93 protein-coding genes, 1 pseudogene and 1 riboswitch (1 of these 95 only partly in view) are annotated in these 115,343 nt (G+C 57.5%); of the genes and pseudogenes, 34 read left to right on the top strand and 60 right to left on the bottom strand.

Annotation, left to right across the window (positions count from 1 at the left end):
* Positions 1-868: the 5' portion of a hypothetical protein gene (locus DC28_RS13510; protein ID WP_156104696.1), read on the bottom strand. It extends 386 nt beyond the left edge of the window; the window shows 868 of its 1,254 coding nt (coding positions 1-868); it begins with the start codon at positions 866-868; its stop codon lies beyond the left edge, outside the window.
* Positions 869-1,549: 681 nt separating this feature from the next.
* On the opposite strand from DC28_RS13510, the gene DC28_RS16480 reads away from it, so the two are divergent.
* The 6 genes from DC28_RS16480 to DC28_RS13480 all read left to right on the top strand — a co-directional run bounded on the left by DC28_RS16480 (position 1,550) and on the right by DC28_RS13480 (position 11,688).
* Entirely contained in the window at positions 1,550-1,906 is a 357-nt protein-coding gene (locus tag DC28_RS16480) for a hypothetical protein (RefSeq protein WP_156104695.1), read from the top strand.
* Positions 1,899-3,347 carry a hypothetical protein gene (locus tag DC28_RS13500; protein ID WP_037549727.1) on the top strand — a complete coding sequence of 483 codons (1,449 nt, stop codon included), beginning with the start codon at positions 1,899-1,901 and terminating at the stop codon, positions 3,345-3,347. The genes DC28_RS16480 and DC28_RS13500 overlap by 8 nt, the downstream gene beginning before the upstream one ends.
* Positions 3,344-4,597: an efflux RND transporter periplasmic adaptor subunit gene (locus tag DC28_RS13495; RefSeq protein WP_037549725.1), complete on the top strand. Its 1,254-nt coding sequence runs from the start codon at positions 3,344-3,346 to the stop codon at positions 4,595-4,597. Before DC28_RS13500 ends, DC28_RS13495 begins: the two co-directional genes overlap by 4 nt.
* Positions 4,594-7,695, top strand: a complete 3,102-nt coding sequence (locus DC28_RS13490; RefSeq protein WP_037549722.1) for an efflux RND transporter permease subunit — start codon at positions 4,594-4,596, stop codon at positions 7,693-7,695. Before DC28_RS13495 ends, DC28_RS13490 begins: the two co-directional genes overlap by 4 nt.
* The gene (locus DC28_RS13485; RefSeq protein WP_037549719.1) at positions 7,692-10,838 is read left to right on the top strand and encodes an efflux RND transporter permease subunit; all 3,147 of its coding nucleotides are present in this window, start codon (positions 7,692-7,694) and stop codon (positions 10,836-10,838) included. The genes DC28_RS13490 and DC28_RS13485 overlap by 4 nt, the downstream gene beginning before the upstream one ends.
* A 448-nt stretch (positions 10,839-11,286) precedes the next feature.
* On the top strand, positions 11,287-11,688 hold the full coding sequence (locus DC28_RS13480) for a hypothetical protein (protein WP_037549716.1): 402 nt from the start codon (positions 11,287-11,289) through the stop codon (positions 11,686-11,688).
* A gap of 335 nt (positions 11,689-12,023) precedes the next feature.
* Here the strand turns inward: DC28_RS13480 and DC28_RS13475 are convergent, their stop codons facing one another.
* Both DC28_RS13475 and DC28_RS13470 read right to left on the bottom strand, forming a co-directional pair.
* Positions 12,024-12,797 carry a hypothetical protein gene (locus DC28_RS13475; RefSeq protein WP_037549714.1) on the bottom strand — a complete coding sequence of 258 codons (774 nt, stop codon included), beginning with the start codon at positions 12,795-12,797 and terminating at the stop codon, positions 12,024-12,026.
* Between the two features lie 318 nt (positions 12,798-13,115).
* A complete protein-coding gene (locus tag DC28_RS13470; protein WP_052078910.1) occupies positions 13,116-14,795 on the bottom strand; it encodes a sensor domain-containing protein in 1,680 nt (559 codons plus the stop codon).
* Positions 14,796-14,938: 143 nt separating this feature from the next.
* Between DC28_RS13470 and DC28_RS13465 the strand changes: the two genes are divergently transcribed.
* Genes DC28_RS13465 through DC28_RS13455 form a run of 3 tightly spaced genes read left to right on the top strand, consistent with a single transcriptional unit; the run spans position 14,939 to position 18,869 of the window.
* Complete coding sequence (locus DC28_RS13465) at positions 14,939-16,285, top strand: NAD(P)-dependent malic enzyme (RefSeq protein WP_037549711.1); 1,347 nt, start codon at positions 14,939-14,941, stop codon at positions 16,283-16,285.
* Between the two features lie 58 nt (positions 16,286-16,343).
* Positions 16,344-17,270, top strand: coding sequence for an NAD(P)/FAD-dependent oxidoreductase (locus DC28_RS13460; RefSeq protein ID WP_037549710.1), 927 nt, complete (start codon positions 16,344-16,346; stop codon positions 17,268-17,270).
* Between the two features lie 3 nt (positions 17,271-17,273).
* A complete protein-coding gene (locus DC28_RS13455; protein ID WP_052078909.1) occupies positions 17,274-18,869 on the top strand; it encodes an AI-2E family transporter in 1,596 nt (531 codons plus the stop codon).
* On the opposite strand, the gene DC28_RS13450 is transcribed toward DC28_RS13455, so the two are convergent.
* Together DC28_RS13450 and DC28_RS13445 are read right to left on the bottom strand one after the other, a co-directional pair.
* On the bottom strand, positions 18,778-19,761 hold the full coding sequence (locus DC28_RS13450; RefSeq protein WP_037549708.1) for a phosphatase PAP2 family protein: 984 nt from the start codon (positions 19,759-19,761) through the stop codon (positions 18,778-18,780). The genes DC28_RS13455 and DC28_RS13450 overlap by 92 nt on opposite strands.
* Before the next feature lie 215 nt (positions 19,762-19,976).
* The gene (locus DC28_RS13445; RefSeq protein ID WP_037549707.1) at positions 19,977-20,591 is read right to left on the bottom strand and encodes a hypothetical protein; all 615 of its coding nucleotides are present in this window, start codon (positions 20,589-20,591) and stop codon (positions 19,977-19,979) included.
* 295 nt (positions 20,592-20,886) lie between these two features.
* Between DC28_RS13445 and DC28_RS13440 the strand changes: the two genes are divergently transcribed.
* The 5 genes from DC28_RS13440 to DC28_RS13420 all read left to right on the top strand — a co-directional run bounded on the left by DC28_RS13440 (position 20,887) and on the right by DC28_RS13420 (position 25,578).
* On the top strand, positions 20,887-22,056 hold the full coding sequence (locus DC28_RS13440; protein WP_037549705.1) for a YncE family protein: 1,170 nt from the start codon (positions 20,887-20,889) through the stop codon (positions 22,054-22,056).
* 133 nt (positions 22,057-22,189) lie between these two features.
* Complete coding sequence (locus tag DC28_RS13435; protein ID WP_037549703.1) at positions 22,190-23,200, top strand: YeeE/YedE family protein; 1,011 nt, start codon at positions 22,190-22,192, stop codon at positions 23,198-23,200.
* Between the two features lie 17 nt (positions 23,201-23,217).
* Positions 23,218-24,240, top strand: a complete 1,023-nt coding sequence (locus DC28_RS13430; RefSeq protein WP_052078908.1) for a sulfurtransferase — start codon at positions 23,218-23,220, stop codon at positions 24,238-24,240.
* 190 nt (positions 24,241-24,430) lie between these two features.
* Positions 24,431-24,658 carry a sulfurtransferase TusA family protein gene (locus DC28_RS13425; RefSeq protein ID WP_037549701.1) on the top strand — a complete coding sequence of 76 codons (228 nt, stop codon included), beginning with the start codon at positions 24,431-24,433 and terminating at the stop codon, positions 24,656-24,658.
* 8 nt (positions 24,659-24,666) lie between these two features.
* Positions 24,667-25,578, top strand: coding sequence for a sulfurtransferase (locus DC28_RS13420; RefSeq protein WP_052078907.1), 912 nt, complete (start codon positions 24,667-24,669; stop codon positions 25,576-25,578).
* A 186-nt stretch (positions 25,579-25,764) separates the two neighbouring features.
* Here DC28_RS13420 and DC28_RS13415 read toward each other — a convergent pair whose 3' ends face one another.
* Genes DC28_RS13415 through DC28_RS13360 form a run of 11 tightly spaced genes read right to left on the bottom strand, consistent with a single transcriptional unit; the run spans position 25,765 to position 39,700 of the window.
* The gene (locus tag DC28_RS13415) at positions 25,765-28,653 is read right to left on the bottom strand and encodes a TolB family protein (protein ID WP_037549699.1); all 2,889 of its coding nucleotides are present in this window, start codon (positions 28,651-28,653) and stop codon (positions 25,765-25,767) included.
* A gap of 33 nt (positions 28,654-28,686) precedes the next feature.
* Positions 28,687-29,553 (bottom strand): sulfite exporter TauE/SafE family protein, encoded by an 867-nt coding sequence (locus DC28_RS13410; RefSeq protein WP_081942214.1) that lies wholly within the window; start codon positions 29,551-29,553, stop codon positions 28,687-28,689.
* Positions 29,550-30,881 (bottom strand): HesA/MoeB/ThiF family protein, encoded by a 1,332-nt coding sequence (locus tag DC28_RS16880; protein WP_162180244.1) that lies wholly within the window; start codon positions 30,879-30,881, stop codon positions 29,550-29,552. Before DC28_RS16880 ends, DC28_RS13410 begins: the two co-directional genes overlap by 4 nt.
* Positions 30,850-31,308, bottom strand: a complete 459-nt coding sequence (locus tag DC28_RS13400; protein ID WP_037549693.1) for a molybdenum cofactor biosynthesis protein MoaE — start codon at positions 31,306-31,308, stop codon at positions 30,850-30,852. Before DC28_RS13400 ends, DC28_RS16880 begins: the two co-directional genes overlap by 32 nt.
* Positions 31,309-31,310: 2 nt before the next feature.
* Positions 31,311-31,559, bottom strand: a complete 249-nt coding sequence (locus DC28_RS13395; RefSeq protein ID WP_052078905.1) for a MoaD/ThiS family protein — start codon at positions 31,557-31,559, stop codon at positions 31,311-31,313.
* 2 nt (positions 31,560-31,561) lie between these two features.
* A complete protein-coding gene (locus DC28_RS13390) occupies positions 31,562-33,070 on the bottom strand; it encodes a molybdopterin molybdotransferase MoeA (protein WP_037549690.1) in 1,509 nt (502 codons plus the stop codon).
* Positions 33,067-34,479, bottom strand: a complete 1,413-nt coding sequence (gene mobB / locus DC28_RS15900) for a molybdopterin-guanine dinucleotide biosynthesis protein B (protein WP_052078904.1) — start codon at positions 34,477-34,479, stop codon at positions 33,067-33,069. The genes DC28_RS13390 and mobB overlap by 4 nt, the downstream gene beginning before the upstream one ends.
* Positions 34,469-35,023 (bottom strand): cyclic pyranopterin monophosphate synthase, encoded by a 555-nt coding sequence (gene moaC, locus DC28_RS13375; RefSeq protein ID WP_037549687.1) that lies wholly within the window; start codon positions 35,021-35,023, stop codon positions 34,469-34,471. Before moaC ends, mobB begins: the two co-directional genes overlap by 11 nt.
* A gap of 2 nt (positions 35,024-35,025) precedes the next feature.
* Positions 35,026-36,261: a GTP 3',8-cyclase MoaA gene (gene moaA / locus DC28_RS13370; RefSeq protein WP_081942212.1), complete on the bottom strand. Its 1,236-nt coding sequence runs from the start codon at positions 36,259-36,261 to the stop codon at positions 35,026-35,028.
* Positions 36,258-38,423 carry a molybdopterin oxidoreductase family protein gene (locus DC28_RS13365; protein WP_081942211.1) on the bottom strand — a complete coding sequence of 722 codons (2,166 nt, stop codon included), beginning with the start codon at positions 38,421-38,423 and terminating at the stop codon, positions 36,258-36,260. The genes moaA and DC28_RS13365 overlap by 4 nt, the downstream gene beginning before the upstream one ends.
* Before the next feature lie 2 nt (positions 38,424-38,425).
* Positions 38,426-39,700, bottom strand: a complete 1,275-nt coding sequence (locus DC28_RS13360) for an MFS transporter (RefSeq protein ID WP_037549684.1) — start codon at positions 39,698-39,700, stop codon at positions 38,426-38,428.
* Positions 39,701-39,926: 226 nt separating this feature from the next.
* On the opposite strand from DC28_RS13360, the gene DC28_RS13355 reads away from it, so the two are divergent.
* Entirely contained in the window at positions 39,927-40,676 is a 750-nt protein-coding gene (locus tag DC28_RS13355) for a Crp/Fnr family transcriptional regulator (RefSeq protein WP_037549681.1), read from the top strand.
* Between the two features lie 8 nt (positions 40,677-40,684).
* Here the strand turns inward: DC28_RS13355 and DC28_RS13350 are convergent, their stop codons facing one another.
* The 15 genes from DC28_RS13350 to DC28_RS13275 form a co-directional block, all read right to left on the bottom strand.
* Positions 40,685-41,725, bottom strand: coding sequence for an agenet domain-containing protein (locus tag DC28_RS13350; RefSeq protein ID WP_081942210.1), 1,041 nt, complete (start codon positions 41,723-41,725; stop codon positions 40,685-40,687).
* Between the two features lie 19 nt (positions 41,726-41,744).
* Positions 41,745-42,554, bottom strand: coding sequence for an alpha/beta fold hydrolase (locus tag DC28_RS13345; protein WP_037549676.1), 810 nt, complete (start codon positions 42,552-42,554; stop codon positions 41,745-41,747).
* Positions 42,551-43,159: a TetR/AcrR family transcriptional regulator gene (locus DC28_RS15895; protein WP_052078903.1), complete on the bottom strand. Its 609-nt coding sequence runs from the start codon at positions 43,157-43,159 to the stop codon at positions 42,551-42,553. The genes DC28_RS13345 and DC28_RS15895 overlap by 4 nt, the downstream gene beginning before the upstream one ends.
* A 105-nt stretch (positions 43,160-43,264) precedes the next feature.
* Positions 43,265-43,954: an anaerobic ribonucleoside-triphosphate reductase activating protein gene (locus DC28_RS13335; RefSeq protein ID WP_052078902.1), complete on the bottom strand. Its 690-nt coding sequence runs from the start codon at positions 43,952-43,954 to the stop codon at positions 43,265-43,267.
* Entirely contained in the window at positions 43,941-46,517 is a 2,577-nt protein-coding gene (locus DC28_RS13330; RefSeq protein WP_052078901.1) for a ribonucleoside triphosphate reductase, read from the bottom strand. The genes DC28_RS13335 and DC28_RS13330 overlap by 14 nt, the downstream gene beginning before the upstream one ends.
* Before the next feature lie 135 nt (positions 46,518-46,652).
* Entirely contained in the window at positions 46,653-47,645 is a 993-nt protein-coding gene (locus tag DC28_RS13325; RefSeq protein ID WP_037549673.1) for a ribonucleotide-diphosphate reductase subunit beta, read from the bottom strand.
* Entirely contained in the window at positions 47,636-50,743 is a 3,108-nt protein-coding gene (locus DC28_RS16300) for a ribonucleoside-diphosphate reductase subunit alpha (protein WP_052078900.1), read from the bottom strand. The genes DC28_RS13325 and DC28_RS16300 overlap by 10 nt, the downstream gene beginning before the upstream one ends.
* A gap of 232 nt (positions 50,744-50,975) precedes the next feature.
* A riboswitch (cobalamin riboswitch) is annotated at positions 50,976-51,156 on the bottom strand.
* A 257-nt stretch (positions 51,157-51,413) separates the two neighbouring features.
* Positions 51,414-53,807, bottom strand: coding sequence for a glycoside hydrolase family 3 N-terminal domain-containing protein (locus DC28_RS13315; RefSeq protein WP_052078899.1), 2,394 nt, complete (start codon positions 53,805-53,807; stop codon positions 51,414-51,416).
* A 3-nt stretch (positions 53,808-53,810) separates the two neighbouring features.
* Entirely contained in the window at positions 53,811-54,638 is an 828-nt protein-coding gene (locus DC28_RS13310) for a carbohydrate ABC transporter permease (RefSeq protein WP_037549670.1), read from the bottom strand.
* The gene (locus tag DC28_RS13305; RefSeq protein ID WP_037549667.1) at positions 54,625-55,539 is read right to left on the bottom strand and encodes a carbohydrate ABC transporter permease; all 915 of its coding nucleotides are present in this window, start codon (positions 55,537-55,539) and stop codon (positions 54,625-54,627) included. Before DC28_RS13305 ends, DC28_RS13310 begins: the two co-directional genes overlap by 14 nt.
* Positions 55,540-55,609: 70 nt before the next feature.
* Positions 55,610-56,911 (bottom strand): extracellular solute-binding protein, encoded by a 1,302-nt coding sequence (locus DC28_RS13300; RefSeq protein ID WP_037549664.1) that lies wholly within the window; start codon positions 56,909-56,911, stop codon positions 55,610-55,612.
* Between the two features lie 216 nt (positions 56,912-57,127).
* Positions 57,128-57,802 carry a response regulator transcription factor gene (locus tag DC28_RS13295; RefSeq protein WP_037549660.1) on the bottom strand — a complete coding sequence of 225 codons (675 nt, stop codon included), beginning with the start codon at positions 57,800-57,802 and terminating at the stop codon, positions 57,128-57,130.
* 2 nt (positions 57,803-57,804) lie between these two features.
* Complete coding sequence (locus DC28_RS15885) at positions 57,805-60,534, bottom strand: substrate-binding domain-containing protein (protein ID WP_052078898.1); 2,730 nt, start codon at positions 60,532-60,534, stop codon at positions 57,805-57,807.
* 74 nt (positions 60,535-60,608) lie between these two features.
* A complete protein-coding gene (locus tag DC28_RS13280) occupies positions 60,609-61,076 on the bottom strand; it encodes a YbaN family protein (RefSeq protein WP_052078897.1) in 468 nt (155 codons plus the stop codon).
* On the bottom strand, positions 61,057-62,559 hold the full coding sequence (locus tag DC28_RS13275) for a catalase (protein WP_081942209.1): 1,503 nt from the start codon (positions 62,557-62,559) through the stop codon (positions 61,057-61,059). The genes DC28_RS13280 and DC28_RS13275 overlap by 20 nt, the downstream gene beginning before the upstream one ends.
* 90 nt (positions 62,560-62,649) lie before the next feature.
* On the opposite strand from DC28_RS13275, the gene DC28_RS13270 reads away from it, so the two are divergent.
* From DC28_RS13270 to DC28_RS16875, 3 genes are all read left to right on the top strand, one after another.
* Positions 62,650-63,624 carry a hydrogen peroxide-inducible genes activator gene (locus DC28_RS13270; RefSeq protein ID WP_052078896.1) on the top strand — a complete coding sequence of 325 codons (975 nt, stop codon included), beginning with the start codon at positions 62,650-62,652 and terminating at the stop codon, positions 63,622-63,624.
* A 219-nt stretch (positions 63,625-63,843) separates the two neighbouring features.
* On the top strand, positions 63,844-64,104 hold the full coding sequence (locus tag DC28_RS13265) for an HPr family phosphocarrier protein (RefSeq protein ID WP_037549837.1): 261 nt from the start codon (positions 63,844-63,846) through the stop codon (positions 64,102-64,104).
* Positions 64,104-65,351 carry a methyl-accepting chemotaxis protein gene (locus DC28_RS16875; RefSeq protein ID WP_037549656.1) on the top strand — a complete coding sequence of 416 codons (1,248 nt, stop codon included), beginning with the start codon at positions 64,104-64,106 and terminating at the stop codon, positions 65,349-65,351. The genes DC28_RS13265 and DC28_RS16875 overlap by 1 nt, the downstream gene beginning before the upstream one ends.
* 19 nt (positions 65,352-65,370) lie before the next feature.
* Here DC28_RS16875 and DC28_RS13255 read toward each other — a convergent pair whose 3' ends face one another.
* The 11 genes from DC28_RS13255 to DC28_RS13205 all read right to left on the bottom strand — a co-directional run bounded on the left by DC28_RS13255 (position 65,371) and on the right by DC28_RS13205 (position 76,515).
* Complete coding sequence (locus DC28_RS13255; RefSeq protein WP_037549652.1) at positions 65,371-66,099, bottom strand: NAD(P)-dependent oxidoreductase; 729 nt, start codon at positions 66,097-66,099, stop codon at positions 65,371-65,373.
* Complete coding sequence (locus tag DC28_RS13250; RefSeq protein ID WP_037549649.1) at positions 66,096-66,809, bottom strand: DUF4386 domain-containing protein; 714 nt, start codon at positions 66,807-66,809, stop codon at positions 66,096-66,098. Before DC28_RS13250 ends, DC28_RS13255 begins: the two co-directional genes overlap by 4 nt.
* Positions 66,806-67,225, bottom strand: a complete 420-nt coding sequence (locus DC28_RS13245) for a hypothetical protein (protein WP_052078895.1) — start codon at positions 67,223-67,225, stop codon at positions 66,806-66,808. The genes DC28_RS13250 and DC28_RS13245 overlap by 4 nt, the downstream gene beginning before the upstream one ends.
* 84 nt (positions 67,226-67,309) lie before the next feature.
* Complete coding sequence (locus DC28_RS13240) at positions 67,310-67,861, bottom strand: RNA polymerase sigma factor (protein WP_037549647.1); 552 nt, start codon at positions 67,859-67,861, stop codon at positions 67,310-67,312.
* 48 nt (positions 67,862-67,909) lie between these two features.
* A complete protein-coding gene (locus DC28_RS13235) occupies positions 67,910-70,282 on the bottom strand; it encodes a BglG family transcription antiterminator (protein WP_037549644.1) in 2,373 nt (790 codons plus the stop codon).
* Positions 70,279-72,036, bottom strand: coding sequence for a phosphoenolpyruvate--protein phosphotransferase (gene ptsP / locus DC28_RS13230; protein WP_052078894.1), 1,758 nt, complete (start codon positions 72,034-72,036; stop codon positions 70,279-70,281). Before ptsP ends, DC28_RS13235 begins: the two co-directional genes overlap by 4 nt.
* 2 nt (positions 72,037-72,038) lie before the next feature.
* On the bottom strand, positions 72,039-72,299 hold the full coding sequence (locus DC28_RS13225; protein WP_037549642.1) for an HPr family phosphocarrier protein: 261 nt from the start codon (positions 72,297-72,299) through the stop codon (positions 72,039-72,041).
* A gap of 13 nt (positions 72,300-72,312) precedes the next feature.
* Complete coding sequence (locus DC28_RS13220) at positions 72,313-73,248, bottom strand: 1-phosphofructokinase family hexose kinase (protein WP_037549640.1); 936 nt, start codon at positions 73,246-73,248, stop codon at positions 72,313-72,315.
* A 37-nt stretch (positions 73,249-73,285) separates the two neighbouring features.
* On the bottom strand, positions 73,286-74,545 hold the full coding sequence (locus DC28_RS13215) for a zinc-binding dehydrogenase (RefSeq protein WP_037549637.1): 1,260 nt from the start codon (positions 74,543-74,545) through the stop codon (positions 73,286-73,288).
* Positions 74,542-75,006 carry a PTS sugar transporter subunit IIA gene (locus DC28_RS13210; protein ID WP_037549634.1) on the bottom strand — a complete coding sequence of 155 codons (465 nt, stop codon included), beginning with the start codon at positions 75,004-75,006 and terminating at the stop codon, positions 74,542-74,544. Before DC28_RS13210 ends, DC28_RS13215 begins: the two co-directional genes overlap by 4 nt.
* A gap of 123 nt (positions 75,007-75,129) precedes the next feature.
* Positions 75,130-76,515 (bottom strand): PTS mannitol transporter subunit IICB, encoded by a 1,386-nt coding sequence (locus tag DC28_RS13205; RefSeq protein WP_037549631.1) that lies wholly within the window; start codon positions 76,513-76,515, stop codon positions 75,130-75,132.
* A gap of 324 nt (positions 76,516-76,839) precedes the next feature.
* Between DC28_RS13205 and DC28_RS13200 the strand changes: the two genes are divergently transcribed.
* From DC28_RS13200 to DC28_RS13190, 3 genes are all read left to right on the top strand, one after another.
* Positions 76,840-78,012, top strand: coding sequence for an iron-containing alcohol dehydrogenase (locus DC28_RS13200; RefSeq protein ID WP_037549627.1), 1,173 nt, complete (start codon positions 76,840-76,842; stop codon positions 78,010-78,012).
* A 251-nt stretch (positions 78,013-78,263) separates the two neighbouring features.
* Complete coding sequence (locus tag DC28_RS13195) at positions 78,264-79,289, top strand: NAD-dependent epimerase/dehydratase family protein (RefSeq protein ID WP_037549624.1); 1,026 nt, start codon at positions 78,264-78,266, stop codon at positions 79,287-79,289.
* The gene (locus DC28_RS13190; RefSeq protein ID WP_081942205.1) at positions 79,286-80,590 is read left to right on the top strand and encodes an MFS transporter; all 1,305 of its coding nucleotides are present in this window, start codon (positions 79,286-79,288) and stop codon (positions 80,588-80,590) included. The genes DC28_RS13195 and DC28_RS13190 overlap by 4 nt, the downstream gene beginning before the upstream one ends.
* On the opposite strand, the gene DC28_RS13185 is transcribed toward DC28_RS13190, so the two are convergent.
* Together DC28_RS13185 and DC28_RS13180 are read right to left on the bottom strand one after the other, a co-directional pair.
* Positions 80,520-82,223, bottom strand: a complete 1,704-nt coding sequence (locus DC28_RS13185; RefSeq protein WP_037549622.1) for a putative bifunctional diguanylate cyclase/phosphodiesterase — start codon at positions 82,221-82,223, stop codon at positions 80,520-80,522. The two genes, DC28_RS13190 and DC28_RS13185, sit on opposite strands and share 71 nt — an antisense overlap.
* A gap of 135 nt (positions 82,224-82,358) precedes the next feature.
* Positions 82,359-83,828: a serine hydrolase domain-containing protein gene (locus DC28_RS13180; protein WP_052078893.1), complete on the bottom strand. Its 1,470-nt coding sequence runs from the start codon at positions 83,826-83,828 to the stop codon at positions 82,359-82,361.
* A gap of 237 nt (positions 83,829-84,065) precedes the next feature.
* On the opposite strand from DC28_RS13180, the gene DC28_RS13175 reads away from it, so the two are divergent.
* Positions 84,066-86,315 carry a hypothetical protein gene (locus tag DC28_RS13175; RefSeq protein WP_037549619.1) on the top strand — a complete coding sequence of 750 codons (2,250 nt, stop codon included), beginning with the start codon at positions 84,066-84,068 and terminating at the stop codon, positions 86,313-86,315.
* 143 nt (positions 86,316-86,458) lie between these two features.
* Here the strand turns inward: DC28_RS13175 and DC28_RS13170 are convergent, their stop codons facing one another.
* The 7 genes from DC28_RS13170 to DC28_RS13140 all read right to left on the bottom strand — a co-directional run bounded on the left by DC28_RS13170 (position 86,459) and on the right by DC28_RS13140 (position 92,203).
* Positions 86,459-87,292 (bottom strand): ferredoxin--NADP reductase, encoded by an 834-nt coding sequence (locus DC28_RS13170; protein WP_037549616.1) that lies wholly within the window; start codon positions 87,290-87,292, stop codon positions 86,459-86,461.
* Positions 87,277-88,032, bottom strand: coding sequence for an ATP-binding cassette domain-containing protein (locus tag DC28_RS13165; protein ID WP_037549613.1), 756 nt, complete (start codon positions 88,030-88,032; stop codon positions 87,277-87,279). Before DC28_RS13165 ends, DC28_RS13170 begins: the two co-directional genes overlap by 16 nt.
* Positions 88,025-89,032 carry an iron chelate uptake ABC transporter family permease subunit gene (locus tag DC28_RS13160; RefSeq protein ID WP_037549610.1) on the bottom strand — a complete coding sequence of 336 codons (1,008 nt, stop codon included), beginning with the start codon at positions 89,030-89,032 and terminating at the stop codon, positions 88,025-88,027. Before DC28_RS13160 ends, DC28_RS13165 begins: the two co-directional genes overlap by 8 nt.
* The gene (locus DC28_RS13155) at positions 89,025-89,969 is read right to left on the bottom strand and encodes an iron chelate uptake ABC transporter family permease subunit (protein ID WP_037549607.1); all 945 of its coding nucleotides are present in this window, start codon (positions 89,967-89,969) and stop codon (positions 89,025-89,027) included. Before DC28_RS13155 ends, DC28_RS13160 begins: the two co-directional genes overlap by 8 nt.
* Positions 89,970-89,979: 10 nt before the next feature.
* Positions 89,980-90,924, bottom strand: coding sequence for a siderophore ABC transporter substrate-binding protein (locus tag DC28_RS13150; protein WP_052078892.1), 945 nt, complete (start codon positions 90,922-90,924; stop codon positions 89,980-89,982).
* A gap of 632 nt (positions 90,925-91,556) precedes the next feature.
* The gene (locus DC28_RS13145; RefSeq protein ID WP_037549605.1) at positions 91,557-91,997 is read right to left on the bottom strand and encodes a hypothetical protein; all 441 of its coding nucleotides are present in this window, start codon (positions 91,995-91,997) and stop codon (positions 91,557-91,559) included.
* Positions 91,994-92,203: a helix-turn-helix transcriptional regulator gene (locus tag DC28_RS13140; RefSeq protein WP_037549602.1), complete on the bottom strand. Its 210-nt coding sequence runs from the start codon at positions 92,201-92,203 to the stop codon at positions 91,994-91,996. Before DC28_RS13140 ends, DC28_RS13145 begins: the two co-directional genes overlap by 4 nt.
* A gap of 251 nt (positions 92,204-92,454) precedes the next feature.
* Between DC28_RS13140 and DC28_RS13135 the strand changes: the two genes are divergently transcribed.
* The 6 genes from DC28_RS13135 (at position 92,455) to DC28_RS13105 (ending at position 99,344) form a co-directional block, all read left to right on the top strand.
* Entirely contained in the window at positions 92,455-92,958 is a 504-nt protein-coding gene (locus DC28_RS13135) for a glutathione peroxidase (protein WP_052078918.1), read from the top strand.
* 216 nt (positions 92,959-93,174) lie between these two features.
* Positions 93,175-93,663, top strand: coding sequence for a hypothetical protein (locus DC28_RS13130; RefSeq protein WP_037549599.1), 489 nt, complete (start codon positions 93,175-93,177; stop codon positions 93,661-93,663).
* Between the two features lie 498 nt (positions 93,664-94,161).
* Positions 94,162-94,941 (top strand): fimbrial biogenesis chaperone, encoded by a 780-nt coding sequence (locus DC28_RS13125; RefSeq protein WP_037549596.1) that lies wholly within the window; start codon positions 94,162-94,164, stop codon positions 94,939-94,941.
* A 206-nt stretch (positions 94,942-95,147) separates the two neighbouring features.
* Positions 95,148-97,634: a fimbria/pilus outer membrane usher protein gene (locus tag DC28_RS13115; protein ID WP_162180243.1), complete on the top strand. Its 2,487-nt coding sequence runs from the start codon at positions 95,148-95,150 to the stop codon at positions 97,632-97,634.
* On the top strand, positions 97,631-98,563 hold the full coding sequence (locus DC28_RS13110) for a spore coat protein U domain-containing protein (RefSeq protein WP_037549586.1): 933 nt from the start codon (positions 97,631-97,633) through the stop codon (positions 98,561-98,563). Before DC28_RS13115 ends, DC28_RS13110 begins: the two co-directional genes overlap by 4 nt.
* A gap of 187 nt (positions 98,564-98,750) precedes the next feature.
* The gene (locus tag DC28_RS13105; protein WP_037549583.1) at positions 98,751-99,344 is read left to right on the top strand and encodes a hydrolase; all 594 of its coding nucleotides are present in this window, start codon (positions 98,751-98,753) and stop codon (positions 99,342-99,344) included.
* 88 nt (positions 99,345-99,432) lie between these two features.
* Here DC28_RS13105 and DC28_RS13100 read toward each other — a convergent pair whose 3' ends face one another.
* From DC28_RS13100 to DC28_RS13090, 3 genes are all read right to left on the bottom strand, one after another.
* Positions 99,433-99,708: a hypothetical protein gene (locus tag DC28_RS13100; RefSeq protein ID WP_037549581.1), complete on the bottom strand. Its 276-nt coding sequence runs from the start codon at positions 99,706-99,708 to the stop codon at positions 99,433-99,435.
* A gap of 9 nt (positions 99,709-99,717) precedes the next feature.
* Positions 99,718-100,791: an ArsR/SmtB family transcription factor gene (locus DC28_RS13095; protein WP_037549578.1), complete on the bottom strand. Its 1,074-nt coding sequence runs from the start codon at positions 100,789-100,791 to the stop codon at positions 99,718-99,720.
* Between the two features lie 473 nt (positions 100,792-101,264).
* The gene (locus DC28_RS13090; protein WP_037549573.1) at positions 101,265-101,939 is read right to left on the bottom strand and encodes a sterol desaturase family protein; all 675 of its coding nucleotides are present in this window, start codon (positions 101,937-101,939) and stop codon (positions 101,265-101,267) included.
* Between the two features lie 168 nt (positions 101,940-102,107).
* Between DC28_RS13090 and DC28_RS13085 the strand changes: the two genes are divergently transcribed.
* Both DC28_RS13085 and DC28_RS15880 read left to right on the top strand, forming a co-directional pair.
* On the top strand, positions 102,108-103,475 hold the full coding sequence (locus tag DC28_RS13085) for a hypothetical protein (RefSeq protein ID WP_037549569.1): 1,368 nt from the start codon (positions 102,108-102,110) through the stop codon (positions 103,473-103,475).
* A 305-nt stretch (positions 103,476-103,780) separates the two neighbouring features.
* A complete protein-coding gene (locus tag DC28_RS15880) occupies positions 103,781-105,058 on the top strand; it encodes an SPL family radical SAM protein (protein ID WP_156104693.1) in 1,278 nt (425 codons plus the stop codon).
* Between the two features lie 177 nt (positions 105,059-105,235).
* On the opposite strand, the gene DC28_RS13070 is transcribed toward DC28_RS15880, so the two are convergent.
* The gene (locus tag DC28_RS13070; protein ID WP_037549562.1) at positions 105,236-106,645 is read right to left on the bottom strand and encodes a hypothetical protein; all 1,410 of its coding nucleotides are present in this window, start codon (positions 106,643-106,645) and stop codon (positions 105,236-105,238) included.
* Between the two features lie 200 nt (positions 106,646-106,845).
* Between DC28_RS13070 and DC28_RS15875 the strand changes: the two genes are divergently transcribed.
* Positions 106,846-109,428: a diguanylate cyclase gene (locus DC28_RS15875; protein WP_162180242.1), complete on the top strand. Its 2,583-nt coding sequence runs from the start codon at positions 106,846-106,848 to the stop codon at positions 109,426-109,428.
* Positions 109,429-109,632: 204 nt separating this feature from the next.
* On the opposite strand, the gene DC28_RS13060 is transcribed toward DC28_RS15875, so the two are convergent.
* Positions 109,633-109,956, bottom strand: a complete 324-nt coding sequence (locus DC28_RS13060) for a hypothetical protein (protein WP_156104692.1) — start codon at positions 109,954-109,956, stop codon at positions 109,633-109,635.
* A 291-nt stretch (positions 109,957-110,247) separates the two neighbouring features.
* Entirely contained in the window at positions 110,248-111,276 is a 1,029-nt protein-coding gene (locus DC28_RS13055) for a cation diffusion facilitator family transporter (protein ID WP_238565825.1), read from the bottom strand.
* 204 nt (positions 111,277-111,480) lie between these two features.
* Between DC28_RS13055 and DC28_RS13050 the strand changes: the two genes are divergently transcribed.
* The 3 genes from DC28_RS13050 to DC28_RS13040 are packed head-to-tail and all read left to right on the top strand — an operon-like array spanning position 111,481 to position 113,491.
* On the top strand, positions 111,481-111,867 hold the full coding sequence (locus tag DC28_RS13050) for a nuclear transport factor 2 family protein (RefSeq protein WP_037549557.1): 387 nt from the start codon (positions 111,481-111,483) through the stop codon (positions 111,865-111,867).
* Between the two features lie 10 nt (positions 111,868-111,877).
* Positions 111,878-112,606: a YiiX/YebB-like N1pC/P60 family cysteine hydrolase gene (locus DC28_RS13045; RefSeq protein ID WP_037549555.1), complete on the top strand. Its 729-nt coding sequence runs from the start codon at positions 111,878-111,880 to the stop codon at positions 112,604-112,606.
* 48 nt (positions 112,607-112,654) lie between these two features.
* Positions 112,655-113,491, top strand: coding sequence for a class I SAM-dependent DNA methyltransferase (locus tag DC28_RS13040; protein ID WP_052078888.1), 837 nt, complete (start codon positions 112,655-112,657; stop codon positions 113,489-113,491).
* A 247-nt stretch (positions 113,492-113,738) separates the two neighbouring features.
* Here DC28_RS13040 and DC28_RS13035 read toward each other — a convergent pair whose 3' ends face one another.
* From DC28_RS13035 to DC28_RS16565, 3 genes and pseudogenes are all read right to left on the bottom strand, one after another.
* On the bottom strand, positions 113,739-114,152 hold the full coding sequence (locus DC28_RS13035) for a DUF1761 domain-containing protein (RefSeq protein WP_037549552.1): 414 nt from the start codon (positions 114,150-114,152) through the stop codon (positions 113,739-113,741).
* A gap of 35 nt (positions 114,153-114,187) precedes the next feature.
* Positions 114,188-115,009: an ABC transporter permease gene (locus DC28_RS13030; RefSeq protein WP_037549550.1), complete on the bottom strand. Its 822-nt coding sequence runs from the start codon at positions 115,007-115,009 to the stop codon at positions 114,188-114,190.
* Positions 115,006-115,343, bottom strand: a pseudogene (locus DC28_RS16565) (hypothetical protein); the annotation flags it as partial. The gene DC28_RS13030 and the pseudogene DC28_RS16565, both read right to left, overlap by 4 nt.

The following is a 115,343-nucleotide window of genomic DNA, read 5'->3' as shown; positions in this document are numbered from 1 at the left end:
AAATATAAACATTTGAATGAAAATCAGCCCAGGCTACTGTACTGCCATCAGATGAAATTCCGGTCAGTGGAAATCTATTAGGGTCATCAATCTTCATGATTGGGTTGATAACCGAATAATTCTGGTATGGTTCTGTTATATCAAGAATATTGGTTCGGTGAATTCGAATATCTAATGGATCCTTACCGTATACTGGATTCACTATTATCAAGTCCTCATTAACCACCGCAGGTTGCATTGGAAAAGAGTCAAACAATGAGACCTGTACCGAAGGGTTCTCTATTTGTGGTGATACTCTTAGGGGGTATTGTCCATCAGTGTTTATAAGATTCTCAATAAGATTACCATGGTCATACCAGACATGAACATCTCTACGGTATTGCTCTAAAAAGATTGGGTTTGAGAACGGTAGGATTTTAGTCTCTCCGGTTCGGAGATCAATCCGGTGGAGTCTTCTTTGCTCATTTGGACTATAAATATATCGGGGTAGATAAAATACAGTGGAATCCTGCACTTCGATAAAGTCATTTGCTACATCGGGGGTAGATATATCTAGTAAGAATTGTGTTTGAGGAAACAAAACCACTAAATTCTCGGAGAAATAGTCTTTCCCCGGAGAGGCACTAATGAGTTCCTTAACTTCTGATAGCAGATGATCAAGTCCTTCATTTTGTTTACCTGTAGTTCGGGTAAAACCGAGTGCAGGTATTTCGATAGGTGGAGTTATCTCTGCAACTACTGAGGAAAATCTCATCTCTTCTGGTGAAGCTGCAGAATCCTCTTTAGAACCCGAGGCATAAATGGCCACCTGGTTTATGAAGATAAAAACTATGAGTGCCCAGAATGTTCTCATTAATGTGCCTTTCATATTAGTCGAAAACTTTTGCAAATTACTAGACCCCAAACTACATTCACTTAGATTTGGGGTCCAAACTACACCTGATTTTTATTATGAAGTTGTTGTCCAAGATTTTGAATATGTATAGGTATCATATTCAACCTTATTGATTTTACTCCCTGATTCATATGTACTGTTTGAATAGTGACCACTTCCTGTTCTTGAAGATTGAAAGCTGCCATCTTTGTAAAGAGCGATCCTAAAGCTAGGATAAGAAACTGTATGAGTTGTATAATACTTTGTTGTCGTGTACCAAAGAAACTTTACAGTATGGGCGGATGATGATGGCGTGGTCCAAGTTTTTGTTCGTGGTGAACTGCCACTCTCATACCAATGATACGTTGTAGTTGAGCTGTCACTTGTACTGCTTTCGCTAGACCCCCCGGCATACAATGCCCCAGCCAAAAGTAATAAAGCCATAACCAGTATTACTTTTTTTTCATAAGATACCTCCAAAAAATTGTTTAATGGATTGTAGCAGTGTTTTTTCCCATGATAAACTTTCTTGAATGCAAATCAGGTAAACCTTTTTAGAAATTTCTTGATAGTACTATACATTTGTTGATAATATGTCTTTGATCTTAGATTAGAGTTTTTTAAAGCTATACCAAAGATCGTTTATCTGGTAAAAAATATCGCGGAGGCATTACTGTGAGAACACGCCTAGCTTCGGTAGTATCCTGGGTTTTACTCTTAGTGGTGAGTTCCTGTTCTTTATTCGTGGCAGGCCCCGAGCTAGGGGCAGAAGCCCTTGGTTACCACGAAATTACAGGAACAGCGCGGGAAGTGGAGGTAACCTTTTCCGTTACCAATAGTGGTCCGGTGGGAGCCAATCAGGTTTATCTATCCTATACATATACAACCGACGCCCGAACCTACTATCGGACCCTATCTGTTCCTGCAATTCCGGCGGGTTATGTACGGTATGTTTCGGATAGATTTCAATACTCAAGCCTAACAGAAACCCGAAAGGGTGATGTTACGGACATCCGGCTTGGGTATGAGTAGATTTTCATTTCTACTTATTCTGTTTATCGTCGTTCCGGTATCCCTTCAGGGGGAGAGTTCATTCTGGGTAAAACTTATCAATTCTATAAATTCAACTCCAACGGTTCTAAAGGCAATTGACGATCTTCGGACTGTCACTTCTCCGGAGCAGGAGATTATGTCTGGTCCAGAGTTGGGTATTAGTTTGAATTCTCTCCACCAAGGACTGAGCGATCCCGGGCAGGGTGGGTATTTCTTATCTGGGGTAGACACCCTCAGCCCCGGAATAAACTTTTCCTACGCCTTGCCCTGGCAGGGACAGGTCTCGTCGCAGGTAGCATGGAATAACCTGGTGGGATTGGATAATCAGGGTGTGTTTTTTTCCTTGGCTCCAAAATTCACCCTTCAATACAGTCAGGAGTTTCCCATACCCCGGCCTGAGGATCCCGGCGATGGGCAAATTAGACTGGCGGAGCTTTCCCTGATCAAAATATTAAATGCTGAAAGCTTGGAGAGCATCAAATCGTATCTTCAGGTCGCCATGCATAATCAAAAGCTAATTCACATTGAAAACCAACTGATAGAACTCGAAGAAAAACAACAACAGATTGCTCAATCAGCTACTGGGCTGCTCACACGAGCTGGTACTCCCGACTATCGTTTAGCTATTCTACGAAAGAGGCAGGAGTTTAGACGTACCCAGGGAGATTATGAAGATCTACTCGAGGAGGTTTTCGGGTTTGATAATGGTGGTCAGGAGATATCTTGGGGACGATTTTTCCCGGTAATTATACGTCTGGCAGAACGAGCTGAGTTTCATTTAAAACAGATTTCAGAAACCCGTACCCCCTGGGTACTGTTCAATGAGTACCAGAGCATCCTTCTGCTGGAACCCAGGATTTCTGAAATTACACCCCAAGGACCTAAGGTGGATTTTCAGTTCGACATAGAACCAACTACAGATGCTACGCGCCCTCGTAACCTCAATACGGCAATAGAATCTGCCGGTGGTGTTCCCAGCAATTGGCGGGTTAGCCTGGACATTTCAATCCCCCTAATGAAAGATCATCGCCAGGAGAAAATCAATACCAGAGAGTTCCAAGAAAAATATACCCAATGGATTAGGGAGCGCGAGGTGGCTCAGGTTCAGGCGGCTCAGACTCTGGTTGAATACCAACGGAGTGTTGAACGGCTTATCCAGGAAGGTGAGTTTCTTCGACAGGAAGTCAAGCTTCTGGAAACTCTGATAGAGGAGCTAGGTCAGGGAACATCCCGGGAGTTCTCCCTATATGATCAGGAATTATATAATCCAGGGAGGGAGTATGAGGACCGGCTTGAGGAGATTCAGGGACGACTCCCAGAACTGCAGTATGAAATCGGACTACTTCAGTTGCAGACAGCCGGCGGGTTCGGTTTTGATATTTTTCAGAACCTTGTTGAAGTGATAGGAGCTAAGGAATGAAAACTTCCAGAGGTTTGGCCATTCTCCTTACGGTATGGTTTATTTGGGGTTGCTCGGTCGAGCAAGATAATTCCGGAGCTTCAACGGACTCAGGGTTTACCCTGGAAGACTTCAGTATCGATTTTTCCAAGGTGGATCAGAGTGAGGCTCAGGAGGTAGTACCCACCATAGTGGTTTCTCCCCATTATTTACAAAGCACAACCTTGTATCCCAGCGTTCCGGCTCAAGGTACCTTAGAGCCAATGCGTGAGTACGCCCTCCGTGCCCCCTTTGCCGGACGAATCATCCAGATACACAATTCCCCTGGGAACGTCATGGCAGGTGAGGTACTTGCTCAACTGGATACTCGGGATCTGGAAAAGGATATGGTCAGTCTCCAGCAGGAGTTACTGCTGAAAGAAATCGACTTTTTTTCAAAGGGAGGGGCCCCAGGCACAGATGGCGGTCAGATTATGTCTGATTTTTTTCAGGCGAGCGAGGATCTCATTTCTCAGGGGCTGGAAGAAGGTATTGGGATATCGATCCTCTTAGAACGTCACATCTCGGCAACGGCTCCATGGCTCCAAAATCGGGAGTTCATTGCCTCATTGCAGACCCTTGAATCGGGACTGCGGAGTGTATTTGAGTCTCTGATCAAGCTCCGAGAACAGATTGATGAGGCAGCAATTTTAGCGCCCCAGGATGGTAAATTCGTTCCCCTAGATTTATATGAGGGAGAGTACTATTCCCAGGGTCAGATCCTCGGGCGGTTATATCCCACCAAAATCCGGGTGGGTGATGTCCAAGTTTCTGAACGGGGGGTACTCCAGATCGCCAAGGCTCAATCAGCCGATGTGAGTGTGGGAGTGCCGGAGATATTTCGTGCTGTAGGTACAGTGGTAAGCGTCGCCCCCGTGAAGAGTACGGGCACCGACACCTATGGGGTGACCATCGAGTTATCCGGCATCCCAAAGCAGATACCCTTCGGCTTGCCGGTACAGGCAAATATCCGGGTTGATGAGGGTACTCAGGTGTTCATCATCCCCTTCTCCGCGGTTCAAGAAATGGATGGCCGCTACTATATATGGTCCATCGAGGATGCTGTGTTAGAGCCCAGGGAAATAGCAACACCTGAATACAGTGAGCAGGGCTATGTTCTTCCCAGCGATGAGGCGGAGTTTACCGAGGGACAAGGGATTGCTGCAGAATACAGGACCACATTCCGTAAGGGCATGCGGGTGCGTGTAGAAGAGAAATTACCGACACAATGAATCTTCCTAATGTGTTTCCTACAATTCAGCGACCCCTGACTTCTATTATGGCGTTCCTACTATTAGTCCTCATCAGTTTGCTTGCTGCATGGGGGCTATCGGTTCAAGTATTTCCCGCTGATAGTTCGAGCCAGATAGCCATTGTGTTTTCAGCGCCGGGGGAATCCCCGGCAGTTATGGCAGACCAGGTAGTCCTACCCTTTGAGCGAATCCTGAATACACTTTCGACTGTTGAGGCCTTGGATTCGGTTACCTATTCAGGATACGGGCGCAGTGTGGTGCGATTTGCAAGTCGCAGACTTCTCGAACAAGCTTTGCCGGAAATCGAACGTCAGTTAACGTTGTTTGAGCCAGGGATCGGATCGGTGTCTGGGGGTGTTCAGTCTACGGAGGGAAGAGGCGGTTCATTTGGCCTTGGGCTAGAGAAGAAGATACTGAGGTTAGATGGAAACTCAAGACCCGTTCTCACCTATTCAATTTCTACAAACTCCGCTGACATATATCAACTCAGTCAGGCTGTGCAAGATTTAATCATTCCCAGGCTTGAACAGCATGCACTCATAGCCTTTGTCACTGCCGAAGGATTAGCCAAGGAAAATGTGGCTCTGGTGGTGGATCGATTAGAGCTTACCCGGCAGAACAGCAATCTCTCTCTGCTCGAAGATAAACTACAGGACCAGATTCTTCCTCCTGCCACCCTCCAGTTTGAACAGCAACAAGCAAATCTGGCTCTATTGTATGGACCTGGTTACCATGCAGCAGGGTTAGAAAACCAAGAAGTTTTTGAGCTTCCCGGTGAGATCCTCGGAAGCATTCACCGAAGTATGACCCAACCGAGCAGAATCATCTCTGGAAAGTCTCAGCCGGGAATCTTATTACGCATTTCTAAGCGGCATAGTGCTGATGTGGTAGATGCGGTGAAATCCTCCCAAGAAATTTTGAATAAGATCCAAGACGAACTATCGATTCAAGGAATGAATATTACCTATGAGGAGGTGGAAAATAGTGCAGCGTTCATAGATGAATCGATTCAGCTGGTGGGTCAATCACTGGTGTTTAGCCTTCTGTTAACTGGTATTGTACTTTATTTTATCTTAGGAAGCTTGTCCTACGCCCTACCGGTTGCTGTTACCATACCATCAGCATTTCTATTTAGCCTTCTCGGCTTCCGGATCTTCGGCATATCTTTAAACCTGCTCTCCCTCGCAGGTCTGATTCTGGCGATTGGTCTTGTGGTGGACAATGGGATTGTCGTTATCGAGGCTTTTGATAGGCAGCTTCGCCTTGGAAGGCCACGAAGGCAGGCATTGAGCCTGGGACTCTATGAAGTAACCGTACCAATGATAACCTCAACAATTACCACTATAGCCGCCTTGATACCACTATTTTTTCTCTCTGAACAATTATCATCTCTTTTTACTGATCTTTCCGGGGCGATTATTTTAGCATTACTGAGCAGCCTTTTCAGCTCTCTGGTAATTTTACCCAATATGCTCTACGCGACTCGGAAGCGGAAGACCTTTCAGAAAAGGGTAGATTGGAGTTGGTTTTTTCTGGAACGCTGGTATCAGAAAAGCATCCGCTGGCTGGGTGCACGCCGATGGCTTCCATTCCTAATACTCATCGTGGTGATTTTTTTGGGTATAGTATCCCTTCTGGTAAGTCCCAAAGGGTTTTTATCTCAGCCGGGCTCAGATGTACAGGTTATTAATTTTTACTGTCCGAGATTTTATCAGGGTGATTTTACCGATGTCTGGGTTGAGGATCTTAGCAATGAGCTTCATGGAATTGTTGGTGATCAGGCTCAGTATTTTCTCAGCTTAAACAACCGGTTTGATGAGACGGTGGGACTTCCATCCCAAAGCAGGGGCTGGGGATATGTCATGATTGTGGGTCCAGGCTCGGAGATCTCTACTCTCACCCCAAGGCTTGAGCTATCCCTTCGAAGGGCGGATCCCCTCATGGCAATGGACCCCATCATCCAGAAAAAGAATCCCATAGAGTATCTTCTGGCTTTAGAATCCCAGAAAAACGAAATTCGGATCAGTGGATACGATCTTGAACAGATTTCTCTTGTATCCAACCTATTACGGGATGAATTGAATCAGATGGGGGTCACTCCACGAGTAAGTGACCAGGGCAGCGTTCCGTCTCCGGGATTAGAGATTACTCCCGGGCCGGGATATGATACCCAGGCCATCATTGAGCAGCTGTTGCCAAAGGTAGAGCAGTACCTGCATGTAGGGAGCATTGAGACCCTGGATGGCCGCAGCATTGCTCTTGTTCACAAGGACCAATATCGGTCTGCTCAGAATCTCTTTCAAGATATACAAATGGCGGTATCACGGTTGGGTCTTGATCCCTATCTTAAGGTGCGTGTAGTGGAAGGCCCTGTCCGGCTAACCAGTGAACGGGGCCGATATGTTACCCGAATTGCCAGCACCCCTGGCATTCCCATGGCGGAGATCGCCGAGAGTTTTTCTGTTCAGCAGCGGCAGACCCTTGAACAATCCGATGTTTGGGTGGAGTACCATTCAGGATTATCCCGTTCTGTTACCAGCGCCCGGGAACTATCTCTGGCAGGTGTATTCATCATTTTAACAATTACTCTCGTCCTATTGGCCCAGTTTGAGAACCTCAGGAAGGTTGGGGCAATCCTTCTTTCTATTCCATTTTCCATGGGAGCAGCTGCAGTGGCCGTCCTATTGTTAGGGGTAACAGCAGATGTCATGGTAATGATCGGGCTGGTTTTCATTATTGGAATTTGTGTGAATGATTCTATACTCCTCGGCAGTTCTCTAGATCAGTCTGTTAATCCATCTCAACCTAGCTACCCGGAAGATATGCACTCCTTTGCGAGGCGCGCTAGTCGGCGGTTCCGACCCATATGGATGACCACTCTCACCTCCCTGGGTGGGATTCTCCCGATGGTATTCTTATCAGGGTCCCTTGGCATGCTATGGCGGCCCTTGAGTCTAACCCTTCTTTTTGGCCTTGCTGCCGCGACCATTATGAGTATCTGGATTCTCCCCTTCGGACTCTCTTCACAGGGTGGATTTCTGGATAAAAATAAGACAGCAGGGGATAGTTCTCCATGAGTCTTATTTCTTGGTATCGGCGAAAACGGCAATTTGGTGTTCTCTTTTGGCTGTCCTTCATCAGTATTGCAGGCTTAGCATACCAAAACCTCACCATGATGGCTGCTGAACCTTCTCCACTACAGGGTGTTGTCTTTATATTTACCAAGGATGGTATAAGTAGTTACAGCCTCGCTACCATTCATCTGCCCGAGATAGAACGAATAGCCCTTGAGTCGGAACGAGTTAAAGAAATAAAAGCACAGTCGGAGGTAGGTTCCCTCGAGGTTGAGCTCACTGGACCATCCGAGGGGTTTGAAATTGAGCAGATATTGACCCTTTGGAACCAGATGCAGTTCTATGCTAACCGGCATTCTCTTAGAGTTAGCCTTTCAGTACCAAACAGGAAAGTTGACCAGGGTGGAGAGATTCAGAACATTCAATCAGCTTTGAATGGTATTGCATCAGACGGAATGCAGCTTCGATTTGCCCTATCTTTTCCCGAATCAGTACATCAGGAAATTGCGGGTATTCGCAGCCTCATATACGCACTCCAAGGTAATCCCGGAGTGGTCCAATACCAGATAACAGGCATACCACAGCAAGAATACCTTGTTGAGCTGAAGAAACCTGGTTTTCAAAGTGATAGAGATCTCCTCCAAGAGCTGCACCAGTATGCAGCCATTACTGATTCAATTTCCCGGGGAGTGAAACCTCTCTCAGTGTTTAGCCGGAGTGAAGCCAGGGTTCCCATTCCAGTATTTACACGATCCTCGGGTAACTTATTGGATAGTATTCACTCCTGGCTCGGTAACCAGGCAGTTGAAGGATATTCAATTGCACCAGCCACGGCGAAGGAATCTGCCAGCATCGTCCTGGTTAATGGACGAGAAGCACTTCTTGTGGACTGTAGTATTTTTCAAAACAGCGGAAGCCTATCCAGGGTGCAGGAATTACTTGGGCTTCTGCGAACACCCGAGGTTCTCGGTTTTTCGAAACAGACCCAGGCATTGATTCTTCAGAATCCAATTGTTCAGAAGAATTCCTTTTTTTCGGTGTATTTCGTCCAATTAGGTATTGGGTTAGCTCTACTCAGTCTCTTCTTAATGTTCTATTTTCGTTCTCTTCGAATTATGCTTTTGTTTTGGTCCAGTCTTCTTATTGCACTTGGGGCAGTGGTGGTTATCTATTATGTACTAGGAATTCCATTTACCCTGTTATCATTAGGTATGGTGGTGCTTTCTTTGGGAATTGTGATTGATGCCACCTTGGTGTATCAGGGACGATTGGGGGAAAGTCTTAAATCACACCAAAATAAGGCTATTTCACGCAGCGCAGAGGATATTTTCAGTTCGATACTTACAAATACGGTTGTCTTTCTTCCCCTTTTCTTTGTAATCGGTTCGGGTCAATACTTGTCACAGGAAATTGGCCTGGCCTTTATTATTGCCAACCTGGCCGGAGCATTTTCCGCCCTCTTGTTCATGCCATTCGCACTCAGTATTTCTCAGCCGAGATCCTTAACACCGGTAATGAGGTTTACTCCTTTTAGCTTGAAACCCTTTCATGCTGCACGAGGGATTCTATTCGGATTTACGGTCCTATTTGTAACAGCCTTGCTCGGGTTATTACTGCTACCCGGGAATATTTCACAAGGTACTTCGGAACACACTCTTGGTCAGATACATCCGAGGATTCAGTTTCTCGCATCAAAACCACTAACATTCAATGATACATCCAGCTTCCTGTCATCAATAGATGCTCAATTGAGCCGGACTCCTCTCAGCCGGCGGAGTATTGAACGGATTGCCGAGATGAGAGAGGCGAATGGCTCAATCACCTTTTATGGATTACGCATAGACCCCTCTGAAACTGCTGGATGGCACCAAGAACTTGGTAGCTTGCTGGCTCCCCTAGCCGAAGTCTTTGGGATAACACTTGATTTTTCTAAGTTTGGCAGCTCTCAATCCTCTTTAGAGGTGTCATCGGTAGGCAAGTCAACCATATGGCAGCATATGAGTTCTTCTGGAACCACCCCTTTGACGGTGACCCTTGGAGGTCCAACCCTGGAAACCTTAATTAGTGAAGCCCAGCGCTTTTTAACTGTGATGAAAAACCACCGAGGTATTCGTTCGGGGGGGTTCTCTAGATCAAACTCCGGCACCATTTCTGACTCCAATACCCTCAGTTTCTGGTTGGATCATGAGTACCTCTGGAATAACCACATTGAACCCATGCAGATTTCCCAGGCACTTTCACATGTGTCGGCGAGAAGCCTTCCTATCATCCCAGAAAATACCATTGAGCCGATCTATACCATCGCCGAGTCTCCGGTGGTATTATCCTCAGATTTTTCTCAAGCTATGGACTCGGTTAAAACCCCGGAGCAGGGATTCCCCCTAAGCAAAACAATGCACCTTATACCCGCCGAAACCTTCTTCAATACCCCCATTACTCGCCGTAATCAGCAGTATATTGTCGATCTTTCCTTTACCCTCAACCCGCAGATTCTTAGCATACGGGCCGCACTGGGTGTCACCGAAAACCTGTTCGACAGCATCAACCCAGCACCGGGGATCCAATTACTGTACGATGATATAGAAGTGGATAGAGGCGACCAGGCATTTCCCCTTTGGATTCTTGGTTTCAGTGCGCTGGTGATTCTCTGTATCCTCATCGGCCACTTTGAGTCCATCCGCTTCGGTGTACTCTGTTTTTTAACCATACCACTATCTCTTGGAGTTTCTCTTTCAATTATTATCATAACCCTCGGCTTGTCTGTTGGTTCGGGAATGGGCATGCTCATTTTGACTGGACTCGTAGTAAATGATGCAATCCTGTTCATCTCTCAACTCAGAGATTATCCAGCAAAACTCCTCCGTGGATGGTACAGCCCCCCGGCGGTACTCCTAAGCGCCCGGCGCAGGGCACCACAAATGATATCTACTAGCATCACCACAATTTTAAGTATCATCCCCGGACTTATCGCCCAGAGTTTGACACCTATCAGCTTTTTCTGGATTCAGTTAGGGGCAACCCTAATAATCGGAATGGTAGTGTCAACCTTGTTTTCCCTCTTTGTTCTTCCGGCAATTTTAATTGTGCTTGGAGAGCGTGCAGGTCGGGCATCTTGCCCTCCAGCCCGGAGTATCAGACCAGCCTGAATAAACAGTAGACGGCCCCTTATAGCATCGATCTGACAGCCGGATCTAGTGGATTTCGAACACGGCGACGATGATGACATTGATTTCTAATTTGCCCCCTCTCGTGGGCTTCGCGAATACGCGGCTTTAAACGCCGATTCTTTCCTTAGCCGTCGATTTTCGGCAGTAAGATCGCTGATAGAGAGAGCTCCTGGGGTTAATGTTCGGATAGATGATTATTTTTAAAATTCCAGCTCCCGATGGTTCCCTTGGGAATATTTAGAAGTTCTTTCACTTCCCGGTGACTTATTCCCTGTTCTACGACCATTTTCAACGCTAGTATGGGGCAATAGGATAGCGGATATCTGAAACCGCTGAAAAGCGGAACTTTTAAGTTGTTGTTGCTACATCGGAAATATGTCTATTATCATACATACCCGATAAGTTAGCATTAAGGGAGGAAATTTCAATGAAAAAATTATTTATTGTTTGCTTGTGGATAGGGTTGTTGGCAACTTCGGTTTCCGCAGATCCCAATGAAGCAGTGTATGAAATCGAAAAGAATTCTAAAAATGAATTTGTGTTTAAGCATATACATCCTGAAGCTCTTGAACAGATCCAAGCATTATTTCCACTGAAAGTTTTACTCCATATCGCTCTCGAAGAAGGGTATTCCCCTCACTATGTGCAGGAAAATATAAATCCTGAAACGGCAATTTTTCTGTACAGGATCTTTGATATTGATGGTGAAATGGTTGCATCATTAGCGATAAAACAGAACATAGATCGCAATAAGCCGTTACCGGATATTGATTTTAACTCGAAGCCCTTGCTTGATGAACCCAATAGCGTTCCACTTACCATTCCATAACCGTGTTCATTATCAATATTTCTGGCGAGACACTCCCCACTATACTTGAAAAGTAGTGGCGAAGTGACCGTTTCGAGCAGATCAAATTCCGAGAAATACAATCATATTTAAACTCGGTGCCAACAAGGCGCCAAGAAATTTTGGGGGATGGTTACTCGTTACTGATAGCATATTTGATTATTAAATAATTCTATTTTTCCCGTTTTTTCTGCATTACGCCATGCACCAAAAAAGCCCGGCCGGAGGCTTGCTCCGAACCGGGCTTGGGTTTCTAAAGGCTTGTATCCCCGAGGGGGTATGAAGGGTCATCCTACCTCGGGATACATGAGGTCTTGTTACCTCCGGGGTACGGCGGTAAGGGCCCCGGCAATCTTCAGAATGGATCCGTTGAGGCTCACGTCCAGGGTTCCGTCGAAGTAGTACATGGAATCGGCGGCGGCCAGATTTCTACCGATGGTTCCGGTCTTCCGGTCCACACCCTCCGCAACGTTTTTGCCTCCGGCAATGCTGCTGTCCCACACCTTGGCGTAATCCACTGTGGCGGCGGTGGCATCGCTGGCAAAGTCGGTGCTGATAACCTGGGGACCCGCGCCTTGGATGTACCCGATGGTCCGGGCTTCAAAGGATCCGTTGGGGAAGCTCAGCTTGCCGGCTTTATCCGTGGTGATCCGGTAGGCTGTCCCCCGGTGGGTGTACTGAACGGTGATGGTTCCGTCAGCAGCCTTGGATGCCTGGAGGTTGTCGATCTGGATCTGGTCGAAGGGATTCACAGCAAAGAGGAACAGACCCCGCAAACCAGATGGGAGGGTGGGTTTGCCTTCTACATCGTACAGGTATGCCTGGAACACCTCGGTGGAGCGCAGTTTCGATGCTCCGGTGGTTACATCTACCTGGTCCTTGTCCGCAGCCATGTACCGGATGTTTCCGGCAAAGCTGAAGTAGTTGTTCGCAGGATCAGCAGCAGCAGTGTTCAGCTGGAAATCAATCTTCAGATCCTCGCTACCGTCGGAAACCGGTGCAGCCGGTTGGGTATTTCCTCCGCAGGCTACCAGAGCCAGGGAGACTGAGAGTACCAGCACAAATAGTGCAGGTATCGTGGTTTTTTTCATGGTATGGTTCTCCTATAGGCTGATCATATGATCAAATGTAGGTATAAGTCAATAAATAATTATCTATAACGAATCCAGTCCTCAGAAGGTTGTAAACAACAGCAGATATAGCGGGACAAGCGAAAAAAAACCAGGGCTGGGGCCGTCGGCAGGAATCGGTACAACGCCTTTCATAGTGCGCAAAAGGTTGTAAACTACCTCAGATGTAGCGGACCTAACCAAATGCGTCCCAGGGGTGGTGTCATCAGGGTAAAATGGTACAGGCTTTTGCGCATTATGAACGCCTTGTCGTAGGAGGTACGTATCTCCGGGGCCGCCTCAGACCTGCTGGGTTTGGGATGACAGGAGGGTCTGCCAATGCTCCGGGGGATGGGGTTTGCCGAAGAAGAATCCCTGAACCTCTTGGCAGCCCAGGGATATTAGTCCCCTGGCTTGGTCCTGGGTCTCAACCCCCTCGGCGAGGACCCGCATATTCAATGACCGGCCGAGCTGGATGATGGTTTGCACAATACTGGAGGTGCTTGGATTCTCTAAAAACTTCTGTACGAAGAGTTTATCAATCTTGAGCTTGTTCAGCCTGAACTGCTGGAGATAGTTAAAGCTGGCATATTCGGTGCCGAAATCGTCCAGGGACAGCTCAATGCCCATATCCTGGAGCTGGGACAGCACACCCAGGGTACGGGGAATATCCTGGATCAATGCCGTTTCGGTAACCTCCAGTTCCAGCTGGGAGGGTTGAAGCTCGGTATCAATGAGTACGTGGGCAACCACGGACACGAAATTCGGGTTCAGCAGTTGGTAGGGGGATACATTCACCGCGATTTTCTTCTCCCATCCGAAGACGTCAGACCATTCCTTCATCTGGGCGCAGGCCCGCCAGAGTACCCATTCTCCCAGGAGGTGGATGCTGTGGCTTCCCTCGGCTACGGGGATGAATTCGCTGGGGGGAACCAATCCTAATTCAGGGTGATTCCACCGCACCAGGGCTTCGAAGGCCGAGAGCTCTCCGCTGACCAGGTCGAACTGGGGTTGATACTCCAGAAATAGTTCATCCTGTTCGATAGCCCGACGTAAGCCCTGGCTCAGGCGCATGGTTCGCTCCAGAGCCCGGGTCATCCGGGGCTCGTAGAGGGCCGCTTGATCCTTCCCCATGGTTTTCGCCTCGTACATGGCCAGGTCTGCATGGGTGAGCAGGGTCTGGGTATCCGAACCGTCCCGGGGAAAGCTGCAGACCCCGACGCTCATCCCGGTGAGCAGATTAGTTCCCTGGATAACCACCGGTTCGCTGGCTTCCTGGACAATCCCTTGGGCCAGATCAAGCTCTTCATCGGGGTTCCCGGGGTGGGGTACCAGGAGGGCGAACTCATCGCCCCCGAAGCGGGCTAAAAATCCCTCGGGAGGTACCAGGGCCGATACCCGCTCCGCCATATGTTGCAGCAGCAGATCCCCCAGGGCATGGCCGTAGACATCGTTCACCTCCTTAAATCGGTCCATATCCATGAACATGATGAGCATCGGCACGCCTTGGGCAATGCGCTGGTTCAGGGTCTTCTCAAAGTGGTGCCGGTTGGGGAGTTTTGTGAGGGGGTCGAAGGACGCCAGGTAATGGATCTGCTCCATGCTGCTCTGCTCGGCGGTAATGTCCTGGAGAATGAAAATGGTCAGGGGGGACCGCTTTTCCAGGCGGATCTGCCTTGTCCTGATCCAGCGCCGGGATCCGTCCCGGTGGGTGAGGGGGTAAACCCCGTCCGGGGGAAGGCCGGGGTCATCTAATCCCAGCAGTTCAGAGAGCCCGCCTGGTTTGATGCAGACTTCCTGCTCGGCGTACCCGGTAAGCTCCTTGATCCCCGGACTGATATATTTTGTAACCCCGCCTTCGATTATCCAGAAGGTTTCCCAGGTCTGGGAGAGGATGGCTGTTAGCTGATGGCGGTATTTTTTTACAATGTCTAATTGGTTATTTGAATCAACTTTCTTTTTTTTGAATATGGAAAACACGCGTAACTCTTTTTTTTACATAGATTTGTGGGGACATTATACCACAGCCAGGCGGAAGGTCAATATTGGGCTTCCGGGTTCTTGAAAGTGCCCCGGCTTCCTGGCATGATGGAGCAATCCCAGATACTGCGTAAGGAGCCTCGATGAACCAGAAGGATGACGAGCTGAAGAAAGCGAACCGTTACGGGGAGATCGCCGAAGATATGCACCGTTTTTACGGCGGAAAGATGGAAACCGTCCCCAAGTGTGTGGTGCGTGATATGGATGATTTTTCCGTATGGTACAGCCCCGGGGTAGCCCAGCCCTGCCTGGCTATACAGGAGGATCCTGATAAGGTGTATGAGTATACCAGCAAGTGGAATACCGTAGCGGTCATCAGCGACGGTTCCCGGGTACTGGGGCTGGGAGACATCGGTCCCAAGGCCGGGCTGCCGGTCATGGAAGGCAAGGCGATGCTCTACAAGTATTTAGGCGGAGTAGACTCCGTGGCAATCATGCTGGATACCAAAGACCCCGATGAGATCATCCAGACCGTCCTCCGGCTGCAGCCCAGCTTCGGAGGCATCAACCTGGAGGATCTCAGCCAACCCAAGTGTTTCCGCATTCTCGATACCCTGCGCCGGGAGGCGGAAATCCCGGTATGGCATGATGATCAGCAGGGAACCGCCACCGTGACCCTGGCGGGATTGCTCAGTGCCCTGCGGGTCCAGAGGAGGGCCATTGAGGATGTACGAATTGCCTTCATCGGTACCGGGGCAGCCAATGTAGCCTGCGCTCGCCTCATTTTCGCCCGGGGTGCCCGGGCTGAACAGTGCTTCATGGTGGACAGCAGGGGGATTCTGGGAACCTTCCGGGAAGATATTTATAAGCGCCGGGTGGAATTCCGGGAAAAATGGCAGCTCTGCGAGAATACTAACGCCGAAGGTCGTCAGGGCGGCATCGCCGAGGCCCTGAAGGGCGCCGATGTCGTCATTTCCCTGGCCCAGCCCGGACCGGGCACCATCAAGCCCGAGTGGATCGCCGGCATGGCCCCCGATCCCATTGTATTTACCTGCGCAAACCCCGTACCGGAAATCTGGCCCTGGGAGGCCAAAGAGGCCGGGGCTGCTATCGTCGCAACTGGACGCAGCGATTTCCCGAACCAGGTTAACAATTCCCTCTGTTTTCCGGGGATTTTCCGGGGGGCCCTGGATGTCAGGGCTAAGACTATTACCGATGAGATGTGTTTCGCCGCTGCCGATGCCCTGGTCGCCCATATGGGGGATACCCTGGGACCGGAGAACCTGTTGCCGACCATGGAAGATTGGAAGGTGTTCCCCGAAATCGCTGCAGCCGTGGGGTTGAAGGCTCAGGAGCAGGGTGTCGCCCGGGTAACCCGGAGCCGTCAGGAGCTGTATTCCATGGCAGAAAAGATAATTTCTCGCTCCAGACGGGTAACTCAGGTTATGATGGAAGAGGGGCTCATCGAAGAACCACCGGTGTTGGAGTAAACCCCGGGGTTTCGGAGCCAGGGGCATTAGAATCCCCCCAAACACAAAGGAGGGCCTTATGTACGATCTGATTATTGTTGGCGCCGGCCCGGCGGGTCTTGCGGCAGCGGTGTATGCCATGCGCAAACGGCTGGATTTTCTGGTGCTGTCCAAGGATTTGGGGGGAAAGACTAATCATACCGTCGCCCTGCCCGATGTGGAGGACTATACCATTATCAAGGCCCGGGAACAGGTGGCGGTGTACCGAAGCCGGCTGCATTACCGGTCCGAGCTCTACCGCAGCGAAGAGGTTCTGGCAGTGGAACCCCTGGACGCCCCTGAGCAGCAGGGATTCTCGGTACGATCCCGGCGTCAGGATGCCACCGAACAGGAATACTGGTGCCGCATGGTTCTGGCCGCCTCGGGAACCTCGGGGCCGCGGCTCCAGATTCCGGGAATTAAGCAGTTTTGGGGCCGGGGATTGGGCAGCAATATTCTGAGCTACAGCCATGCCTTCTGGGAGCGGGAGGTATACATCCACGGGGATAGCGATCGGGCTGCCGGGGCCGCCCTGGATACCGCAGCCATTGCTAAGGCGGTGTATGTGACCCTGAATCCCGGCGCGACCGTGAGTCCTGAGCTTCTGGAAAAACTCCGAAACCATGACCGGGTACATCTGTATGAGGATGCCCGGCCTCTGGAATTTTTAGGGAATGATTTCTGCAGGTCTGTGGTGATTCAACCGTCCCAGGGAAGCCCGGTTACCGTGCATGCCGCGGGATTTTTTATGGAGTTCCAACCCTCGCCGGTTACCGCCTACCTGCCCAACGGGGTAGACTTGGATACCCAGGGCCGGGTGGTCACCGATAAACACATGGAATCCAGCATGCCGGGGATCTACGCCGCCGGGGATGTCTGCGATATGGGCAGGGAACAGGTGCTCACCGCCCTCGGCCAGGGGGCCGGCGCCGCCCTGACCATTTACCAATGCCTCCGGAGCTACTAAGCCATGGCTAACCATCACCGGGGATCCAAAAACCCCTCCACCCCTGAAACCCCGGCTGCTGCCGATCCTAACCACCCCGTGACCCAACCGGATCACCCGGCCTCCTCGGGATCCCATTCCCAGGATAACGCCGGTTCCGCCAGGCCCGGGCCAGATCCCCGGAGAGCCGGTTCCGAGGAGCGCGGAATAGGCCGGGCTGCCGAGGCTTCTCAGCGTCCCGGGACGGGTCGGGATGCAGAGCCAGGGCGAGGCTCCGAGACAGGACGAAGCGCCGAGGCTGGGCGAGGCTCCGAGGCTGCGCAAAGTTCCGATGCAGGCCAGGAACCTGTGACGGGACAGAGCCCCGGTTCGGATCCTGGCAAGGAACCGACAGCCGGCTCCGACCTGGGCGGCGGCTCGGGTACCGGCAGCGCCACGGGGCTTCCCCCTTCAAAACGGAAACATTGGCGGAACATGACACCCCTTACCCGGACTCCCCTCTTCCGATGGCTCATGTATGTCCTGCTGAGCCTCCTGATTGTGTTTATCGGGGCTCAGGTCAGTTTTCTGTTCCGGCCTATAGCTGTATTAGTGAGTACCCTCTTTTTACCGGTGTTTTTGGCAGGGATACTCTTCTACCTTCTGGTCCCGGTGGTTAACCTTCTAACCCGGATCCGGGTACCGCGAACCCTGGCGATCGTCCTGGTGTACCTGGTGTTGGGGGGACTCTTCGGCATCGGGATCCTCCTGGCCATACCCGAGCTTCGGGACCAGATAAACTCCCTCATCGCCAATACCCCTCGGTTCATCGGACAGCTCCAGGGGATTCTGCAGCAGGTGGAGACCATAGAGTGGCTGCCCGTGGGTTTGGATGTGGCAAGCATCTACGAGGAACTGCCCCAACGCTTGAACGAGTTTCTTTCGGGATTGTATGAGAATATAGGGGCGAACCTGAGTGCCATGCTGGGGCTGGTGTCCAACATTGTAGTGGTAGTGTCCACGGTTCCCTTCGTACTTTTCTTCATGCTCAAAGACGGAGAAAAGTTCCCAGGGTATGTGTCCCGGATTTTTCCCCTGCAGTTCCGGGATGAGGCGCAAGCCATCATGGGGAACATGAGCAAGACCCTGGGGGTGTACATCAAGGGGCAGATGATCGTCAGCGGTTTTGTGGGGGTCATGCTCCTGCTGGGTTACAGCATCATCGGGGTGCGCTATGCCCTGTTGTTGGCCGTCATCGCCCTGGTTACCAACCTCATTCCCTACATCGGACCGGTTATCGGGACGGTACCGGGGCTGATTGTAGCCCTGCTGGATAGTCCTTCCCAGATGCTTAAGGTTCTTTTATTAGTGGTGATTGTACAGCAGGTGGAAAGCCAGCTGATATCGCCCCTGGTAATGGGGCGTCAGCTCAAAATCCACCCGGTAATCATTATTTTCCTGTTGTTGACTGCGGGGAGTATGGCGGGGTTTGTGGGATTACTCCTGGCTGTTCCCGCCTTTGCTGTGGCAAGAACAGCCTACGAGTACCTTAGAGACCTGTATCGCCTTCGGAAGAAATCTGTGGATGCAATGATGGATCAGATTTCCGGGGTGAACCAGGGACCAGAAGACCAGAGCTGATCCGCTGGTGAAGCCGTAACCCCAGGGGATAGAGAACCCCTACGTAGACTATCGCACCCAACACATCAGCCACGTAGTGATAGCCGCAGAAGACGGTGGCAATCATAACCAAGATCGCATTCAGGATAAACAGCGGAGCCGTTTTCCGGGCATAACTCCAGGAGCCGGCCACCATGACCAGGCTCATGGCCACGTGGGTGCTGGGGAAGGCTGCCCCGAAGTGGGAGCTTGTCTGGTATGCCAGGGCCATGAGTTTGGTAAAGGGGCCGTGGCGCAGGGTCTCGGTGAGCTCCTTGAGTTCAGGGAGATACCGTCCCCCGGCTACGGGGAACACCAGGTAGGTAAGGGCTGAGGCGTAGAATACCAGCATGACCGCAAAGAGGTACCGTTCCAGGATCTTCGGGTCCTTGAAGAATAACCCCAGGGGCAGGATGCCCAGGAGAAGATAGTAGATAAAGTATGCTCCGTGGAGCACCTCGGAGATCAGATATCCGTCGTACCAAACCATCCACTGTTTTACCGGCAGGTAGCCGAAGAGGGCTTGGTCGAAGGCAATAAACTGTGGATCCAGTACCTCGGGGAAGAAGAGGTGCTGAAACTCCGTTACACCCACAAAGAAAAAGAGCATGTAAATGAGGGGATAGCCCAGGCGCAGGATGAGGAACAGGGTAGCCGCGATCTTTTTAAGGAAGGAGGGACTCTGTTCCCAGGCTTCCAAGCGGTTGATCCTCATGGCCACCAGGCCCGTGATCAAACATGAGGCGTAAACCCCGAAGACAAGCCAAGGATTGTCCATGGTCTGCCAACTGGCGATAATTGCCACGAGGTTTATGATTACAAAAAGCCCCGTGGTAAGGTCCAGGGCGTTGGGTTTGAATACTGGCTTTGTCATAATGAAAGGACTATATCAGCCCCGGCGGCTTGGGGCAATAATAATATAGTGTGCAAAAGGTTGTAACAGTGCACCTCGGCGACACCATCCCTGTACGGAATTATGGAATGATCCGCTATATCTGGTGTGGTTTACAACCTTTTGCGCACTACACAATAAGAAAGGCCCCCGGAAACCCCTTCCGGGCCGGGGACCTTAGGCGAAACGAAAGGGAATTACTTGGAAAGACGGCTGCCGCCGAAGGTGTAACCCGCTACGATGGAGAAGTAGCTGGGATTGGTGGTAGCCTTACCCGGGGCGATGATGTGGTAGCTGATGTACCCGTTGATTCCGCCCATGCGTACGCCGATCCGGGGTGCGAAACCGAAGAAGTTTCCGATGCTCTCGCCATCCGTGGATGCGCCGGCAACCTGGTACAGGCCCAATCCGATTCCCGCGAAGGGTACCAGATCCAGTTCCTTCAGGAACCGCAGGTAGAAGTCGCCAGTGGCGGTGAAGGATTGCATGAATTGGATACCGAATTCGCCGGTTGAGCTTGCCCCGAGCACTAAGCCGGGCTCGTATCGGAAACCCGCACTCACAAATCCGTCCATGGCGCCGAGTTTCAGATCCAGGGGAATGTAGCTGGCGGTAATGGGGATGACAATTCCGGTGCTCTCTTCATAGCCGGGCATCAGGCCGTATCCGGCACCCAGTTCAACCATGAACCGGTCGAAGAACCCGAATTTCTGCTCTTCCTGCTCCTTGTCCTCCTGGGAGAACCCGAGCATGGGGGTCAGGATGAAAACTGCCAGGAATAAAAGAATGATTGTTCTTTTCACGTTGGTCATATGTAGCTCCTTTTGTAATGATCTAGGGGCATTGTAGAACCGCGAACCTTAAATCAACTTTAAATTCGGTAAAAATACTGAGTAAAGCCCCGCAAAGCCTGCCGCGGGGTATGCATGTCCAGGGTATGCCCTGGAGTACCTGTGGCGCTCCGAAAAGTTGACAAAAAATATCAAAAAATTGATGGCCTCGGTTGACATGACTTTAAAGTAAACATACTATAGCAACAAAGTTGACAATGAGCTGGAGTAGGGGTACCGGGGAACCGGGCGTCATAGTGAGACAAGGAGATACATAATGGCAGGAATACCGGAGTCATGGAAACGGTTTCGGGGGCCCGTGGCAGCCTTAGGAACGGCAGCAGCCATCACTGCCCTGGCGGGGTTGCATCAGAACCCCGGCCCGGCGGGTTTGCAGGTTCTGGGTGCGGGGGCGCCGGGGCTGGAATCACAGGCCGCAGTAGGAGATCTACCCGGGGCCGAGCTACCCGAGACTGCTGAGCCGGCCGAGGGGGCACTGTTTTTGGTTCTGCCCCAGGCTCGCGAACTGGTGGCCCTGGATACTGCCGGCCAGGAGGTCGTTGCCCGGGTAGGGTTGCCCCAGGTTCCCCTGGCAGTAGTGCCCACCCCCGGGGGAGTCTCCGTATTTGTCCTGTTTGAGGATAGTGATGTAATCCGGGTGTACAGCGCCCAGACCTTTGAATTGCAAAATGAGATTGCCACGGGGCTGGGAGCCCTCCGGGCCTTGAGCTTTTCGCCCAACGGCGACCGGGTATGGGTGATTTCTCCAGCTCCCGGGGAAGAGGAGGGTGAGACCGAGGTTGTAACGGAGTTTTCCCACCGGCTATTGGAGCTATCGGATCCGCGTTCTGCCAGGATCCCCCGGGGTTTCGGACCGGTTCTGCCAAACCGCAGGGGGACCCGGCTCTACCGTCCCGGTGCGGAGGGCATTGGAATCATCTTTAGCCAGAACCTGGAGGTTATCGAGACCCTGCCGACGTCCCTGGAGCTGGCGGCCTTCGATGGGGGATACACAGAACTGTGGGGATTGAACGGCCAGGGGCAGGTTACCGTTGTGGATGAACGGACCGGCGGGGAGGTTGCCACCTTCGATGCTGATCTGCAGCTTCGGCCCCCGGTGGTGACGGATGTGGTGAGTTTTGTGGAGGCTTCCGGCCGGGGGCTGGTTCAGTTTGCGCCCCGGAGCCGTGAGGTAACGGCGAGGATTGGCCTGGACTTCCGGGTTCAGGCTCTGACCCGGGGTCCGGGAGAGACGGTGTTGGCCCTGGGAGCCGGCGGCGAAGCGGCCCAGATCGCCATGGGACGGGTTGTCCGGCGCTGGAAGGTAGCTGCCGAGGAGGGTGGATCCGGGGATTGGGCCTGGCCCGGGGGAGAGGATGTCCTGGGTGATGATGTCTGGGGTGTTGCTTCATTGGTTCAGAAAAACGGTTCGTTTGCCTGTTTTTAAAAACGGAGTACCTAGTGCGCAAAAGCTTGTAACATTCCCCATTTGCGGCGCTACCCCTGGGGCCTTACCCCGGGCAACCCCGCTATATCCGGTGTAGTTTACAACCTTTTGTGCACTATCAAAGGAGAAAGGGATGATTGAAATAGGAGGAGGTCTCCTGCTGGGAGTTGTTCTGGGATGGGCCTTGCAGCGCGGCGGATTCTGCATGAACAGCGCATTCCGGAGCATTGTATTCGAGAAGGATAAGAGCCTGTTACGGGCATGGTTTCTGGTGTTGGTGATTAATATTCCCGGGGTAACCCTGCTCCAGGATCTGGGGGTGTTGTACCCCCAGACCGCACCCCTGTTCTGGCCCGCCCTTATTGTAGGCGGACTGATGTTTGGGGTCGGCATGGTACTGGCAGGGGGCTGCGCTAGCGGAACCTACTACCGGGCCGGCCGGGGCATGCTGGGTTCCTGGGGTGCCCTGGTGGGATTTTTGATCGGAACCGCGGCCCTGGACGGGGGAGCACTGGCCCCGGTACAGCGCGTTCTCCGGGGACCGGTTCTGGATGTCCAGGGACGGGAAGCGACCCTGTTTAATGTGACGGGGCTGGAGAGTATTGCCGGACGATGGATTATCGTCGGGTTGATTGTAGCGGCTTTGACTGTGTATCTGGTGCGGGCCCCGAAGCAGAAGTTTGTGATCGGCTGGGGCTGGAAGAGAACGGGGTTGACGGTGGGAATCATCGCCCTGGCGGCCTGGCTGCTATCCGCCCTGGTGGGGCGGGATTTCGGGCTTTCCTTCACCCAACCCAGTGCAGCCCTGATTCGGCTGATGGTATCCGGGGACGGTTCAGGGGTGGGATTGCCGCTGTACATCCTCATCGGGGTTCCCCTGGGAGCCTACGGATCAGCCTGGATCCAGGGGGAGGCCCAGTGGCGGCTTCCCGATGCCCGGACCTTTGCCCGGCAGACCGGGGGCGGATTGGTCATGGGGGCCGGGGCGGCCATTGCCGGGGGGTGTAACATCGGCCACGGCATTACCGGTATTGCAACCCTGGGCATCGGTTCCATCCTGGGGGTGTTCAGCATCATGGCAGGGTGTTGGATCATGACCTGGCTGGTTATTCAGGGTCATAAGAATGAAACAATACGTCCATAAATAAGGAGGATAGGACTATGACGAGGTTTACTAGTGAAGAGGGCCGCGGCGTTTCCCGGGGCTTTAGGATAGCCGCTCTGGCGGTTTTGGGAGTTCTTGTTTTGGGATTCCAGGGTTTCGCCGGGGGCAGCTCTGAGCCCCAGGAATCCGCGGCTCGAGGCCAGGAGGCACAGGGCCAAGAGGCACAGGACGCAGACGGGAGCAGCCAGGAACAACCGGCTCAGGGAGTATCCCGGACACCAGGAGATGAAATCTTGGTGGATCCCCAGTGGTTGGCAGAAAATCAGGACTCGGTGACGATCATTGATGCATCGGGGAACCTGGATGACTTTCTGGAGGGACATATTCCCGGAGCGGCGCTTCTGCCCAGGGAATCGGTCTGGGATACGGTGAGCGGGGTTTCGGGGATGCTTCCGGATCCGGAAATAGCCGCCCTGGATATCGCTGACGCCGGGGTATTTCAGGACCGTCCGGTGGTGGTGTACGACGGCGGTAACGGCCTGTGGGCATCCCGGGTGTTCTGGGCCCTGGAGTACCTGGGGCATTCCCGGGTGCATATTCTGGACGGCGGACTTGCTGCTTGGACGGCCGCTGGGTTAGAGCTCAGTGCCGAGGCTGAGGTGCCTGCCCGGGGTGATTTCACTGCTAATCCCCAGCCCGAACTCATCGCCGACGCGGACTACATTCTTGCGAACCTGGATAACCAGAGCGTTACGGTCTTGGATACCCGGAGTGCCGGAGAGTATACCGGAGAGGATGTCAGGGCGGCCCGGGGCGGCCATATTCCCGGCTCGGTTAACATCGAGTGGACCCAGAATGTGGGTCAGGGGCGCAGTTTCAAGCCCGCAGGCGAGCTGGCCCAACTGTACGACCAGGTGGTGGATCAAAGCGACGAGGCTGTGGCCCTCTGCCAGACCGGCGTACGGGGTGCCCATAGTTACGTAGCTCTGCGCCTCCTGGGATACCAGAAGGTCCGGGTATACGACGGATCCTGGGCTGAATGGGGAAACCGGGAAGATCTTCCGGTAGAACAGCTCTAAGACCTGGCGGGTTGCATCGGGTCCGGGCTACCCGGATCCGATCGTCCCTGAAAGGCAGAAATTCACCATGGGCCCGGTTTGTTCCAGGCCCGTTTATGCAGCAGGGACCAGCAGATTCCCACAGGGGAAGGTCGGCGGAAGGCCGGAGGGCCCTTGTTATTTGCAGCATCGTATCAACCAAGGAGTGGTTATGGCAGATCAGGTTTTGGATATTCAGGGGGATGTTTGTCCCTACACCTTCGTAAAGTCGAAAAAGGCCGTGGAGCAGTTAGCTTCGGGCCAGATACTGGAGATTCACCTAGGAAACAGTGAATCCGCATCCAATGTACCCCGGTCCCTTGATTTGGAAGGGCACGAGGTGCTGGAGATTGAGAAGCCCGGTGCAGGACATTGGGTGGTCCGGGTAAAGCGGGCCTAGGAGTTACCATGAGCAGTCTACGGATCGATGTACAGGATTTGGCTTCCTGGCTCGGCGTGCAGGGGAGTTCCCCCTCCGGGCTGGGTAGGGATTCCGGTCCCGGAGCCGGCTCCTCCGAGGGAGCAGGGCATACCCACCAGGGTGAGAAGGGTTCTTCCAAGCCCTTGGTAATCGATTGCCGGGGCGAGTCTGACTATGCCAAGGGACATGTTCCCGGGGCGGTGAATTTACCCGCTGGCCGGTTACAGGACCCCCTGAGCGAGCGGGGAGCCTTGCTTCCCTGGCCGGAGCTGGCCCAGCGTCTGGCCCGGGTGGGGATCGGCGCCGAGGGACCGGTGGTGCTCTATGATGACAGCGGGTTGGTGCCCTCGGCCCGGTTGTTCTGGATCTTGGAGTGTTTCGGCCGGGGGCAGGTTCAGCTCCTGGACGGCGGCATTCCGGGGTGGCAGTCCGCTGGGTTTGAGCTGGAAAGCCGGGAAAATCCGGGGACAGCCGTACCCCCCCTGGCCGTACCGGTGGCGGTTCCCCATGCCCTGGCGTTAAAATCACACATAGAAGAGGCTCTGGAAGATCCGAATACGGTGATCGTGGATGCCCGGAGCGAGGCCGAGTACCGGGGGGTATTGCCCACGGCGAAGAGGAACGGCCATATTCCCGGTGCGGTACACTGTAATTGGGAGGAGCATATCCGCGATCTCTTCGATCCCACCTTTCGGCCCCTGGAGGAGCTTCGGGAGCGTTACCGCGGCCTGGGGCTGAGTCCGGAGAACCAGGTGATCGTGTACTGCCGGTCCGGGGCGCGGTCGAGCCACAGCTATTTGACCTTGCGGATGCTGGGGTACACCCGGGTGCGTAACTACGCCGGTTCCTGGCTGGAGTGGGGCAACGATCCCCATACCCCGGTGGAGAGTGATGTGTAGGGGGTGTTCTCGGCTGGCAGGTGCGGTCGTACATTGTACGCACTATCCAAATTGTGTACCCATGGAGAGTGCTGTGTCGGGTTACTTCCTTGAGCACCGGAAAGCCGGGCGGTTTAAGAGGGGACCCGTTTCCCCCCCCCCCTCGTCAATGCACGAACAATGAACGATGAACGATGAACAATGAACTCAGAGAAGCCCTGCTATATCCAGGACACTCAGCAGCCGGATCTGCCAGCCCTGCCCGGCGGGCTCCCGAAGGGTGTATTCCGCCTCAATGCCCAGGCGCAGGGGAAGCACTTCAATGGTTCCCTGGCTCCAGTGAAAGGTTAGGGCGGCTTGCAGGTAGAGGGAATCCAGGTAGTCGCCGTTGAGGAAGGCCATACGGTATCCCCCTCCCAGGGAGCCCTTTTGCAGATAGAATTGACCAGGCAGGCTCTTGCCGATGTCAAAGCGGATGGTGCTGGAGGCCTGGGCGCTGACGTAGTAGGGGCTGGGTGTTTCCTGGTAGCTTCCGTAGGCAAAGTACTGGGGCTGATGGATGCTCCCGGGAAAGAGTTGGTTATTCAGGATCGCCCCATAGGGGAGGAATCCGACATCCTCCTGGAGGCTGAGAAATCCGGCTGCGTCCAGGGCTAGGCTCAGGAAGGGAAGGGTGAAACCGGCCTTGAGGGCTGCGAAATTGGGGAGTTCGGGGCTGGTATCCACACCGCGGATCAGGCCGTGCCAGGAGAGTTGGGAGTATATTCCCCGCTGCTCATAGGGCGGGAAGATTCCCCCGTAGAGTTCGCTGTACCCAACCTGGGCGCTGATGGGAATAACCGGCCCGCCCAGATCCCACTGGTAGGGACTGGTGACCCCAATGTCGCTCTGGGGGCCTGAACTCTGGAAAATCACCCCAGAATCAACCTGCCAGGACAACCTGCGCTGGGAAGGGGAAAAGGAAATCTGATCTCCCACCCCCAGGCTCGCCCGGAGGGTGCGGTAAGCCCGGCTGAGCAGGGGGCTGGGAAAGGTAAAGCCGTCCGTCACAGAAAGAAGGAGATCTACCGGCAGGCTTGTTTCCCGAAGAGCAATCCCCCCATCTACGAATCGCCAATTCCACAGGTAGGTTGCATACCAATCTAGGTAGAGCCTCTCGGTAGGATCACTGGACATGGTTATGATCCCCGCACCCTGCACCAGATCTTTCAGTTCCTCGGCCATGGGATCCAGAACCAGGGTCGGAATCCGTTGCTGGGGTAGAAGCACCCGGGTAATGGGGTAGTAGGGTTTTGATTCCAGGGCCGGTAGTTGATCGGTTCCTTGCTCGGGGGAAAAGTCCAGGGGCTGGAAGGTATCCGCCGGACGGCCCAGGGAACTGGTAGTCCGATGGGGGGCGGACCAGGAATCCAGGGGGATCCAGGTGTGGTCAGCCGGGGTCGGCGTCATGGCGGGGTTGTCCAGGGGGTATTCCATGATCCGTTCCCCCATGGAGAAGCTCCCGACGTACACCAGGGAATCCTCGGTCAGGACCGGGTAGGCGACGGCTCCGGAGATGGGGGTGGTCTGCAGTTCCAGCCCCCGGGGGCCCAGACGGCCGGCCTTGAACATGGTGAGGTTGTTATCCCAGGCGAAGGTTATGCCCTGGTCGGTGATGGACAGGGTGCGGATCTCTCCCAAGGGTATGGAGCTTTGGAGGATTTCAATCTCCCCGGATTCCCGATGAAGTCGGGCGATGGCCTTGACTCCCCCCTGCTGTAAAAGAAAGTGGATGTACCCGGACTGATAGATCCCGGGATGGGAGGGGATACTGGTTAGACTGCCGCGGTAGAGGGTGGTTTCTCTTCCCTGGTGATCTAGGTGCACCAGATCGGTGCTATACCCCTGGATACGCAGGGCAAGAATTCCCTCGGGGGTGAAGGCGGCCTCGGTGAGACCCCGGGGCAGTTCGGTGGATTCAAAACGGCGGGCCGCCAGGTTATAGATCCGCAGCTGGGCCCGGGCAAGCCCCGGTTCGGAGGGACGAAACGAACTGATCAGCAGGCGCTGACCGTCCGGGGAAAGGGATAACCGGTTGACCGATTGGTCTGCCGAGGCCAGGCGGGTTCGCTTGCCCGTACTGAGCTGGAGGAGGTAAATCCCCTCGCTTCCGGCATAATACACCTGGTCTCCCCGGGCGGTTATAGCCTGGATGCTGTCCCAGTCCTGAGTAACGGGCAGGGTCTGGGTTACCACCGGGATTTTGAGGCTCATCCACCGGCGGAAATCCTCCCAAACATCGGTGAGGGGCTGGCGGTACACCCTGCGGAATGCACCGGGAAAGAGCAGGGAGTCCCATATGCCCCTGAGGGCCCCGAACTCCTTCCAAAGCTCGGCGTAGGATTCCATGCCATAGGTTTCCTGAAGATAGCGGCTAAACCATCCGCCGTAGATGTACCAGGAGCCCCCGGGGTAGTTACGGCGTATACCCGAGGTCTCGTTGAAGGTCATGAACCGGTCTTCGAGGATATCCTGCTGGATAACCTGGGCGTATGCGGTGCCGTTGGCGCGGCCGTACCCGTCCAAACTCTCGAAGGAGACCGTTACCCCCTCGATGAAGTTTTGGGAAGCCGTTAGGCCTGCGGGGAGAATTATGTCTCCCACGATCCATGAAAGAAATCGGTAGATGGGAGCCCGAATGTTCATACTCACGGCATGGGTAAGTTCGTGGAGAAAGAGCTTTTCCAGGGTATGGTTGTAGGTGGCAAACCCTGCATTGGGCAGCAGGGGAGCCTGGTACAGCACGATGCGGTTGGAGGGCATGGCGGTAAAGTAGCCGTTGAGTTGATCCGTATCCGGGGTAATAACCACGGGTATATGGAGGTTCATGGGCTGATCCAACAGGCCGGCTATCCGTGCATACATAGCCTCAGCCCGATGCGCCAGGTACTCTGCGCTTTGCCGGGTTTCTTCAGAAAAAATGAAGGTGAAATGGTCGGTTTTAATCTGGTACAGGGCCTTGGGGGACGAAAATACATCGGCAGTACCGGGCAGGAGAGCGATGGTACCCAGAACCAGGACAAGAATGAGTCGGTGGACTATGGATCGTGTGGTCATGAAATAAAGAATACAGGAACAATGGAGAAAAATCTACATCCCAATGAGGCGAATTGCAGCCGCGACCAGCAGAGAACCCGTGCCGATGCCCAATACCCTGACGGAAATTGACCGGGTGAGAATCCTGGATCCAATCTGTCCGCCCAGGGCAACGGCGATGACCAGCCCGGCGGTGAGGTTCAGGATGGAGGAATCGGGAAGCCCCGACTTAATGATCTGACCCGACAGCCCCGCCAGGGAGTTCAGGAGGATGAACCCCGAGGACATTCCGGCGATGGCCCGGGGTGCCAGACTGGTATACCGCCAGAGCAGGGGTGATAGTACTATTCCCCCTCCGATGCCGGTGATACCGCTGACAAAACCGATGGCCGTACCGGCGGCGTAGAGAAATGGACCGGGGAAGTTCTGGGGTAACAGGGACTGCTCCCGGGATTCCTGGGCTGAAAATCGGGCAGGCGGATCTGGGCGGATTCCCAAGGACAAGGGCCTCCGGGGGGTAACCGGGGCGGTATCGGCCCCAGGGCTGGGGGTGGGGCGGGATGTTGGAATCAGATGAGTAATAAGGGCCTGGACCCCGGCGTAAAGCAGCAGAATCCCCAGAAGAAGGACAAAGAGCCGGCGGGATACCGGAACCAGGCCGCCCAAGAAGGCCGCGGGGACCGAAACCAGGGTGATTCTCAGAAGCTGGCGGACCGGAACCTCTCCTGACCGCAACAGGCGGAAAAAGCCCGTACCGGAAACCACAATATTGCAGGGCAGACTGACCAGGGGAATCATGAACCGGGGCAGGCTGGTTTGGCTCAGCACCGCCGAATAGGTGGAGCCTCCCCCGAACCCGGCGGTACTGTAGAGCAGGGCGGTGACAAAAAAGACCCCTGGCAGGAGAAGCTGCATGCTCATGGTCTTCCGCCCTTCACCAGGGACCGCAGGGGTGCAATACCGCCCTCCAGGTGGCGGACCGACCTAAACCCCAGACCTTCCAGGTACCGGGCTACCCCGGCGCTGCGGATACCCTGTTCGCAGATGATCAGGTAATGGGTCTGAGGGTCCAGGGTTTCGGGCCGTTCCTTGAGGATCTGTTGAATGTCTTGGGCAGGGAGATGTACACGTTGGGGGAACAGCAAGGTATCCTCGGGGTGGGCTTCCCAGGCCTGGCGGACATCGAGAATGCAGACCGGCTCCCCGTCCTCAGGGAAAGGGTCCGGGAAAGGGTCCGGGGAATGGTCCTGGGAACTGGCCGAAAGAGCACCCGAAGAACCGGCCGAGGAACGGTTCTGGGACGAGGCAGAGGGCAGGACGCCGGGGCTGCGGGGCGGCCGGCCGGTATACCCGGATTGAGGCGCTTCCGGGTCATGATGGTCTGTACCGCCCCCGGTCGAGGAAGGTTCGGCCGGTGTTCCATCACCAAGACGAGAGGGGGAGGCTGGCACGGGGGCGGGGGGAAGCTCCTGGGGCGTGGCCGGGGATGAACAGCCCGGGCAACTCCGGGCCTGGGGCCAGCGGACGGTGTACTGCTCCAGGGTGGTTAGGTTCAGGGTGATGGTTTGGCCCCCCGGGGGTACCTCTTGGTTAAGGAGGAAGCTCAGGGCGGTGAGTGCCTGAATGCTGCCCATAATCCCCGCTGATGCACCCAAAATGCCGTCCTGGGCACAGCTCCCGGTACATCCGTCTTCTAAACCCCGGGGGTAGAGGCAGCGTAGGCAGGGCCCGGGGCCGCGATGGAAATGGAACATCTGCAGCTGGCCGGTAGTACCCGAAACGGCTGTACTAATCAAGGGGATGCCCGCGGCTTGACAGGCATCGTGGATGGTAAAACGGCTGGAGAACCGGTCGGTGCAATCCAGGACCAGGTCAGGCAATCCCTCGGGGAAGACCGCCAGAGACTGCCCGGGAGCAAAAAAACGCTCCTCCCAGGTAATGCGGAGGTGGGGATTCACCGTCTCAAGCCTGGCGGCAGCGGACCGGGCCTTGGGACTGCCCCGGTCCAGGGGGGTGTACAGGGGCTGGCGATGAAGGTTGCTGAGTTCCACCCCATCACCGTCCATGATGTGGAGATTCCCAACCCCGGCCCGGGCCAGATACTCCGCCGCCGGGCTTCCCAGGGCTCCAAGACCGATGATGAGGACCCTGGCCCGGGACAGGCGTTCCTGCCCCAGGGTGCCGACCTGGGGCAGACTCACCTGCCGGCAGTAGTATTCAGGTATGGTGTGCACAGTAGACCCATTCATGGCTTCCGTCCTCGTAGTATTCATGTTTCCACACCGGCAGGCGGTGTTTTACCTCGTCAATCATGAACCGGCAGGCCGCGAAGGCCTCCTGGCGGTGGGGGCTGGCTGCGCTGATCCAGACCGCCATCTCTCCCACCGAGAGATCCCCGGTGCGGTGGATAATCCACGCCCAGTCCAGTCCGAACCGCTCCTTGGCCTCCCGGGCAATATCCTGGCCTTCGTTTCCGGCCAGGAGCTCGTAGGCGGAGTAGGAGAGGCGGAGGACAGCCCGGCCCTGGTGATGATTGCGGACCCGCCCCTCGAAGGTCACGATCCCGCCGGTTTGGGGATGGCTCCGAATCAACCCTGGGGAAAGATCGCTACTAAGAATCTCAATGGGCTCTTCCGTAAGGCGGAATCCCGTATCCGGGAGTTGGTTGTCCTGCATACTCACCCCCCAGCCACGGGGGGAATAAAGGCGATTTCGTCCCCGGCCTGAAGTTCCTGGTCCCAGGTAGTGTAGACTCCGTTAACCGCGGGTCGCAGAATCTCCTGATCCAGGGAGAAGCGGTAGCGCTGCTGCAATTGACGGTAGAGCTCCTCGGCCCGCTGGCCGGGATGAAGCTCCACCTGCTCGGTGTGGCATCCCCGCTGTTCAGCCAGCTGGGCGAAGTATCGAAGGGTTACGGTGTTGTTCATGGTTACACTCCCCAGGGATAAAATTGTACCAGACTGCCGGCCTCCAGCCGGGTCCGGTCTTTGGGCATGACGATAAAGCCTGCGGTTTTGCTGAGATGGAAAAAATCCCCCGAACCGTTGCCCCGGACGGGTACGAGGGTAAGCTCGCCCTGGTACATCTCCAGAGACACCCCGGGATAGTAGGTCAGCGGGGGTTCGAAGGTGATTTCCCTGGCCAGACGCAGGGGGAAGCCCAGGGCCGCCCAGGATGACATGGGGCTGGCGGGACCGGGGGCCCAAATACGACCCGAAGATCCGGGGATGGATTGTAGGGCCAGGGCTGGGATCAGGTAGCGCCGCAGGTTAATAAGGGCGGAAACCGGGTTGCCCGGAAGCCCCAGGACCAGGGAATCCGCTCTCCCGGCCTTCCGTGCCCGGCCCACCAGCAGGGGTTTGCCGGGTCGCTGACTTACCCCGTGGATCCGAATCTCCACCCCCAGGCCTTCCAGAATACCGGGAATATGATCATAGGCGCCCTTGGATACGGCCCCGGTAAGGATTAGGACCCGGGATTCCTTCAGGCCGCGGCGAATTGTTTCGGTAAGGGCCTGGGGATCATCGGGACAGAGGCGTACCTCCCCGGGGGGGAATCCCCAGCTGGTAAGTTCTCCGGCGATGCTCAGGTGGTTGGAGGCCCGGATCTGGTGGTCCAGGGGGGTGGTATCCGGGGATACCAGCTCATCCCCGGTGGCTACAATGGTAATGGAGGGCAGCGTCCGGAGTGGAACCTGGGTGTAGCCGCAGCTTGCCAGCACGGCGATGTGGCTGCTGGTGATGATTTGGCCGCCCTCCAGGATGACGGCACCCTTCTGGTAATCAGCCCCCCGGGGATGGATGTTGGCCCCCCGGGCCGGAATGGAGCCCCGGCAGATCCACCGGACGGGCCCGGCTTCAGGCCCTGGTTCCGGCGAAGGGGGATTCTTTCCCGCCGCCTGAGAATCCGGGCTGCGCTGGAGATCCTCGTAGCGGATAACGGTATCGAAACCCGGGGGCACCGCTGCTCCGGTCATAATCTCCACACAGGGAGGCAGGGGGGGTGCCTGCTTGTTATCCCGTGTCCCGGCGGCCCGCTTCAGGGGGACTGCGCCGGGGCTTGGCCGGGCCTCGGATTCCGAAGGGGTTCTCCCTGCCTGGCTGGTATTGCCAGAAAAACCGGGATGGGCAAGGGGACCCGGATCCTGGCCGGCGGCAAGAATGCCCAGGCTCTGGAAGCACCAGGCCTCCTCGGGGCAGTCAAGGGTATTTTGAGGCCCCGCAGCCGGCAGATCGGCCCGGGCTATGGCAATGCCGTCCATGGCAGAGCGGTTGAAGGGGGGCTGGTGGCGGTCGGCGGTGAGATCCCGGGCCAGGCAGCGGCCCAGAGCCCTTTCGAGCGGAATGGTTTCTACCCCCCCGTCGTCCCGGGATGATTCCTGGGCGGCGAGAATCTGGGCGATAACGGTCTGAACCGTGGTGGTGTCTGCTAGCTTCATGGGGTATCTCCTGACTCGGACAGCTGGAGCAGCTCCGCCGCCCGGCGACGGTCCTCGGGGGTATTGGCGTTGAAGACCGATTGGGGATTTTCCGGGGTGATTAGGGTGGTCCCTCCTGAGCGTAAAGCCCACCGGGGGCACCAGGATCCCTGGGCGATGAAGGAGAGCAGCCTGGGTCGGGCCTTGGGCTCGTAGATAGCGCAGAGGGGCTCGGGTTGATCCTGGAATCCCTTCAGGCTGGTAGCCAGGGCGAAGGGGTTCCGGGATTTTAGAAGACGCGCCAGATCCCGGGGGTCGAGAAGGGGGAGATCACAGCTGAGTACCAGCCATGCACTTCCGGGTTGGTGTTCCAGGGCACTCAGGATACCCGCCACCGGACCCCGGCCGGGAAAACAGTCCCGGATAACCGGAAGGTCCCGGGCATCCTCGGGGACCTCTTGCCCGGGGCGCAGGGATAGGTAGACCCTGGGCCGGCCTTCCGCGGATTCCGGCCCGCCTTCCGCCCTTTCCTTCGACCTGCGCCCGGCCCGGTCAGGAGAGTTGATCTCAGTCCGGTCCAAGGACTCGGTTTCGGATGGGTCGGAAGACCGGTCCGGGAGCGGTCCGGCGTCGGGAATGGGGGATTCCGGTCCGGGGGCGGCTTGGCGGCTCGGGAACATCTCCTCCAGCGCCCGGGCTGCCATATCGGCGGTGTGGGCGAGCTGGCTGGTGGTGCCGTGGTAGGAAAGCAGGGATTTATCCTGCCCCATCCGGGAGCTTTGGCCGCCGCCGAGAATGAGAGCATGGACCGGGGGAACCCGGCCGGCCCAGTATTCCAGGATACAGGTTGTGATACCCTGAATATCATCCCGGCAGAAGACGGGAATGCCGGGGGATGGTGGGGCCCCGGTTTCGGCGTTGAAATCGGAGTCCGCCAGGGCCAGGGCCCGGGCTTCGTCCCCCCGGGCATGGATCAGGGCCAGGGGGGCAGTGAAATCACCCTGGAGTATCTCCTGGTCTATCTCCCCCCGGGGATCCAGGAGAATCAGCTTGGGCAGGTCGGAATGTTTGTTCCCCTCAATTATGAGGCAGTCCAGGGGAGCCAGGGCCTGCTCCGCCAAGCCCTGGCTGGGACCCTGGGGCCCGTGATCCAGAATCAAGGCGGCATGCCGGGGGTCTTGGATGTAGACCCCCCGGGCGCCGGCCTGGCTGGCCTGGTGGGTGTCCTTGCCCGGTTTATCCATCTCGAAGCGGTGGGCATCGTGTTTGATAAACCCGCAGGTCAGCCGGCGCTCAGCCAGGGCGGCGATGAGCTGCCGGGCCAGGGTGGTTTTTCCCGAACCGGAGTAGCCGCTCAGGCTGATCTCGTAGGGATGGTAGTACCAGCCCCCCGGGGTGGGTTTGATCTTAAAACGCGGTTCAGCCTTCATAACCCCGGGCCCTCCAATCCTCCTTGCCCCCGGTTTTTTCCAGAAGGCTCAGAGCAGAAATCACAATCCCCTTGGTAACGGACTTTCCCATATCGTACACCGTCAGACAGGCGGCGCTCACCCCGCTGAGGGCCTCCATCTCCACTCCCGTAGGAGCCGTAGTGGCGGCGGTGCAGGTCACCCGGATAACCGTCGGGACTTGGTGTTCATCGGGATCGGTGGTGGTTAGGGGGAACCCGGTGTGCCGGCTCTCGGCCAGGTAGGTCTGCCAGTCCAGGGGCTCCAGGCGCACCTGACAGGAGGTCAGGGGAATGGGGTGGCAGAGGGGAATAGCCGTACTGGTCTGTTTTGCCCCCTGAATACCCGCGATAACCGCGGTCTGAAACACCGGGCCCTTGGGGCTCCACCACTCTCCCCCCTCCAGACCCTCAAGACTCCGGGGAATCAGAACATAGCCCCGGGCCACAGCCCTCCGCTGGGTGGGCGGCTTCTGCCCTACATCTACCATTCGGGGGGTTCCCGAGGCATCAAGATGACTGCTCATAGCTATCCTCCCATGCGGTACATTTCAATCCGCTTTTCTTTCGGTTCAGGGTGATTCGAATGCCCGGCCAAAGCCTGACTGCCCCGCAACTCCGAATACCGGTCCTCCCGGATACCCCAGAACCGCCGTAGGGCTGCCTCCGCCTGATCCCAGCCTCCCGATCCGGCAGCCTTATTCCGGGCACCATCGCCGTCTCCGGATTCACCCCGGATGAGGGACTTAATATCCAGGCCGATACCCGAGAACAGACAGCGGTAGAGCTTTCCGTCCGCCGAAAGCCGCAGCCGGGTGCAGCTGCCGCAGAATGGCTGGGTCATACTGGAAATGAACCCGACCCGGCCCCCGCCATCGGCATACCGGTAGCTTTCCGCCACCTCGCCGTAGTAGGCATCCTCCAGGGGTTCCAGGGGCCAGTGCCGGTGAATGCTATCCCGGATCTCCCGGTTGGGAACCAGAAGCCCCGACCGGAAGTCCAGCCGGCGTCCTACGTCCATATATTCAATGAATCGCAGCTCCACCCCGCTCTCCCGGAAGTACTCCGCCATGGACAGCGCCTCATGGTCGTTGACGCCCCGCTGAACCACCATGTTGACCTTTACCGGGGAAAATCCCAGATCCAGAGACGTTCGAATCCCCTCTAATACCTGGCCAAGGCTTCCTCCCCGGCCGGTAATAGCGGCGAAGGTTTGGCCATCCAGGCTGTCCAGGCTTACGGTAACCCGGGTGAGCCCCGCATCCCGGAGCCGGGGTCCCAGGGTTTTCAGGTGGAAGCCGTTGGTTATCAGCCCCACATCCTCAATCCCCGGGATCCGGGTGAGCCTGGCGATGAGCTGGTGCAGTCCCGGGCGCAGCAGGGGTTCGCCCCCGGTGATCTTCAGTTTGCGGACTCCCAGGGGTACCATCATGGCCACCAGGTCGCGTATCTCCGGAAAGGAGAGGTACCGGCTAGGGGGCATGAAGGGATGACCCTCTCCGAAAAGCTCCTTGGGCATACAGTAGGTGCAGCGGAAATTGCATTCATCGGTTACCGATATCCGCAGGTCCCGGAGGGGCCGGCCCATCCGGTCGGTTACCGGTAGTGCCGATTCCCCCGCCCCGGGGCCGGCCGGCTTTCTGAAACCATCAGGGCTGTTGCTGGCCGATGCTTTTCCGATCCCGGCTGTAGTGCTCTTGCCGGCAGAGTTGCTGCTCGTGCCGCCGTGTATGGCGCTCCCTGGGCTGATGGATTGGTTACTCATGGCGCTCCCTGGGCCGGAGCGGCCGCCTGCAGGGAGGGCTGGGGCTCCTGGTAATCCTCCTGGGGACCCACGGCGCTCAGGCGGACTGCGGCGAACTTGTAGCTGGGCTCGAAGCTGTGGGGATCAAAGCTGGGGTAGGTCAGCCAGTTGGTGGGCGGGTAGTGCATGGGCATGAAGATTTGCCCCGGGGCTACTGCATCCTCCACCAGGGCGTCGACCACCACGGTGCCGCGCCGGCTGGTTACCCGGACCTTACCCTCGTGTTCAATGCCCAGGTCCTGAGCGTCCTGGGGGTTAATCTGGGCGTAGGCGTGGGACCGGGTCTTCTTCTGGATGAAGGGCACCTTTCCGGTTCTGGTTTGGGTGTGGAATTGCATCATGGTGCCCCGACCGGTAATCAGGATTACCGGGTATTGCTCATCGGGAACCTCGGGGAGCTCGGCGATGGGATCGTACAACAGCTGAGCCTTACCGCTGGGGGTGAAGTACCTGCCGTCCTCGAAGAGCCGGCGGTGATCCCGGGAATAGAATTCCTGGTTTGCATCCGCATCCTGGGGATAGGGCCACTGAACCCCCCGGCGGTCGATGATCATCTGGTAGCCTTCAATACCGGATATATCGCAGGGCTGACCCTTGCTTATCCGCTGCAGAATTCGGAACACCGCCTCTGGGTTGGTCCAGCCGGTAAACAGATCCCCGCAGCCCCATGCCTGGGCGAGGCCCTTGAAGATTTCGAAGTCGCTTTTGGCGTTACCCGGGGGATCCAGGGCCTTTTGAACGATACCGATCCGCCGCTCGGAGTTTATGAAGGTGCCGGATTTTTCTGGACTTCCCGCTGCGGGCAGATAGATGTCGGCGTACCGGGCGGTCTCGGTGGTAGGATAGAGATCCTGAACCGCCAGGACATCCAGGTTTTCCAGGGCCTGGAAAAATTCGGTCTTATTAATCCAGCTGTGACCGGGGTTGGTGGCGATGATCCACAGCCCCTTGATAGAGCCATTCCGCACGGCCTCCAAGATCTTATGGTAGGGCAGGCTGTTTTTATCCGGAATCCGGTCCACGGGTATGGAGAGCTGGGAGGCTACATGCTCCCGATGCTCGGGATTGGTAAAGGCGTACCCCCCCAGCAGGCTGGTGGTATTACTGTACAACCGGCTGCCCATGGCATTGGCCTGACCGGTAATGGAGTTGGCGCCGGTTCCCGGCCGCCCGATATTATGGGTAATCAGGGCAATGTTGATCAGCGCCTGGGCGGTCCGAGTGGCCTGGTGGCTCTGGTTTACCCCCATAGTCCACCAGAAGCTGGCCGCCGTTGCCTCATGAATCCGCCGAGCCAGATCGAACATAGTCTCGGTGCTGATACCGCAGTGCCGGCTTGCCTCATCCAGGTCCATGGCCATCACAAAGTCCTTCAGTCCCTGGAAATCCTCGGTGCTCTCTCGGATATAATCGTGATCGATCCAGTCCTGTTCGATGAGAATCCGTGTAACCCCGTAGAGCAGGTGGAGGTCGGATTTCGGCGTTATCTGGAGATGGATATCCGCCTCCTGGGTAGTCTCGGTTTTCCGGGGATCGATAACCACGATGGTGGGATTCTTCTCGTTCTTCTTGACCCTGTTCCACATGATGGGGTGATTTATCACGGGATTACTGCCCACGAAGACCAGCAAATCACTCTCCTCAAAATCCTCATAGGTGAAGGGCGGAGCATCGAACCCGAAGGCCTGTTTGTATGCCACCGCCGCCGTGGCCATGCATTGCCGGGTATTACCGTCTCCGTGGATCCAGCCCATACCGAACTTGGTAACGCTTCCCAGGAGGGCCATCTCCTCCATGGGAATCTGCCCGGTGGATAAAAATGCCACCGACTCGGGACCGTGTTTTTCCATAACCGCCTTGAAGCGGCGGACAAACTCCTGGTTTGCCTGCTGCCAGCTTACGGGCTGCATAATCCCTTGGGCATCCCGGATCAGGGGATCGGTTCCCCGCTGATCGGATTGCATGGGAGGCAGCAGATGGAAGCCCTTGGGACAACAAAATCCCTGGTTTACCGGATACTCTTTATTGGGCTTCAGGCTGGCCTTTCCGTCCTTCACACTGATATCCAAATTGCAGCCCACCGAACAGTAGCTGCAGGTTGTTCGTACCGTAAAATCCGACATTCCTACTCCTCCTTCGTCTTCTGCCCGTCCAGGGCTATGATCATCATCAGGGCCAATACAAAGAGCCCGGCAAAGATCCAGAATCCCTGGGCGTACCCGGAACTCTCCAGAACCGCGGCCAAACCCAGGGGGATGACAAAGCCGCCGAAGGCACCCAGCCCCCCAATCCAGCCTGCGGCACCACCCACAGCCCGGGGTACAAACTGGGGCACGAGCTTAAACACCGCAGCGTTCCCCACTCCCATTCCCAGGGCCATGACCAACAGACCGGCAATGGTCCCGGCACCCCGGGGCATGAGGGCTACCATCAGACTACCCACAAGTCCCGCGCCCAGGGACAGCAGGGCAGTCTGTCGGCCCCCGAAGATATCGCTCAGTTTACCCCCGGCAACCCGGAGCAGGCTCGCCCCGATGGAATAGGCCGCGGTGAGCATGCCGGCCACCCCCAAATCGAATCCCATGTAGCCTATGCCGAACTTAGGAAGCCAGGCCGTCAAGGCTAAAAATCCCCCGAAGGTGGTGAAGTACACCAGTACCAGCATCCAGGTCTGGGGAATCTTGGCAGATGCCTTGAGACTCTCCAGGGCCTTGCCGTTTGGAAAGAGCTGCTGACCGTCCTGTTCCGCCCGTACCCGGGCCTGCTCGTCGGGCAACCCGGCCCGGCGGTACTGAAAGAACCAGGCGTTTCTACCCGTAACCAGGTATGCAAGAATGCCCAGGGCTAAAAAGATTGACCAGATGAGGTAGCTTCCCGGCAGTCCAAGCCGGGGAATGGTAAGACCCGTGAGTACCAGGGCGAAGATTCCCGGCGCCAGGTTGCCGATACCGGCATAGATGCCCAGGGCGGTTCCCTGGCGGTTCTGGGGAAACCAGTAGCTGGTCTGACCGATTCCCACGGAGAAGGTGGCGATTCCGCAGCCGCCCAATACCCCCAGGCCGAGGAGCAGGGGAAAGAGGTCTGCGATGGTCGCTGCCGGTTGAATCATCACCAGCCAGATACCCACCACCCCTAGGAGGGAAAGGATGAGCAGCACTAAAAAGGGTCTGCGCCCCCCGTCCTTCTCCACCATAGCCGCGAAGGGAATCCGCAACAAACTTCCCGAAAGATTCGGAATACTGATGAGCAACCCTGCCAGGGCCGCACTAAGCCCCACTACTTCCTGAAGAAACACCACGGTGGGCCCGAAGAGACTCACTGCTGCAAATCCCACAAAAAATCCCAGGGTTGCCCCTAACAATCCCGAATTCGGGTTGCCCTTAACCTGAACCTCCGACACTGGATACCTCCTTACTGTGTAACAGGGAAACAACCTCTGGGCTGAACCCCGATATGGTACCAGCATAGGGGCTAATCTTTACCGTATCTGTCACCTATGTTACACTTTCCAGGAAAAAGATGCCTCGTGCGCAAAAGGTTGTACCATTGCCCATGGGCGGCGCTACCCCTGGGGGCGGAACGTCACCGAGCGTCCTCGTGGCTGAATATCGAAACCAGGAGCACCCATGAGTCCCCAGGAGCTGATCCGAATACTCGGTCTTGTGCCTGCCTTCAACGAGCTGTCGATCCAGGAACTAACAAGCCTGGTTACGAAGAACTTTTTTCCCATATCCCGGTATGAAAAACAGAAACGAGTTGCCCTGCGCAGCGATCCCTACGAGGAGTTGGCGGTCATCCTCTCGGGCACCCTCCGGGCGGAACTCAACGATATCGAGGGGCATAGCTTCATCGTAGAAACCCTGGCCGCCCCCCAGGTACTCGCTTCAGCGGTGTTCTTTTCCAGCCGCAGCCGCTTTCCCGTGGACCTGGTGGCCCAAACGGATGTGCGGATCATGCGGATTACCCGGGCCCAGGTCTTCCAGCTGCTCCAGGAATATCCCCCCCTGCTCCACGGCCTGCTTCGCGACATGGGCGACCGCCTGCAATTTTTAGCCCAGCGCCTGCGTATGAGCCAGTTCGGCTCCATCCGCCAACAGCTCTCCCTGTACATTCTCGATCTTCTCTCCGATCAGGGTGATTCCAATGCCCCAGTCTCTGAAACAGCCTCTCCAACCCGAACCCCCCGCTCGGGCTCCATCACGGTGACCATTCCGGTCACCCGCCAAGCCCTGGCGGACACCTTCGGAGTAGCCCGGCAGTCCCTGAGCCGGGTGCTCTCGGAGATGGAGCACCAGGGCCTGCTGACCTGCCGTCACCGGACCCTGGAAATTCTCAATCTGCCGGCCCTCCGGGGAATCGCCCGGGGAGTGGGATAACCGGCGGATTACTCGTACTGACTGAACTGGGTCATGGCGTGGGGTAATTCGGTGAAGAAGAATAAAAACCCGCCGATGGCCTGAATCCCCCAGGCCTGTACACCATGGTCCTCGGTGGATACCCACCCCCATTCGGACCACCCGTCAAAGTAGATGACGCCGGTGTCCGGGGAGATGCTGCCGATTTCCCTGCCCTGGGAATCGGCGATGGTCCCGGTCTCGGACACACTGCCCAGGAGCCTTTCCCCCTGGAATATCGACCCGGCTGAATCCACCCTTCCTGGAGATTCGGTGCCGCGGTAGACCCGGAATCCCGGGAAATCCCTCCGGATTGAACCAACAAGCTCCGATCCGATTCGTATAGATCCCTGGGGTGAGATCTCTGCGTAGGGTTGTTCCCGCTTGTAGATGACTAGAGGTGAGGGAAACACCTGCTCCCCGGCCCGAGCCGGGGTCTCTGCCCGAGCAGCATCCAGTCCCAGGTAGGACGAAATAGCTTCCGGGGACAGATCGTACCAAAACCGGTGCATCAGATCCTCCCAATCCCTCCCCTGAGCCAGGGTCCTAATATCTGAGGCTGAAACCCATTCGTTACTCTGATCATCGTACATGGGGTAGTGGATGAGGATTCTGTCACCCTCTATCTTCACAACCTCGACCTCGTACCAGTAGAAATTTCGCCGCAGCTCCACCCGGTCGCCCGCGGAAACCGGGTAATGGTCCCTGGGGCGGATTGCCGGCGGCTCCGGGATGCTCGCCCGAGGGGGCTGTACGGGTTCCGGTTCGGGTTCGGCCGCCTTCGGGTAGCGGAGCCGATTCCGGGACACCCATTCGTCGTAGGAGGAATCCCATCCGTGGTAGCGGACCAGGTAGCGCTCTTCCTTGGACTGAATAATCTCCCCGGCAAACCAGGATCCGTAGTACTCGATCTCCACCTCATCACCTGTCTCAAAGGAAAAACCCCAGACGGGGAGCACCAGCACCATCAAGATCACCGCCGGGACCCGGAGGCTCGGTCTCTTCCTATTCGGTATTTCTGCCGTGTTCATGGTGTAAGTGTAGGGTACTCTAGTTGGGTTTTACCAACTCCAGGAGGCGTTTGTTGAATTCCCGGGGGTTATCCAGATTGGTCATATGGCCAGCTTGGGGAATGGTAATGATCCTGGAGTCCAGGTTTGTACGGGTTGCCTGGTCCTTCAGGGCCCCCAGGGTCGAGCCCAGGAATAGGTTTATATCACGATCCTGGGTACCCTTTAGGATGTAATAGGGCACCTCCATGGACCGGATGAGGGGCAGGTAGTTGTACGACCCCAGGGCATAGCGGAGACCTGGGATGCCGGCCCGTGCGGCCATAAACATCCTGTATACCTGCGATACAACCTCGGGATTCTTGGAGGTGTAGGCTGCCAGTTTTTTGAGTCGGGTTTCCGGCTCATGGGTTACATTCCGGGTATCAACCCTGAGGGTTACCTGCCTGAGGAACCCGGGGACTGCCATCTTTCCGGTGGTTCCAAAGGTTATCAGGCTCCGCACCAGATCCGGTCTCTGGTTGACTATCTCGTACCCTACCACCCCTCCCGCTGAGTTCCCCAGCAGATGGGTTTTCCGTATATTCAGGGTTTCGAGGATTTGAATGACATCCTGGGCCAACACCCGGATCGCGTAGGTTTCTTGGATGGGGCCCGGGGGGTGTTCCGAGTTGCCGTGACCCCGAAGAGACAGGGAGACCACATAAAAGGCATCCGAGAAATAGGCATGTTGTTCTTCGAACTGATCAAGATTGGCTCCGGCTCCGTGGATACAGACAAGACCGGGATTGTCTTTTTCGCCGGAAACGTGGACATCAAATCCGAGACCGTTAACACGGATAATACTCATACAATCACTCCTGTTCCCCGAATTAACAAATCGACTATCATTCGGGCCTCTTGTTCAATGGGTTGGCTGTACCGAGAAGAATCACTCAAAATGAGTCCGTTCATTTTCTGGCTTACCAGGGCCGTGTAGGCAAACACTATCTGGTCGAGGGAACATCGGGGAGTGAAGGAATGCTCCCGGATCGCATCTTGGATGGTCATGCGTACCTGGCTGAGGATGATCTGCTGCCAATGTACCAGGTGATCTCCCGGCTTGGTTCCCAAGACCGGATGTTCGGTAAAGAGAACCCGATACAGGTGGATATTGTCCTGGAGTCTTGAAAGGCTATCGGCTGCCAGGGTTTGCAGCCGTTCTTCCAGGGAGCCCTGCAACTGTGGCCGGGGCTGATGGGGTATCTTCTGTTCGATGAGGTAGATCAGAATATCCTCTTTGGACCGGAAATAATCGTATACAGTGGTCCTTCCAATGCCTAGCCGGGAGGCTATGGCAGCCATGGTTGTTTTGCGGTAGCCCTGTTCGGCGAAAAGCTGCTCCGCCGCGGCTGCGATTTGGGTAACCGGCGAGGTTTGAGCCCGGGTTGATTGTATGTCTTTTTCCGACGTCATGTCGGTATCTTATTCGACGTAACGTCGGATGTCAAGGGTGGGTGGTAGCTGCCGGCCTGCTTCCATCGGTCCGGGGGCAGGGACTACCCGGAGTTTAGTCCGTACTCAGGATTCCCGTTCCGCCTCGAAGCGCCTGATAAGCTCCTCCTCCACCCGGGGCAGGGTCTCGATGCCGGGATCCAGGCAGCCCCCGGGCTTAAACCGGGTAAGGGTCCAGGGTTCCTCGGGGAGGAGCAGATCCCGGAGGGCTGTTAAGACCCCCTCGTCCACCACACCCGGGGCACAGACGGTGCGGATTTCGTAGACCACCCGGGGATTCGCCTGTTTCCAGGCCCGCAAGAGCTTCAGGCTCTCCAGCACCCGGGCACCCGAGGCAGGGGTACCGCCCACCCGGCTGTAGAGAGCCGGCGCGGTTTTCAAATCCAGAGCGACGTAGGCCAGCCCGGGGTGGTTCAGCAGACGCCGGAGGGACTGGGGGAGGATTCCGGCGGTGTCCAGCTTTATGGGGTATCCCAGGGCGGCAATATCGGAACATAGTCCTGCAAGCCCGGCATGCAGACTCGGCTCACCCCCGGTTATAGCCACTCCCTCCAGTAATCCCGCCCGGGATGCCAGGAAGTCCATGACCCTGCCCCGGGGCAAGAAGCTTCCGGGGTGCAGGGCCTTGGTTAATTCCGGGTTATGGCAGTAGGGGCAGGCCAGGGGACAGCCAGCGGTAAAGATGGTAGCCGCGGTTCTGCCGGGGAAGTCTGAGAGGCTGAGGGGTAGGAGCCCCAGGAAATCAAGTCCCGACATGGAAGGGTTTCTCCCTCTCCCGGAGACGACTGCGCATCTCCCCAGGATCGCTGGTCCGCCAGATCTCCCGGCTGCTCCTGGGGTCCAGGGCGATGAGGGTGGGAACAGCGGTTATTCCCCGGTCTGAGGCTTCCCGGTTTCCCTCAGGGCTGGCAGCATCTACGGGGGTGTAGGGACGGCCTGCATCCTCCAGGAGGGCCGTGGCTGCCGGGCAGCGCGGGCATCCGGGACTGGTGAAGAGCAGCAGCCTGGGGCCGGAGGGCGGGGCTCCGGTTTTCCCCGGGCCTGGTTCGGATTGGCCGGGAAGGGCGGGGTGGTCTCCGGGGGTTGGTGTGGCCTGGGCGGTTGGAATCACCCCGGAAGAAGGATGGGCCTCATAGGTGAGCCGTTCGCCGAATTCCTGGGTTTTGCCCCGGTTCCAGTTGCGCAGTGACCGGTAGTATCCCACGATACGGCTGTAGATCTCCGTGGTTTGGCTGCAGACCGGGCATTGGGCTACCTCCCCGGAGAAGTAGCCGTGATCCTGGCAGACCGAGTAGGTGGGCGAGATGGTGTAGTAGGGTAGACGGAAGTTATAGGCGATGGTTCGTACCAGGCTCCGGCAGGACTGCCAGGTGGGGATGGCCTCTCCTAAAAAGGTGTGGAAGACCGTTCCGCCGGTGTAGAGGGTTTGCAGGTCGTCCTGGAGCTCTAGGGCCTCGAAGGGGTCGGGGGTGGTATTGACCGGAAGGTGGGTGGAGTTGGTGTAGTAGGGGGCCTGGGGGGTGCCGGCGGTTTTTATACCCGGATAGTTGTTGCTGTCGTGCAGGGCCAGGCGGTAGCTGGTGCCCTCGGCGGGGCTGGCTTCAAGATTGTACAGGTGGCCGGTTTCCTCCTGGTACTGGGAAAGCCGGGTTCGCATGCCCTGGAGGATGTCCATGGCGCGCCGGCGTCCCCGGGGGTCCAGGAGGGAGGTGTTGTCCAGGTTTTCCAGGGCCTCGTTCATCCCCACAATGCCGATGGTGGAGAAGTGGTTGTCCAAGTGGCGGAGGTAGCGTTTGGTGTAGGGGAAGAGTCCCTGATCCAGAAGCCGGGAGATGACCCGGCGTTTTGTTTCCAGACTTTCTTTTGCAATGTCCATGAGGGTCTCCAGGCGGGTTTCAAACTCCTCCCAGGAGGCGGAGAGGTAGGCGATTTGGGGAAGGTTGATGGTCACCACTCCGATCGAACCGGTGAACTCATCGCTTCCGAAGAGCCCGCCCCCACGTTTACGCAGTTCCCGCTTATCCAGCTGGAGCCGGCAGCACATGGATCGCACGTCCCCGGGATTGAGGTCGGAATTGATGAAGTTCTGGAAGTAGGGGGTTCCGTATTTTGCGGTCATGGTAAAGAGAAGCTCGTCGTTGGGACTGTCCCAGATGAAATCCCGGGTGATGTTGTAGGTGGGAATGGGGTATTGGAATCCCCTGCCATCGGCATCTCCCTGGATCATAATCTCCAGAAAGGCCTGGTTGATCATATCCATTTCCCTCTGGCATTCCCCGTAGGTCAGGTCCTGTTCGGTTCCGGCGACAATCGCTTTCTGGGGGGCCAGATCCGAGGGCACCGTCCAGTCCAGGGTAATATTGGTAAAGGGTGCCTGGCTGCCCCAGCGGCTGGGGGTATTTACCCCGTACACAAAGCTTTGGACGGCCTGTTTTACCGCCCGGTAGTCCAGGTTTTCTAGACGGATGAAGGGTGCCAGGTAGGTGTCGAAGCTGGAGAAGGCCTGGGCGCCTGCCCATTCGTTTTGCATGACCCCTAGGAAGTTGACCATCTGTTGCACCAGGGTGTGGAGATGCCGGGCAGGGGCGGAGCTGATCTTATCCTGGACCCCTCCCAGACCCTCGGTGATGAGCTGGCGCAGAGACCAGCCGGCGCAGTAACCCGAGAACATGGAAAGGTCGTGGATGTGCAGGGCGGCGTTCTGATGGGCCTGGGCTACCCGGGGGCTGTAGATTTTCTTGAGCCAGTAGTTGGCGGTAATGGCTCCGGAGTTATGGAGGATCAGGCCCCCCAGGCTGTAGTTTACATTGGCGTTTTCTTTGACCCGCCAGTCCGATCGCCCCAGGTAGCCGTCCATGGTCTGTTCTATGTCCAGGGCGGCGCTGGTGAGCTCCCGGAGTTCCTGGTGGCGGGAGCGGTACAGCATGTAGGCCTTCGCCTGGTCGTAGAGCCGATGGTAGACCAGCCGGGATTCCACCAGGTCCTGGATCTCCTCAATGGTGATGGACGGCCTTCCCTTGGCCAGGGCGAGACCCGTGACCTCCTGGGCGATTTGTTCCGGGGAGACCCCGGGGCCGTCGGGTTTATTCGGGTTGGGGCGGTTCCCGGGTTCGGAGATACCGGTTCCTTCTTCTGCGGGCTGGCCGGGGATGGTGCCCAGGGTGTCTGCTGCGGCATGGAAGGATTTCTGGACGGCAGCCTGAATGCGCCGGGGATCAAAGGCCTGGGCGGTTCCGTCCCGGCCCAGAACCTGGAGGACCGGCAGGTGTTCTGCCTTCGGAGGTTGGCTGTTTTCCGTTGATTCTGCATGGGTTGTCATGTAGTGCTCCTTTGTTACGTGAATTAGGGTTTAGTGGTAATCGCGGATCGGTGTTTTTCGGCAGGCCGGCGAGGCTTGGGTTTAGGCATTCCGGGGACTGGGGCAGGCATGGAAATCACCCTGGAACCCGAGATCCTAGTCCCACTCCAGATTGCTGGCGGTCTGGTACTCCGTGACCCTGGTCTCGAAGAAATTTTTCTCCTTGGCCAGGTCGGTGGACTTACTCATCCAGGGGAAGGGGTTCGCTGCTCCGTAGACGGCGGGGAGTCCCAGGCGTTCAAGGCGCCGGTCGGCGATGTGCTCGACGTAGGTGCAGAACTGGGAGGCTGAAAATCCCGGCAGGCCCCGGGGACAGGCGTCCCGGGCATAGATCTGCTCCAGCTCCACCGCCCTTCGGATGAGGGATGTGATGGTTTCTTGGAAGGTGGGAGTCCAGAGGCCGGGGTGTTCGGCGATGATGGTGGAAATCAGGTCCATGCCGAAGGCCAGATGCAGGCTTTCGTCCCGCATGATGTACTCGAACTGCTCCCCGATTCCTACCATCTTCCGCTGTCCCTTGAGGGCCAGCATCATGGCGAAGCCTGCGTAAAAGAAGATGCCTTCCATAATCACGTAGTAGCCGATGAGATCATGGAGGAAGGTCTCCAGGCCCCCGGGATCCCGGGTGGAGAATGACGGGTCCAACACCCCCCGAGTAAGGGAGATGACGAACTGGTCCTTTTCCCTGATGGAGGGGATTCGGTCGTACATGCCGTAGATCTCATCGGGGTCCAGGCCCAGGGAATCGCAGCAGTAGATGAAGGTGTCGGTGTGGACTGCCTCCTCGTAGGCTTGGCGCAGGAGGTACTGCCGGCATTCCGGGTTGGTAATGTGGCTGTAGATGCTCAGGACGATGTTATTCGCCGTCAGGCTCTCCGCGGTGCTGAAAAATCCCAAATTCCAAAGGATCAGCCGGCGCTCGTCTTCACTGAGGGTTCCGGATTTCCACATCTCGATGTCGTCCTGCATGGGGATCTCCTCGGGAACCCAGTTGTTGGCCACCCCCGCCTTGTAGTGCTGCCGGGCCCAGGGGTAGGTCATGGGCAGGATCTTGTTGGGGTCGGTTTTTTCATTGTTGATTACTGACATACTTCACACTCCTCATTGTCGATGGTGCAGCTCTGGGGTGCCCGGGAGCCAAAAATAGTCCGGGTTCTCAGGCTGTCCGGGGTTGATGGGCTGTCCGGGCTTTCTTCCGAGACGGAATTCTGGTTCGCTGGGCCAGCCGCGTAGGGGGTCGCCGGTGTATCTCCCCGATGAGAATCGGTCTTGGGTAGTCCAGCCGGATCGAGGGAGCTGCGGGTCTGGGTGTATCCGTATTCCTTGGCATCCAAGGTGGATTTCTCTATCTGGCTGGCTGCCAGGGTGCGCAGGTAGTAGGTGGTTTTCAGGCCCATCCGCCAGGCCTGGAGATACACCTGCTCCAAAGCCATGCCCGAGCTGCCCCGGAGGAACACCGTGTGGCTCTGACTCTGGTCGATCCATTTACCCCTTCGGGCGGTGTGTTCCACTAAAACCAGGGGATCAATTTCGAAGACCTCCTTGTAGCGCTGCCGTAGATCGTCGGGCACCTGGGGAATCTGCTGTACCGAGCCGTCCCGGTATTTCAGGTCACGGCGGAGTTTCTCCGTCCACAGCCCCCGGGCCTTAAGGTCCTCCGCCAGGTAGCGGTTCACCACGGTGAACTCCCCGGACATATTGCTTTTGACGTAGAGGTTTTTGTACGCCGGCTCAATGCAGGGATAGGTTCCGGCGATGGTGGAGATGGTTGCGGTGGGGGCGATGGCCAGGCAGTTGGAATTGCGCATGCCCCATCGGCGGATATGGTGCCGGACGGGCTCCCAGTCGAGATACCCATCCCGGGACGTGGACAGTGCCAGGGGGGCTCCTCGATGGGTTTCCAGGAGGGAAAGGGTGTCCTGGGGCAGGAGGTTTCTGTCCCATTTACTACCGGCGAAGCTCTGGTAGGCTCCCCGTTCCCGGGCAAGGCGGGAGCTTGCGAGGATGGCATGGTAGCTGACCAGTTCCATGCTGCGGTCCGAAAGGTCCAAGGCTTTGGGATCCTCAAATGCCAGTCCCAGGGAGAAGAGCAGATCCTGGAATCCCATGATGCCCAGGCCGACGGGGCGGTGGCGCAGATTCGCGGTCCTGGCTTCAGGGGTAGGGTAGTAGTTCAGATCGATGACGTTGTCCAGGATACGCATGGCGGTTGTAATGGTGGATTCCAGGAGCCGGGTGTCCAGGGGGAGGGGATCGGCGGATGACCCCAAGACCGGTTCCGCTGCCCGGGAAGGCTGGCTTTCAGGAGTGTCTTTCCCTCGGCGGTCCGGGTGTTGGGCCGGGGCGGTGTTGGTGTGAATTGTGGCGGCGGGGGCCGGGTGAGGGGCGGTGTTGGTGTGTATTGTGGCGGCGGGGGCCGAGTGAGGGGCGGTGTTGGTGGCTGGGTGCCGGCCCGGGTTGCTCCAATCCGGGCGGTCCGGGTGTTGGTTTTTGTCGGGATGCCGCAGGTGGCGGACAAGGTTAACGCTGCCCAGGTTGCATACCGCGGTTTCCTCCCGGGAGGTATTCAGGGTAATTTCCGTGCAGAGGTTCGAGTTATGGACTACACCGATATGGTCCTGGGGACTGCGGATGTTGCAGGGGTCCTTGAAGGTAATCCAGGGATGGCCGGTCTCAAAGAGCCGGGTCAGCATTTTGCGCCAGAGTTTTTTGGCATCTACCCGACGGACCAGGCGTATTTTCCCCTGTTCGGCCAGGGTCTCGTAGTATTCATACCGTTCTTTGAAGGCTTGTCCATAGAGCTCATGGAGATCCGGTACCTCCTCGGGGGAGAAGAGGGTCCAGGTATCTCCGTCCAGTACCCGCTGCATGAACAGATCCGGCACCCAGTTTGCGGTGTTCATATCGTGGGTCCGCCGGCGGTCGTCACCGGTGTTCCGCCGCAGGTCGAGAAAATCCTCGATATCGTAGTGCCAGGTCTCCAGATAGGCACAGGTGGCTCCCCGGCGGCGTCCCGAGCGGTTGATGGCCAGGGTTACATCATTGGCAATCTTCAAGAAGGGGATTACCCCCTGGCTGGAAACCCGGGTGCTCTTGATCAAGGCACCGGTCCCGCGGATATTGGTCCAGTCGTTTCCGATGCCCCCGGACCACTTGGCAAGCAGGGCGTTGTCCCCCAGGCCCTTGAAAATGGAAGGCAGATCATCCTCCAGGGTGGTCAGGTAACAGCTGGAAAGCTGGGCATGGGTGAGTCCTGCATGGAAGAGGGTTGGGGTGGAGGGGATGAATAACAGCCGGCTCATGACCTGGTAGAACTCCCGGGCGCGGAGCTCGGGCCGATCCTCCTCCAGGGCCAGTCCCATGGCAACCCGCATCCAAAATCCCTGGATGGTCTCCTCAGGACCGCCATCAAAACGGAGGCTGTACCGCTCCATAAGGGTAGAAACCCCCATGTAACGGATCAACCCGTCCCACTCGGGGTCAAGTTCTTCGGCCAGTCCCCGGATATCCATCCCCGCCAGCCGCTCATCCAAAACCCCCTCCCGGATACCCCGGTCCAGGGTGCGTACGAACTGATCCCCGTACGCCTGGCGGTACCCTGGATCCCCGGGGTCACAGCCCATCATCTCCCGGTAGTACCGGCATCGTAGGAACAGGGCCCCCAGCTCATCGTACGCCGGATCCTCCTCAATAGCCTCCCCCGCGGCCTGGGCGGCGGCGGTAAGAAATGCCAGAGCCGAGGGATCATGGGTGCCTTCGGGGTCCTCGGAGTATCGGGAATCTCCGAAAGCCGAGTGGGGAAGGGGCTGTTTTGGGGCAGCCTGGGAGCCTTCGGAGGATCGGGGTGCTCGGGAATCTCCGAAGACCGGGCGGGAATGGGTCTGTTCCGCCGTGCCCTGAGGGTTCGGGGAGCCTTCGGAGGATTGGGAGGCATCCAGGGTTGTCTGGGCCGCTCCGGGGGGTGCCGGGTATCCGGAAGCCGTCGGTCCTTCCGGATCGGCTGTGGGCTTCTTCCCGGTGCCCTCTGAAACCCCCAAGAGGCTGACGATCCGGGCGGCCAGCCCCGGCAGGTCGATATCCTCCCCGGGGCAGCGGGAACCCCGGGTCCGATCCTCCCGGGTTAGGATTGCTATATACGTGCTGAGGTGCTCCTGCACCTCCTGGCTATGGGTTTTTGTATCTACCATGGTCTGTCCTTTTCTCAAAGCGGTGGTGTAAAGACGCCGGGGCCGGTACGCGATCCCGGTCTTGGCTGTATGCCGGACCTGCCCAGGGTTTGAGATACCCCGGGCTGCAGCGGTCCTGGGCGTAATGCCCTGATGGACTGCGTTCCGAGGCCGTACCAAACACCCAGGGGCGTCCGGGGGGAGAGAACAGATTGGTGTCAGAAATGGAAACTTGAAGCGGTCATAGAGAACCTCCCGTTCAGGTGTTCAGGCGGGTCTCCTGGCTTGGCATCAACCGTACCCCGGCCTTCCCAGTTTCCCAGTGGCATTATCGGGGTTTGTCAACCTTACAGTAGCGGGGGCTGCGCCGGACTTGCACCGGACTTCCCTGCCGTTTCTGGTTACGGCAGTGCGCCTGACATCACCCAGTCTGTAATAGTAGACGGGAACTGTCAACCATATATGGTGTTTTTTTTGTAAAAGGTGATTCGAATGCGCTATATATCGCGTGGTTTTGGCCCACAGGGTTGGGCTCCGGTCCTCAGATTCTCCATGGGGGGAAGACCCCGGCCCGCTCCGGCCCTGGAACCCCGGACAACGGGCCAGGGGCATGGGAATCACCCTAAAAAAAGGCTGCCCGAATGAACCATCCAGGCAGCCCCGAGAGGAGGTATGATACAAGAAGTACCCGTTAGTATCGTTTTGTCGATCCATCCCGGAGACCCGAGTCGGGGCCGGGCCGCCAGAGGCAGGTGCTGGTCATCCGCCAGTCCGGGGGCAGAAGGCGCTGTTGGCCGGTCAGGGTGATGACCGTCCGGCTGTGGATATCCCGGGAGCTGGTACCTACCATAAGCTCGAAGTCGCCGGGTTCCAAGAGACGTTGGTGGTCCCGGATGGTGTAGCTCAGGAGGTCGGTGGGAATGGTTATTTCGAGGGTGCCCCATTCCCCGGGGTTCAGAGATACCCGATGGAAGGCCTTCAGCTCCTGGGCCGGGCGTACGAGCTTGGCCACCAGGTCCCGGACATATACCTGGACGACCTCGTCTCCGGGCAGACTGCCGGTGTTTTTCAGGGTAACCGAAAGGCGTATCTCTCCGTCCAGGGGATAGCTGGTCCGCTCGAAGGTGCAGGCTTCGATGCTGAAGCTGGTGTAGCTCTGGCCGTAGCCAAAGGGGAATTCGGCGCCGAAGTCCCGCTGGATGGGGGTGCCTGCGCTCTTGAGTTTATGGTTGTAGTAGTAGGGCATGGCCCCGGCGTCCCGGGGAATGGAAACGGGGAGTTTCCCTCCGGGGTTTATCCGGCCCAGGAGGGCGTCGGTAACCGCCTGGGCGCCGGTCTGACCGGGAAGCCAGGCCTGGAGAATCGCACCGGCGTTCTGGAAGGCGCTTCCCAGGTGGTAGGGACGTCCGCTGAACACTACGACGATGGTGGGTTTGCCCAGGGCCAGAACCTGCTCCAAAAGTTCCTGCTGAACCCCCGGTAGGGTCAGGGTGCTGGCATCCGAGCCCTCCCCCACGGTGCCGCTGAGAAAGAGTCCCGCCAGGTCGCCCAGGGCGATTACGACCCGGTCGCTGTTCCGGGCGGCTTCCAGTGCCTCTTCGAATCCCCCGGTATCGTAGCTCAGGTAATCCTCCTGGCTCCGGCCGTCTGCGGTGATGTCCCCGGGGAAGACAGCAGGTTTATCCGGGCGTCCGGTCAGGATCGAACAGCCCTTGGCGTAGTTCAGGGTGCCGGGAAAGGCCTGCTCCAGGACGCTTCGGAGGGTGGGGATGACGGATGTGCCGTCCTTGCGCTCTGCGGTAATTAAATGAACCGGAAAGGCGTACCCGCCCATCATGCCCATGGGATCGTCGGCCAGGGGGCCGATCAGGGCGAGGGACTCCTGGCTGGCGGCGGGGGAGAGGGGAAGAATCCCCTGGTTTTTCAACAGTACCAGGGACTTTTCCGCTGCTTCCCGGGCGATCTGGTGGTGGTCCTGGAGGTTTGTCAGTACGCCGCCCTCATCCACGAAGGGATTCGTAAACAGTCCGAGACGGATTTTCTGCATGATGTGACGGGTCACCGCCTCATTGACATCCTCCATGGCAAGAAGGCCGCGCTCTATGGCCTGGGGAATGCCCGGGCCGTAGAGGGTATCGCTGGGTAGTTCAACATCAACCCCGGCTAACAGACCTGCGGCGGCCCCGTGGGCCTGGTCGGGCTGGGTGCGGTGGTCGTTCACCAGCTGGTCCAGACCCTCGTAGTCCGAAACCACAATGCCCTCAAATCCCCAGCGCTCCCGCAATAACTCATGGATCAGCTCCCTGGACTGGTGCAGGGGCTCGCCGTCTATATCGTGGTAGGCGGGCATGACCGCCCCGGCCTTCGCCAGTTTAATAGCCGCCTCGAAGGGAAAGAGAAACAGGTCGTTCAGCTCCCTCATTCCGATGCGCACCGGAGCATGGTTCCGCCCGCCCTCGCTGAAGGAGTGACCCACGTAGTGCTTCAGGGTGGCCAGTACGGGGTGGCGTTCATCCTGGAGCCCGGTGACGTAGCCGCAGGCCAGCATGGCCGTCAGGTAGGGATCCTCTCCGAAGGTCTCCTCGGTGCGGCCCCACCGGGCATCCCGGCACACATCCAGAACCGGCGCCAAACCCTGGCGGCTGCCTACGGAGTAGACCTCGGCGCCGATGGCCCTGCCGATCCGGGTTACCAGCTCAGGGTCCCAGGTGGCGCCGTTGTTGATTCCCGAGGGAAAAATCGTCGCACCCTGGGCCATGAGGCCGGATAGGCACTCTTCGTGGGGCAGGGCGGGAATTCCTAACCGGGTTTTCGTGGTGAGGTAGTGTTGGATTTCATTGAGTACTCGTACCCCCCGGCGTGCTTCGATCTGCTGGCTGCCCAGGGGGCGGGTAATCTGGCCGATTCCGTGGCGCAGGGCCTGGTAGGGATCCTGTTCTCCTGTGGTCTGCTCGTAGCCTTTGAGGGATTTCAATCCCAGGCTTCCGTCGGGCCCCATGGTGAACCACAGGGCGTGCAGCTGAGCCACCTTTTCCTGGAGGGTCATCTTGGCCACAATATCCTTAGCTTGCTGTCGAATTTGCATGAGTTACCCCTTTACAGCTCCGGCGGTCAGACCGGCAACCACGTATTTCTGAAGAAAGATATACAGCATGGCCATGGGAAGCAGAGCAATGCTGATGAAGGCCATAATCCGGTTCCAGCCAGTGGTGTACTGGCCCTGGAACTGCATGACCCCCAGGGGAATGGTAAAGGTGGATGCATCATCCAATACCAACAGGGGAAGCAGGAACTGATTCCAGCTCTGGATCAGGGTAATAATGGTCACGGTGGAGATAACCGGGGTCGACAGGGGCAGCAGCACCCGCCACGCAAAGGTCAGAAGCCCGCCGCCGTCGATGGAAACCGCGTCCTGAAGATCCTTAGGAACCTCCCGGAAGAATCCGGTAAAGATGAAGATCGCCAGGGGAAGGCTGAAGGCCGCCTGGGATAGGATGACCCCCAGCCGGGTTCCGATGAGGCCGAACCCCCGAAGCTGCAGGTAGAGGGGCAGAACCGCCACAGTAATGGGAAAGAGCATGCCCATAATGAAAAAGTTGAACAAAAAGCCCCTTCCCTTGAACTCGATCCGGGAAAGCCCCGTAGCGGCCAGCATGGATGCGGCCAGGGTCAGTAGGATGGTGAATCCGCTGATAACCACGGAGTTGAAGAGGAACCCCCAGAACTGGCTGCCGCTGAGCAATACCACCCGATAGGCCTCGCTGGTAAAGGGGTTGGGCAGGCCGAAGGGGTCGGCTAAGAGCTGACCGTTGGTTTTGAATCCCCCGATGGCAACGGTGTAGATGGGGAAGAAGAAAACCAGGGCACCCAGGATGCTCAAGGTTATGCGGAGTATGTTGTTTCTAGTTTTTTCCATGGCGTCCCTCGCTTACAATGAATCGTTGGTAGAAGAGGTTGAATACAAAGCAGATGCCGAACAGGGTAACCGCCACCGCACTGCCGTATCCGAAGGAGAACCGACGGAATCCGAAATTATACAGGTAGGTTACCAGGGTTTCGGTGCTATGCACCGGTCCACCCTGACCCAGAGCCCACACCACGTCGAAGATGTTGAAGGACCCGATGATGGACAGGAAGATGGAGATAATAAAACTGCTTTTCATGCTGGGTATGATTACATGGCGGATAACCTGGATCTTGTTTGCGCCGTCCACCACCGCTGCGTCCTCCAGTTCCTTGGGAACCGACTGGAGCCCCGCGATGTAGATGATCATGTGGAATCCCAGATACTTCCAGACGATGACCACCAGAATAGCCCCGAAGGCCAGGGAGGGATCTCCCAGAAGCCCGATTTCGCCGCCGTTCTCTGTAAAAAGTTTTGATAGTATGGTTGGTACCCCGAATTGGGGATGGTAGATGAATCGCCAGATTATACCGGTAACAATTTCTGCCAGTATGTAGGGGAAGAAGAAAATACTGCGTAAAAAAGCCTCCCCGCGGAATTTATTCCGGCCCAAGAGCAGTGCCAGCCCGAAGGCCATGGGCAGCTGAATGAATAAGGAGATAGCAACAATTTTAAGGTTGTTGATCAGGGCTGTATGAAACACCTGATCCTGAAAAATAAGGCCGAAGTTCTGTAAACCCCGGAACTTCGTAAGGGGTCCAATACCGTTCCAGTTAAAGAGGGAGTAGTATCCTGCCTGAACCACGGGCATCACCACAAAGAGCAGGAACAGCAGGAATGCCGGTCCGATGAGCAGTAGGAGCAGGGCGAGGGTCTTGTAGGTACCGGGTTTGGTTAGAGTGTTCGTTTTCATGGTTCCTTCCAGATTTTAAAATGGAGACGGGCCGTTCCGGCCCGTCTCCGGGGGGTATGTAAGGAGGACCTTACTTATTCGCCTGCCATGAGGCTTGGATTTCTTGAGCAGTCTGGGCAGGGGTGCTAACGCCCGCCAGAAGTTTCGCTACCGCGTCTTTCACAGCTTCACCCACGGCGGGGGGAAGGAACTGATCGTAGTAGAGCTGGTAGTACCCGGCATTGGCAACGGCATCAGCAATCTGAATGAGGTTTGCATTGCCTTCCAGGGCCGATTCTGCACCGGCAACCACCGGAACGATTCCCTCGACATCAACCAATTCCACGTTGTATTTCTCCTGAAGGAAGAAGTCCAGGAAGTCAAGAGCGGCATCCGAAGCGTCCTTACCGAGAACGTAGCCGTTTCCTCCGCCCATTACATCGGTGAGCTTGCCTTGACCGCCGGCAACTGCGGGGAAGGAGAACCATCCCAGGGCATCGCCGATTCCCTCGCCGCTAACAGAGTTTGCAGCCTGAACCCCCGGAGCCCACTGGCCCATGAGTTCCATGGCCGCTTCACCGTTACCCATGAGGGCACCCTGATCGTCGTAGGTTGCACCCAAGAATCCGGTTTGGAAGGGATTCAGGGCATTGAGTTGTAGAAGCAGTTCACCTGCGCGGACGAAGGGTTGATCTGCAAAGGATCCTCGGCCGTCGTATGCCCGGTTAAAGGCTTCCTGACCGCCCATGCGCATGGCGAGGTATACCCACCAGAAGTGAGCCGGCCACTTGTCTCCTGCACCCAAGGCGATGGGGACGTACCCTGCTTGCCGGATCTGGGGAACGATCCGCAGTAGGTCTGCCCAGGTTTCGGGAACCGATACGCCTACCTCAGCGAAGATGTCCTTGTTATACCAGAATCCTACGGCGCCCATATCGTAGGGGGAACCGAAGTATCTACCGTCGTATCCGTATACACCCAGGGGTCCGAGACCGATCCGGTTGGATAGGTTGTTTTTAACTTCATCGGTAATGTCCCGGAGCATGCCGGCTTCGGCATATTCGATCATTACCCCGCCGCCCCAGGAGTGGAAGATGTCAGGAGGGGTTCCTGCCTGAATGGCGACCTGAATTTTCTGTTTGAAGGCCTCGTTATCCAGCATAACCAGGTCAATGGTTACATCGGGATTCTGAGCCTCGTAGTCTGCGATGATCTGTTCCCGCAGAATCTGCCTGGGGTCCTCCGCACCGCCGCCGCTGGACAGTGCCCACCAGGTTATGACTTCTTTACCGCCTGAAGCGGCCTGTTGTTCGCCCTGTCCGCCTGCAAAAAGCATCGCGCTGGCGAACAAGAGCAGTACGAACATACCAATAATTCGGTTACGTGTGTTCATCCGAACCTCCCTTTAAGGTTTTCTAAGGATCAGTGTAGGTCCGGTTTTTCAATCCCCATAGGGGCAGAAGGGCTGAACTTGGCATAGGTAGTTCTGCCTATGGATAGAGGGTGGCGGGAGCAGGCCGGTATCTGGGGCGGCCCCAGGCCGGGGGGCATTCCGGCCCGGTATCGGCGCATATGGACCACGGAATTAGGATGGTCCCCAGCTGGTGGATTAGGGGGCGGTACCCGGGGCGCCGTGGAGGGACTGGTGCCATTTGATGGCGAAGCGGCGGAGTTCTTGGGCGTTGTCGATCTGGAGCTTCTCTTTTAGATGGTCGCGGTAGGTGTGGACGGTTTTGACCGATAGGTTAAGGATATCTGCTATCTCGCTTGCCCCGAAGCCCTGGCCGATGTACTGGAAAATTTCCAGTTCACGCTGGCTAAGCCGGTCGATGAGGGCTGCGGTCCCCGAGGAGCCCTGCTGGTTTTGACCGTACATAGACTCCAGAATTCGCCCCTGGATGGCCGGAGAGAGGTAGATTTTTCCCGCTAATACGGTGCGGATGGCCTCCATGAGGACATCAGGGGAGGCATGTTTCATGACATATCCCCGGGCACCGGTTTGCAGGGCACGTTGGGCGTACACCCCCTCGTCGTGCATGGAAACCATGAGAATCGGCAGATCCGGCTCCTGGCTGCGCAGGGTCCTGGCCAGATCCAGGCCGTTTTGGTTGTGCAGGGTAATATCCACCAGGATGATATCGGCTCGGACCCGGGGCAGAACCTCCAGGACCTCCTCGATACTGCTGGTTTCAGCCACAACCTTGTAGCTGGGCTCGCTCTGAATGAGGGCCGCCAGTCCCTGGCGGAATACCGGATGATCATCAACGAGAATAAAGCGCTTCATGGCTACTCCTGGGGTGGATGGGTGTTTTGGTGATTCCCCTGGCCGGGGACACGGTCCGGGGATCTGCGCGACCCGGTCCGGGCATTCCCGGTTCCGGATGCCGGGCCTCCTGCCCGGCGGTCCAGCACCCGGCAGCGTACCAGGCTGCCCTGTCCGGGGTGCTCCAGATCCACTTGAATATCGGCCTTCTCGCCCCGGTACCGCATGATTTTTAGCCCCATACCCTGATCGTGGTTCTGGTCGGGGAATCCCCGGCCCCAGTCCCGGATATCCACGGTTAGGAGAATTTTCTGGGATTCTCCGTCTCCGGCTTTGACGCCGTCTCTGTCTCCGTTTCCGGTCTCCGGGTCGGGGGGCGAGAGGCTGACCAGGATCCGGGGGGAACCGGAGTGCTTCACCGCGTTGTTCAGGGCCTCTTGGATGATCCGGTACAATTCAATGCCCCGGTCCACATCCAGCTCGGTGAGGGAGGACGGGGCATGGAAATCCACCTGGACCCCCGAAGCCCGGCTGATCTCCCGGCAGAGATGCTCCACCGCCCGGGATAATCCTTCCTCCCGGAGCCCCGGGGGCAGAAGTCCCCGGACCAGGGATTTGGCGCGCTGGATGGAATCGCCCAGGAGGGAGTTGATCTGCTCCAACACCACAAGGGACTCCGGGGAAACCGGCCCGATACGGCGTCCCAGGGCGCTGACGTGCATGGTTATTCCCGCCAGATGCTGGCAGAGGTCGTCGTGGAGGTCTTGTCCAATCCGCTCCATGGTGTGCTTGGAGATGTCGATAACCTCCTGTTCGAGCCGGACCCGGGTAGCGATTTCCTGGCGCAGGTCGGCGTTCACCTGGGTCAGTTCCCGGGTGCGGTGCTGAACCTCCTGTTCGAGGCTCTGTTCGTGGGATTTGATGCGTTCCAGGAGGGTAGCGCCTTGAATGGAGCTGGCGATCTGCTTAGTCAGGGTGTCGTATACCTCGGTGTCCGGGTGGTCTCCGGGCAGCAGAAGGTGGCCGATGGCCCGGTCTTGGAAGACCAGGGGAGTCAGAATCCAGATAGGCATATTCCGCCGCTGAAGATCGGCCATGGAGGCCGGCAGAATTTCCAGGGGCTCAACCCGCCGGGGGCTGACGGGCTTTTGGATGCCCGATTCCATATGGAAAATGAGGTCTCCGGTCCTGGTTCCCGGGCGGTAGAGCACCAAAAAGGCGTCTTGGAACCCCAACCGCACCAGCCCCTCGGTGAGCCGCCGGAAAATTTCTGGCATTTCAAAGGCCTCGGAAAGGCTGGTGCCCACGCTGCGCAGTACATCCAGGCGGTTGCGTTTCTGAATCCTGGTCTCTACCAGGCGCCTGGTCCGGCTTTCGGCGAGAATCTCCCTGCCCCGGAGAATGACCCGGAGCCAGGGTTCGGCATGGTCCGTGCCGGTAAGGCCGGCCTCGATCCGGTCCAGGACGGCGTTCCACCGCCGGATATCCGTGCTCTCAAAGCTGGCCCGGGTTACCAGTTCGTCCAGGGTATCGATAAAGGCCTGGGGCTCTTGGTCCAGGGGTGATTCGCCTGTTCCAGCCAGCCCGGAGGGGACGTTGTCCCGGATGGGGGCAGGCGCCGGCTGACTTTTTCCGGGTGCCGGGTCGGCTGGATCGTGTGGCTCGGACGGATCGTGTGGATCGGACGGATTGGACAGATCGGGCGAGTCTGGTGGATCGGGTGGATCAGACGGATCGGACGAGTCGGGCGGCTCGGCGGTCGGGGAATCCCCGGGCGATTTCTCGGGTTCCGGTACGGTCCTTGGGTTCGCCGTGCGCAGCCGGAGCTGGGACAGGGCGGAGCAGGAGCAGCTTTGGCGGATCAGGGGGCGGCAGTCCAGGGTGGTGTGCCTGGCCGTACCTCCCTCCATGAGCAGGTAGAGCTCCTGCACGGCCTGAACCCCCAGATCGTAGAGGGGTTGGATGACGGTTGTCAGGGGCGGGGAGCAGAATTCCGATTCTTCGATGCCGTCGAAACCGCACACCGATATGTCCTGGGGCACGGTAATTCCTCGGCGGGTCAGCTCCTCCACGGCTCCCATGGCCATCCGGTCGTTGAGGCAGAGCAGGGCATCTATGGGGTGGCCCTGATCCAGGAGGGCAGCCATGGCGTCCCTGCCGGACTTGTGCTGGAAATTTCCGTGGATCACTAAATCGTCTTTCAGGTTCAGCCCCGCCCGGCCCAGGGTGTCCTGGATGGTGTGCCGCCGCTCCTCCGATTCGGGGTGCCACTGGGGGCCGGCGATGACCGCGAAATTCCGGCGGTGGTGATCGTAGATCAGGTGACGGGTAACCTCAGCCATGGCGCTACGGCCGTCCACACAGACACTCGAGACCCCTTCCACGGGTATGCCTACCGATACCCGGGGAAGCCGGGGGTGGGCGTCAAAGAGGAACTGTACCTGCTGGGGGTCCAAATAGGTAGAAACCGCCGATGAAATGATGATGATGCCGTCGAAATTGCCCGAGTGGGCCTGGCGGTAGATGGCATTGGATGCGGCTTCCTGTTGGATGGGGGAATCCACCCGGGAACCGACAAAACAAACCAGCTGTTTCGAGTGCCGCCTGGCCTCGGCGGTGATGCCCCGCCAGAGCTCGGCCTGGTAGGCCTCATTGACCTCGGCAGTAAGCACGGCGATCCGGCCCCGGGCCCGCCCCGGATGGCTGCCCAGGGATTTGTTGGATTGTTCTTCCGGGGTGCCGGCGCTGATCATGGTCCCATTATACCCGAGACACCGGCAAAAGTCATTTCCTCCCCGGATGAATCGGCCTCCGAAGGGCCTAGGGTTCAGGGCTCCCTAGGGGCCGGGCTGGCCGCCTCGGAGGATGACACCGGTCCGGCTTCTCGGGGTATGGCTTTGGTTTGAGGGGAAGCGGCGGTTTTAATGGTGGCCACGTGGATGGTTACGGCCAGGGCGATAGTGAAGAGCATGATGCGTACCGCCAGACTCTCCACCGCGAAAACCGCTGAAATCACGATTCCCACCCAGAGCACCGAAATGGTCCACACCTTGTATCCGATGGTGATCCCGGTTTTGTCCCGGTATGCCCGCAGATAGGGGCCCAGTACCGGATTATCATGGAGCCAGCGGTACATGCCCGGGCTGCTCTTCAGAAAAACGGCACTGGCCAGAATGAGGAAAATAGTGGTGGGCCATACGGGAACCACAATCCCCACCACCCCCAGGGCAGTGAACACCACCCCGAGGATGCGGTACAGCCACTGTTTTACTGCGTTAGGCTTTTGTTGCTTCAATGAGCTCCTCCCTCGTTAGTTCGGCCATCTTTTCTGCACTACCCGGGGGTAACCCCAGTCCCGCTTCTACCGCCCGGCCGTATTCCGGATCCGCCCGGTAGAAGTGGGCGATCTGGCGCAGCTGAATCCGCTGGGGAACGCCCGCCATGGCCTGGCAGATATTCTCAGCCAAGAGGGAACGCTGCTCCGGACTCATGAGGCGGTACAGGTCTCCGGGCTGCTGGTAATCATCGTTACCCTCTCTATGATCATAATGATCCGCATCTCCGGAAATTGCCAGGGGCGGCTCCCGGTATCCGGGATCTTCCACCGGCCCGCCGAAGCTGTTGGGCTCATAGTTGGGAGCACCTCCGCCGTTTTCATCCAGGCGCATGGCCCCGTCCCGATGGTAGGTATGAACCGGCGAATGGGGTTTATTTACCGGCAGGGAGGCGTAGTTTACCCCGATCCGGTACCGGTGGGCGTCGGCATAGGACATAATCCGGGCTTGGAGCATCTTGTCCGGGCTGAACCCGATACCCGGCACGATGTTGGAGGGTTCAAAGCTAGCCTGTTCAATCTGGGCGAAATAGTTATCCGGGTTCCGGTTCAATTCTAGTACCCCCACATCCATCAAGGGGTAATCCGAATGGGGCCAGACCTTGGTCAGATCAAAGGGATTCCAACGGTAGGACTCGGCCTCCCTCTCGGGCATCACCTGGACCTTCACATCCCATGCCGGAAAATCACCCCGCTCAATGGCCTCGTAGAGATCACGCTGGCTGCTTTCCCTGTCCTGGCCGACGACCTTTGCTGCCTCCTGGTTTGTCATATTTTTAATGCCCTGTCTGGTTTTGAAGTGAAACTTTACCCAGAACCGCTCATTCTGGGCGTTTATGAGGCTGTAGGTATGGCTGCCGTATCCGTTGATGTGGCGGTACCCCAAGGGAAGACCCCGGTCGCTGAAGAGAATGGTAACCTGGTGCAGGCTCTCGGGGCTCAAGGACCAGAAATCCCACATGGCGGCCGGATTTCGCAGATTAGTCCGGGGATCGCGCTTCTGGGTATGGATGAAGTCGCTGAACTTCAGGGGATCGCGGATAAAAAATACCGGGGTGTTATTACCTACCAGATCCCAGTTGCCCTCCTCTGTGCAGAATTTTAGGGCAAAGCCCCGGACATCCCGTTCTGCGTCAGCGGCTCCATGCTCTCCCGCTACGGTGGAGAACCGCAGGAGCACCGGGGTCTCCTTGCCCACTCGGCTGAAGACCGCCGCCCGGGTGTAGGAGGAAATATCCCCGGTCACCCGGAAGGTGCCGAAGGCCCCGGAACCCTTGGCATGAACTACCCGCTCAGGAACCCGTTCACGGTTAAAGGTGGCCATTTTCTCCAGGAGATGGTGGTCCTGGAGCAGCACCGGTCCCCGGGGACCGGCGGTCAGGCTGTTTTGATTGTCGGCCACGGGCTGACCCGCGGCGGTGGTCAGGGTTTTCGGTTTTTCCATAGTAACTCCTTCTCAGTTGTTTATAGGTATACCCGAGCCACTGGTATAAATCAAATTGATACTTTCGATAATGATATTTATAATATCTATATGACCATCCAGCAGCTGCATTTTGTAACGGCCCTGATTCACCGGGGCAGCTTTTCCGGGGCGGCGGAAGATTGTTTTGTCACCCAGCCGACCCTGAGTTCCGGGATAAAAAAACTGGAGGACGAGTTGGGGGTGATGCTTTTTGATCGCACCAGCCAGCCCGTCCAACCGACCCAGGCTGGCAAGGCGGTGGCAGCCCAGGCCCGGGAGATTATGAAGGGCCTGGAAGGCCTGCGCCAGAGCATCCAGAATGAACAGACCACCCTTGAAGGACAGGTCAATCTGGGGATTATTCCCACCTTGGCACCCTATCTGCTGCCTGAGTTTTTGCCCGGATTTACCCGGGAGTATCCCGGAATCCGCTTCCACATCCGGGAGCTTATCTCCCGGGATATCCTCACCGGGGTGGGGGACCATAGCCTGGATTTCGGCATTATGGCCTCTCCTGGTCAGGGGCCCGGTTTGGAGGAGCATCACCTGTTTATTGAGCCCTTCGTGGCCTACCTTCCCCCGGGACACGAGCTGCTGGGCAGGGGCGCCCTGGCGGCCCAGGATCTTGAGACCCGGGGGCTGCTGCTCTTGGATGAGGGGCATTGCCTGCGTAGTCAGATTCTAACAATCTGCTCGGCCCAGGGGCGTTCGAATCACCCTGGACACCATTTTCAAAGCGGCAGCCTGGAAACCTTGAAGCAGCTGGTGGACGCAGGGATAGGGTATACCCTGTTGCCCCAGTTGGCCCTGGGGCAGCTGTCGGAGCAGCAGCGCCGCCGGGTGGTAGCCTTCCGTTCTCCCCGGCCCGCCCGGGAGCTCTGTTTGGTAAGCCGGAGAGGGTATCCCCGGACAAGGCTTTTGAGCTGTCTGGTGGAGCACCTTGGCCGGGTATTCCCCCAGGAGCTGGTCAATTGCTGGGGTGACCGAAACCCAACCCAGCTTCCCCCGGCTGTCCTCCGTCCCATCCCCTGGCAGCCTCGGTGAGCATCTATACCCGATCCGCCCCGGGGGCCACGGGTAGGTTCAGCGTTTCCGGGGACGGGCAGTCGGTTCCCGAACCGCCCCGGGGGCCACGGGTGGAGGGAAGCCGTCGGCGTTGTTGCCACGCCCCGGGGGCGCTATTGATGCCAAGTAAAATGTGCTTTGCCTTGCCGGAATATCCGGGGCGGGGGGATAATGCAGGCAGATAAGGGAGGTGCCTGGATGATCTGCCAAGAAATTACCATAACGAACCCCACGGGATTACACACCCGGCCTGCCAAGCTTGTGGTTGCCCAGGCGAAACAGTTCGAATGTTCCGTCACCGTTTCCCGGGACGGAAAGGATGCAGATCTGAAGAGCCTGATTAAGCTCATGAAGCTGGGAATCTCCCAGAATCACCGGATTACCCTCTGTTGTGATGGTCCCGACGAGTCCCAGGCCATGGCCGCCTTGACGGCCTTCATAGAGGGGCTCGAGGACTGATGGCTACCCCGCGATCATTCCGGGGGCTTCCCTTTCTATACGGTTTCCTGGTCTACCTGGTGTTCCTTGCCCCCCAACTACTGGCTCACCAGGTAGCGCCAGGACTTTTTATTTTCTTAGGATTTCTTCTGCCCCTGGGCCCGGGGGTGCTGGTTGTGTGGGGCCTGGGGGAGCGCAGAAGGAGAGCGGCGGCTGAACAGAACCTGGCAAAGAATCAAAACCGGCTGCAGGAGGATCTGGGAAGGACCCAGGCCACCTTTATCCGGATGAGTGAGATCCAGGTGGAGCTCTTTGAGAGCATAGCCCTTACGTCCAATTCCATCGATGACATTGCTGAGCATCTCAGGCAGACCATCGCGCTGGTGGAGCAGGTGGATTCGACGGTGGATCAGTCCCGGGGGCGTGGCAGCGAGCTGGTGGAGAATGTACAGCGAGTCGCCCAGGGGTTGGGTCGCCAGACCGAGGCGGTGAGCCGCTCCGTGGCCCGGGTGGAAGAAATGATTCGGGCAATCGAAGAATTACGGGTGCAGAAACAGCAGGATCATGCATCGGTGGAACAGCTGGCGGGTGTTTTTGCCCAGGGGGAGGAGAATCTCGGGGCCACAGTACTGTCCATCCAGCGGGTTTCCGATCTTTCCCAGAGCATTCTGGAGATTAACGGGATCATCTCGGGCATCGCCAGCCAGACGAATCTCCTGGCCATGAACGCTGCCATAGAAGCGGCCCATGCGGGCGATCAGGGCCGGGGGTTTTCGGTGGTGGCCGATGAGATCCGTAAACTGGCCGAACACACCGCAGGCCACGTAAAAACCAGTCAGGATACCCTAAAAGCCATCTCCCAGGAGATCAGCCGCAGCACCGCCCTGGCCCAGGACACGGAACAATCCTTCACCCTGGTCCGAAGCCACCTGGAGGAGAGCAAACAATCCTCCAGCACGATGATGAACCAGCTCCATGACTACCACGAGGCCAACCAGGGCATTCTATCATCCCTGGATGAAACCCTGTCCCTTACCCGGCAGATTGATGAATTGGCCAGCCAGGTCAGCGCCCAGGCCGACCAGATGATGGCCGACCTCGAGACCCTTACGGCCCACTCCCACCGAGCCCGGAGCAACGCCCAGGGCATGATCCACCGGAATACCCAGGCCCAGGAGGCCATGGCTGCCGTGGATGAGCGCAGCGAGCAGACCAACGAGCTCAACGACCAGGCTATGGCACTCCTCGCTGAACTCCTGGAATCCTAGGACCTCTCGGGGTGGCATCCTAGGTGTTGTACACCACGGGCATCCGCCCCTTCCAGGCGGACCACAGCTCCCCATCGGTAAACAGCTCAGCCATGAAGTGAGCTACGGTAATGCGGCTGGTCTGGCCGGGATTAAAAATAGCACTCCGGATAGGGGAGGGGTGAACCGTGTAGGGCTGAACATCCCCCTGGTCGGTCAGGTTATCCGGCCGGACCACCACCCACTCCAGGCTGGGGTGTTCCGTCCCGACCTCCCGAGCCAGCACATCCGCCGCCTGCTCGTTATCTGCGTGGGGCGGCAGGAGCATCCGGATGAGCCCGGTTACCAGGTATTCGGGGGGTGAAACCGTCTCGCCGGCCTCCCGGTGGCGGTTTCCCGCGGTATTCATGAGAACCAGTTTGACCGGCTCTTGGGTCCTAGGGGATTCCAACGCCCGATACAGTTTCCTCACCGAGTCACGGACCAGCCGCCGGGGCTTCCCGTACAGCCCCTTCATAGTCAGGTTATGTCCCAAACAGGAAGCCACACCTCCACAGCCCTGCACATGGGTTTGGAGTTCCTCGTCATCCATATCCAAAACCGTTCCCTGAATGACCTCCAGAAGCTCACGGTTTTTATGGGTAGTTACCCGCTCCGGCAGGCGGCTGCCGGGCCGGACCACGGCCCGGACCCCCACACCCCGATCTAAAAGCTGCTCAACTAATAATTGTCCGGTGGCCCCGGTGGGACCGGCTATAAGTACAGTCATACCAATTCTCCTTTCATCTGGCTGTCCGGTACCCTGAAGCCACGGATTAATACGTAGAAGGCCAGACAAATCTCCAAGACAGCGGTGGGCAGGGTTAGGGCAAAATACGCTGGGGTCACAATTTTTATCAGCCCAACCATGTAGAGCCCAGTGGCAACAATGGAGGCCGCTGAACTTACCAGCCCCGCCCAGGCCATCCAAGGGGGAATGATTCTGCTTCGCAAGAAGGACAGATACAGAATACCGCCCCCGATGCTCCAGGGCAGTACCATCCCGATATGGTTTAGCCAGTCTCTGCCCTGGCGCAGCAGGGAACCCAGCAGCGCCGGATCTTCGGACTGCGCCATCCCCGAACCTGTGCTCTGGGCGGCGTAGGCCCCCAGGGGTTCAAAGAGAAGCAGGGTTACAATACCTACGAATAAAAAGGCCGTCCCTATACCCCGGAATACCAGGTATCCCCTGGCCTTCCCGGGATCCTCCATGGCAATGAGGGGGTACAAAATTACCGCAATGGCGCCATATACCCCTGCCATCAATGCCTGGAACACCGCTGCCAGATGAATATCTGATTTCATGTGTACCAGGTTCTGCAGGTAGTCCGGGGATTCCAGGGCAGGAAGGGACGTGAAGATTCCTGTTACGATTCCGGCGAGGAGCAGTATCCCGAAGGCGACGGATCGGGGCCGTTCGATGGTTACCTGGTGGCTCATTCCCGATCCTCCCGGGCAACATCCTCGCCGGTTTGGCGAATATAGCGCTTTATCCGGCGTTTTCGCCGACGGTCGCTGGGTTTAGAGGATTCCTCCGAACCCATTCCCTTGAACAGCAGGGAGCTGAGCAGGAACAGCCCCCAGGCCTGCCAGTAGCTTATTTCTTTCAGGCCGAAGATGTCCGGCATCAGCCAGTTCCACAGGGCCATAATGATCCAGCCAAACAGGGCGATGGCCCCGGCTCCGAGGATGACAAAACCCAGGACGACCAGAACCTTCTGGTACACCCGGCGGTCATCCCACCAGTCGCGGAAATCCAGGTAGGGCCGCTTACCCGACCCGGTGGAGCCTTGGTAATCCGAGGGCTGGTCTCCCGCCCCGGTGTTCTGTGCATTATTCGTATCATAATCCGACATAGTCTTCCTCCTGGCCGGGGGATCCGGCCTGTTTTTCATGTAATGGCCCGGTCAGCCCTGGGGCTTCCCGGTTCCGCGATGCCCTCAGTCCTCGATCCAGTGGCGCAGCGCCCGGGACAGGTTCGCCAGGGCGTAGCGCTTCCGGGCGGAGAGGGTGTCCATGGATTCTCCGCTCATCTCGGCGAGTTCCCGGAAGGTTAGTCCCTGGAACATCTGCATTTCGATGACCCAGCGCTGGGCAGGGGGTAGGGCGGCGATGCTGTCGTTCAGGGCATCCACCAGGTTTTCCCGGATGAACTGCTCCATGGGATCAAGGCCGGCGCCGGCGATAATCTCTTGGATGGTTTCCTCCCCCAGGTCGATGTGTCCGGCCCGTTGCCGGACCTGGTCATGCCGCCATGCATCAATGGTTCGGCGTTTGAGCAGGGCGTTTATCCAGGCCGGGAGGTTGCGAATTCTCGAGATGAGGGACACCCGGGCCATGGTTTCGGCATACACATCGTGAATCAGGTCCTCGGCTTCTTCCAGGCTCCGCCCCGTAGCCCGCAGCCGGGCCAGGAGCCGGGGATGTTCCTGGCGGTAGGCGGCCTCGAGTTTATGGCGTTCGCTAGGGTGTGGGTGTTCTTCCTGGTTCATCGTCATCATATAGTGTGACGTATCAGCGGGGTTTTTCGTGTACTGGAACTACAAAAGATCCCGGTAAATGGTCAATAGTTCCCGGCGGATGGTGTGAATCTCCCCGGAGAGAATGGCTTTCGCGAAGGCCGGGGACTCGATGAGGGATACGGTAACCCGGGAGAGCAGGCGGCGCTGGGACTCCGGACAGGGATTGGGGGCGAGCAGATAGAGGCAGGGGTTCTGGGGAGCCTGGGTGATTATACCGGCTTGGGGCTCGGTAACGGCCCGGGACTTACAGTGAAATATCCTCAGATCCAGTTCCGGTATATGCAGGGGGCCGAGCAGCTCCCGGGCATTCAAATCACCCTCAAGAATCAGACAATCCCCGAGGGTCCTGGTACAGGACCTGGCGATGTGGTGGAGGAGGGATTCTTCTCCGGTCTCGCCGCTGTGAACCAGGACCCGGAAGCCGTTGATGAACCCCCAAATGGTTTGGAAGTCGGGTTGGTGCTGGACGGCCGCCGGAAGGGCCTGATCCGGGGAGGGTGGGGGTGAGGAGCCCAGGGATGTCTGCATGCCCTGGATGGCCCGGCTCACCTGGTTCTGGATGGTTTGGCGGTTTAGGGGCAGTTCGATGGGGATGACCGGGGTTTTTATGTCCTCAATGGGGAAGGTGGAGAGGACCAGGTCGATGTGATGGTCCTCCAGATAGCTTTGGCGGATTTTATACACCGCCGTGGACTCAACCAGATCCAGCTCGGGAAACTCCTGGGAGAGGATGGTCTGCAGGTAGGCGGCTAGGCCGATGCCTTCGAAGCAGCAGACCAGGCACCGGGGACGCAGGCTGGAGCCCTCCAGCCCCATGTTTGCCAGGGCTTGGAAGTGCAGGAGCAGATACTCCACATCCCGGGGATCGGGGTCTGTAATGCCGAGGCTGCGCAGGGTCCGGGTGAGAACGGCGGTTTTTTCCCGGCGGTGCCAATGCTCTCCCCCGGGGCGTCCCCAATCGCCGTGCCAGTAGGGGATTCCGTAGGTAATCCGGGTGCAGAGGGCTGCCATGCTGTGGCTGAAGCGCTGGATGAGTTCTTCGTTGAGGTAGTAGAGCCGGCGGTCGAGCTGACCGAATTCCTCGGCGATACGCCGGCCCTGGGCCAGAACCTCCGGGGGGGTGAGGGCGTAGGCGTTTTCCCAGGGGCTTCCCTGGCGTTTCAGGGTTTCGAAGTCCGGATCGCTGATGGAATCACCCACCTCCTGGACGGTCAGAATCACGGCCAAGAGCTGAGCCTCTTCTTCGGGCAGCCGGCCGTTAAAGAACCGGGTGCAGAGCTCCTGGAGGGTACGGCTGGTTTGATCGAGGAGGTGCAGCCCCGGGTGCCCCGCGGGGTGGTCGGGGGTATGCAGGTACACCAGTCCCCGGCGGGTTAGCCGGTTTACCAGGGCGCCGGATTTGATGCGGTGGTAACTCAGTTGGAGATAGAAGAAGAGCAGTACCTCCCCGGACATGGTGAACTGGTACCCCACCGCCTCGGACAGCCGGTGAATGAGCGACATTACCGCATCCCGGTGCTCGGGAAACTGCATCCGCCGAAGGATCATGGTTAGGCGCTCCTCCTCCAGGGTGCGGGGTTTTCCCGGATTCTGAGAAACCGAGGCGGCGTCCCAGCCAGCCTGCCCCGGATGTGGGGCGGAATCCGAGGCGGCCTGCGCCCCGGAAACCGAGGCCCGCGGATCCTTCTTGCCCGTACCGCCAGGCCGGCCTGCTTCGGGGGAGGCCGGAGTCCCGGCAAAGGAGGTTGCCGGATCGTTCCGGTTTGTCCGCCCGGGTTGGCTTCCTCCGGGAGACCCCCCGGGAGCCCTCCCGGGGGTCCCCGGGGCAGCATCGGGATCGGTGGGCCGTCCGTAGAGGAAGGGGATGATGGTCCGGGAGGAGAACAACCGGGTTAGAACCCGGATGAAGTGCAGGCGTTGGGTCTGCTCGGGGCCCGAAAGGCGAATACCCACCCCCTTCATCCGGTCCAGTTGAAGGTCCAGGGGGAGTATATCCTGGTCAATCTGGTGCAGGTCCTTCCAGACCGAGGTATCGCTGACGAAGAAGGTATTGGCGATCTCGGAAATCTTCACCTCCCGGTTCGCAAAGAGCAGGTAGAGCAGAATCAGATTCTGGCGGACCGGCGCTGCCAGGGTCTCGATAAACTGATCCCGGGAATGCAGATCGCTTAAAAGCGACTGCATGTCCTTTCCGAGACTGTTAATCCGGACACCCTGGCTGGGTTTGCGCTCCAGCACCACTCCCCTGAGGGACAGCCAGCGTTCCAGGGTATCCAGGTCCCGGCTTACCGTCCTTCGTCCGATGGAAAAGGTCCGGGCGATGTCCTCAATTTTTAGGAGGCTCTCACTGGTTACCAGCAGCTGAAGAATCTGCTTCTGACGGTCTTTCATGGTACCCTTACGGTTTCCCTGAAGGCCTCGAGTTCCTGGCGGACCTCCTGGGGGCTGGAGAGGGCGAGGATCCGCCGGCTCAGTTGGGCGGCTTGGGTTGAATCAATGGCCGACAACAGCAGCCTCATGGCGCCGATGTGTTTCGGAGCACAGCTGAGTTCGCCCACGCTGATTCCCACAAAAAAGGGCAGGGCGAGCAGGTTTCCGGCCAGTTCACCGCAGATCCCGTTGAGCTTGCCCTGGGCCCGGGCGGCGGTTACAACCTTGGCAATACTCCGCAGCACCGCGGGATGCAGCTCGTCGTAGTACCGGGCTAAGGCGGGGTTTCCCCGGTCGGCCGCCAGGGTGTACTGGGTCAGATCGTTGGTGCCGATGCTGATGAAATCTACCTCCCGGAGGATATCCTCGATGAGGATCACCGAGGCCGGCGTTTCGACCATCACCCCCAGGCGGATGTCCTCGGCCCAATCCTGTTTCTCCTGGAAGAGCAGCGCCTTGACCCGGCGTATGGATTCCAATCCGGCTACCATGGGAATCATGACGTGCACCGTGCCGGAGACGCTGGCTTCGATGAGGGCCCGCAGCTGGGTCCGCAGGTAGTCTTCATGATCCAGAAGCAGCCGAATCCCCCTAATTCCCAAGAAGGGATTTTCCTCGGTAGGCAGTTCCAAATAGGGAAGGGGTTTGTCGGCCCCGGTATCCAGGAGGCGTATGATGACCGGCTTCCCATCCAGGGTCTGTACGGCCTGGCGGTAAACCCGGGCCTGGTCGGCCTGGGTGGGAGCGGCGCCGGACTGCATGAACAGAAACTCGGTGCGGAACAGCCCGATGCCGTCGGCTCGGTTCTCTCCTGCCGTCCGGATGTCCCCGGGCACCCCAACGTTGGCGAATATGCCCAGGTGCTGGCCGTCGGCGGTCCGGCTCGGAAGCTCCACCGCCTGGGCCGCCTTGGCGCGCAGCTCCTGCTCCTGGGAAATCAGGGCGTCCAACCGGGCTTGCTGGTTCTTGTCCGGGTGGGTCAGTAGGGCACCCTGGTTTGCATCTACATATATGAGGGTTCCTTCCTGGAGGGATTCGAATGTCCCTACATCGGTGACGACCAGGGCGGGCAGTTCCTGGGCCCGGGCAATGATGGCCGCGTGGGAATTTTTACCCCCCCGGGCCAAAATCAGCCCTCGGACGGCGGAGAAATCCAAGGATGCGGTCTGGGAGGGGGAAAGCTCTTCGGCCACCAGGATGCACCCTGGGGACTCCTCGGTGCTCCCTGAGCAGCCGTCGTTTTCCCTCGGTGCGGTGCCGGTTTCCGGGTCCTGAGAACCGGCGGCATCGGAATCTTGGATGGCCCGGATCAGCTGCACCCCGATATCCCGCAGATCCTGGCCGCGCTGGCGGAAGTATTCATCCTCCAGGGCCTCCATGTCCGCGGCGTTTTCCTGGGCGAATCGGTCCACCGCAGCCTCGCTGGACATGAGCTGACCCTGGATGTACTGCTCCACCTCCTGGGACAGGTCGTCGGACTCCATGAGTTCCAGGTGGCCCTCGAAAATTTCCGCCTCTTCGGGACCAATCTCCCGGGCGGTTTTCTCGATAATCCCTCGGAGGGTATCCATGGCCCGGCTTCTCCCGACGCGGAAGCGCTCCAGTTCGTCCTGGACCCGGTCCTTGGAAACGGTCCGGGGAAAATCCATGGCCACCTGGGCCAGGCGTTTTATATGCCCCTTGGCGATGCCCGGGGAGAGTATTTCGATGCTCATGCCTAGTCCTCCAGGTGCTCCAGGGCGTGGGTTAGTTCCGCCAGAGCCGTTTCTTCATCCGGGCCCTGGCAGCTCAGGGTTACTTCCTTGCGGCCGGTTATCCCCAGCTTCATGACCTTTAAAAGGCTTTTAAGATCCGCCTGTTTTTCTCCGAAGGTCAGGGTCAGGGTCGATTCGTATTCCTTCGCCTTGGCGACGATCCGTTTTGCGGGTCGGGTGTGCAGTCCTGTGGCGTTTGCTATGGTTATGGTGTTTTGTACCATGGGTTACCTCGCTTTATTTGGTACTGGTGGTGTTGTTTTGGGGTGATTCGACTGTTTCCAGGATCCATCCGGGGTGCAGGCTTACCGCGTTGGCGGCGGCGTACCGGATCCCCAATTCGATGCTGGGATACAGTCCCTGCCGTTCCAAGAGCCCCTGGGTAATGCCGGCGGTCATGGAATCTCCGCAGCCGATGGGGTTCACTGCGGGAACCACCCGGCTGGGTACCTCCAGCACCGATCCCTCCTGGGCAGCCAGGGTGGACCGGGATCCCCGGGAGATAACTACCAGGGTATTATACTGGACCGACAGGTCGGCGATGGTTTGCTCCAGACTGCCCCGGTCCGGGAAGGTGGCAGCCAGTTCGCGGTCATTGATCTTTATCAGGTCCGGACGTAGATCGGTATCCAGGCATGAGGCGGAAAGGTCCGTACCGGTGATATCGGCGGCGACGAAGATATTCCGCTTTCGAGCCTGGTGGATGATCTCGGGCAGCAGGGTTTCGGAGAACCCCTTCGGCCGGCTGCCGGATACAATAAGGGCATCGAAACCCTGGTCCAGCCGCCCGAGGACAGCCTGGAAGAATTCTTGTTCCCCCTCGGCGGGAAACCCTTCGGGCTCGTTAACCACCAACTCGGTACCTTCCCCGTCCCTACGGTTTACCAGGGTAATGCAGGTCCGGATACGCCCGGGGTACTCCACCATGGCGGGCTCCAGTCCGTCTCGGCGGCAGAGCTGGGCGAAGTACCCGGCGTTCTCCGAGCCGGCGGGGAACATGGCCTGGACCCGACATCCGGCCTGATGCAGGACCCGTGCCACATTCACGCTTTTTCCCGCAGCATCAATGATGTAGCTTTGGGCCCTGTTTACCTCGCCGTACTCAAAATCTGGAAAAACGATGGTCTTTTGTATGGCTGGGCTCAGGCCCAGGGTAAGTATGGTTAGACTCACGGTGTGAACTCCTTCTCGGTTCCGATGCCGGTGCCGGCTAGATGGCCGGGGCGTTTTTCAGCAGGTAATTTTCCGCTTCCACACTCCAAAGGCCCCGGTTTGCTCCTACAATTTCCGCCAAGCCCTTGTAAAGGTCGGACTGGCTTGAAAGGTCGGGCAGGTCCTCCAGGGCGATCAGGGGCATTTGAATCCCCGTATAGATTAATTTTTTACCCCCGGGAATCTCAGGAAGGTGGAGGGTCGCTTGGGCGGCGGCATCCAATCCCCCCACATGGGTTACCAGAACCTCCACATTGGTCTTGTCCTCTTCCATGAGTTTTAACGCCTCCCGCATATCGTCCACGGTTCCTCCGGTGGTTCCGATGATGTGTTTCTCTAAATAATGGATGTCATAGTAGTTTACCCTGGCAGAGAAGCTGGTATCCGTGGGCCCGGCAAAGAAATTTAGACAGCCGTTAAAACCCAGGAGGGATTCGGAGAGCTCCAGAACCCCCGCCGAGGGAACCATGACCAGTATATCATCGAATCCATCCCCCCCGGTCAGTTTCATCAGGTCCTGTTTGGGGGTGTCCAGGGTCCCGGTATTCACGAAGAGCAGGCTGATTCCCTGTTTAGCCGCCTTGGGCTCAAAGAGCTCCCGGGCCCGCTGAATCCGCCGATCGTCCAGATCGGTAACCACCAGCAGATTTGGCCGGAACTCACCGGACAGGGCGTAATCGATGGCTGCCAATCCCATGGGACCGCAGCCGCCGATGATGGCCATCTTCCCGCCTTCCCGAATGCCCATGTAATGGTTGTGATTGTGGCGGTCGGTCCTGAAGAGAGACCGGCAGGCGCCGATAACGCAGGAGTAGGGTTCCGAGAGGGCGGCCTTGAAGAATCCTTCTCCCCGGTAGGGCAGCAGGCAGTCCATGATCATCACCTCCCGGGGCAGGATCATGTAGGTTGCGTCTCCCCCGCAGTAGGGGTAGGAGTATCCGGGGCTCTTCATGGAGCCCTGGTAGTTCAGGGCGGGCTGCAGACTGAACCGCATACCCTCCTGGTATCGGTCCTTCCACTGGGATCCCACTTCCACAACCTCCCCGGCGAGTTCATGGCCGATGATTATGGGATTGTTTGCCACATCGTCGGGTACCCGCTTGTGTTCCGCACCCAGGAGGGCCGCTTTGTAGCTGCTCATGCAGATACTGTCTGAGACAACCCGTACCAATATTTCATCCTCTGCGATCTGGGGGAGCTCAAACTCCTCCAGACGGAGGTCCATTTTTCCGTATAATCGTACTGCCTTGGTTTTCATATCTTCTCCTGAGCCCCTTTCAGCAGGGCGAGTATTTCCTTATCAGATTTGGCATTCATAATGGATGCCACCAGGTCCTCATCATCGCAGATGTCGGCAATCTGGCTGACCGCCTGTTCGTTGTGTTCCCGCACGCTGGCTGCAGCCATAAATATGAGCAGGGAGATGGGATCGTTATCCGGATCTCCGAAGACCACCGGTTCAGCCAGGGTTACAATGCCGTAACAGAGGGAGCGTGCCCCTTCTTCGGGGCGGGCATGGGGCATGGCGATTCCCGGGGCTATAACAATGTAGGGGCCGTTAGCCTTGCACTTGTCCACGATGGTCTTGAGGTAGCCGGGGGTAACCCCCTGTTGATCCAGAAGCACCTTGCCGCCGGAGAGAATGGCATCCTGCCAGTCCGTGGCTTTGAGCCCGCAGATGACCGCCTTGTTTCTTGTTATGTATTGAATAAAACTCATTTTTGTCCCCATGTACTATACTAGTGATAACGAAAGGGCCCTCAAACTGTTGGGGCAGCGAAGGCCCTTTCGGCTTGTTCTTTGCCGCGACCTAGGGCTTCCAGCCCTGAGGTATAGGGAGTTCTAGGCGTGGCTTTCCTTTACCAGTGTAACCACATCGGCATACTCAGGTGCATTGACCAGGTTGGTAACACTCACCACCTGGGCCTTGGTTCCGGCTCGCTTGACCCGGTCGGCAAGATCCCGGTGGCAGATAACTACCTGGGCTGAGCCTGGAATTTCGTCCACCGAGCAGTGTTCTACCTTGATGTCCAGCCCTTCGGCCTTCAGTAGTTTACCGAGCTTGTTGGCTCCCATGGCACTGGAACCCATACCGGCATCGCAGGCGAATACGATGTTGGTGATCGTTCCGCTATGCTTCATAGACTTAACAGCAGCCTTGGCATCATCCAATTTTCCGGCCTCGGCATCCTGAGCTGCGTATCTCTTCACGAAGGGCATGGCAACCACGAAGGAAACGGCTGCTGATACCAGGATTCCCAGGAGTACGGGGATCATGCCGCCCTTAGGCGCAACGGCTAACAGAGCGAAGATACTTCCCGGTGAGGGGGTGGCTACTTCGCCGGCTCCGGTAATCATAAAGGTCAGAACGCCCGATGCACCCCCGGCAATGGCAGCCAGAATCAGGATGGGCCGCATGAGGATGTAGGGGAAATAGATCTCGTGGATACCGCCGAAGAAGTGGATGATGATGGCGCCGGGGGCAGAAGCCTTTACGTTGCCCCTGGAGAATGCCCAGTACGCCAGAAGGATTCCCAATCCCGGTCCAGGGTTGGTTTCCAGGAGGAAGAGAATGGATTTTCCTGTTTCCTGAACCTGTTGAATCCCCATGGGCGAAAGAATTCCATGGTTGATGGCGTTATTCAGGAAGAGCACCTTCCCCGGCTCAATGAAGATGGAGACGAAGGGCAGGATTCCCGCGGTAATGATGAAGTCTACGCCGCCCTGGAGGACTGCGATAATTACCGTCAGGATGGGCTGCATCACGAAGAATCCCAGGAGGGCCACACCCATGCCCAGGATGCCTGCCGAGAAGTTGTCCACCAGCATTTCGAAGCCTACCGGAACCTTTCCCTCAACAGCCTTGTCGGACATCTTGATGACCCAGCCGCCCAGGGGACCCATGATCATAGCTCCGATGAACATCGGAATGCTGGTTCCTACGACGACTCCCATGGTGGCGATAGCACCTACCACACCGCCTCGGACACCCCAGATCATCTTACCGCCGGTGTACCCGATGAGCAGTGGCAGCAGATAGGTGATCATGGGTCCAACCAGGCTGGCGAGTTTCTCGCTGGGCAGCCATCCTGTAGGAATGAACAGGGCGGTGATGAGTCCCCAGGCGATGAATGCGCCGATGTTGGGCATGATCATTCCGCTGAGGAACCGGCCAAAGCGCTGAACGTTGGTCCTGAACGTTCCGGCTTGCGACGCTGTATTTGACATACAAACCTCCTATAGATTTTGCAGCCCCGGGAATCCGTCGGTCCCGAACCGCTGCATGTTGACCTAGGCCATTATCCGCCCGGTTCGAAAATCGCGAAAGGTTTACTACTTTTTAGTTGGCACGAAGACTGCGCCCCGGGATTGGCACGAATGGAGCGACCCGGGGCTGCTGGAGGTGGTCCCCGGAGTCTACCGGGCTCGAAATCCGGAAGGACCAGAGATGCCACCACGGCCTCCGGGTTCCCGGGACACTAGAATCGAAGCCCTCTGCCTGGGCTAATTAGTTCTTGACCTAGAGTTGACTTCAGGGTTTAGGATGGGATCATGAATACATTTTCTTTTTATAATCCAACCAGAATCCTCTTCGGTAGAGGAATGGAAGAACACCTGGGGAGCCAGGCCGCCCAGTACGGAACCAAGGTCCTGGTACATTTCGGAAGCAACCGGGTAAAAGAAAACGGGCTCTTTGACCGGGCCGCAGAAAATCTGCGCAACGCCGGTCTGGAGGTCTTTGAGCTCGGTGGGGTAAAACCGAATCCCCGGCTTTCCCTGGTGGAACAGGGCATAGAACTCTGCCGCCGGAACAATATCGACTGTATAATCGCCCTGGGGGGCGGCAGCGTCATTGATTCTGCCAAGGCCATTGCCCTGGGGGTTCCGGCGGAGCATACGGTTTGGGAATTTTACCAGGGAACCGCCCAACCCTCAGCGGCTCTGCCTGTGGGAACCATGCTCACCATCCCCGCGGCCGGCAGCGAATCCAGCAACGCCAGTGTTATTACTAATGAAGACGGCGGCCTGAAGCGCGGATTCGGCCATGAGCTGATCTATCCCCGGTTTTCCATCCTAAACCCCGAGTGGTGCTTTACCCTGCCGGCATACCAGATCGGGGCCGGGGCATCGGACATCATGGCCCACCTCATGGAGCGTTACTTCACCAACGCCGCTCCCGTGGAGCTGACCGACCGGCTGTTGGAAGCGGCCATGAAGACCCTTATCTCCGTGGTGCCCCGGGTGCTGGCCGAGCCTCACAACTACGATGCCTGGTCTGAACTGATGCTCACCGGCCAGATGGCCCATAATAACGCCCTGGATGTGGGCCGAACCGGAGACTGGGCCAGCCACGATATTGAACATGAGCTCTCGGGAATGTACGATGTCACCCACGGGGCCGGACTGGCTGTCGTCTTCCCCGCATGGATGCAGCACGTTCTCCACCATAATCTGGGACGGTTTGTCCGCTGGGCAGTGGAGGTATGGGGGGTGGAACCGGATTACTTCAATCCGGAACTCACCGCCCGCCGGGGTATCCAGGCCTACAAGGCCTTTTCCCGGTCCATCGGAATGCCCGTAACCCTGAAAGAATTGAACATCGGCGCTGAATCCCTGTATAAGATGGCGGAAAAAGCCACAGACCGCGGTACCCGAACCCTGGGAAACTACGTACCACTGGGCGCCGAGGATATCTATCGGATTTACACCCTGGCCTTGGAATAGGCACAACCCCGGAAACCCCGGTCCGGAAGCGGCCGTAGGACAAACCCAGAGGATCTCCCGGGGCATGGGCTGGCCAGGGTTTAGAGGCCTGCCTAACTGATGATCCCCCGGGGCGCTTCAAGGGGGGGTGCCGGAGGTCCGGATGAACGCCACGCCCAGGATCCATCCGAAAGGGCAGGCCCCCACCGGAGATCCCAGGTAGGCATCACCAGGAAATGCCACGCGACCCATACGAAAGGAGCAGAGAAACTATGAAAATCCTACTAATCGGCGGAACCGGAACCATTAGTACCGAAATCTCCCGCCAGCTTTTGGCCCAGGGCCACGAACTCTACCTCATAAACCGGGGAAACCGGAACAGCGAACTGCCCGGAGGGGCTCACGTTATCCAGGGCGATGTGAACGACGAGGCCCTCATGGCCCGGAAGCTGGAGGGCCTGGAGTTTGATGCGGTGGCGGATTTTATTGCCTTCGTCCCCAGCCAACTCGAGCGTGACTACCGATTGTTTGCCCGACGGACAAAGCAGTTTCTTTTTATCAGTTCCGCCTCGGCCTACCAAAAGCCCTTATCGGATTACCGGATTACCGAAGGCACCCCCCTGGCCAACCCCTACTGGGAGTACTCCCGGAACAAAATCGCCTGCGAGGAGTACCTCATGGAGCTCTACCGCCGGGAAGGCTTTCCGGTAACCATTGTGCGCCCCAGCCACACCTACGATCAACGGTCCGTGCCCCTGGGAGTCCACGGTGCTCAGGGCAGTTGGCAGGTGGTGCAGCGGATGCGGGAAGGAAAACCCGTAATCATTCACGGCGACGGCAGCTCCCTGTGGACCATGACCCACGCCAGGGACTTCGCCCCCGGCTTTATCGGGCTGTTAGGCAATATCCATGCCCTGGGAGAGGCGGTGCAGATTACCAGTGATGAGACCCTGACCTGGAATCAGATCTACCGGTCCATCGCCCGGGCTCTGGGAGTAGAGTTGAAACCCTATTACATAGCCAGCTCCTCTCTGGCTGCCTGGGATACCGGAGATCTTTACGGCAGTCTGCTCGGCGATAAGGCAAACTCCGTGGTATTTGACAATGCCAAACTCAAGCGTCTGGTACCGGGGTTCACTGCCACGATCCGCTTCGACCAGGGAGTCAGAGAGACCCTGGACTACGTATTATCCCATCCCGAACTCCAGGTTCCCGATCCGGAATTTGACGCGTGGTGCGACCGCCTCATCCCGGGGCTGGATTCCCTGGCGGGTTCCGTGGTACACCGGAATCCATGAAAAAGGACCTCCAGTACGTAAAATTCTCCGCCTACGGGTTTCTCAAAAACCTGAAGTTTTTCGATCCCTTTTTGATCCTCTTTTTCCGGGAGATGGGCATCAGCTTTTTCCAGATCGGAATCCTCTACTCGGTCCGGGAGATTGCCACCAACCTCACCGAAATACCCACGGGCATTTTAGCGGATAGCTGGGGCCGCAGGTTATCCATGGTCCTGGCCTTCGGGAGCTACATTCTGAGCTTCCTGGTTTTCTACTTCCTGCCGGGCTTCGGCTTCTACCTGGGGGCCATGGTACTCTTTGCCCTTGGGGAAAGCTTCCGCTCGGGCACCCACAAGGCCATGATCATGGAGTACCTGAAACAGCAGGGTATGGCTGATCAGCGGGTGGAATACTACGGTCATACCCGGGGCTGGTCGCAAAAGGGATCCGCCCTTTCCAGCCTCATCGCCGCCTTCTTGGTGTTCTTTTCCGGTAGTTTTCGCTCAGTCTTTCTCTGGTCGATCATTCCCTACATCCTGGGAGGTCTCTTGATCTTGACCTATCCGCGGAGCCTGGACTTCTCCTGTGATGAGGACCAGGACTGCGAAAACCGGGAGTCGCTCCGGGGGTGGCGGGCGGTCACCCGTACCCTGGGCAGCTTTCTGGGTCTGTTTACCAGCAGTACCATCCGGCGCACGCTGATAAATTCCAGTGTGTTCGACGCCAGCTTCAAGGCTGTGAAGGATTATATTCAACCCATCTTGAAGACCCTGGCCCTTTCGCTTCCCCTGGTAGCGAGTTTCCAGGAAACCGAAAGGGTGGCCGTTGTGACCGGAATCATGTACTCCCTGTTGTACCTGCTTTCCAGTGCGGCCAGTTCCCGTTCGGGACGGTTTCATTCCGCCGTTAATGCCAAACACCGCGCTCTGAACGGCACCTATCTGTTCGGTGTCTTCGCCATAATCGGAATAGGCCTGTTTTTGCTGGGTTCGGTTCAAATCGGGGCGGTAGTGCTCTTCATAGCCTTCTACGTAGTGGAGAATTTGCGCCGCCCAGGAACCCTCGGGGTACTCAGTGAGCAGATCAAAGGCTCGGTGATGGCCTCGGGGCTTTCGGGGGAAAGCCAGCTTAAAACCCTTCTGGTGGCGGTAATCTCGCCTCTCTTCGGATTAGCTGCGGACCGCCTGGGTTTGGGGTGGGCCATGCTCTCCCTGGCGGCCATTCCCTTGGCTGTCTATCCCTGGGTGTATTTCAGGTCTGGGGTTGATTCGCCGGATCCCCAGGCTTCCAGACGCCCTGACAGCTCTGGTACCACCGGATAAAACCAGGGGCATCCATGGCCGGGGCAATTAAAAACCCCTGAGCCATATCGCAGCCGGTGGTCTGAAGGTAATCAAATACCCGCCGGTCTTCGACTCCCTCGGCGATGGTTTTAATGCCCAGGTTATGCGCCAGGCTCACCGCTGCATCCAGGATATGGCCCGCACTCCTGTCTTTCGGCAGCCGTCGGATGAAGGACTGATCAATCTTGAGCAGGGACACCGGCATCTGGTGCAGATACTGGAGGCTCGAATATCCGGTACCGAAATCATCAATGGAAATAACCAAATTGGCCTCGGCAAGCTGGGTAAGCTCCTCCAGGGTCCGCTCCATATCCATCATCAGGGCACCCTCGGTCACCTCAAGCTCTAAATATTCCCCGGAAATACCGAGATGTTCCAGGGTAGACAACACCATGGCGGTAAACCCCGGTTGTAGCAGGTTCCGGGTGGAGATGTTGACTGCCATGGTTAGATCCATACCGGTCTTATGCCAGGCGGCCAGCTGTGCCAGGGATCGTTCCAGGGCGAAGTCGGTAATCAGCTGGATGAGGGTGCTCTGTTCAGCCCGGGGAATGAAGCGACCCGGGGGTATGCTTCCCTTTTCAGGGTGATTCCACCGCATGAGGGCCTCAACCCCGTAGACCCGACCGGAGCGAAGGTCGACCTTCGGCTGGTAGTGCATATCAATCTGCCCCTCCAGTACAGCCCGCTTGAGCTCTCCCAGCAGCTCCACTGACTCGGAAATCCCCTGAATCATTACTGCGTCATAATCCCGGTGGCTTGCTTCTTGTTGTTCTGCCTCTGCCAGGGCAGTTTCAGCCTGCTGGAGAAGTACCCGGGGATCTGTTTCTTCCCGGGGCAGGGGTACCGAGCCCAACCGCACATCCAGGTGCACCGGAATTCTACCGTACTGAATAGCCTCCTGGCACTCCTCCATAATCGCGGCGGCTGCACCCTGGGGGCTCTGATGGTTAGAGTGATTGCACGGCACTACCAGGCCCAGCTGGCGCGATCCGGTTTGGTACACCTCTAGGGCGATTTTACCGGACTTCATCCTCCGGGCCACCACCGGCAGGGCGTAGTCGGTTATTCCGAAGCCGAAGGAGGACGAAAGCTCCAGGGCATTCTCGATTTCCAGGAGAAATAAGCTCAATCCCGGTTCCCCGGAGGACTGTTTGGAACCCAATCGATGTTTTAGGGAGGCAAAGAGGGCGGTTCGGTTGGGAAGGGAGGTAACCGGATCATGCTGGGATAACCACCGGAAGTGATGAATGAATGCCCGGGCGGAATCCCCCGCCGCCCCGCTGAACAGCCCTATCCCGGTGAAAAATACCAGGCGGTAGACCCAGTTTATCGTCTCCTGCATCTCCCCGGTCAGGGTATTCAGGGGCATGATGGGACCCAAAAGCACCCCGGCCAGGATGCCTGCAGCCAGGCCGCCCTTAATCAAGAAAATAAACCCCGACAGCAGTATGGGGATGTACATGGTATGGGAGTACACAAAGCGTACTCCCCCAGTATAGTATACTAAAAGATACACTAGCCCCATGAGTCCGAGTATGCATGGAATGGATACAGCGTAGAGAACCCGGCGGTGCCGCTCTATCCATTCGAAAAAACGTGCCTTATCCATGGACACCCCCCTAATAATTCCATTGTACGAACTTTCGGAGGTGTTTCCATAACATAGGGCACTTTTACCCTAACCAATTTTGGCTATATTACCGGTTTCGGGCATCGGAAAACCCGAGACTGTTTTTCTCCCGCCTCACGGGGATCCCTCTCGGGTATAAGGATGAACCGGAGGCAGCAAAGCCCAGCACACTAGTCCGATGCCCATGGCCCCCAGGGCCAGACCGGCCTGCTCCGCCCTTCCGGGGAAGAGACTGGTGCTCATCAGGTAGGGCTGGTTTGCCGCCCAGACCAATCCGGTCAGCATCGCGGCTCCCACCAAGCCCGCCAGACTCCGGGAAACGGCTTTGTATCCTGTCCAGGGTCTGAAGGAGCGCCGGCCCGTTAGAATCCCCTGGAAAACAACCACAATCAATACACAGGCCAGGATGGCCAGAACCCAGGTGAGCACCCCTAGAAGTCCAGCCCCGTGGATAATTCTGCCCATTTTAACCGGTGGATGGCCGCTGGTTTCGGTCCAGAGATTCAGGATGCGGGAGATGGTGGGCCAGCTGCGCTGGCTGTTGGTGAGAATGACGATTCCGTCCCCCGATTCCGGAATACTGTGGAAATGGGTCATCCACCCGTGGCCCTGCCCACCGTGCCAGATTGCCCTGCTGCCATCTGCCAGGATCTCGCCGAAGACGCCAAAACCGTAGAAATCCGCAACCAACCGGTAGAGGTTGGTAATGGGGACCCAGGGGCTTTGGGATGTATACATCATCTCCGGGGACAGAGGGCTGAATTCGGCATGAAAGGGCGGTGCCATACCTGCCTGTACGAACCGGGCGATGTCTTCCACCCCGGCGAAGAGTCCGCCTGCGGCGAGGTTAGGGTACACGTAGGTATCCACCCGGTTGCCCGCCAGATCATGGCCCCGGGCAAGGGTGCTGTCCAGTTCTTGGGTCCATCGGTAGCTGGCGCCTTCCATACCCAGGGGGTGCAGAATTGACTCTGCCATAACATCCGGAAACGGCTTGCCCGTCTGGGATTCTACGACCAGCTCCAGGATATTAAAACCGGTGTTGGAATAGGAAAAGCCTTTGCCCGGGGGCTGCATCAAGACCGCTTCCTGGGAAAGGACCTGGGCCGCATCCGGGCGGGGCATCCGGGGATTGTACTCGTTGTCAAAGCTGCCCAGGGGCATCCCCGCACTGTTGGATAAGAGGGCCTGGAGAGTGATGCTGCCGGTGTCGTAGGGGCTCTCGGGTATGGACCAGTCCCGGAGATATGCCTCTACCGGGGTGTTCAGACTGAGTTTGTTTCGTTCAACCAGAGAGAGGAGTCCCCAGGCGCTTACCGATTTAGAGATAGACTCCACTCTAAACCGAGTATCAGCACTCATGGGCATATTCAAGAGGGGATCAGCGCTGCCAAAGTACAGGATGCTCTTGATCTCCCCCCGGCTTATTACCGCAATGGCGACTCCAGGTACCTGGTACTCCTCCATGAGCAGGGGTACTTCCCGATTAAGGGTGTCCGTGAGCGCCTTCACCGGCTCGGCGCCTAAAGAGGCTCCGGATACCACCAGAAGGACCAGAATTGTGTATAAAAAGATACGGTTCATAGGATAGTGTACAACAGCCTGGAGTCGTAGATTTGTTCCTTAATTCCGGTATGGAGGAGTTCCCGGGATTATCCATGTTACACTGGCGGGGATTACGAACAGTGTTTTAAGTACGTAAAAGAGTGCAAAACGCACCATATATCTTGTATCTATCAATACACACAACATCCCTAGTATTCAGTCATCGGCAGAGGCGATTCCACTCTTTTACCCAGGAGGAACGGTGTAGGAGGACCTATGAAAAGGATACTGAAGACTATGTTGTTGCTGTCGGTAATCGTCTGCTTACCAATACATTCCCAACCAGCGTCTGCACAGAATGATACCATCACCATCGAAGTGGATGATTATGAATCCCTAGAGGAGTTATACCGTAGATATGATGTACTCCGGAATGACCCAGCGGTTCGTACCCTTCAAGAGGCTTTGGACGCGGCAAGCCCATGGCTCCCAAGGAATACCGAATTCCAAGGAAATTTGCCGGTAGAGTACCCCTGGAAGGTTGATGGCGGGACTGCGGAGTTGGGTACACCGACACCCCTCCCTGATTCCGGGAACCTTGATCTGCCAGAGAACATCTTCGATACGCTGATTTTAGAGCAGGGCATTCCCCCTGAAGACTTGAAACGCGCCCTGGAAGAACTTGATAGGTTAGGGGAGGCTGACCCCTCTGGGCTTGATCCTCAAAGCCTTCTGAATAGCCTGCCCTCAACAACCAGGCAGTACTTTGAGGGGATTCCGGAACAACAGCTCATTCCCCTGCTTAGCGGGGTTAGGCAGGAGATGCCGGGGCTCGTCCAGTACTATACCCAACCCTCCCCCGGCAGAGCCGGAGTGGGGAGTTTGGATTCACTGGCCGATGAACTCCTTCAGGGCCTGGGGGAGATTGCCTTAACGCGTGCTGAGCGTCAGGGATTCATGTTGGTGAAGCAGACCCTGATAACACTTCTATCCCAGTTCCGCTTTAACGGGCCGGTATTTTCTCATACCATCGAGTACCTAGAGACGAATACCCTGGTTGCGGCATTCAATACCCATCAGCTATTGAAGATCCAGCTCATACGGGATGTATCCCGGTTTATCTCAGACGTGATCACCTACAGCATTTTTAACTACCCGCTTCTCCAGGTTCCTTCAGTGAAGCAGGGGGTAGAGGATGTCTCTCAGGCTATTGCAAGCTACCTGGAGTTGTATCTGCTTTCGGACATAACACCAGAGAAGGTGTTTTCCCGGAGTGATTCCGAGGTGTTTATGGAAGAACTGTATGCAGGTTTTGCAAAGATTCAGAGCATCCTACGATCGGGGTCCGAGGATTTGGATGATGAATTCACCTTTATGCTTTCATTGATCGTCGATCAGCTCTACATCCTCTTGAATGAGGAGGATTATCTGGGCCTGGCTGTTCAGGAAGTCGCAGGAGAAGGGGGCGAAACCACGGTTTTTGTTCAGACCTACCGCGCCGCCATGGCCAGATTTCGGAATGGACTCACAACCCTGGGGGCTGTCCGGCCCGTACTTAAGACCAAGCTCGATCAGATCAGAAGCGATCTGAGGTCGGTAATAATTCCCGGAACCGAAACGGTCATTCCCGAGGAAGACATTCTCCGACTGCTGTTTGACATCTCCTCGTTGATTCCGATGATCCACGATATACAACGGGATGTCTCATTGGAGGATTCTATTACCAGGTTAAGCATACGAAGCCGGCGGTATCTGGCGAATTATCCCCAGTTCTTGCGGTTCTTCGAGCATACCCTAAGCTATGTAAAAAATGGAAACTTCTCCCTGGCTGTCTATACCATGACCGATTTTATCTTAAACAATATTGATAGTGTGACTGCTCTTTTTACCAGCCTAGAAGAGGGTATTTCTACCATCCCGGAGAATGCCGTCGCCATAAAGAAGGGATCTGCTCTTCTTTCCACCATTTCAATTTATCTGGAAACCTACGATCCCGAGAATGAAAAATACCGAGACAAGGCCTCCGGCGAATTGGCGGAGATCCGTCAGGCCTCTCTGGATACCCTTATTCAAGCGGTAACCGACCGTACCGCCAGGACGGGTGAGTATATTCTCTCCCTGGGCGGGAATGTGGGTGTTTTTACGGGACTGCAAAACGTTGCAACAAAAACCCTTGAAACCGCAGCCTGGAGCGCCGGGGCATGGCTGCCCGTGGGATTAGCCCTGCAATGGATGCCCGAGGTTACCCCCGGGGTAGGATTCCATTCAATGCTCTATTTCTTCGACCTGGGGCAATACATATTTGTTGAGGAAACTGCCCTGTCCCTGAATCAGGTGACCTGGCGGAATGCCTTCACCATCGGCGGCCAGCTGGGGATGGTCATCGCACCCTGGGGACCCAGTGTACTCATTTCCGTAGGACCCTATGTTCAGTACACCCCGTTGATCTCCGACGGCCAGGGGAATGCCTTTTACCATTTCGGCCTGGGCTTGGGGCTGTACATCCCCTTCTTTGATGTTAACTGAGGTGCTCCTCGGAATATCGCTAAGTAGGGGGTTCTTACCGGGATTCCCCTCCGGTGTAGGCGTGGCGGTTGGTAGTGTCGCCGCGGTGAAGGGTTACAGCCTCTAACCCACCGTTATACACCGTGCCAGCCCCTATTCCCGGCCTAGTGATCAAAATCTTCTGTACGGATGGATTCCGGGGGAATACCCCGGTCCAGCAGCTTCCGGGTTATACTCGCCAGAAATCCTCCCGATCCGCAGAGAAAATACTGGGTTGATTGAACCTCGAAGGTTCTGTGTCCCTGCCCCGGGGGAGGGGTTCCGATCTGGGGTCTTTCCTCTGCCTCTCTGGCCGGCAATCCGGGGCTATCCAGGGCAGAGTCTATGCCATGCCGGGAACAGTAAATTCTGGGGTTTTCCGGGAAGAGCTGATCAATCTCGGACCTAAATAGGTGGGTATTTGCCACATGGATGAGGCCCCAGGGATGATTGAGCTGTTTATCTGCGATGTGGCGCATCAGGCTCATGATGGGGGTTATACCGATTCCCCCGGCGATGAAGACCAGAGGGGTCTTTTCCGGGAGGGAAGCCAGGGAGAAGCTTCCAGTAATGCCGAATACCTGAAGGTACTGTCCGGGCCTTAAGGACCGAAATGCCTGTTTGTACGGACTGCCGGATGCCAGACTCATGGCAATACGCAGGTGGCCGTCCTCAGGGATGCTGGCGATGGACATGTGGCGGACGGTGGGCTTACTCACCGGGGCCCCGGGGGCTACCAGATGGATGAACTGTCCGGGAATAAATGTAAGGGCCGGGTTCTTTTCCGGGGGCAGTTCCAAGAAATACGACCAGGTGTCGTCAAATTCGTGGCGGATTGCTGAGACTTTGAGGGTGTGAAGCCAAGGCGGATGTGCGTTGCCGTGTCCCCCGTCCTTGGGAACATGGCTCTTTTTCGAATCCGGGGTTGGGTCCGGGGATGTGTTTAGTAATGCAGACATAGGGTTCTCCGTTTGTAGGGCAGGAAGTCGAATTCCAAGCCGAATACCGGTTGTAAGCGGTCGTTCCTGGCGAAATCCTCGGGATGGCCTTCGAAGGAAATAGTTCCTTGGCTGAGTGCGAGGATGTGGTCGGAAAAATGCAGAGCAAGATTCAGATCATGGAGAACCATGATAATGGTCTTACCCTGTTCGTCCCGGAGGCGCTGGAGCAGCTCAAGAATCTGGACCCCGTGGCGAAGGTCCAGGCTGTTTAGGGGTTCGTCCAGGAGAATGAGGGGGCTCTCCTGGGCTATGACCATGGCGATGAAGGCCCGCTGCCGTTGGCCGCCGCTGAGTTCCTGGATTAGACGGCCTTGGATGTCCTCCAGGGCTGTAAACTCCAGGGCATGATCAATGGCATGGCTATCTCTCGGGGTTATCCGCCCCTGGCTGTGGGGAAAGCGTCCGAATTCAACCAGTTCGCGGACTGTGAGCCGGGCTTGGACCTGGGTATTCTGTTTCAGAATCGCCATGGTTCTGGCCAGCTCCTTGGCAGATACCTGGGAGATATCCTGACCTTTCAAGAGAATAGATCCCCGGTCAAGGGAAAGCAGGCGGCCCATGATGTTTAATAAGGTGCTCTTACCCGCACCGTTAGAACCTAAAATCGTACTGATGGTGCCCGGGGAGAATCGGGTAGAGATCCCCTCCAGGACTGGCAGGGCGCCGTAGGATTTGTAAATGGATTGTACCTCAATCAAACATGGGCCTCCTGATAAGTAGCAGCAGAAATACCCCGCCGCCAAAGACGTTCAGCATCGGGGGTAGGGGGATGACTCCACCCATAACCTTGGTAAGCAGGAGATGGCCAGCCATCATAACTAGGGCGGAGATGAGCATGGAGCGGATCAGCAGCTCCCGGTGGGTGTAGCCCCGGGATGTCCGCCTGGCCAGGGTTACAGCGACCAGACCGAGGAAGGGCAGGGGACCGATAACAGCGGTTGAAAGGGCGGTGAACCCGCTGACAAGAGAGAGCACCACAAATAGCTCCCTGCCGTAGGATAACCCGAGGTTGATGCTTTGATCCCGGCCGAGTAGCAGCACATCCAGGGTTCGGTGTTTGGCAGCAGTCACCGCCAGTAAGAGGATGAAGATGGGAAGGGCGGCCAAGAGGGTCGGCCCGTGGATGTTGGTCACCGAGGCAAAGAGCCGGGTCTGAATCAGGGAAAACTCGTTGGGATCGATTATCTTTTGCAGGTAATTAGTTACACTGGAAAGAAATCCTGCCATGATAATCCCTTGGATCAATAGTAGCTGCATTCCACCCCTGGTACTGCGAATCCGGCTGAACAGGATTGTGCTGTATACCAGCATTAATGGAAGAGTCACGGCGAGGTTAAGCAAGGGGGACTGAATAATCCAGGCATCGCTGGAAAAGAAGAACACAGCCAGACTCTGGATGAGGATGTACCAGGCGTCGATGCCGAGAATACCCGGGGATAGGATGGGGTTGGCCCCGGCGGTTTGAAGCATCAAGGTAGCAGCTGCAGAACACCAAGACGCCAATACGATAGCCCCGACCATCGGAAGCCTTCGCTGGAGAAAGTAGCGCCAGGTAGACCCGTCCAGACCGTCTACCAGGAACCACCCCACCAGAACTAGCAATAAACCGGCTAGAACCGCCGGTGAGCCCAGCCGGCTGAGCCCCTTGGTCAGCTTGGACTTCCCCTCTTTTCCGGGGGCAAGGGTGATCTCAGCCATACTGCCTGCCTCTCCAGCGGGAGAGCATTACGAGGAACACCCCGCCGCCGACTACACCCATGGTCAAACCGACAGGAATTTCATAGGGCTGGATGATGAGTCTTCCGCTGATATCCGAAATCAAAAGCAGAACGGCGCCGGAGAGGGCGGTTAAGGGAAGAACCGCCCGGACATTATCCGACACACCCCGGAGAATCAGATTCGGTACGATGAGTCCCAAAAAGGGGATTCGACCGGCAATAACCACCACCAGGGCACTCATTATCGACACTACGACCAGTCCCAGATTCCTGGTAAGCCGGAAATTGCTCCCTAGGTTCGTTGCCATATCCTCTCCTAGACCGGCGATGGTCAGGTGATGCCCCATGATCCAGGTGCCTGCGACCACAGGTACCACCAGGAACAGAAACTCGTACCGACCGGCAATAACCAGGGAGAAATCCGCGAACATCCAGCTGGAGAGCCCCTGGAGCAGGTCAAAACGGTAGGCCAGGATCTGGGTTAGGCCGTTCACCAAGAAGCCCAGCATAATCCCCAAGAGGGGAACATGGAGCACAGAGTTCCGCCCTAAACGCCGCAGAAGCAGGAAAAAAATACTTGTACCGATCATTGCGCCTATAAAGGCCAGGGACAGCCGCGCCATCACACTCTCGGCTCGAAAGACCCCCAGAGCCAGGACATAGCCCAGGGCCGCAAAGTCCATGGTTCCCGCGGTCTCGCCGCTGGCAAAGGGATTACGGCTGATCTTCTGCATTACCAGCCCGGCGAGACTAACCCCCGCCCCGGAAAGTACCAGGGCCAGAAGCCGGGGCAGCCGGCTATACACCAGAATAAACCCGTCGGTAACCGATGAGCCCATAGCCAGGGAGAGCCCCCCGGCTGCAATAATCAGGAGAACGAGACCCGCCTCCAGGAGGCGGGCGTGGCGGGTAGTCATGGGCAGGATCCTATTCCAGGGCTGACTCGAGATCCCTGAGAATTGCCCGGGTAGAATCCAATCCCCCGGGAGCGAGGTACCATGCCTGGGGATCTACATAGACGATCCTGCCCTCCCGGGCTGCTGCGGTCCTGGCTACAATCTCGTTATCCAGAACCGAATCGGCTGTCAGGTTTCCGGTTAAGGCCTGTCCCCGGTCCAATACGAAGAGGATGTCGGGATTCTGGCTGGCAAGGTATTCAAAGGAAACACTCTGGCCGTGGGTTGAGGTCTCAATCGCCGGATCAGCAGGTACGTAGCCGAAGCTGTCATACACATACCCGAACCGTGATCCCGGACCGTAGACGCTCAAGGAACCGTCGTTAACCATCAGTACCAGGGCTGTTAAGCCGGATTCCCGGGCTGCCGCGGCCAGGGTATCAGCCCGAAGGGTGATTTCTTCCAGATACCCCTCAACCTGATCCTGCTTTCCGTAGAGATTCCCGACAATAGACCAGTTTTTTTCAAGTGACGCAAGGTAATCCTCGGCGGCAATGCCCGTGTAGACCACCGGAGCTATCTCGCTCAATTGATCGTACACCGGGGTCTGCCGGTCCGAAATGAAGATTACCTGGGGATTGAGGCGGAACAATCCCTCATAGTCCGGTTCAAAGAGGGTTCCTGCATCGGCAGTGTCCTCTCCGACTCCCCGAGCCAGGTAGGATGGCAGGGTGGGCATGGGAATCGCTGCAGCCTGAATATCCAAGGCTTGGAGCAGATCCAGAATGTCGTAGCTGAATACTACCGGCCGCTGGGGCTGCTCCGGGATAGCGACGGTTCCGAGTTTATGGGTAACCTCGCGATGCTCCTCACCCTGTATTGGGGCCGCTTCCCGGGCCGGACCGGCAAAGAGGCCGCTGACCCCTGCACCTACAACCAATACACCATATAGACAAAAACGCGCAATACGTTGCATACTTACCTCCAGTTAATGCGTATTAATTCTTCTTGTATAGGTTGTATAATACCTGACTAAAATAGTCAACAATAGACGTAAAAAAATCAGACCTTATAGCCTAATGGTTCATTCCCGGCTTTTCTGGGTAGGGTAGGGCAACCGGGTAGCCATGCAAACTCGGACAACCGCCCACGACCAGACAACAACCTCTCAATACCAAAATTAGTGTGCAAAAGGTTGTACATTGCACCGGATATAGCGGTACAAACAAAAATCCCAGCCTTGGGTAGCGTCGCCAGGGGGAAATGTTACAACCTTTTGTGCACTATGAATCCCAAACAGGCCGGGCAGCCAGACGGCCGGACAATAACAGACAAGCGAGCATACCCAGACGGCCGGACAATAACAGACCAGCGGGCACACCCAGACGGCCGGAGAATAACAGACTAGCGGGCACACCCAGACGGCCCGCCGCAACCGGAAAACACGCACAGCAAGGCCCTAACACAGGCAACGCGCAACCGGAAAACCGGGACGTCATTTCACCCCCGGTTATCCCGGCCCGGGTACATCATTCCGTCCCCTGGGGTTCCCGGCCCGGGTACGTCATTCCACCCCCGGGGTTCCCGGCCCGGCTGTACTCTCGGGCGTTAAAATCTCCGCAGTAAAACCAGAAAGATTAACAGGTTCAGCAAGGCCGCTCCGGCCATGACTGCGGGCAGCAGCACCCGTATTGAAATCGAAATCTCCGAGAAAATTACGAAGTTCAGAACCGCCATAGCGAAGAGCACCAGCCAGAAGCTCATAGCGGCCGCCTTGGTGGCTAGCTGGCGGATGCGCTCATCACCCCGCTTGTAGCGGATGAAGCTGCGCCCTTTAATAAGGTGAAAACCGATCATCAACAGGATCACCAGGCCTGCTGCCGGACCGAACCCGGTTAAAAATCCCCTAAAAAAGTCGCTGTTCACCCCTAAGGCGAAACCCAGGGCGGTGAATCCACCTCCGGCCAGGGCCAGCTGTAGAATGACCACGAGATCCGGTCCCCAGGAGTCCTTTTTCCGGGGCTGTGTTGGTTGTGCTGTTTCCGTCATCTCTCATCCTCCTCATCAAAAATAAAAACCTGCTCGATGGCAGCGCCCAAGGCTCGGGCTATCCGGTGGGCCAGTTTGACCGACGGACTCTCATACTTGCCCTTCTCCAGAGAGATTATGGTCTGCCTGGTCACATCCACCAGGTCTGCCAACCCCTCCTGGGTCAGTCCCTTGGCCTCCCGCAGCTGCCGAATTCTATTTTCCATGGCGCGTTCCTTTGGTAAAGTATTCTTTACGTAAAGTTTATTTTACTATACCGGCGAATTCGAAGAATGTAAAGTATTTTTTACAGCGGAGGTTCTTTTTTTCTTGGCGGGGTTTTAGAATTGGCTTTATGGGTAGGGGGATTCGAATGCCCCGGTAACCCTTCTGATCCGGGTTGTCCCGTCATGGCTGATTCACCTTCCCCTCGGGGTACATCTTGCCCTCTGCCCTGTCCCATGACTATATTCCACCCATGAACACGACAAAAACCGATATTTACCAATTGAGTCTCGATCTCGCCCAGGGTGGAAGCATCAACCTGGCCGATCTTCGGAATAACCCCGTGCTGATCGTGAATACGGCAACCCGCTGCGGCTTGGCACCCCAATTCGAAGGCCTGGAGGAACTTCACCAAGAGTTTTTCGCCCGGGGGCTGCGGGTTATCGGTTTGCCGAGTAACCAATTTGCGGATCAGGAACCCGAGACCGATGAAACGGTCACCCAGGTTTGCAAGCTAAACCACGGAGTAACCTTCCCCCTGACCAAGAAGGTCTTGGTCAACGGTCCCCAAACCCATCCCCTCTTGGTTACCTTGAAGGAAGCCGCTCCGGGGTTTCTCGGTGCCCGGGATCTAAAATGGAACTTCACCAAGTTCCTCATCTGGCCCGGGGCGCATAAGATCAAACGCTACGCCCCCACAACCAAGCCCCAGGCCATCCGGAAGGACATCCGCCGGGCCCTGGAGGCCTCATCCTAGATCAGCACGATAGCCGTATACGGGTTACCCTCCTTCGAACCCGGCATATTCCGAGGCTTCCTACCCCAAAAATCACCAATCCTTGACTAAGACATTTCTTATGTTTATATTATTAATATAGTGAGCTTTTGCAAAACAGAGTGTTGCATCGGCTCCAGTTTGAAACACGGGAGGGAATCTAATCATCGCAGGCCGGACCTGCGGAGGAGAAAAAGTATGAAAAAAGTATTGGTATGGACAGCAGTAATGCTCCTGGTTAGCGGAGCAGCATTTGCCCAAACCACCGGGAATCTTCTGTTACAGGGAACGGTTCCGGGAATTCTGGAGATCACCGTAACCGCCGAAGACGGGGCGGACAACCTTGACCTACTAACCGCAGTAGACAATCTTGCTGTTGCCACCGTGGTGGAACGCAGTAACAAACGGGCCGGGTACACCGTGACCCTCAGTTCCGCCAATGCCTCAGGATCCCAGGCCTATTTTGCCGGATCAGCAGGCAATACCGACACCCTGGATTATACCATCAGCTACGGCGGAGAACCGGTAACCCTGAGCAGTGGTACAGCTCTGATCAGCGATATCTCTACAAAGACCAGCGCTTCCGGAGATGCCAAGACCTTGGCCATCAGTTATGACGGAACCGGCGTTTTCCTGGCAGAGGACACCTACCAGGATACCCTCACTCTGGATATTGCTGCCAAGTAGCGTGGCACTCTTGGCCTGAAATCTTCAGCATACAAACCGAAAGCTCCTGGGGAATCCTACCCCGGAGCTTTTTCTTTTCCCGAGTGTACAACCCCGGTGAGCGGGCCGAATTGGGCGGCTGCATTCCTGGTCCCCCACGGGGCCGCGACCCTAAGATGGACACGAACATCGGTTTGGACACTATACTTTTTGTAGTGCGCAAAAGGTTGTAAACTACGCCATATATAGTGGCGCAGTTCGGGAACCAACCCAGGGATGGTGTCACCAGGGTAAAAAGTTACAACCTTTTGCGCACTATAAATACGTTGGGGTAGCGGGCGTGTAGAGACCGATGCACAACCGGCTCCTCCCTCGCCGCCCGGAGCAGGAAGGGGAAGGAAGGCGCCTTGCCCCTGTACATGACCTGCACGGTACGGCGGGGCATCGGGTATTAGCTGGGTACTACTCTGCCCTGTACATGAAATGCACCCCTAACCGGCCATTCTATAGGAGGCTACTGTGAATCACCCCTGGAAAAACCGTCTGAAATTCCCACCGAAAAGCGGCAAAACGACCCTCATAGGAATATTGCTTATTCTGACCGCTGTACCCCTATGGGCCTTTCGGTTCCAGCCCATATCCGCCGACCTCGCGCCCCGGGGTCCCGAGGCCGTCCACACCTTTATAGCGGAGAACACCGGCTCAGATCCCATAGCCCTGCGGGTCCGGATGTTTACCCGGGAATCCAGATTGGACGGCAGGGAGGTCAACCGAGATGCGGCGGATAAGTTTGTGGTTTTTCCCCAACAGATGGTGCTCAGGCCCGGCCAGGTCCAGGCAATACGCATCCAGTGGCGGGGTCCGGAACAGATTGACCGCGAACAGGCCTTCCGGATCGTTGCCGAGCAATTACCTGTGGAGTTCGAATCCCGGCAGACCCAGGGTGGCGCCATAAATATCATGTTCCGCTACCGGGGGGCAGTGTACATCCTTCCGGAAAACCCCCGCCATCAGGTTGCTATCCGGAGTATCACCCCCATAATCCAGGACTCCAAACCGGCCGCGGAGCTGATCTTTGAAAACAGCGGCAACGCCCATACCATCCTTAACGACCTGAGCCTCACCATCTCCGCCCAGGATAATCCTGACAGCACCATTAGCTTCACCCCGGAGGAGTTACCGGGAATTGCCGGAGAAAACCTCTTGGCCGGAGCCCTGCGCCGGGTCGTCCTGCCCCTGCCGGACCATCTGGCAGGCCGTGGGCTTTCTGCTGAGTTTTCATTCACCGCGGTGAGGTGACCATGCCCCGCGTTTCTATGCTGTTCGGCCTCGGTCGGGGCCGGCGCCAAGACCGACACTGGGCCTGGTGCCGGGATAGAGACCGAAACCGGACCGGGATCCCACTTCAGAACCCGACCCAAGACCGGTACTGGGCCTGGACCGAGACCCTGCGTCCGGCCCGGAACCGGGTCTGGGGGGGAAGTCGGAACAGGAAAAGGCACCGGATGCCCGGTAGAAGCGGATTGCTCCTCGGAGGCCTGGTCGTTTTTTTCGGTCTGGCCCTGGCTGCCGGAGCCCAAAGCCCGACTCCCGAGGCTCCGGCATCGGAGTTCCCGGGTCAGGAGTCGGCGCCGCTTTTAGAGACCAATCCCCCCCTCTCCGATCAGGACCAACCCCAGTCACGGATTACCCTGCCCCTCTTGGTAGAGGTTTCCGGGGGCGCATCAGGGTACGTGGAGGGCGATCTTCTGGCGGACGGCAGCAATCCTCGCCTCAGCCGGGCCGGCCTTCAGGATCTTCTGCCCGAACTGTTCGCCGGTTCCCCGGGTATGATCAGCCTTGAGGAGCTTCGGGCAGAAGGTATCGAGGCGGAATTCGATTCCGGATTGTTGCAGGTGATTCTAACGCCCCCGGTTTCTTCCGAGGTCCGGGTGGTCTCCCTGACCGGTGAAGGCTCGGGCCTATTCGGTGTGGCGGTCGCACCCGCTCCGGTTTCCGGATACCTAAACGCCGAGGCAGCCCTGACCCTGGATACCCTTAACCAGAAAGATCTGGAAACGATCCTGGACCTTGAGCTGGAGCCGGTATTCAATCTCTATAACTGGGTTGCAGAGAGCAGGTTTCAGGTCATAACCGGCCAGGAACCGGTGTTGCATACCCTGATGATTACCCACGACCAGCCGGAGCCGGGCCTGCGGCTGCGCCTGGGCCTCTTGGAGGGTGCCGAGTCCCCCTTCGGCAGCGGCCCCGCTCTCTGGGGGGTGCATCTGGGCAGGATACCCAGCCTGGTTCCCCGGAGCCCCGATTTCAGCCTGGAGCTCACCCAGACCCGGGATTTCTCCTTGGAGATTCAGGTAAACGGCCGGGATCTCCGGCGTCTGAGTTACCCCCCCGGTTCTTACCGGATTACTGGACTGCCCCTCCTGCCGGGATTGAACCAGGTCAATCTCACCCTGGATCCCGAATCCGGCCCCGGAGAGACCGTACCCAGGTCGGTTATAGTCCCCTACGATAACCGCCTCTTACCCCATCACTATGCGGACTTCGGGGTCCAGCTGGGTCTGCCGAGGCAGGACCTGGGGCCTCCGGTATTCACGGGAATGTTTCGTTACGGATACACGCCTGTTACCACCGGTGATTTGTATCTTCAGGCCGGGGAGCTGGGGCAGTTGTACGGGAGTACCTGGGTGTTCGGAACCCCGGTGGGCATATTCTCCCTAGGGGTTGCCGGTACCACCGACCTGGTACAGGAACTACGCAGCCCCGGGGGCGCCCTTCAGGCGGGCTACCGCTTCGCCCTTCCCGGACGGATTTCGGTGCCCAGAATCTCCCTGGATGCCCGGTACCAGTCCCCCAGTTTCGCCCCCTACGGTCAAAACCCCCTGGGCGGGCTCAGCCTGTCCGCCGGGGTTGCCCAGAATCTCTTCGGGTCTCTCTGGCTCAGTGCCAGCGTATCCCATGAGAATCGGGGGGCCCTGGAACGCACCCGAGCATCCCTGGTACTCACGACCCCCATCACCCAGGCCCTTGACCTCCGGGTTACCGGCTCCCTTACCTTCAGCGGGGGCCAGGTGGATCCCCGGTTGTTGATCAACCTAACTGCCTCGGGCCTGGATGTACCCATAACCATGGGAGTATCCAGGAACGCCGTTGACGGGTCGGTGGGCTTCAGCGGGAGCCATACCGGACGGTTCGGTGATTCCGCCTACGGGTTGTCCACTTCCGCCGGGGGATTGCCCCTGGGAGACAGCGCGGATTCCCTTACCCTCAGCGCCTCCCTCAGCGACCAGCGGTTCGCATCGGGGCTGCAGTACCAGCTCCAGAACACGGGGAGCCGGGTCTCCGCCCGGTTCGCATCGGCCCTGGCATTTGCCGGGTCTGCGCTCACGGTGAGTAAGCCCATTCGCGAAAGCTTTGTTATAATCAGGAACACCCGCAGCCTGGCGGGGTACCGGCTGGTGGTGAACCCCCGGGAGTCAACCTACCGGGCTGCCTCGGACCTCCTCGGCTGGGCGGTACTCTCGGATGTAACCCGGTATCGCCAGAACCGAATTGTTATTGATCTACCCCAGGCCCCGACGGATCTGCCCCTGGGCACAACCCAGTATGTGGTGAAGCCGGGCTACCGGAGCGGAACGGTCATCGATATCGGCGGCTCGGAGACCCTCCGTCTTCGAGGCAGGCTGCTCGGTCCCGGGGGCGAAGCCCTGGCCCTCCAGGGCGGGTACCTGCAGTCCCTGGCCGACGACTCCCTCGAGGAGTTATTTTATACGGATGAGCAGGGGTATTTTGAAATCCCCTTTGTCCCTGGAGGGTCGTACCGCCTCGGGTTATTCCTTGGAGGACCTGGCCCCTGGACCATTGAAATCCCCCAGGATGCCAAGGAAGTGTACGATCTCGGTCCCCTGGGCGGCCAAGCAGAAGAGGGGGACACCCCGGTAAGAGATGGTGCAGATGGAGAATCAGAACCACAAGGAGGAGAAGGAAGATGAGCGAAAACAAAACACGAGGACTACCCAAACGACCGGTCTTTTTGCTCCTGCTGACGGCCCTAGCCTGCTCCGGTATCTGGGCCCAGACCCTGGGCTTTCAGGGAAACGCCCGGATCACCCTGGACGGAAGCACATCCGCCTCGGGAACCCTCACCGTCCGGCACCGGGGAGCCGCCACCGACTTCTTCCTAACCTTCGGGCCTGGAAACGGCGGCAGCTTCGAACCGCGGACCATGACCGACGGCACCAACGACCTCTCCTATTACCTGGTGGATAACCCGGCCTCGGGGACCGTTCTCAAAGACCTTTCCGTTTCCCCCAACCCCGAGGAGGTTATAACCGGTACCTTTCCTGAAAAGAACAAGGGCGGTTGGCAGAGCCAGGAACCATCTTTTACCGTGCAGATCGCCGGAGGCGTCTTCCTCCAGGGCAACTACGATGATGGGGTTACGGTGAGCCTGTACCAGGGAACCTTGAGCAATTACACCTTTGTCGAGTCCACCACCCTGGACATATCTGCCCGGGTACGGCCGGTGTTGGAGCTGGCTATTGTGGAACCCGGGGGATTCTTTGACGAAACCCGGACGAACTACACCATCGATTTCGGTATTATTTCTCCGGCCAGCGTCGGTAATGCAGACCTGGTGGTCCGCTCCAACGGTCTGTTCTCCATCTCCATGAGCTCCCAAAACGCCGGGCAGATGATCCACAGCGATCCCGCTGATCCCAGCACCATCCCCTACGATCTGTACCTGAACTCCGGCCTGGTGGACCTCAGTTCCGGAGGAACCGTTACAGTCCTCAGCTCCCAGGGGCCAACGGAGATTACCGGACAGCGCTACCCCCTGGAGGTTGAGATTCCCCAGTTGGGGTTCCCCACCGAGGGCAGCTACAGCGATTCTATTACCATCACCGTGGCGGCCAATTAATCTGGAATCCCGGTTCAGGTGAGCAATGCACCTGGGTATAGAAGGGAGCCTTGTAGAGCTGCGGGGGTTTTTCCTATGCCAAGGGTGATTCACATGCCTCTGGAAGTCTATGGCGGGGGTGAACATTCTCCCTGGCTATGGCATACTAATCACCCCAAGAAAACCGGCACTATGCAAGGAGTACATAATGGCAGATCTACAACTTGGACGGACAGAATTCGGACGCCCCCAGGACCGGGGAAACCTGCCCAGCCCGGAGCAGGTCCGGAGCCTGTTGGATGAATGGGTTCCCAACGACCGCCTGCGCCTGCATATGGAGCAGCTTGGCGATCTGATGGAGGCCTGGGCCCGCCGTCAAGGACTGGATGAGCAGACATGCTGGCTCTGGAAGGCTACCGGCCTGCTGCACGATGCCGACTGGGACCGTTGGCCGGAAGAACATTGCCGGAAAATAATCGAATACGGCGAGGCCCAGCACTGGGACCCCCGGCTGCTCCGGGGAATCGCCAGCCACAGCCCCCGCCACTTCGGTGTGGACCCCCAATCCGAACTGGAACGGATGATCTACGCCTTCGACGAACTCTCGGGCTTCGTCCACGCCGTAAGCCTGGTACGCCCCGGGGGCTATGAGGGAATGGCCGTAAAATCAGTCAAAAAGAAGCTCAAAGAAAAATCCTTCGCGGCCCAGGTGAACCGCGAAGAGATAGCCGACGCCGCCCAGAAGGCAGACATCCCCATGGAAGAACTAATTCAGTTCATCATCCAGGTGCAAGCCGGGTAGAAAATAGACCCGGCTTGATCCCCGACTCTGAATACCCTAGGGCCGCTCCCTAGGCTCGCTTCCTAGGCTCGCTTCCTAGGCTCGCTTCCTAGGCTCGACCCGGCCGGGGCCGAGGCTTCGCGTTCACCGGGGGATCCTCAAAGGTAGCTATCCGGGTTCCCGCCTCTTTTATGCGAGATCCCAGTCGGATGAGGTAGCGTCCGAGGAGCCTACGAAGGGCGTACATACCTCTACGCTGCCGCCGCCGGCGAGCCCGAATCCCCCGGACGCGTATCTTGTTGACCAGACGACGGTGTTCAGCCTCCCGAAGCAGGTCGTTTCTATATTCATTCCCGTGCAGGTAATCTGAATACCAATTATTCATGGGGTCCTCCTAACCAACCCAATGGATTATGGACTGAGCCAAGGCGGTAAATGTCTCCCGGTTAACCTGGTAGCATTTCATGTTTTTTGTTCCCTCGCAGCGCTGTTCTTCAATGAGATCGAGGGCTGATAGTAACTTAAGCTGCCGGCTCGCTCCGGAGGCGCTAAACCCGCAGGCCTCCATGATCTCCGGCTGGGACAAGCGCCCCCGGCTTAGCAGCAGACCAACAATCTCCATCCGGCTCTCATCCCCCAGGGCCTGAAACATTTGGGTCATCTGGGACTGACCAAATCCTCCGCCCTTTTCCCGGCGGATAGATCCCTCACCGTAAAAAATCACCACCAAAGAACCCCGGCGCATCTTCCCGAAGTAGGGCCCCACGTGGGGCGAGGGGCAAAACCGTACCTCCCGGGCCTGGCTGATCCAGGTCTGAAGTTCCTGGGCCGTCTCCATGTTGCAGGAGATAATGTTCGGAATAAACGAGGTGGTGTTCAGGCCGTGCTGGAGTTTCGCGAACTCCTCCAGGGCGGGCCGCCGGCGTTCCCACTCCTTTTTCAAGTACACGTTCCACATGTAGTGGAGGTGCTCCAGCACCACAGATTTCATCCGGTCCGGATTCACAATCAGCTCGTAGGCCGCCCTCTCGATCTGATGTGCCCGGGAATTCGGTTCATCATCCAGACTCCTATACCGGTCTGCCAGGTATGTCAGGTAGTTTTCTGGTGATTTCAACGCCTCCTCCACACTCAGGCCCGATGCTGGGTCCCTGCGGATGGCACGCAGCTCATACTCTCCCAAGAGCCGCTGCCGCAGCTCCAGGGCCGGGGTGTTCTCCATATCCTGCAGATATTCAGGAAAACTTCCCACATCCCGTACCGGCACCAGGGTGTAATGCAGTCCGTCCATCACCACCGTATTGAGCCATCGCCTCTCGGGAGACAGCTCCCCGTGCACCCGCTCCACCCAGGGATCCAGTCCGCTCATGGTATCTACATAGGACAGCAGAATAAGGCTGTACAGGTTCGCCCGCACCTCATCAACCCCCCGGTGCTCGGACTGTGTATTCTTAATTACCTCGATCATAGCCGCCCTCCTGGATACATTGCAATATCTTAACATCCCGAAATTCTGGAATAATAAAAATGTAACACCTAGGACGAGAGAAATCAAGGCAGGAACCAAGGTTTCTTTGGAATATTCACGTGCTATTTCGAAGGGTGATTAGGAACCGAGTCACAGTTGTCAGCTTGACCTGCTACTTTAACTGCCCGATCTAGCATATGTGCTGCCTACTCTTGAGAGAGTACAAGGAGTTATCCCAGGGATGGCAGTAGCTTAATTACGAAATCATCCTTGGGGAAATAATGAAACCCTACTTGGGTTCAGAGAGCGCTTCGAGATGGGATTCATTTGATTCAATAGATTGGCGTGCAATCCTAGCCTGCCGGTCATCCTGTTGTACCTGGATTTCTCAAAGGGTGGGCGGACATCAAAATCCCCCCAGCAGAAACGCATTTCACGCTGCTACTGGGGGATGTTGCATCTGAGGGCTGGTATCAGCTGTCGGCTTGTTCTTTTTCCTTCTTTGGGGTCTTGGACGGTTCGGTATGGAAGACGTAGTCCCAGGTTGGGCTGGTAACCCCGAAGCGTTCGTCCGGGGTTTGTACGTGGTGTTCCATATGGTGTTTTCGGACCCATTTGAAGAATCGGCCCTTCAAATTAAAGTGATGCACCGAATAGTGAATCATATCGTAGGCAAGGTAGCCGGTGGCGAATCCGGCGAAGGTCGGATAGAGCCAATGAGGGGCGTTCAGAATGAGATCGAAGACCAGGTAGTACAGTCCGAAGAAAAGAGCCCCCAGGGGCAGGCTGACCATGGGGGGCATCACCAGGCGGGTTTTGACCATGGGCTGCATGTGGTGAACCCCGTGGAATATAAAGGTGATTCGCTTGCCCGCCTCACTTTTTGCGTGGTAGTGGAAGAGCCAGCGGTGGAGTACATACTCCGCCAAGGTCCAGATTCCGATTCCCAGGACGTAGCCTGCAATGGCATACCAGGGGAATACGCCGGGCAGGGCATTCACTCCACTGAGGTAAAGGAATATTCCGATAATCGGTACCCAGATCGCCAGGACCATTCCGGGATGGATGTGGGTGAAAAACTCCAGAAAATCCGACTTAAAAATCCGCATTGCCTCTCGGCTTGTGCTTGGTTTATGTGTATCGGCCATATCTTCGCTCCTATTTCTCTCTTTCCTATATAATACATCGCCCCGGGAGACTACTCCACCATAATTACGGCCTACCATGGATTTGTCTCGTTTCCCAAGGAAAAATAATTGTTCTCTGCCGGAAACCGTAGTACTCTGCCAGAAGGCGCTGCTATTAGGAGTAATTGTATGAATCTTAGAAGAGTATCAACCAGGGCTTTTATGTCTATTTTGGTAATGTTTGTTCTGGTATCCGCGGGCTGTAATATCACCGATTCGAACAGGGCGGATGTGACGGTAATTAATAACACCGGCGAGTCTATTAAGCTGGTAGCCGGGGATTACAGCAAATTTGAAGAGAAGCCCCATGGTGATTTGATGGTGGCTATCTCCGCCGACAACTCTGGGACCCCCTTCAATCCCACCACCGAGAAGAGTGTAAATATCTGGCATCTTAACTCCGCAGAGAATTTTGTCACCATTCTAACAGACCAGTATGGGGAACACAAAGAATTTGAATTCGAACCGGATGTAAAATACATTCTCACTATTGATCAGGGCACCTTCACCCTGACCTCCGATTCAGACTCCGGCTCCGGAGATGGCAGTTTCAGCCGGAGCTTCCCGTCCGTCTCTCGGAGTGCTGCCCTAGCCACCAATTTGATCTCTATGAATGCAGCCCACCTCAACCCGGTGCAGGCAACCGTCACCAGGGAAGATGCTTCCTACGGCAAAACAACCGTATCTGTACATGCCTCCTTCAAATACGATTACGAAGCGGGGGATTTGGATACCCTGAGCTTTCCACAAGCCAGGGCAACCTTCTACGATGCAGATGGGAATAGTATCTACAACACAACCCTGGATGGGGGAGACGGGTTCAAGTATATTGAAGCCCCGTATACCTCCAGGTATTTTTCCACCTCCTCGTATTACTACAACAATAACTATATTTTCCCTGGCGATACGGCATATCTGCGTTGGTATGCCTACTTTGATTCTGATGATACGACCCATCCGCTCTATGGTATTGAACCGGAAGATGTAGCAGAAATCAGCTTTGATCTCATCTCAAGTGGCTATTCCAATATAAACTACGAGAAACTCACAGCGGCTAACGGCGGTCTGACAGTAACTAATGTCGCCATGATCGGGGGAAATGCCACGGCAACGGTGACAAACCATTCCGCCTCCCAGTGGTGGCAGCTTTTGAGCTTTTCAGATGCCTTCATTCTTGATAGTCAGGGACGGCTTCTATCCAATGATTATTACATCGATCCCGTAAGCGGCTACAGTCTGCTCGTCGAACCCGGGGGCACGACCAAGATCTATGTCCCCATCCCCTCAAGCGACCAGGGATCGGCCACATCAGCGCTATTTCTTCTGGATTATGAGGAGGGCGTTCCCTTAGGTTCATCCATCATAGCCCCGCGGTCTCTTGGCGGTCGGGAGCTGGAAGTCCGAACTGCCCGGGAGTCTTCGGTGCCGGTGGACAGGCAAGAGGCTGCCGAGGCTGAACATAACCGGACCCTCGAGGCTATGAACGCCCGAAACTAATACCGGGAAGGAAATAGAGCATAACCGCCGGAGGTGATCCGGCGGTTTTTTCGGTCGCTCCCGCTGTCCTGGGGCTACTTAACGGCAACTATTGTCGGTTTTTTAGAGTTATAGTCGATGTAATGAAGGCCTTTCCGTAGACAGTTGCAGGTGTAGGTATTTGTGTACAACCTCTACAACAAAATCGGCATCGATTCTCGCACCCGGCTTATCCGGGCAATGGCGCCAAGGGACCCCGGCGCCTGAACCATGCCCCGAGAAAGGCGCTTGCCATGGAGATTCTACAGGCCTATACTACTAAACAAATGAAGAGCCCCTCAGCCCCTAGACCCAAAGCGCGCCGGGTATCCAAGGCGTTATCTGCCAACCTGCTGCCCGACCCGTTTACCATGAGTCGGTACAAACTCTCGCCCTACATGGGCTGCGGGCATGCCTGCAGCTACTGTGACGGCCGGGCGGAGAAATACTATGTGGAGGGGGATTTTGAGCGGGATATCGTTTATCGGGAGAATCTTCCCAACCTGCTGGAACGGGAGCTGCCTAGGGTGCGGGAATACGGGCCTGTGGCTATCAGCAGCGGCATTACCGATGCCTATCAGCCCCTGGAAGCACAGCTGAGAATTACCCGCTCCTGCGCGAAGATACTGCAGTACTACCGTTTGCCGGTCACGCTGCTGACAAAATCAGCCCTGGTCCTGGAGGATATGCCCTACTGGCGGGAGGTGAATCAGGCAGCGGGGTTCCTTCTTCTGGTTACCGTCACGACCTTGGACCAGCGGGTGGCGGATACCTTTGAATCCGGGGCGAGCCCCGTCCGGGACCGGCTCCGGGCATTGGAGGGGGCGGCTGCGGCGGGCTGCGCAACCGGAGCCTTGGTTATGCCCCTGATGCCGGGGATTAGCGATGGTATCCGGGAACTGCGGAATCTGTACCGAACCTTGGCGGATGCCGGGGTCTCGTGCATCATGCCCGGCTGGCTTACCCTGCGCCCGGGGCGTCAGCGGAACCACTTCCTTTCGGTGTTGAACTGCTGGGAATCCCTTGACCCTGAGGTAGTCGAATCACCTTGTACCCACCTAAGCCATGAACCCCGAGAAAATGGGCTTCGTCAGCGCTATGCCCAGCTGTACGGTCGGGACTTGCAGAGCGGGAATCCCCTGTATTCCTACCGTCAGGAGATGCGACAGGTTTTCCGCGAGCTGAACCGGGAAGGGGGGATTGCCCCGATGATTCCCCACCGGGTCTACCGACGAATGCTGAATCCCGCCGACGAGTTGTACATGGTGATGATGCAGATGGAGCAGTGGTACAGCCAAAGCGGTTTGCCCGGGCCGAGGCTGGAAGGGCTGCGGACCAGTCTGGGGGCGTACAGGGATTGGTTGATCGGCGAAAAGAAGGCTCTGGGCAGCCCCCGGGGGGGCGGGGTATACCATGACATGACGGCTCTGGTGAACCGGGCGGTTCAGGACGGGAGTTTACGGCGGGTTCTTGGGAATGCCAGACTTTTTGAGTATCTCCGGGGGGTGTTTCAGGGCCGTGAGCTTTTTGAGCCCTGGGCGGCCGGAAAGGGAGACCGCTCGTGATGCCGATAACAGGTGCCGGGGTTCCGGCTCCGCGGGCTGCCGGGGCCCGGCGTCGAGGGTGTCTGGGGACCGGTTTTCAGGGTTCCGGTTCCGCAGGCTGCCGGCGCCCGATGGTAAGAACCGAACGGGGCCCCATGCAGATAGCCGCAGGGGCCCCGGGAATTCTCACCCGGCAGATTACTGAATATGCTTGATCATGGCCGCCCCGATGGCCGATCCGGCACTTTGCTCAAGGGCGCTGAAGTCCTGGGAGGCTTCCCGGGCAAGGAGGGGCGCCTTGGTTTTTGTTGTGTTAAACAGGCTGTTGGAATACTCGTAACGCCGGGTATTTTCGGTGCGTACTCTGTCGTAAAGCGGGTAGTAGAGCTCCGTGGCGTCGTCGGTGAGAATCTCTGTACCGTAGTACCAAATCTCGTTATGGACAATCCGCTTCAGGGCCTCGAAGGAATCTGCGGCCCGTACCGCATCGTAGTTTTGACGGCTCACAAAATCCCTGGCACTGGCATGGAAATCATCATAAACCCCGTAGAGAAGAGAGGTGGCGTCCTGAACCCGCATGACCGCAAAGCTGCCGTCGCCGAAATCCCGGAGGTTTAAGCGCATGCTGGAGGTTCCGGTGATGATCGTGGCGGTGATACTGTCCGAGGCACTGTCACGGTAGCTCTGCTGGGAGAGTACCTGCCCGGCGGCAACGTCAATGAGCTGTAAGGTTCCCTCGATTTCTTGATTGTAGCCCCAGGTGTATTCATTCCCGGATAACAATCCCCCAGCCAATGAAATATTCGGCCGGCTTCGGGTATCCGTGACCCGGCCCGCGGTGACCGACTCAATGTACAGCAGCAGATCCACATCGGCTTCCTGACTGTCCCGTACTACGTTTGCCAGGGATCGACCCTGGCCGATTCCCAGGGCCGCCGGAGATACGAATTGGGTAAACTCCCGGACCGTAGGATTACCCCCCAGGGCGTTGATGACTGCGCGTTCCAGAATGTCCATACCCTGAACGCTGTACACCATGACCCGGGCAATCCCGGCTTCCTTGGCCTGGGCGAGCAGGCTCTGGGTATCCTTGTAATCGGCAATGAGGGCCTGGGCGCTGGCGAGGTAGCGGGAGGCTTCCCGGGCGGAGCGGAAATCACCTCTAGCCAGGGCACGGGATCCGGCCTGGTAGTATTCCTCTGCGGCGGTTTCTTTCGCCTCGTCACGTTCCTGGGCATAACTCTTGGTTGGATACCGGGACGCATACGAAGAGCCTGAGAGAATCCGGTGAATCCGTTCCAGGTGGGCATACTCCCGCCAGATAGAATCTGATGCAAAGGCCCTGCCGCTGGATTGTAGGGTATCGATCTCCGCCAGGATGTTACGGGGACCTTGTTCAGCGGTTCGTTGAAGCAGTTCTGCGGCTTCTGGGAATTCCGGGTTGGTTTCCAGGGCAGACAGGGCCTTCTCCAAGGCCACATCGTACTTGCCTTCCTTGAAAGCCCGTTCACCGGCGCGGTAATCCGCCCCGCCGGCAACAAAGAGGGTGCCACAGGCTGTAACCAGCACCAAGGGTACCAATACCAACAAGATGAATAATCGTTTCATAGCTTCTCCTTAAAATGCCATTATGGCAGACCGAGCTTAACTCAACCTTAAGTTCCGGGGAAATCTTGGAGAATTCCGGTACATCCGGGGGGTTGCTACGGGGTATTTGTTAGGGTGATTCTGCGATGATCGGGTCCAAGTCCGGATTGAATGACCCGGTCCGCGGTGTGGTACCAAGTGCGCCAGGCTATGAAATCACCATGGAACTGCAGAAGTTCACCCAAGTCTTGACTATTCGGCCCGGGGGGTTGACTCTTAAAGTAGTGAGTAAAAAACCCGATTTAAAACCAGTCTTGGTCCTCGGTGCCCCCCTGGATGGGTACTACAGCATAGAGTTCTGGAGAGGGCTCCATCAGGCCTCCCGGGATTACGGCATCCAGATGGTATACCTGGGCGGCGGCTTACAACAGAACTACCTGCAGGCCATACCCGCCCAGGGAGCACCCAATGAGAACCGTTCGAGTCTGCTCTATCAGCTCTTTGATCCCCAGGCATTTCAAGCCGTGCTGCTTTGGGGGGCGCAGTTCCTCCACGACGCACCCCCGGAATATCTGATAGAACTGGTTACCCACCTTTCGTCCCTGCCGATTTTCAGTCTTGGCTGGGGCCATCCGGGAGTAACCGCCCTCAATCCTGATAACCGAACCCCCATCTACCGACTGGTCAGCCATCTCATTACCCGGCACGGCCATAGCCGGATCGCCTATTTGGCTGGGGACAGCCCCGAAACCCCCTGGGAAGTCCGGGAACGTCAGTCGGGGTACCACCAGGCGCTGGAGGAGGCGGGAATCAGTCCTGACCCCCGGCTGCTCGTCACCGGGCGGGATATTCAAGAGGATTATCATAGGCTGCATGCCAACCTGGAAGAAACGGAGAACTGGGCCGAGAGCGCTATGCGATTGCTGGTGGAAGGGCGCGGATTGATTCCCGGCAAGGATTTTACCGCCCTAGCCGCCCGGGACGACCGGGCCGCCCTGAGGGCCATGGAGTACCTGACGAGCCAGGGTATCAGCGTCCCGGGTACCGTGGCCGTGGTGGGCTTCGATGATGTGGAGCAGGGTCGCTGCAGTATTCCCTCCCTTACCACCGCCAGTCAAAACTTCTTCCAATACGGCCGGAACCTCATGGCCCATTGTATCCGGCATCTTCAGGGTGATTCTCATGCCTCAACCTCGGGGAACCCCCCGGCATCACCATCGGCTCTGCTTCCCGAAAGCAGGGTGATCCTGCGGGAATCCTGCGGCTGTGTGAACCGCCGAATCCAGGTGCTCTCCGGGGCGTCCCCCAGCGCCCCGGACATCTCCCGAACATGGCCCGCCGAAGCCCTGGCCATTCTCGATGAACTCTTAACCTCCGACCCCAAGACGCCTGAGGATCAGCCGAAAGGAATGCCCAAAGCCGAAATCTCCGGCCCTCCACCCGGGGAAACCACCCCAACGTCCCCCGAAACCTCGGAGCACTGGACTACCCGGGCCAAGGCCATCCGCCGGCTGGCAGACTGCCTGAGCCGGACCGGTATTGACCCCGGGGAGATTCCCGAGGCACTGCTTACCCGGAGCAGCTCCATGACGACCGCCGCGGACACCCGGCTGTCCGCCCTGGCAAACGATATTATCCAGCGCCAGATGCGCGCCCGCACCCTGGACCAGGACGCCAGACAGAACCGCATCGACGCAGCCAGCCGGGTGCTCTTCAGCCGGTACGATATGGATTACATCCTCCAGGGCCTGGAGGTGCAGATTCCCATGCTCGGTGGACAGGGCGCGGCCCTGGTGTTGTTTACATCCTCGGAGAAGCCCCAGGACGGCGCTCGGCTGGTTTTCTGGATGTGGCACGGCAGGCGGCGAACCATTGATCCCGAGCAGGGGATACATTTTGATGTCCGGACCCTTCTTCCCCGGGGGTACTGGCCCGGTTCTACCGCCGAGGGTGAACAGACCAGGCAGACCGGAAAGAGGGTAGCGCCTCGCAGATCCGGGCTGGTCGATCCGGGGCAGCCTAGGCAGTCCGTCCCGGGAGACCAGTCGGAGGGACCGGATGCCCATCCCCGGGGCTGCAGTCTGAATGTGGAGTTGGTACAGTTTGCCGGCAAGAGGATCGGGTACCTGGTGATTCAACCCGGGAAGGATGATACTGCCGTAACCGCCGGGTTGGCCCGACACCTGAGTACGGGGCTTCAGGGGGCCACCCTGGTATCGGCCCTTCGTAGAGCGAATGAGGAGATTCAGGCCCTCTCCCGGACCGATGCCCTGACGGGGCTTTTGAACCGTCGTAGCCTGGAGCAGCGCCTGGCGGAGGAGTGCCAGCGAGCTGACCGGTATCAGAAGGAGCATGAGCCGCCCTGTCTGCTGTTTCTGGACCTGGATAACTTTAAAACCTACAACGATCGGTACGGCCACTGGGCGGGCGACCTGGTACTCCAGCATTTTGCAGGCATCCTGACCAGCCAATGCCGCCAGAGCGATCAGATCGCCCGGTTCGGGGGGGATGAATTTGTTATCCTGCTCATTGAAATCACCCTGAAAGACGCAATCCAAAGCGCCCGGCGAATTATTGACGCCTTTTCCCGCCAAGAAAGTCTGATGGAGGTAATCCGGCTCAACACCCCGGATCACGCCAAGCCTCCAGCAACCCCTCCCGAGGCGCCGGGGCTCTCCTGCAGCATCGGCATCGCCCGGTACCGCCACCAAACCCCCTGGCAGACCCTTATCCAGCAGGGAGATCAGGCTCTCTACCAGGCCAAGGCCGCAGGCAAGAACCGCTGGGCGGTCTTCGGGTCTTGATGGCGCTAAGGGGGGCGTTGGCTGGAAGATCTGAACATCTGAACGGCTTCCCCTGGGACTAGGCTCGGGACCGGCCGGCTGTTTGACAGAAAAACCTGGGGCCTCGGTTAGATCTCCGGGGACTTGCCCACACGGCCTGGATCCCTTCCCGGTAAAGAGTCTCCCGTTAAAACCCCGGCGGTCAATCGGCTGCCAGGTGTCGGACTAATCCACGTAAACGGTGCGGAAGGTCAGGGTGCCCGGCTCGCGATCCTCGATGTACCCGTAGGTCCTGAACCAGGTCCGGCAGCAGAGGGCAATGAGGTAGGGGCTGCGTACCTGGAAGCCCGTGGCACTGCCTACCAGGGCATCAACCATGCAGACCGGGCAGGTGGCGGTGGCTCCCCGGGGATCCTCAGTGTCCTGGATGCCCGGCTCCTGGCCGTCCCCTGGACCGCCGTGGGCGCCGCAGTACATGCAGGTCCAATCCTTGCTGGCGAGGATCTGATGGTAGTTATGCAGGGTGCAGCGGTGTAGGTAGGTAATCATGGCGTGAGTGTACCGGCGCCTGGCCCGGGGAATGTAGGGCTGCAACCTGTTTTGTCGCAAAAAGGCCTTCGCTGCCTTATGCCGGGGGTAGACGGGTAGAATAGGCGTTCTTTTGGAACATCTGGTCCGTTGCTTCTGAGACATAGCAAACTCCTGTGTTAATCAGTTCCGGCTGCCCATCAGCCGGATTCACCAGGTTCCGCTGCTATGTGTATGCATTGGGGAGGGGTCTGCCCATGGTAATACCCGACCCGGGTTTGGTCAAGCTGAGGGTGGGGTGGATGCGGCGGCTCAGCTCGAGGCTTTTCCCTCGGGTGATTCCAACTCTACATCAGCCTCGCAGAGTCCGTAGGCCTCCTGGCTATGATGTACTCCCAGGGGCTCGATGTGAATCAGCACATCGTACACATGGGGAATAGCCTGGCGGATCTGCCTCTCCACCTGGTTGGCGATCCCGTGTCCCTGGCGCACCGTCATGGCAGAGTCGACCTCCACATCCAGTTCGACCATCAGCTGGGTATTGATCCGCCGGATCCGGGCCTTATGGGGATGTTGGGCGCCGTCCACCCGGTGCACCGCCGCAAAAACCCGGCGGTAGAGCTCGGGATCATTCATCCCGTCCATAAGCTCCACCGAGGTTTCCAGAAAAATTTGAATCCCCGTTTTAATAATGAACAAACTGATTATCAGGGCCAGAATCCTGTCCAAAACCGGCAGCTCAAGAGCCAAGGTCAGCCCGACCCCCGCCAGTACCCCGGCGCTCAGCAGAATATCGTTGCGCATATTCTTTGCGTCGGCCACTAGCATGGGCGAATCAATGGCCCTGCCGGCCCGTCCCTTGTACAACGCCAGCCCGGCCTTGCCGAGAATGCTCACCGCCGTCACCACCAGGGCCGCAATCCCGGGAACCTGCACCGCCTCCCCGGAGATCAGCTGTCCCACAGTGGATACCAGCAGCTGAAACCCCGCGAAGGCAATAATAAAGGACAGGAGTTTCGTGGCGATCGTTTCGGCCCGTTCATGGCCGTAGGGATGCTCCTGATCCGGGGGTTTATTGGAGATCCGGGCGGCGAAAAGTCCGATGACACTGGTTATAATATCCGAGGCGGAATCAATCCCGTCCCCCACCACCGCCATAGAACCCGTCAAAAACCCCACGGTTATCTTTCCCGCCGCCAGGATCCCGTTCCCAAGAATGCCCACCAGGCTCACCCGGGTCTGGACCCGCACCCGGTGCTCCCGTTCCCGGCTGGTCCGGCCTTCCTCCACCCCGGGTGGGTCCATCTGGCTGTTCATCGGTGTGTCTGTCGTCCTGCTCACCACCCCAGTATGCCATGGCTGCCGAGCTTTGGGTACGCCCCGGGGGGCATTCTGGAAATTTTAGGGTGATTCGACTGCCCTGTATAAGGCCCCGGCCCCGCCAACCCAGGGCTACGGGGCCGTTATAATGTCTCCAGCGCTTGACAGCCCTCGGGGAATGCACGACTCTATATTGCATTATCGATAATAGCGAAAGGAATCCCTATGAAAAGAGTAGTACAGTTGATCTTTGTGACGGTTTTAGTCTCAATGGTGATTATATCCTGTGCACAAGAGAAGGGTCCCGAAGCCTCCGCCATCGCCTTCATGGAGGCTGTGTCGTCCATGGACTTCGAAAAAGCTGCAGAGTATGCCACCCCGGAGACCCAGGAAATGCTGGGCTTTCTCGGCATGATGAGCGCCGAAATGAGCGAGGAGGAGCTTCAGGAGGTCACCGGGACCAAATTTACCCACGTGAACACCGAGATGCGTGAGGGAACAGCCTTTGTTACCCTTTCGGCAGACGGCCAGGAGCAGACCCTGACCCTGGAAGAGGTAGACGGCACATGGCTTGTCGCCCTAGACAAAGAGGACCTGGATAAGGAACTCTAGGAGTCCGGCGGTGAAGAAGTCCCTTACCCGTATTCCAGCTATAATTACCGGGGTCCTGGGCCTGGGTTTTATCCTGGCCTATCTCTGGATGCCCCGGCTCCTGGTGGCCGGGGTGGGCTGGATTACCAAATCTCTCCGCGGCGCACCGGCTCAGGCAGAAATGCAGGCCGCCGCCTCCCCGGAATCCTCCATGGCAACCCGAGGCGATGTGCTTCATGCCTACGAGCTGGATGCCATCCAGCCCGGGGACATCGTACTGCGCCGGGGAGGGGGCTTGATGAGCAGCCTCATTGTGGAGGTTCTCGGGGGAAGGGAGGGGTTTTCCCATGGGGGGATGCTCATGCCCGATGAAACCGGGGGTTGGCAGGTTGTCCACTCCGTGTCCCAGAGCATCTCGCCCCGGGACGGGGTACAGGCCCAGAGCCTGGAGGATTTTTTAGCCGCCAGCATCCCCGGCTCTACGGCGGTGGTGCGCCTGAAGGCCCCGGGGGAGATCCGTTCCGCCATGGCTGCCCGTGCCCTCGCTCTTGAATCGGAGCGCCTGCCCTTCGATTATTCCTTTGAATTGGGGGGCGGGGAGCTGTACTGTACGGAGCTTCTATGGGCGGTACTTCCCGAAGAAATCCGCAGCCAAACCACTGAATATCACCAACCGGGGCAGATTATCCGGTTTGAAAGCTTCCTAAATCCTGATTTCTTTCAGATTATCATCGACCGCCGCCGGCAACTCGCCCGATAACAGGATCTCCGATAGCAGAACACCGCCGATGTGGTATAATCAGGGGCTATGACCAGAAACCACCATCTAAATCTGTACCGCCTCGCCGACCGGCCTGCGCCCTTCGCCAAAGGCTCCATGGAGCTGTGGCGGGATCCCCATATTTCCAAGGGGATGCTCCAGGCCCATCTTGACCCGGACACCGATGCTGCCTCCCGGAGGCCGGCCTTTCTGGATGCATCATGCAGGTTCATCCAGGAGATCGCACCCCCCGATTCGTTCCCGCGTCTTCTGGACCTGGGCTGCGGCCCCGGCCTCTACGCTCAGCGGCTCCTGGCCCTGGGGTACGATGTGACGGGGGTTGATTTTTCCGAGGGTTCCATCGGATACGCGGCTTCCCAGAATCCCGGTGGCCGGTTTCTCTGCCAGGACTACACTAACCTGGAGGTTCCTGGCCCCTTTGACCTGGCTATGTTGATTTACTGCGACTTCGGGGTGTTGGCCCCGGAGGATCGGCGGAAGGTGATAGCCGGAGCCTTTGAGGCGCTTCGGCCGGGCGGATTGTTCATCCTGGATGTGGAGACTCCGGTATTCTTCCGGAGCCGCGCCGACTCCCAGACCTGGTACGCCCAGGATTCGGGGTTTTTTATGGATTCACCCCATGTCTGCCTGGAGTCGCTGCTTTCCTACCCCGATAATCTGCACCTGGAACGCTACATTCTGGTGCCCGAGCAGGGCGAGCCCCGGGTTATACTCAACTGGCACCAGGCCTTTACCCCCGAGACCCTTAAACCTGAGTTTACCGCCCGGGGTTTCGAGCTGGTGTCATGGTACTCTGATGTGGCCGGCCAACCATTTCTGCCGGACACGCCGATCCTCTGCGGTGTGTTCCGTAAACCCGGCTGAACCCGGCTCCGGAAATCGGAATGCCGGTGTACGCCCAGCCAGGCGCACCCCGGTATTTCTGAAAAGGGTGTGTAGTGCGCAAAAGGTTGTAAACGACACCAGATATAGCGGAGTAACCAATATTTCCACTCATGGGTGGTGTCGACGGGGTGAAAAGTTCCATTCTTTTGCGCACTATAAAAAGGGTGACTACCTTTGCTACCGGGGATCTACCCCGGGCATGTGAATCACCCTAAATACCGAACCCTCACGCCAGAAGCCCGAAGAACAATCCGAACACCGCCATGTCCAGAAGATGGTTTCCTGCTTCTATGGCCCAGCCCGCCACACCATGCCCGGCAAAGAGTTTGTTCACCAGGAAGGTGGGAGCAACAAAGCCGGCCCAGGCAAGCACCCCGGTCAGCAGGCCCGTGAGGCCGGTGATATCTCCTAAGAGGGCGGGGGATATTCCGACCAAAACGCCCACCGCCAGGGCTTTTACCCCGGCGCTGAGAACCGTCAGAATCCACATGAGGGCCATGCCCTGGGTGTCGGGTTGCTGGCCCTCTTTACCGATTATCTTCCACCACCGGTCGAAAAAAACCTTGGGGTGGTACCAAATCATGCCGTTCAGCATGGAAAATACGACGCTTAATACAACACCGAGCCACGATATACTCATACTGGTGTCCTCCTTGGCCACCAGTATACCATGCCTCAGCGGTTGTTCCGGGTGCGGTAGAGATACATGGTAATGGCGCCGAAGACCAGGACCAATACCACCGACCAGATGAGGGTGATTCCCAGGGCGGGAAGATCCGGGCTGCCTTGGATGACCGATCGGGCCGCCGTTGTTGCGTGGGTTACCGGATTAACCCGTACAAACACCTGAAGCCACCCGGGCATGGTACCGGGATCGACAAAGATGTTGCTTCCGAAGGTCAGGGGAAAGCTGACGATGGAGCTGATGCTCATGACGGCCTCGGGTGTTTTGAGGAGCAGGCCCATCATGGTCCAGATCCAGGACAGGCTAAAGGCGAAGACCAATACTACACCCACGCCCCCGGCCAGGCCAAGCAGGCCGCCCTCGGGTCGGAATCCCAGGATGAGACCCAGTACAAGTACCACGACGGAAGCAATGGTGTAGCGTACCAGATCGCCCAGGAGGGCCCCCACCAGGGCGGAGGGCTGCCAGATCGGCAGGGTCTGCAGCCGGTCGAAGAGCCCCTTGGCGATGTCCTTATTTATCGTCAGGGCGGTGTACATGGTGATCATGACCACCGTCATTACCAGGATTCCCGGGATTAAAAACTGCACATACGATTCCACCGATCCTGCCAGGGCGCCGCCGAAGAGCAGGCTGAACAGCAGGGTCATCATAATCGGGAAGGCGGTTACATCGAAGAGTTGTTCGGGAACATGTTTGATCTTCAGCAAGGCCCTCCATCCCAGGGCGAGACAGGCGGCAAACCAGTTCGGAGCCGGGGGGCGTTCCTGGAGGGTCAGCAGGGCATCCAGGGCATGGGGTTCTCGGCTCATGGGGTGCCTCCTTTATTGTCTTTTGTTCCGTCCTTCATGATCGCCTGGGATTGCGGCCGGGTTCGTGTTCCGTCTTTCATGATCGTCTGGGATTGCGGCCGGGTTCGGGGTCCGGTAGGTCCCGCCGGTTCGTGGCCGGGTTCTGAAAAAGTCTCGGTGCCGGGTTTTGAACCGGGCTCGCTGCCGGGTTCAGTCGTGGCGGCATCATGAAGGCCGGCTTTCGGTGGGGATGAACCGCCGGGTTGAACCTCGGGCCGGGTTGCCCGGGGAGTCGCTGCCGGTTCCTTGGTCGCTGCCGGTTCCTTGGTCGCTGCCGGTTCCTTGGTCGCTGCCG

Origin of the sequence: Spirochaeta lutea (genome assembly GCF_000758165.1) — a bacterium.
Lineage (GTDB): Bacteria > Spirochaetota > Spirochaetia > DSM-27196 > Salinispiraceae > Spirochaeta_D > Spirochaeta_D lutea.
The sequence above is the reverse complement of the archived record's forward strand: the minus strand, read 5'-3'. Positions and strand labels throughout refer to the sequence as shown.

What these genes read in the sequence shown, in the direction of transcription:
- DC28_RS13500 (WP_037549727.1), top strand. Translation starts at nt 1,899, where the DNA reads ATGAGTAGATTTTCATTTCTACTTATTCTGTTTATCGTCGTTCCGGTA.
- DC28_RS13495 (WP_037549725.1), top strand. Translation starts at nt 3,344, where the DNA reads ATGAAAACTTCCAGAGGTTTGGCCATTCTCCTTACGGTATGGTTTATT.
- DC28_RS13490 (WP_037549722.1), top strand. Translation starts at nt 4,594, where the DNA reads ATGAATCTTCCTAATGTGTTTCCTACAATTCAGCGACCCCTGACTTCT.
- DC28_RS13485 (WP_037549719.1), top strand. Translation starts at nt 7,692, where the DNA reads ATGAGTCTTATTTCTTGGTATCGGCGAAAACGGCAATTTGGTGTTCTC.
- DC28_RS13480 (WP_037549716.1), top strand. Translation starts at nt 11,287, where the DNA reads ATGAAAAAATTATTTATTGTTTGCTTGTGGATAGGGTTGTTGGCAACT.
- DC28_RS13475 (WP_037549714.1), bottom strand. Translation starts at nt 12,797, where the DNA reads ATGAAAAAAACCACGATACCTGCACTATTTGTGCTGGTACTCTCAGTC.
- DC28_RS13465 (WP_037549711.1), top strand. Translation starts at nt 14,939, where the DNA reads ATGAACCAGAAGGATGACGAGCTGAAGAAAGCGAACCGTTACGGGGAG.
- DC28_RS13460 (WP_037549710.1), top strand. Translation starts at nt 16,344, where the DNA reads ATGTACGATCTGATTATTGTTGGCGCCGGCCCGGCGGGTCTTGCGGCA.
- DC28_RS13455 (WP_052078909.1), top strand. Translation starts at nt 17,274, where the DNA reads ATGGCTAACCATCACCGGGGATCCAAAAACCCCTCCACCCCTGAAACC.
- DC28_RS13450 (WP_037549708.1), bottom strand. Translation starts at nt 19,761, where the DNA reads ATGACAAAGCCAGTATTCAAACCCAACGCCCTGGACCTTACCACGGGG.
- DC28_RS13445 (WP_037549707.1), bottom strand. Translation starts at nt 20,591, where the DNA reads ATGACCAACGTGAAAAGAACAATCATTCTTTTATTCCTGGCAGTTTTC.
- DC28_RS13440 (WP_037549705.1), top strand. Translation starts at nt 20,887, where the DNA reads ATGGCAGGAATACCGGAGTCATGGAAACGGTTTCGGGGGCCCGTGGCA.
- DC28_RS13435 (WP_037549703.1), top strand. Translation starts at nt 22,190, where the DNA reads ATGATTGAAATAGGAGGAGGTCTCCTGCTGGGAGTTGTTCTGGGATGG.
- DC28_RS13430 (WP_052078908.1), top strand. Translation starts at nt 23,218, where the DNA reads ATGACGAGGTTTACTAGTGAAGAGGGCCGCGGCGTTTCCCGGGGCTTT.
- DC28_RS13425 (WP_037549701.1), top strand. Translation starts at nt 24,431, where the DNA reads ATGGCAGATCAGGTTTTGGATATTCAGGGGGATGTTTGTCCCTACACC.
- DC28_RS13420 (WP_052078907.1), top strand. Translation starts at nt 24,667, where the DNA reads ATGAGCAGTCTACGGATCGATGTACAGGATTTGGCTTCCTGGCTCGGC.
- DC28_RS13415 (WP_037549699.1), bottom strand. Translation starts at nt 28,653, where the DNA reads ATGACCACACGATCCATAGTCCACCGACTCATTCTTGTCCTGGTTCTG.
- DC28_RS13410 (WP_081942214.1), bottom strand. Translation starts at nt 29,553, where the DNA reads ATGAGCATGCAGCTTCTCCTGCCAGGGGTCTTTTTTGTCACCGCCCTG.
- DC28_RS16880 (WP_162180244.1), bottom strand. Translation starts at nt 30,881, where the DNA reads ATGAATGGGTCTACTGTGCACACCATACCTGAATACTACTGCCGGCAG.
- DC28_RS13400 (WP_037549693.1), bottom strand. Translation starts at nt 31,308, where the DNA reads ATGCAGGACAACCAACTCCCGGATACGGGATTCCGCCTTACGGAAGAG.
- DC28_RS13395 (WP_052078905.1), bottom strand. Translation starts at nt 31,559, where the DNA reads ATGAACAACACCGTAACCCTTCGATACTTCGCCCAGCTGGCTGAACAG.
- DC28_RS13390 (WP_037549690.1), bottom strand. Translation starts at nt 33,070, where the DNA reads ATGAAGCTAGCAGACACCACCACGGTTCAGACCGTTATCGCCCAGATT.
- mobB (WP_052078904.1), bottom strand. Translation starts at nt 34,479, where the DNA reads ATGAAGGCTGAACCGCGTTTTAAGATCAAACCCACCCCGGGGGGCTGG.
- moaC (WP_037549687.1), bottom strand. Translation starts at nt 35,023, where the DNA reads ATGAGCAGTCATCTTGATGCCTCGGGAACCCCCCGAATGGTAGATGTA.
- moaA (WP_081942212.1), bottom strand. Translation starts at nt 36,261, where the DNA reads ATGAGTAACCAATCCATCAGCCCAGGGAGCGCCATACACGGCGGCACG.
- DC28_RS13365 (WP_081942211.1), bottom strand. Translation starts at nt 38,423, where the DNA reads ATGTCGGATTTTACGGTACGAACAACCTGCAGCTACTGTTCGGTGGGC.
- DC28_RS13355 (WP_037549681.1), top strand. Translation starts at nt 39,927, where the DNA reads ATGAGTCCCCAGGAGCTGATCCGAATACTCGGTCTTGTGCCTGCCTTC.
- DC28_RS13350 (WP_081942210.1), bottom strand. Translation starts at nt 41,725, where the DNA reads ATGAACACGGCAGAAATACCGAATAGGAAGAGACCGAGCCTCCGGGTC.
- DC28_RS13345 (WP_037549676.1), bottom strand. Translation starts at nt 42,554, where the DNA reads ATGAGTATTATCCGTGTTAACGGTCTCGGATTTGATGTCCACGTTTCC.
- DC28_RS15895 (WP_052078903.1), bottom strand. Translation starts at nt 43,159, where the DNA reads ATGACGTCGGAAAAAGACATACAATCAACCCGGGCTCAAACCTCGCCG.
- DC28_RS13335 (WP_052078902.1), bottom strand. Translation starts at nt 43,954, where the DNA reads ATGTCGGGACTTGATTTCCTGGGGCTCCTACCCCTCAGCCTCTCAGAC.
- DC28_RS13330 (WP_052078901.1), bottom strand. Translation starts at nt 46,517, where the DNA reads ATGACAACCCATGCAGAATCAACGGAAAACAGCCAACCTCCGAAGGCA.
- DC28_RS13325 (WP_037549673.1), bottom strand. Translation starts at nt 47,645, where the DNA reads ATGTCAGTAATCAACAATGAAAAAACCGACCCCAACAAGATCCTGCCC.
- DC28_RS16300 (WP_052078900.1), bottom strand. Translation starts at nt 50,743, where the DNA reads ATGGTAGATACAAAAACCCATAGCCAGGAGGTGCAGGAGCACCTCAGC.
- DC28_RS13315 (WP_052078899.1), bottom strand. Translation starts at nt 53,807, where the DNA reads ATGCAAATTCGACAGCAAGCTAAGGATATTGTGGCCAAGATGACCCTC.
- DC28_RS13310 (WP_037549670.1), bottom strand. Translation starts at nt 54,638, where the DNA reads ATGGAAAAAACTAGAAACAACATACTCCGCATAACCTTGAGCATCCTG.
- DC28_RS13305 (WP_037549667.1), bottom strand. Translation starts at nt 55,539, where the DNA reads ATGAAAACGAACACTCTAACCAAACCCGGTACCTACAAGACCCTCGCC.
- DC28_RS13300 (WP_037549664.1), bottom strand. Translation starts at nt 56,911, where the DNA reads ATGAACACACGTAACCGAATTATTGGTATGTTCGTACTGCTCTTGTTC.
- DC28_RS13295 (WP_037549660.1), bottom strand. Translation starts at nt 57,802, where the DNA reads ATGAAGCGCTTTATTCTCGTTGATGATCATCCGGTATTCCGCCAGGGA.
- DC28_RS15885 (WP_052078898.1), bottom strand. Translation starts at nt 60,534, where the DNA reads ATGATCAGCGCCGGCACCCCGGAAGAACAATCCAACAAATCCCTGGGC.
- DC28_RS13275 (WP_081942209.1), bottom strand. Translation starts at nt 62,559, where the DNA reads ATGGAAAAACCGAAAACCCTGACCACCGCCGCGGGTCAGCCCGTGGCC.
- DC28_RS13270 (WP_052078896.1), top strand. Translation starts at nt 62,650, where the DNA reads ATGACCATCCAGCAGCTGCATTTTGTAACGGCCCTGATTCACCGGGGC.
- DC28_RS13265 (WP_037549837.1), top strand. Translation starts at nt 63,844, where the DNA reads ATGATCTGCCAAGAAATTACCATAACGAACCCCACGGGATTACACACC.
- DC28_RS16875 (WP_037549656.1), top strand. Translation starts at nt 64,104, where the DNA reads ATGGCTACCCCGCGATCATTCCGGGGGCTTCCCTTTCTATACGGTTTC.
- DC28_RS13255 (WP_037549652.1), bottom strand. Translation starts at nt 66,099, where the DNA reads ATGACTGTACTTATAGCCGGTCCCACCGGGGCCACCGGACAATTATTA.
- DC28_RS13250 (WP_037549649.1), bottom strand. Translation starts at nt 66,809, where the DNA reads ATGAGCCACCAGGTAACCATCGAACGGCCCCGATCCGTCGCCTTCGGG.
- DC28_RS13245 (WP_052078895.1), bottom strand. Translation starts at nt 67,225, where the DNA reads ATGTCGGATTATGATACGAATAATGCACAGAACACCGGGGCGGGAGAC.
- DC28_RS13240 (WP_037549647.1), bottom strand. Translation starts at nt 67,861, where the DNA reads ATGAACCAGGAAGAACACCCACACCCTAGCGAACGCCATAAACTCGAG.
- DC28_RS13235 (WP_037549644.1), bottom strand. Translation starts at nt 70,282, where the DNA reads ATGAAAGACCGTCAGAAGCAGATTCTTCAGCTGCTGGTAACCAGTGAG.
- ptsP (WP_052078894.1), bottom strand. Translation starts at nt 72,036, where the DNA reads ATGAGCATCGAAATACTCTCCCCGGGCATCGCCAAGGGGCATATAAAA.
- DC28_RS13225 (WP_037549642.1), bottom strand. Translation starts at nt 72,299, where the DNA reads ATGGTACAAAACACCATAACCATAGCAAACGCCACAGGACTGCACACC.
- DC28_RS13215 (WP_037549637.1), bottom strand. Translation starts at nt 74,545, where the DNA reads ATGAAAACCAAGGCAGTACGATTATACGGAAAAATGGACCTCCGTCTG.
- DC28_RS13210 (WP_037549634.1), bottom strand. Translation starts at nt 75,006, where the DNA reads ATGAGTTTTATTCAATACATAACAAGAAACAAGGCGGTCATCTGCGGG.
- DC28_RS13205 (WP_037549631.1), bottom strand. Translation starts at nt 76,515, where the DNA reads ATGTCAAATACAGCGTCGCAAGCCGGAACGTTCAGGACCAACGTTCAG.
- DC28_RS13200 (WP_037549627.1), top strand. Translation starts at nt 76,840, where the DNA reads ATGAATACATTTTCTTTTTATAATCCAACCAGAATCCTCTTCGGTAGA.
- DC28_RS13195 (WP_037549624.1), top strand. Translation starts at nt 78,264, where the DNA reads ATGAAAATCCTACTAATCGGCGGAACCGGAACCATTAGTACCGAAATC.
- DC28_RS13190 (WP_081942205.1), top strand. Translation starts at nt 79,286, where the DNA reads ATGAAAAAGGACCTCCAGTACGTAAAATTCTCCGCCTACGGGTTTCTC.
- DC28_RS13185 (WP_037549622.1), bottom strand. Translation starts at nt 82,223, where the DNA reads ATGGATAAGGCACGTTTTTTCGAATGGATAGAGCGGCACCGCCGGGTT.
- DC28_RS13180 (WP_052078893.1), bottom strand. Translation starts at nt 83,828, where the DNA reads ATGAACCGTATCTTTTTATACACAATTCTGGTCCTTCTGGTGGTATCC.
- DC28_RS13175 (WP_037549619.1), top strand. Translation starts at nt 84,066, where the DNA reads ATGAAAAGGATACTGAAGACTATGTTGTTGCTGTCGGTAATCGTCTGC.
- DC28_RS13170 (WP_037549616.1), bottom strand. Translation starts at nt 87,292, where the DNA reads ATGTCTGCATTACTAAACACATCCCCGGACCCAACCCCGGATTCGAAA.
- DC28_RS13160 (WP_037549610.1), bottom strand. Translation starts at nt 89,032, where the DNA reads ATGGCTGAGATCACCCTTGCCCCCGGAAAAGAGGGGAAGTCCAAGCTG.
- DC28_RS13155 (WP_037549607.1), bottom strand. Translation starts at nt 89,969, where the DNA reads ATGACTACCCGCCACGCCCGCCTCCTGGAGGCGGGTCTCGTTCTCCTG.
- DC28_RS13150 (WP_052078892.1), bottom strand. Translation starts at nt 90,924, where the DNA reads ATGCAACGTATTGCGCGTTTTTGTCTATATGGTGTATTGGTTGTAGGT.
- DC28_RS13145 (WP_037549605.1), bottom strand. Translation starts at nt 91,997, where the DNA reads ATGACGGAAACAGCACAACCAACACAGCCCCGGAAAAAGGACTCCTGG.
- DC28_RS13140 (WP_037549602.1), bottom strand. Translation starts at nt 92,203, where the DNA reads ATGGAAAATAGAATTCGGCAGCTGCGGGAGGCCAAGGGACTGACCCAG.
- DC28_RS13135 (WP_052078918.1), top strand. Translation starts at nt 92,455, where the DNA reads ATGAACACGACAAAAACCGATATTTACCAATTGAGTCTCGATCTCGCC.
- DC28_RS13130 (WP_037549599.1), top strand. Translation starts at nt 93,175, where the DNA reads ATGAAAAAAGTATTGGTATGGACAGCAGTAATGCTCCTGGTTAGCGGA.
- DC28_RS13115 (WP_162180243.1), top strand. Translation starts at nt 95,148, where the DNA reads ATGCCCGGTAGAAGCGGATTGCTCCTCGGAGGCCTGGTCGTTTTTTTC.
- DC28_RS13110 (WP_037549586.1), top strand. Translation starts at nt 97,631, where the DNA reads ATGAGCGAAAACAAAACACGAGGACTACCCAAACGACCGGTCTTTTTG.
- DC28_RS13105 (WP_037549583.1), top strand. Translation starts at nt 98,751, where the DNA reads ATGGCAGATCTACAACTTGGACGGACAGAATTCGGACGCCCCCAGGAC.
- DC28_RS13100 (WP_037549581.1), bottom strand. Translation starts at nt 99,708, where the DNA reads ATGAATAATTGGTATTCAGATTACCTGCACGGGAATGAATATAGAAAC.
- DC28_RS13095 (WP_037549578.1), bottom strand. Translation starts at nt 100,791, where the DNA reads ATGATCGAGGTAATTAAGAATACACAGTCCGAGCACCGGGGGGTTGAT.
- DC28_RS13090 (WP_037549573.1), bottom strand. Translation starts at nt 101,939, where the DNA reads ATGGCCGATACACATAAACCAAGCACAAGCCGAGAGGCAATGCGGATT.
- DC28_RS13085 (WP_037549569.1), top strand. Translation starts at nt 102,108, where the DNA reads ATGAATCTTAGAAGAGTATCAACCAGGGCTTTTATGTCTATTTTGGTA.
- DC28_RS15880 (WP_156104693.1), top strand. Translation starts at nt 103,781, where the DNA reads ATGAAGAGCCCCTCAGCCCCTAGACCCAAAGCGCGCCGGGTATCCAAG.
- DC28_RS13070 (WP_037549562.1), bottom strand. Translation starts at nt 106,645, where the DNA reads ATGAAACGATTATTCATCTTGTTGGTATTGGTACCCTTGGTGCTGGTT.
- DC28_RS15875 (WP_162180242.1), top strand. Translation starts at nt 106,846, where the DNA reads ATGGAACTGCAGAAGTTCACCCAAGTCTTGACTATTCGGCCCGGGGGG.
- DC28_RS13060 (WP_156104692.1), bottom strand. Translation starts at nt 109,956, where the DNA reads ATGATTACCTACCTACACCGCTGCACCCTGCATAACTACCATCAGATC.
- DC28_RS13050 (WP_037549557.1), top strand. Translation starts at nt 111,481, where the DNA reads ATGAAAAGAGTAGTACAGTTGATCTTTGTGACGGTTTTAGTCTCAATG.
- DC28_RS13040 (WP_052078888.1), top strand. Translation starts at nt 112,655, where the DNA reads ATGACCAGAAACCACCATCTAAATCTGTACCGCCTCGCCGACCGGCCT.
- DC28_RS13035 (WP_037549552.1), bottom strand. Translation starts at nt 114,152, where the DNA reads ATGAGTATATCGTGGCTCGGTGTTGTATTAAGCGTCGTATTTTCCATG.
- DC28_RS13030 (WP_037549550.1), bottom strand. Translation starts at nt 115,009, where the DNA reads ATGAGCCGAGAACCCCATGCCCTGGATGCCCTGCTGACCCTCCAGGAA.